Below are 112,555 nucleotides of genomic sequence, written 5' to 3'. Positions count from 1 at the left end.
TCGTGGAACACGGCACCCTGCCCGCGGACGAGCTGTACCGCGAACTGCTGCCCGGATCCAGCAACCTCGGCGAGATCGACCACCGCGCCCTGCTGGGCCACCGGGAGCAGACGGTGGTCCGCAACGACGCCGGACGCTACCGGCTGTTCCGCATCGGCGACGCGGTCACCAGCCGCAACATCCACGCCGCCGTCTACGACGCGCTGCGCCTGTGCCTGCCGGTATGACCCGTGTGACCCGTGTGACCCGTGTGACCCGTGACCAACCCTCTGGAGACACGAAGTTGAGCACACTCGCCCCCGCGACGGACCTGGCCGGCCTGGTGGCCCGCCGTCCCGTCGGCCGAAGCCTGGAAGCCCCCTTCTACACGAGCCGGGAGTTCTTCGACCTCGACATCGAGGCGGTCTTCGCCCGGCACTGGCTGTTCGTCGCCGCGGAGGCCGAACTCCCCGAGCCCGGCGACTACGTGACCGTGACCCTCGGGCCGTACTCGGTCGTCGTCGTCCGGGACGACGACGAGGAGGTACGCGCGTTCCACAACGTCTGCCGCCACCGCGGCGCCCGCATACTCAACGACGAGCGCGGCTCGGTGGGCAACATCGTCTGCGGCTACCACCGCTGGACCTACGGCGTGGACGGCCGCCTGCTGCACGCGGAGTCACAGCCGGCCGGCTTCGACCCGTCCTGCTTCGGTCTGCGGAGTGTGCACGCCCGCACGGTCGCCGGCCTGGTCTTCGTCTGCCTCGCCGAAAAACCGCCCGCCGACTTCGACGAGGTGGCCGCCCGCATCGGGCCGTACATCCTGCCGCACGGCCTGCGCCGGGCGAAGGTGGCCGCGCAGATCGACCTGGTGGAGAACGGCAACTGGAAGCTCACCATGGAGAACAACCGGGAGTGCTACCACTGCGGCGGCCACCCCGAGCTGCAGTGTTCCCTCTTCCCCGTGTACGGCTACGCCGAGCAGGACGTGCCGCCGGTGCTGCGGCCGGCGTACGAACGCTATCTGCAGGCCGACGCCGAGTCCCGCAGGACGTACGAGTCACTGGGGCTGCCGTACGAGGCGGTCGAGGAACTGGACACCCGCGCCACCGGCTTCCGCATCCAGCGCGAACCGCTGGACGGCGCGGGCGAATCCTTCACCGAGGACGGTACGGCCGCCTGCAAGCGCCTGCTGGCCGACTTCCGCACGCCCCGCCTGGGCCGCCTCTCGATGCACATGCAGCCCAACGCCTGGTTCCACTTCCTCGCCGACCACGCGATCACCTTCTCCGTGATCCCGCTCGCACCGGACCGCACCCTGGTCCGCACCACCTGGCTGGTGCACCCCGACGCGGTCGAGGGGGTCGACTACGACCTCGCCGGCCTGACGCGGGTGTGGACGGCCACCAACGACCAGGACGCGCTCCTCGTCGCCCGCGCCCAGCAGGGCATCGGCAGCCCCGCCTACCGGCCCGGCCCCTACGGCCCGACCGAGTACCAGGTCGAGGCGTTCGTCAACTGGTACGCGACCCGGCTGAAGGCGCACCTGGCACGATGACCGACACACTCCCGGCCTGGGCCGGAACCCGTTCCTGGACCGACGAGGACATCGCCGAGGACACCAGCGGCGACACCGGCGGCCTGTTGGTCTGCAAGCAGGTCCACGCCCTGACACCCGACGTCAGGACCTTCGTCCTCCAGCCCCCGCAGCCCCGCCTCTTCCACCACGACCCCGGACAGTTCCTCACCCTCACCGTCGACATCGACGGCCGGCCGGTCGAGCGGTGCTACACCATCTCCTCGCCGCCGACCCGCCCCCACTCCGTCGCGATCACCGTGAAGAGGGTGCCGGGCGGCCTGGTGTCCAACTGGCTGCACGACCGTCTGCGGCCCGGCCACACGGTGCGGGCGAGGGGGCCGCTCGGGGATTTCACCCTCGCCCGGCACCCCGCGCCGAAGTACCTGTTCCTGTCCGGCGGCAGTGGCGCGACACCGGTGATGGCCATGACGAGGGCGCTGTACGACCTGGCGCACCCGGCCGACGTGGTGTTCGTCCACAGCGCCCGCACTCCCGCCGACATCCTCTTCCGCCGGGAACTGGACCTCATCGCCGCCACCGCCCCCACCGTCCGGGTCGTGCACGTCTGCGAGGAGGACGGCCCGACCGAGCCCTGGGGCGGCCATCGCGGCCGGCTCACCCTCGACATGCTCCGGCAGATCGGCCCCGACTTCCGGCAGCGGGAGATCTTCACCTGCGGCCCCGCCGGCTACATGGCCGCCGTACGCCACCTGCTCGCGACGGCCGGGTTCGCCATGGACCACTACCACGAGGAGAGCTTCACCCTCGACCTGCCATCGGCCGCCGAAGCCGTCGCCGGCCCCGGGGAAACCACCGAAGGACGCGTCTTCACCGTCGAGTTCACCCGCAGCCGACACACCCTCACCTGCGACGCGGACACCACCCTCCTCGCGGCCGCCTCCCGGGCCGGTCTGAGCCTGCCCGCCTCGTGCGCCCAGGGAATGTGCGGCACCTGCAAGACCACCCTGCTGGCCGGATCCGTCGACATGCGGCACAACGGAGGCATCCGGCCGCGCGAAATCGCCGAGAACAAGATCCTGCTCTGCTGCTCCCGGCCCCGGGAGAACCTCGTCGTCGACGCCTGACCGTCCGGCGACGGCTCGCGACCATGATCGGGGAGCGCTGTGACCCGTTTCCTTCCGGCAGTTGTCCGACGCGAACAGGGAGCCTCAGGAAGGTCCGGTGCTCACCGGTGCGTGCTGGACATACCGTAGGACACACAGTCCGGCTCTCATGGTGGGGATGTCCGAGTTCTCGAACACCCTCTCTTCTCACTGTTACGATTCAGTGATGCTCGCCGTCGGGTCGGGCGCGCTGTATCGGCTTGTCCGAGATGTTCCCGGACCTTCCCACCGGGCACGTCAACGTGCTGAACCCGGCGTACTTCCAGTACCTCGACCGGCTGACCGGCATCCTCCGCAACCACGGGATCGTCCCCGTGCTCCAGCCGCTCTTCCACGGGTTCGGCTGGAAGGGCCTGCGGGTGGCGGGTCCGGTGGTCCCGCCGCAGGAGTACGCGCGCTACTGCCGCTACCTGGTCGCCCGCTACGGCGCCGCCCCCGTCGTCTACCTGGTCGGCGCAGACGGCGAGGGCGGCGAACCGCAGATCGCGGCGGGCGGCGCGGAGGTCGGCCGCTGGGACGGCTACGGCCAGCCCTGCGGCATCCCCACTACCGGCCGCACGCCGACAACCGCGCCCACCAGAGCGAGGCATGGCTGCACTTCCAGTGGTGCCAGACCGGCCACATGGGCGGGCACGTCCAGGAACGGGTCGCCGACATGTGGCGCAACACCCCGGCCAAGGCGGTCGCCAACGGCGAACCGACCTATGAGAACACCGGACGTGCCGGCCGGGCCGCGGGCTGGTGGCAGGGACACGAGGCATGGAGCAACCTCTGCGCGGGCGGCACGATGGGCGTCGTCTACGGCGCGGCGAGCCTGTGGCAGTGGCGGCTGCACCCGGCCGAGCCCGGGCACGAGGAGTACTTCCTGGCGAAGGACGCCGGCTGGCGGGAGGCGCTGGACTTCGAGGGCTCGCGCCAGGTCGGGCTCATCTCCCGGATCCTCGACGGCCTTCCGCTGACCGGCATGCGGCCGGACTGGCGGTCCGCCCTGGCGCCCCGGGGCCTGTCCGTCCCCGGCGTGCTGTACCTCTGCTACGCGGAGGAGGGCGGCCCGCTGGTCGTCACCGATCCGGCGAACGTCCCGCTGCCCTACCGGGTGGTCGACCCCCGAACCGGCGAGACCGTCCGCGAGGGCGTGCGGGCCACCGCCGGGGAGCCCGTCCCTGACGAGGGCGGTGCCCCGCGGGTGTACATCTGCCATGATCCGAGCCGGAGTTGATTCCCGTGCATGTCACACCGCCCACCTTCGAGCACCACCGCGAGCCCCTGGGCATCGGCGAGCCCGCTCCCCGCCCGAGCTGGCGCACACTCACCGACGCCGCGGACTGGCGGCAGGCCGCCCGCCAGGTGGAGATCACCGCCGCCGGCGGCACCGTCATGGCCGACACCGGACGCGTGGTGTCCGCCGAGTCCGTCCTCGTCCCCTGGCCGGGGCGGCGGCTCGGCTCCCGGGAGCGCGTCGGCGTACGCGTACGCGTCTGGGGTGAGGGCGAGGACGAGCCGTCGCCCTGGTCGGGAACCGCGTACGCCGAGACCGGACTCCTGGAACCGGCCGACTGGACGGCCCGGCCCGTCACTCCGGACCGTAGCCCCACCGGGGAGCCGCTTCCCGTCGCGCTGCTCCGCCGCGACTTCACCCTCACCGGTTCCGTCGCCCCGGGGTCCGCACCGTCACCGGCGCATCGCCTGCGTCGGCGGCGTCGGCCCGGCTGTACATCACCGCTTACGGGGTCTACGCGGCCGAGATCAACGGCGAGCCCGTCGGCGACCACGTACTGGCCCCCGGCTGGACCTCCTACGCTCACCGGTTGCGCTACCAGACCTACGACGTCACCCCACTGCTGCGGACCGGCGAGAACACCATCGGAGCACTGCTGGGCGAGGGCTGGTACACCGGGCGTCTCGGCTTCCACGGCGGCAGGCGCAACATCTACGGTGACCATCGCGCGCTCCTCGCCCAGCTGGAGATCGTCTACGCCGACGGCACGGCGCAGACCGTCGGCACCGACGCACACTGGCGCACGGCGGCCGGCCCCCTGCTGCGTTCGGAGATCTACGACGGCGAGGCCTACGACGCGCGGCGGGAACGGCCCGGCTGGTCCGCGCCGGGACATGACGCGTCCGACTGGGAACCCGTACACGAACTCCCGTCACCTCCAATGGAGTTGGTGGCACCGACCGGCCCTCCGGTAAGGCGTGTCCAGACAGTCGCCCCGGTCTCGGTCCTCACGACACCGTCAGGGAAGACCGTCCTGGACTTCGGACAGAACCTGGTCGGCCGGCTGCGCATCCACGTCTCCGGCCCCGCCGGCCACGAAGTCACCCTGCGCCACGCGGAGGTGCTGGAGCACGGCGAACCGAGCACCCGTCCCCTGCGGGTCGCCCGCGCCACGGACACCTACGTCCTGCGCGGCAGGGGCGTGCAGACGAGCGAGGGCGTGCAGACAGACGAAGGCGTGGAGGTGTACGAGCCGCACTTCACCTTCCACGGCTTCCGATAAGCCGAGATCGGGAACTGGCCCGGCCCGCTCGACCCCGCCGACGTCGAAGCGGTCGTGCTCCACACGGACATGGCCCGCACCGGGTGGTTCGAGAGTTCCGACCCACTGGTGAACCGGCTGCACGAGAACGCCGCGCAGGGCATGCGCGGCAACTTCCTCGATGTCCCCACGGACTGCCCGCAGCGCGACGAACGTATGGGCTGGACCGGCGACATCCAGGTCTTCGCACCCACCGCGGCCTTCCTCCACGACTGCTCCGGCATGCTGCTCGGCTGGCTGCGCGACCTGTCCGCGGAACAGCTGGCACGGCCGGACGGCGTACCGCCCCTCGTCGTCCCCGACGTACTGCCCACCGCGTTCCAGGGCGTGGGCGCCCAGGCGGTGTGGGCCGATGTCGCGGTGCTCCTGCCGTGGACGCTGTACCAGCGGTTCGGGGACCTGGGGATGCTGCGCACCCAGTACCCGAGCATGCGGGCCTGGGGCGAGGCGACGATCCGGCTCACCGCCGAGGGCGACGGGCTGTGGCGGCAGGACTTCCAGCTCGGGGACCGGCTCGACCCACAGGCCCCGCCGGACCGCCCGGGCGAGGCGCGGACCGACGGTGACCTCGTCGCCAACGCGTACGTCGTCCGCTCCGCGGAGGTTCTCGCGGAGGCCGCCGAACTCCTGGACCGTAAGGAGGACGCCACCCGCTTCCGCGCCCACGCGCAGGCGGTACGCGAGCGATTCGCCGACCGTTTCGTCACCCCGGACGGCCGACTCGCCTCGGACACCCAGACCGCGTACGCCCTTGCCATCGCCTTCTCGCTCCTGCCGACGGAGCGTCAGCGGCAGGGCGCCGCCGAACGGTTGGCGTACATCGTGCGCCGCGCGTCCTTCCGTATCGCCACCGGTTTCACCGGCACGCCGCTGATCTGCGACGCCCTGTGCGCGGCGGGCGAACCGCAGCTGGCCTACCGCATGCTCCTGGAGAAAGACTGCCCGTCGTGGCTCTACCCGGTGACCATGGGTGCCACCACCGTCTGGGAGCGCTGGGACTCGATGCTGCCCGACGGCACCGTCAATCCCGGCGAGATGACCTCTTTCAACCACTACGCGCTCGGCGCAGTCGCCGACTGGCTGCACCGTACGGTCGCGGGTCTCGCCGCCGCCGAACCCGGCTGGCGACGGCTGCGCATCGCCCCGGTCCCGGGTGGCGATCTGACATGGGCGAGGGCGGCCCACGACACCCCGTACGGCAGGGCCGAGGCGGGCTGGCGCATCGAGGGCATCAAGGGGGACATCCTCGTCGTCGCGGCGCTGGTACCCCCGAACACCCGGGCCGAGGTCCAACTCCCCGATGGCAGGGACCTGTTCGAGGTCGGGCCGGGTCGCCACATGTTCCGTTGTCCGTACGTCGCCCCGGCCTGGCCGCCGACCGCGATCCGGCACCCGTGAACCTCAGCCGACCGGACCCCGGTGATCTCCCGGTCGGAGGGAGGTCACTCGGCTGCGATGCCGGCGCAGGCAAAGTGGCTGGCAAGCTTGTACGAGGTGTACTGCCAGGACTCGACCGGCCGTCGCAACACCGACCTCGGTCAGGCCCCCAACACGGTCGACGCGTACGGGAGGTCCGTCGAGGACTACCTACGGTTCTGTGCCGCGAAAGGTACGGGTCCCGTTGCGCCTCGTGCGGACACGGCAGCCGTCTGGATCACTGTGCACCAACTGGTGTGCAGGGCCTGGGAGCCGCCGCCACCCAGTGCCGTTCGACACCGGCTGATCGGCCCGGTACCCGAACGCGACGCCCGAGCCTTGCAGGAGCCCGTGCTCGTACTGCCAGGCCGGCATCGGCATCGGCATCGGCATGAACGGTTGAAGACCGCCCATGGGCGTGATGGCCGCCGGGCGGCCGGTAGCGGGAACCTCACGCGTTCATGTGATGGAGCATCACGCGACCGCGGTGATCAGCTGAGCTCCGCTCCCCAGGCCTCCCCTGCGGACGGCACCCGCCGTCGGCACGCCCCGAAGGACCCCGATGCCCCTCTCCCTCAGCGACGCCCAGACCGTCATCGAACAAGCCCGCGCCCACGCGGACAGCCTCAGCGTCCCGATGAACATCGCCGTCGTGGACGGCGGCGGCCACCTCCTCGCCTTCGCCCGCATGGACGGCTCCGTCCTCGGCTCGATCGATATCGCCCTCACCAAGGCCAAAACCTCGATCCTGTTCAACGCACCCAGCGAAAACCTCTGGGAATACTGCAAACCCGGCGGCCCCGCGCCCGCCACCGAGTACACCAACGGTGGCCTCGTCCCCTACGCCGGCGGCGTCCCTCTGCACGACGAGACCGGAACCCTCATCGCCGCGATCGGCGTCTCGGGAGGCCTGCCCGCCCAGGACGGCGAGGTCGCCCGCGCGGGCGCGGCCGCCGTCGTATGACCTCGGGATCCGTTTTCTCCGCCCCCCAGCCGCTCCCCCCTCACGGAGGTCCGTCATGAAGAAGATCCTCATCACCGGCACCGGCACCGGCCTCGGCCGCGGCACCGCCATCGGCCTGGCCCAGGCCGGCCACCAGGTCATCGCCACCACCCAGCTCTGGTCCCAGGTCACCGAACTGCGCCGGCACGTCGAAACGCTCGGTCTCCAAGGCCGCGTCACCGTCGACAAACTCGACGTCCTCGACGACGCCGACATCGCCGCGGCCGTCACCTGGGACTTCGACACCCTCGTCAGCAACGCCGGCATCGGCGAGTGCGGGCCGATGGCCGAAATACCCGTCGACCTGGTACGCGGCACCTTCGACACCAACGTCTTCGGCAACCTCCACCTCATACAGCGGACCATCCGCAAGTTCGTCGACACCGGCACGGCGGGCCGCATCGTCGTCGTCAGTTCCATGGGCGGCTTCCTCACCGCCTACGGCCTGGGTCCCTACTGCGCCAGCAAGCACGCCTTGGAGGCCATCGCCGCCAGCCTGCGCGACGAACTCGCACCCACCGGCATCACCGTCCAGACCATCAACCCCGGCGCCTACGACACCGGCTTCAACGACCGCATTGCAGACACCACCTACCACTGGCACGACGACACCATCAATTTCACCCGCGAAGCCGACATCCGCGCCAACTTCGCCGACATCATGAAAGGCCAGTACGACCCCCAGGACATGATCGACAAAATGGTCGAGATCATCGGCGCCACCGACGGTGCCTACCGCAACGTGTGGCCGCCCGCCACCGAAGACCTCATCAAGCAGATCCAGGAAAAAGCCTGGACACTCCACGTCAACCGGGACTGACTGAAGGGGCGGCGATTCGGGCGGCCATACGGACGGCCATGCGGGCGGGGAGAGCCTGAACGACTTTCGTCATCGGGCGACGCGCAACGACGCTTCCGGGTTGCGCACATGGACCCGGCGCCGGGTGGGCACCCATGACGCCGTCGAAGCACTGGTGTCGTGAGGCGCGGTCCACTGCCGGACCGGGTCCCACGGGCGCTGCCGGGTGCCGGCGGTGAACCGGCCCGAGGGCGACCCCAAGACGCGGTGCAGGTGAACGCGGCCGGACACACCAGCCGGAAGGCCCCGGGCCAATCGCGGTCCGGGGCCTTCCGACTCCGAGTCCGACGTCCCCGGAGCTTCACCAGCAGGTCCTGCACGAACTGGAAGCCCGCGGTCAGGCGGCGCGTGCGGCGCGGCCGGCCACCCACGTGGCGGCGGTATCCGCGACGCGACGCCCCAGCGCCTCCGCGGTGGCAATGTCGCTGGCCGTCACCCCTTCGGTCCCCTGATCCGCGTTGGACTGAGCGGCGGCACCCAGGAAGAAGCCCAGCCTGTTGAGATCGTTCTCGCTCCCCTTGGACGAGTTCCAGCCACCCGGCAGGCCGAGCGCGACCCAGTGCATACCGTGCTGCGACGCCAGCGTCGCGAAGTACTGGAGAGTCGACTGCTTGTCGCCCGCCTTGGAAGCCGAGTTGGTGAATCCTGCCGCCAGCTTGTCCTTCCAAGCCTGCCCGAACCAGCGCTCGGAGCTGGCCTCCGCGAAGCCGTGGAAAGCGGTGGCAGCGGTTCCCATGTAGGTGGGTGAACCAAAGATGATCGCATCCGAGGCGTCCAGCTGCCTCCACTGGGCGTCGGTGATCTCGCCGACGGCGATCAGGTTCACGACGGCGCCGGCCTCCTTGGCGCCACGCTGGACAGCCTCGGCAATGACGGCGGTGTGGCCGTAGCCGGAGTGATAGGCGATGGACACGATGGGCGAAGTCACAAGTACCTCCTACGCTTGAAAGTGAAAGCTTCGAGATTCAACTTATTGGCGCCCTCGCAGGTGAACCGGGTAGGAGGCCGACAGGTCATGGTTAAAATCCGACACTTGGGTGTGACGGCCACTCCGGTTAGGCTGGCATTGGCCAGGTTCGCTGCGTGACGGTGGCTACGGGTGACGGTGAGAAAACGACAGGGCACATCGCGCGAGATCGCGGACATCGGCTTCGCTCCCGCCGTCGGCACACCTGCCGGCATCGAGGTCATCTCGCTGGCCGACCTGAGGGAGCGGGCCGCCGTCCACATGGGCGGAGGACGGCTGCAGGCACCGCAGCGACCCACGTTCCACCACCTGATCACCCTCTCCAGCGGCTCGTTGTGGCACACGGTGGACTTCACCGGCTACGCCCTCGATCCGGGTTCCTGGCTCTGGACCCGACCTGGTCAGGTGCAGCAGTGGGGTGATCTGGACGACGCCGAGGGCACCCTGGTCCTCTTCGAGGGCGACTTCCTGGATCCGGCCACCGTGGCCGCAGCTCGGATGGACGATCCGTACGCCCCCGTGCTCCAGGCTCCCGCTCCCGCTCCCGAGGACCGTCACGCGCTGGAGACGGCCGTGGACCATCTGGCGCTGGAGTTCCAGGCGTTGCACGGCATCTCCCTGGAAGCGCATGTGGCGGTGTTGCGCCACCTGCTGGCGGTCCTCGTGCTGCGCCTTTCGCAGCGCACCGCGCCCGTCGGCAGCCCGGCGCCGGACCCAGGGGAGACATTCCTCCACTTCCGTGACGCGGTCGAACGCGACTTCACCCGCACCCGCCGCCTGGAGGACTACGCCCGGGCCCTGGGCTACTCACCGCGCACCCTCTCCAGGGCCGCGCTGACCGGAGCCGGGGTGGGGGCGAAGGAGTTCATCGACCGGCGGGTCGTCCTGGAAGCCAAGCGCCTACTGGCTCACGGCGATCAATCAGCCGCCCGTGTCGCGGCGCAGCTGGGCTTCACCAGCGCGACCAACTTCAGCAAGTTCTTCCACCAGCGCACCGGCCAGTCGCCGATCGCCTTCCGCGCGACCGTCCGCGGCCGCTCCGCGGAGGACGACGGGAGCCGAACGCCCGACGCCAGGCGACCCGGGCAGTGAGCGCCGCGCGCCCGAGAGGCGCGGAGAGACAGGGACCCGCAGAGGCCGCCCATCGGCAGGACCCCGCCCACCACCGCGCGGTCCTCGGGCTGCCACAGGTACTCGGTGTGCCAGACCAGGCCGGGGTGGCCGCCGCGCAGCTCGAATTCGTGGCCCTCGATGCTGACGAGGTCCCTTTCCAGCACCTCCGGGACGATGACCTCGGTGGGCAGGTTCTTGCCCAGGTGTGCCCAGGTCTTGAGCTCGCCCTGCCAACTGCTCCTGATCCGCTCCACGGTGGTGGTGGCGGTGGCGGTGGCGGTGGCGGTGGCGGTGGCGGTGGCGGTGGCGACGATCCTGACGTCGGGGAACGCCTGGCGGATCACTTCCGGGTCGAAGTAGTAGTCGGTGTCGGCGGTGGTGACCACGACGGTGGTCAGCTCCTGGCCGCTGTCGATGCCGTCCCCCAGGACCCGGTACTGGTCGGCGAGCGCGAACTGGCCGGCGACCAGGAGTGCTTCGTGCTCGCCCGTGACGAGAACGGATGACTTGTTCGGAGGGGTTGTGTGAAGGCGGCTTCAGGCGGGCGTGGCGGCGGCCACGTGCTGGTCCAGGGCGTGGGTGAGCGCGTCGGCCGAGGTGGCCGGACCGCCCAGGCGGTCGGTGCCGTGGGCGGTATGCAGCAGCAGCGTCGGGTAGGCATCGACGCCCAGCCGGCGCGCCTCGAGGACGTCGGCCTCCGCCTCGGCACGGGCGGCGGGTGAAGCGAACGCGGCCGCCACCGCCTCGGCGTCCAGATTCAGTTCGGCCGCGAGTTCCCGGTACGCTCCGGGAGCGGACAGGCTGCGGCCGTCACGGTACCAAGCACGCTGCATCGCGGCCGCCGCTTCCAGGGCGTTCGCGCCTGGCTGGCTGCGCAGCGCGACCAGTCCGGTGGCGGCATCGGCGGAGTCCATCACCACGTTTCCGTCCGCCAGCGCGGCCCGGTAACCGTCACCGAAAGTGACACCGGTCAGTTGGGCGATGCGCTCGTTGGCCCCGGGGATGTGCGGGTAGGCCGACACCGGAAGTGCGCGCGCGCCGGTGAACAGACCGCCGGACAGCACGCGCAGCTCGATCCGGTCCGCATTGACGGCGGCGAACTCGTGCAAGGCGGGTCCGAAGCCATAGCACCAGCCGCAGTAGGCGTCGAAGGCGTACGTCAGCCGTATGCGCTCCACAGAACTCATCGCGCTTCGTCCTTTCCGGAATCCGTCACCCGGCTCTCTGTACCAGTCGGGCCGACGCCGTCAAAACTATGTTCAGAAGCGCGTCATTGCCGGATACGCAGACGACTCCCCATGGTCAAAATCCGACTGCCCGGCGATCTCGCTGGGCAGAAGGGCGAGATTCCGGGCGCAGCTGCTGCGTGTCATGCATATGCCATGCGGAACGCCCGGCCGGACGTCTCCGGCCGGGCGTTCGGTGGTTGCGACTCGACAGCCCCACGCCTGCCCTGTCGCTGTGCGGCTAACGCAGCGTGGTGTTGCCTTCGCCGCCGACGACGACGGGGGCGTCCGTCACCGGCGTGGCCTCGCCGAGATCCCAGCCCTTCGGCTTCGCGCCGGGTACCTCGACGACGGACGGCCCATCGCCCGTGACGGGGCCGTCCTCGACGACCGTGAGATCTCGCAGCTTCTTGGCGGTGCCCGGCTTGATGTGCTGCGGTTGCGGATTGCCGGGCGCCTCGGAGACCGTGCTGCCGTGGTGCTTGCCGGCAGTGCTGCCGGTCGAGGCCGCGGCGGCAACCCCGCCCGAGGCGAGCAGGACGGCCAGTGCGCCGGCCATCACGGCACCCTGACGACGCGAGATGCTGTTCCTACGCACCTTCATGCGATCAACTCCTTCACATGCGGGGGGGGGTGGAGACAGAGGTACCGGCACGCGTCCGGCCCCGTTTCCCCCCGGGATCGAGAACGAGGCAACTCTCGCCCCTACCCACTGAAGATCCGCTGAACGTCCTGAAGATCCCCTTCAGCACCTGATGTCTCAGGCTCGATGGCGGCGTCGAAGTCGACGGAGTGGGCGGTCAGCCTGCCGAGCAGCTTGGGGAACGCCTTCCCTCAATGGCGAGCGGTGAGCTCGCGCTGCTCGATCGGGCAGTACCAGCCTTTCAACGACGTGCTCACTCCTCGGATCGCAGCCGAGCTGGGACGTCCGACCAAAGCCGATGCTGCTTTCCACCGACGGCATGACCGGAAGTGATGCCCTGGCTCGCGGCTTCCTCTCACGCTGCGGCCGAAGCCGGTCTCAGGTTCAGCTCTGCGCGTCCATGAGCGCGGTGGCCGTGAGCCACACGACAGCCCGGTTGAGGCGTTCGGGATGAAGGGAGCACATGGCGTCGAAGAATTCGATCCGGCTCGTTGTCTCCTTCAGGAGCCGGTCCGCGTCACGGATGTACTGCCGAGTTTCCTCGATGGTGGTGGGACTGTCCGGAAGTGCCTTGTTCTTGTGCCCGCAGACGACGTGGCGCGGCGCGAGGCGCTCGGCCGCGTCGAGCGCCTGAAGCCACTTTGCACGCCCGCCGCCCGCAGATTCGGAGAGGTACGCGTGCACGCCGTTATAAACGACATCGCCGGCGACGACGAGCCCGATCGAGGGAACGTGCAGCACGGTGGTGCCGTCGGTATCACTGTGCCCGACATCGACGGAGCGCAGAACGTTGCCCTCCAGAAGAAAGCCCTGCGGTGGTACGGGTCGCGCGAGCACCGGAGTCGGCGGGATCTGACCGGGGAACAGGTTGTCCCACTGGGCCCTTCTGAATTCCGCCGAGCTCTGCTGCCGCATGAGACGGATGCTGTCCTCGCCGGCGAGAACCACCGCGCCGGGGAAGCGCTCGACCAGAGGGCCGGAGCCGAACCAGTGGTCACCGTGACCGTGCGTGATGAAAATGTGTTCAAGGCGCTTGCCCGACTGTTCGACCCAGTCACCCACCCTCCGGGCCTGCTCGATCGTCAGCGGTGGATCGACCAGCACAGCATTCTTCTCCCCATAGATCAGCGTGGTCGACATCGGCGACCAGGAGAACAGCTCTCCGTTCGGAATGGGATCCGTGACGCTGGTGGGGATCGGATCGGAGATGAAGACTTCGTACGCCAAATCGGTCTGGGAGACCATCTCTACCACGCCCTTTTCCGTGTGGTGGTTGCCTGGCGGCACCTTGATGGGGCCGGACAGCTCAGCCGCCCCTCTCACCTCGGAGCAATGACGTCCCAGTGCTCGACGGCTCGCCCGTCCGCCACCCGGAACAGGTCGTGGAACACGAAGTCGGCCCCCGCGAAGACGCCCACCGAACGGAAGTAGGCGAAGTTCCCCTCGGCGACGACGTCCAGTACGTCGGAGTACTTGAGGGACTGGCCGGACTTCGCCAACTCACCCAGTGCGGCCGCCAGCCCGCTGATGCCGTCGGCGAAGCGGGGATTGTGCTGGATGTAGGACTCGCCCGCCAGGTAGTGGTCCAGGTCGGAGAAGTCGTTGTCGACCAGAATCGTGCGCACCGTCTCTTCCGCCACCCTGCGCGTGGCGTCCGCGTCGGCCGCCGTGTCGATGACGGCGACCCCGTCGACCTGGGTGTGACCGTTGGCCGTCTGTTCCACGATCGGCTCCTGGTCACCCCAGTGGCCGGTGATCTGCCCGTCCGCGACCCGCCAGAGATCGAAGGCTGCGGCCTGTCCGCCGTCGGGGAACGTGGTCGTGGCGTGAGTCACGACGAAGTCCCCCTGTGCCAGCACGCGGTGCACCTGGTTCTTGCGGCCAGATGTGTCGTCATTGGCCGCGAGGACGACCTGCTTGTTGGCTTCGGTGGTCATGGCGTTCGCCTCTTGTCGTTCGTAAGCGGGGTTTGACTGTCGTACGGCCGCACCGGACCCCGTTGAGGGCTGCGGTCACGCCGGAGAAGTGAGTACAAAAAATGTACCCACTGATGACGTTAATCTAGCACAGTGAGTACTGAATCTGCACCGACGCCCCGTGTCTGTTCCGTGGCCGACGCGGTAGCCGTCGTGGGTGAACGCCATTCGCTGCTGATCGTGCGCGAGCTGCTGTACGGCAACCGCCGCTTCTCCGAGATCGCCGACGCCGTCGGGCTCTCCCGGACACTGCTGTCCACACGGCTGCGTCGGCTGGAGACGGCCGGCGTCGTGGAACGGCGGCGCTACAGCGAGCATCCACCGCGTGACGAATACATCCTCACGGAGGCAGGCCGGGCCCTGCTCCCCGTGCTCGCCGCCCTCAAGGAGTGGGGCGACACGTACTGCCGGGACGGCATCGCCACAGCGGAGTTCCAGCACCGATGCGGTGCCGTCCTGCACACCCGAGCGGACTGTGCCGCCTGCGGCGAGGAGATCCGCTTCGAGGATCTGGCCGTGGTGGGAGGCACCCACCCGCCGCAGATACGACCCTGAGCCGCCCGAGGAAGCCTCGGAGCCGGACCTGGGACGTCTCTTCCGGATCATCGGATCGTTGATCCGGTGCGCCGTTGACCGACGCCCAGTGGGCACGGATCACGCCCGTGTCACCCCACCGGATGCCAGGTCGGGTGCGCGGTGGCAGGGTCGACGCGATCACGTTCAAGTACCGGACCGGCCCGCTCTCCGAACCGGGCCGACACCGAAGGCGACCTCGGCTGGACCGTCACGGTGGACTCCCCTGTCGCCTGCACTCACCAGCACACCGCCGGGCCCAGGTCAGAGTGTCCGTGCCTGCGTGGCGGCCACGGCGGGCTCCTGTGCCGATCTCCAGGTCCCCGAAGAGCTGGACGATCTGCCGCTCCGGGCGCACGCGACTTATCAGAGCGTGCAGCCGGGCGGTGAGGACGACGAAAGAGAAGGGCTTCGTCGGACAGTCGTCGGCCCCGGTCTCCGGTCCTTCCGCTTCGTCGTACTCACCGTCTTTCGCCGTCAGCATGAGAATCGGGGCGTTGTCGCCGATCGACTGCAGGTGGGCGCGCACTTTGCAGCCGTTGAGGCCGGCATCACGACGTCGGTAATGATCACGTCGTGGGTGTCGGCCGCCGCCTTGGCGAGACCGTCAAGGCTGTCGCTCGCGGCGTCCACCGCGAAACCCTCTGCGCGAAGGCCCTGTTGGAGCAGCTCCATGAGACGGGCGTCGTCGTCCGTCACCAGCACACGCATGGCGTCCGTCTTGCCCGACCGGGCGTGTCGAGCGCCGAAGAGGATCTTCAGGACGTTCAGCGGAACTTCGGCCGGCGGATCGGACTGCCCTCGCGACCGGCGGGCAGAGGCGGCCGAATCCGCTGCCTGGCCCGGCAGCACATTGATCGCCGAGTCGATCGACCGGGTGGTGACCCCATCATTCACCGGGACGTCTTCCTGCCCTGGACGCTGCCCGAGGTGGATGCACGCAAGTGCGGTCAGCTCAATCCGGAGTTCCCGGGGGCGCCGGATTCCGACCCGACAACTCGGCTTCCCGTCCGTGGAGTTCGTTCGCGAGTTGTACGCGCGAGTGAATGCCCAGCCTGGCGAAGATCGACCGGACGTGGGTGCCGATCGTGCTCGGCGACAGCCCCAGGCCGGCGGCGGCTGCGTTGGTGGGAGGGGGCCGGCCGGGCATCGGGGGGCCCGGCCGCCCACGGACTCTCAGGCGGCGGTACCGAGGGGGTTGAGGATCGCCATGCGCCAGGTGCCGTCCTGACCACGACGGGCGACATTGGCCGTGGTGCCGGTGGCCTTCTTCCGGTTGCCGTCGGGACCGGTGATCTCGAGGGTCCACTCCTCGCTGATCAACGCGATGTCGCCGCCGGCCACAACGCGCGACGGGCCGTTGGACAGCTGGGCGTTACCGGCGATCGACCCTGCCGTGTAGTCGCGCAGCGCCTGACCTGTGACGGTCTCACCGGTGACGGTACGCATGACCGCGCCGGGGGCGAGCAGGCTCAGGACCTCGTCAAGATTGCCGGAGTTCATGGCCTTCTCGAAGGCCGGGGGGAGCTGCGCCGGGTCGGTAATGGGAGTCGACATGGTCGTTCCTCTCAGAATTGGATGTCGTGCAGACCGTTGAAACGGCGGGTGCTGAGACCCGTGTGTGAATGTCGCCGGGATGCCGCGCGGGCAGCACCGCTGTGCTGACCGCCGCTGCACGTTCCACGCGCGGGAGGGGTGTGGGACCGTCAGGCATGCCGGCGAAGGAAGCCGGCCAATGCCGGGTTGACGTGGTCGGGATGAGTGAGGTTCGGCGTGTGTCCGGCCCCGGTCACGGTGACCAGCTCCTGGGCACCGGGGATCTTCCCGGCCAGTGCCTGGCCCAACGGGTAGGGAATCGGCTGGTCCGCGTCGCCATGGACGACCAAGGCCGGCACCGTGATCTCACCGAGCCGGTCGGTGATGTCGTCCACCCCCATCAGGACCTGCACCGCGTCGGCGAGCCGCTCACGCGGCTGTGCCCTCCACTTCGCCAGCCACTGGTCGTGGATCGCGGGCTGTCCCAGCAGCATCCCCAGCAATACCGGGGCCACTGCCTCCGGACCCGCGGCGCGGAATCCCTCCGACACACCACGCATCTGCGCCAGCGCCTCGGGCGGCCAGGCGACCGACGTCGTGTCGATCAGTATCAGGGCCTTGACCCGTTCAGGTGCCAGCAAAGCGGCCCGCATCGACAGAAAGCCGCCCTGCGAATGCCCCACCAGCGCCGCCTGCCGCACGCCCAGGTGATCCAGCAGCCCGATCAAGTCGGCGGCCGAGTCCCAGTAGGTGTAGGTCTTGCCGTCGTCCTCGGTCCGGCCGTGCAGCCGCTCGTCCCACACGACGACCCGAAAGTCCCCGGCCAGGAGCTGGATCTGATGCACCCACATGTCACGGTCCATGAGGTTGCCGTGGCTGAAGACCACGACCGGGCCCTCACCACCGCTGTCCTCGAAGTAGAGGCGGGCACCGTTGACGTCTGCGTACGGCATGGTTGTTTTCTCCCTTCCTCCCGGCCTCGCCAGGCAGTCAGAGACTTGACCGGAAGCGGATAACGCGCTGACTGCGTGCTTAAACAATGCGCGATGCGTGCTGCGCCGGCGAGGTGCGCAAGAGTCGCGCCATGGTCGAAAATGGACTCACTGATCCGCTCAAGGCGTGCGCCTCGGAGAGCCCGGCTCGGCGCAGTCCCCGCCCCACGGCCCAGATGCCTCTGGCTGTCCCAAGCGGGCGGGGTTGTCAGCGCTGCGTGGCTCGGAACGCGCCGGGAGTGGCACCCACCGTCCGCTCGAAGAACTTCCCGAAGTTGGTGGGCTCCGTGAAGCCCAGCATGCGCCCGACGGACGCGACAGGAAGGCCGGTATGCACCAGCAGCCGCTGGGCCTCCAGGGCGACACGGTCGTCGATGAGATCCTTCGCGGTACGGCCCGTAGCGGCCAGACAGGCTCGCGTAAGCGTCCGCGGCGAGTAACCGAGGTGCGCGGCATACTCGGCAGCACGGCGCCTCGTGGCGAACGCGCGTTCCAGCTCGCCACGGAAGACCCGGAACACCTCGCCCCCCGCCGCAGGATTCCATTCACCGGGATGCGGCAACCGGGCAATACGCACCAGCAGTGCAGCAAGAAGCTGCCGCAGCAGCTCCACGGTGAGTTCCGCCTGCGAAGCGTCCCGCTCGGCCAGCGTGGCGTATTCCGCCGCTATCTCGGCCACCGCCACCGACATGGCCCGGTACTCCACCGCGGACAGGGAGAAAGCGGCAGGACTGAGTCCCTCGTCGATGACGGCTGAACTGGCAGGCACCGGCGGTGGAAAGGCGGGCGTGAACACCACCAAGGTCGCATCGAGATCCGCAATGCCCCCCTGCGGATCCGCAGGGAAACGCTGCACCTGGCCAGGACGCAAATGCAGCAGCGTCCCCGGAGCGCACGGGTAACCCACAAAGTCGATCAACGCGGTACCCTCGCCGCGGGTGACCAGGGTCAGCTGATGGAAGTCCGGACGACTGGGCGCCGCCGCCACAGACGGCGACAGCCGCTCACGCAGCATCGCGAAGGACAAAACCTCCAGCCCCAGCCGGGGCTGATCCGGATTGTAATAGCTGACGTCGACAACATCCGGGCTTCCCATACCAGCCATACACCCATGATCGCAGCTGCGGCTGACCAGGAGGCCGGCGCAAGCCTTTGCACGGCCGCCTTCCGCCTGCCGAGCCCGGACCGGGGCGAAAGACATCGCACGGCGAGTCGTCCTGGAAGCCAAAGGCCTCCTGGGACACGGCGACGCGCCCGTATCGCGGCGCAGCTCGGCTTCACCAACGCCACCGACTTCAGCAAGCCCTGCTCTCCGATCGCCTCTCGCGCGACCGGCCGTCGCTCCTCCCCGGAGGATGGACAGGGCGACATGCCTGGTACCGGGCGACCCCACCAGTGAGGGCCGCGCCTGCAAGGGGTGCCACCAGGTAGAGCCACAGATGTGACCAGTCACCCGGCCGGTGGGCCCACAGAGCGGGGCCGAACTGACGGGCGGGATTGGCGGACCCGCCAGTGAGGGTACCGAGGGCGATCATGACCACGGCGGTGGCGGCGGGGCGAGCCAGCGGGATCCAGCGTGTCCACGAGCGACGGGACATCAGCAGCAGGGTGACGGTGAGGACAGCGGCGGTAGACATGGCTTCGACGGTGAACAGCAAGGCTTGCGAGCAGGAAGGCGCGGGTTCGACCGCGGCGTAGGACATCCGGTCCGCGAGGACCGGGCCCCACACGAAGCGGGCCAGGCCGGTACCCGCCGCGGAACCGGTGAGCTGGGCGGCGAAGTACGCCGGAACCCGGCGGCCGGGGAAGGCACCGGTCAGCCACAGACCGAAGGTCACCGCCGGGTTGAGATGTCCGCCGGAACAACGGCCCCATGGAGAGGACAGTGCCCCCGCGAGCGCCGCGCCGACAATCACCGCCACGACCGCGGACTGAGGATACGGTTTTGGCAGGGCCCCGCTGAGTGGCGATGCCGTCACCCAGCGGACAGCGGTCACCACGACGAACAGGACACTGCCAGTAAGGACGAACTCTGCGGCCATCGCCACCCAGGCGTTGGCATCAGTTGTCCGCCGCGCAGGTACGCCGGTAACCGTGGACACGGTCAGGCCCGGGCCAGCAGGCCGATGGCGACCCTGGCGCCCAGGTCCGGAAACACCGGCAGGCCCAGATCGGCACACCGCTCGAGCATCGCTTGTTTCAGACAGCAATCCGGGGCGGCGCTCACGACCACCGCGGTGGTCGGCTTCTTGCCGCTGTCGATGATCGGCGCAAGGATCTGGTGCCGCTCGGCGAGCGTCAACCGGCCGTCGATCAGGAGCGGCGCGTCGCGCTCGCCTGTGACCAGGACGGACGAGTTGTTCGGACAAGTGCCCCGGCAGCATGGACGTTATGGGTCAGGACGGGCATGTGGTGCGCTTTCGTTCATGGAGTGCCCCGGGGTGGCTCAGGCGGCCGTGGTGGCGGCCACGTGCTGGTCCCGGGCGCGGGTGAGCGCGTCGGCCGAGGTCGCACCGCGCACGGTCCCCCTGTACTTCCGCTCCCGCTCCCGACGGCATCGGTCCCCGCATCGCGACCGCCCTGGCCTTCCTCGCGGCCACGGCACCCGGCCGCGGGCATCGTGAGACGTCGTTACTCCGGACGCACCGGGGCGGCGACCAGTTCGTCCAGCCCGGGGAACGGATTGTCCGGCCGGTGCTTGCGATACACGATGTCGACGAACGACACCGGCGCCCACTTCGACGGCTGCTCGTCGATCTGATGGACCACCTGTGCATGGATCTTGTTCCGCAGATCCAGATACGGAAACGCCTCGTGCGCCGCGTCCAGTACCGCCCGGTCCACCTCCTCGACACCGAAGGCGAACATGTCGGCACCGATACCGAAATGCGCGAGAGCGCCGACCAGATGCTTGTGGGGCGCGATCCCCGGCGAGGTGTGCAGCGCCACCGCATCCCAGATCTGGTCGGCGGCGACATCGGACAGCCCGTGCTCCCGGGCGAATCGAGCGGCCCGGAACGCACCGTCCACCTCGAACCGGTTCGGACCCTGCCCCGCGTCGGTCAGACCGATGTCGTGCAGCACCGTGGCGAGAAAGAGCGTCTCGTCGTCGTAGTCCACCCCGGCAACGAGGTTCCTGGCGGTGGCGGTACTACGAGCGTAGAAGTAGCTGCGGACCGTGTGGTTGAGCAGCCATTCCGGAGAGTGCTCGGCAGTGAAGGCAACAGCGGCCTCCGTAGCCGCGGTACACGGCCACCCTCCGATCTCCTCCGGCAGATTCTCGAGCACGCTCACCTGACCTCAGCCTCCAGTGCCAGGTGCTCGGCCATGACCGCATCGGCCGGCCGCAGCTCACCCACGACGTTGGACTGCTCGAAGTAGGTGTACCAGCCGGAGCGTTCGACACCGCTCAGGAACACGTCTGCCACTTCCCGCGAAGGGGCCTGCCAGACCGCGAACCATTCATAGGACGCGGAATGCGCGGCCGGTTCCACCCTGCCCCAGCCAAGCGTCACGAAGCCGATGTCCGCGAGCTGTTTCATGGCTTCCTGAATCCCGGTGAACAGGTCGTTCCGCGCCTCCTCGTCGGCGGCGAAGAACGCGGGCTTCGGTGTCCATGTCTCGACGACTACGTACATACTGCGCGTCTCCTCACTAATCGCGATCAGCGTGATGCGACCAGCCTAGGAAGACCGGCGTCACCATACGATGGCCAGATGGACATTAATCCCAAGGATCCGGCCAAGGTCGCAGTGGTGGTGCAGCCGGGCTACGTGCTGTTGGACGTAGCCGTTCCCCAGCAGGTCTTCGGCCGCTGGCCGGACTGGGTGACCGCCTGCTGGCCCGGCGGCGCCCCCTACGAGCTGACCCTGGTGAGCGCGGTTCCCGCGGAGAACTCGCTGGTGCCCCGCGAGGTCGAGCCGCTCGACCGGCTGGACACGGCGGACACCGTGATCGTCGCCGGAGTGCAGGACCCCACCGGGTCTCCGGACGCCGAACTGGTCGAACGACTGCGTGACGCACACGACCGGGGCAGCCGCATGGTGTCGATCTGCACGGGCGCCTTCGCCCTGGCTGCGGCCGGGATCCTGGACGGCCGCAGCGCCACCACCCACTGGCGCTGGGCCGGCCTGCTGCGAGACCGCCACCCGTCGGTCAAGGTCCGCGAAGCGGAGCTCTACGTCGAGGACGCCGGCGTCTTCACCTCCGCGGGTGTCCTCGCCGGAACCGACCTGTGCCTGCATCTCCTGCGGCTCGACCATGGTCAGGCCGCCGCCAACACGATGGCCCGCTTCCTGGTCAGTCCGCCCCACCGCGAAGGAGGACAGGCCCAGTTCATCGAGCACATCCCGCCCGACGGCGACTCCGAGATCACCGACGTGATCGCCTGGATCCTGGAACACCTCGACGAGCCGCTCTCCCTGGAGTCGGTCAGCCGGTACAGCCACATGAGCACACGAACCCTGCGTCGCAGATTCCGGGTCGTGACCGGAACGAGCCTCATGAACTGGGTGGCCGTGCAACGCGTAGCCCGCGCGCGCGAACTCCTCGAGACCACTCGCCTGGGCATCGACGACATCGCCCACCGAAGCGGCTTCGGCTCCGCGGAGTCATTGCGCATCCACTTCACCGCGACGACCAGGACCAGCCCGTCGAACTATCGCCGCACCTTCGCTTCCTGATGCTGTTGCCAAGCGATCGCAACCACAGGGGCGCCACTTCGTAGCGACTTCGGTCACTGATCAGGGCCCACAGGACGTTGCCGCGCCGACGGGCGAGGGCGAGCTCGGCTTGGAGGTGCTTCTTCCCTCCGGCGCGTTCGCGGTCGTAGAACTTCCGCGAGCTCGGGTCGTAGCGGACGCTGACCAGCGCGGAAGTGTAGAAGACGCGCTGGAGCCTTCGGCGGTGGACCAGTGACCGGTGAGGGTCGCCGCCGACCTTGCCCGGGCTGCCGCACAGGGCCGAACTGCGCGATCATGCCCGTTCGAGCCGTGCGGGCCACGAGCCTTCTCGACGCCCTGCCGTGAGGCGTTCTTCCTGCCCTGGACACCGCCGGGACGGACGCGCGCCTGGGTCGACGGACTCCGTGACCGCGCGGTCCGGTCTTCGCCGTCAGGCGGCCTGGTGCTGGAAGGTGCGGCGATAGGCCGTGGGGGTATTGCCGACGGTGTCGCGGAAGCGGGCGCGCATGTTGGCGCCGCTGCCGAGGCCGCACCGGACGGCGATCTGCTCCACCTGGAGGTCGGTGGCCTCCAGGAGTTCTCGCGCACGGTTGATGCGGGCGGTCAGGAGCCATTGGTGGGGGCTGACGCCGGTTTCCTGGCGCCACAGGCGCGTCAGGGTGCGTGGGGAGACTCCGGCGCGGTCGGCGAGGTGGGGGATGGTGAGGTCTTCTTCGAGGTGGAGCAGGGCCCAGTCACGGGTGTCGGCGAGCGTGGTGGCCTGGGGGGCGGGGAGGCTCCGGTTGATGTACTGGGCCTGTCCGCCGTCGCGGTGCGGGGCGGCGACGATGTCCCTGGCGATGTCGTTCGCGACGGCTGCGCCGAGGTCTTTGCGGACCAGGTGCAGACACAGGTCGATGCCGGCCGTGAAGCCCGCGGAGGTCAGGATGGTGTCGTTGTCGATGTAGAGGACGTTGCGGTCGACGCGCAGCCGGGGGTAGAGCTCTTCGAGGGCATCCGCCATGGCCCAGTGGGTGGTGACGGTGCGGCCGTCGAGCAGTCCGGCCGAGGCGACGGCGAAGGCGCCGGTGCAGATGGAAGCGATGCGTATCCCGGCGCGGCCGGCGAGCTTGAGAGCGGCCCTCACCCGCGGGCGCGGAGGGCGCCGGAAGTCCTCGAAGCCCGGGACGATGATCGTGTCCGCTTCGGCGAGCGCCTCGAGACCCGCGGTCAGCCCGAGGGTGAAACCGGAACTCGTGGTCACGGCCTCCTCGGTGTCGCCGCACACCGTGAGCTCGTAGGGGGTGTTCGGACGGGCGTTGAAGATCTGCGTGGGGATCCCCAGATCCATGGGCAGCACGCCGTCGACCGCCAGGACCATGACCCGATGCCTGTTCATGGCCGCAATATTACGCCTGGCATCAATCTCGCAGGGAGGGCCAGGAAGTCGCCGTGCCCTGACCCAGGAATGCTGTCGGGATAAATCTCCTGGTCAAGCGCTGCTCGTGTGGCCGGAAAGCAAAGGACCAGTCGCAACACTCTGGCCCAAAAGATGCGCATGGCGGCAGATGAGCCGTGGCCTGGAAGAGAGGTTCCGGAACAGGATCGAAGGGCGAGCGCGGGGCAGCCGACTCCACACACCGGTGGAGCGGTCCGAGAGCCCCGGCCCCGGACGAGGAGCCGCAATGACTTCGCAGAATGTGGTGGGCCGCTTCTTCGACGTGCAGGGCGGCCAGGTGTACGCCCACGTCCGCGAGGGTGACAGCCCGGCGCTGATCTTCCTGCACTACTACGGAGGCTCACGGCGCACCTGGATCCCGGTGCTGCAGCGCCTGGATCCAGGACAGGGCTTCGTGGCCTACGACCAGCGCGGATGGGGCGACTCCACGAGCGTGCCGGGACCTTATGGCCTGGAGCAGCTCGCGGACGACGCGCAGCAGGTCATCGACGCGCTCGGATACTCCGGCTACGTGCTCGTCGGGCATTCCATGGGCGGCAAGGTGGCTCAGCTGCTGGCCGCACGCAAGCCCGCCGGTCTGAGGGGAGTCGTCCTCGTGGCGCCCGCGCCGCCCGCCCCGATCGGGGTGACCGAGCAGATGCAGGAGATGGCTTTCCACGCCTACGAAAGCGAGGAGGCGATTCTTCAGAGCATCGACCTGATGCTGACCCACGGCGGGCTGACTCCCGAGCTGCGCCGGCAGGTGGTCGAGGACAGTATGCGCGGCGGCGAGCAGGCGCGTCTTGCATGGTCGCGCCAGGGCATGGTCCATGACGCGTCGGCCGGCGTCTCAGCCATCGAGGTGCCGGTGCTGGTTCTCGCGGGCAGCCACGACAAGGTCGACCCGCCGACCGTGCTCGCCGAGCACCTGCTGCCGCTGATCCCGACCGCCACGCTGACCGTCCTGAAGGACACCGGCCACCTCTCCCCCCTTGAGGTACCCGACCAGGTGGCCGCGCACATCGGCGCGTTCGTCGCCCGGCTGTAAGCGCAGCACTCCAGCCGCGCATCCCCCGGTGCGGCGATCGGCTGTCACTCCACGTGCCGTGCGGCCGCACCCCCCATACCCGGCACGCGTGAGCGTGCCGCCCGGCCACCGTGCCGGTCTGCCCCGGGAACCGGGGCCCGACAGAAGGAGACACATCATGACCACCGACGCACACCTGTCCGTCTTCGAGCAGCTCGACCTCCCCGACACGAGCCTCGCCCGGGACACATTCGCCTTCGCGGCACGGACCACGCCTGCCTTCATCCACGATCACTGCGTCCGCAGCTACGTCTTCGCCCGCGCCCATGCCCAGAACCAGGGTCTGCACGCCGGTACCGACTACGACGACGAACTGCTGTTCGTCAGCTGCGTCCTGCACGACTTGGGACTGAGCGAGGAGGGCAGCAACGGCGACCAGCGTTTCGAAGTCGAAGGCGCCGACATCGCAGCGGCATTCCTCCGCGAGCACGGTGTCGAGGAACGGCGTATCGCCGTCGCCTGGGACGCCATCGCTCTGCACACCTCGGACGGCATCGCCTCGCGGAAGGGCATTGAGGTTGCGCTGGCCCAGGCTGGTACCGCCACCGACATCCTCGGAATCCAGCGTGAGAGCCTTCCGGCCGGCCTCGCCGACGAAGTGCACGCCCTGCTGCCGCGTCAGGACCTGGCCCACGGGTTCAGCGACATCATCATCACCCAGGCTGCAGCCAAGCCCCAGAAGGCGTCCCCGACGACCTTCATAGGCGATCTGCTGCGTCGCCACCTGCCCTACGGCGCCTATCCCAACTGGTACGACCTGATCGACGCGGCCGGCTGGGGCGACAAGCCGGTCGGCGTCACCGCCCGGCGCCGTGCCGAGACGCCCCAGCAGGTGGGGGCCTTGTACATGGAGTACCTGGAGGCCGGCGACGTCGAGGGTCTGGTGTCGCTCTACGAGCCGAACGCCCACTTCGTCCCCACTCCCGGAACCCACCTGGTGGGCACGGACGCCATCCGCAAGGCCATGCAGCAGATGGTGGACAGCGGTGCCCGCCTCAAGCTCGAACCGCGCGAGATCCGACAGGTCGACGACGTCGCCCTGGTGTCGAACAACGCCACCCTCACCGGGGTCGGACCGGAGCCGGTGCTCTCCACCACCACCGAGATCCTCCGACGCCAGCCGGGCGGCGGCTGGGTTCACGTCGTGGACGACCCGTTCTTCAGCTGATCGCGTCGGGCGGCCTGGGCACGGATGCACAGGCCGCCCGCCCCTCCCACGGCTTGGCGGGCATCTGATCAATGTTCAGGATGCCGTGAGGGATGTCCGTTGCGGGCCAACGGCGTTCCCGCCTCATCGCCCGGCGGCCCAGCCCCCATACCTGTTGAGGAGTGAACCGCTCCGGGTCTGACGGAGGCTCCGGAATGCCCCGAGGGCGGGAAGCGATCTTCAACCGCCTCCTTCACCGCAGGCGGAGCGTTCCTGTGAACAACTCTTACCCTTTGATGCCGCGGTGGTCAGGGGGCAGCCGGAGGTTCGCCCTTGGTGACGGCACGCCACACGGTGCTGCCCAGGTGGTGGGCGCGGTAGTGGTAGCCGCTGATGCGGATGCGGCCGCCGGCCCGGAGGCGGACCACGCAGTGCACATCGGTGCCCATGAGCCGGGCGGGGCCCCGGTCGTTCTCCTGGTAGTCCACCTGGGCGATGTCCTGCCAGGCCAGGACGCGTGCGGTGTTCGCGCGATGGTGCACAAGGCCGCCTTGGTGGAGGCGGAAGACCTCCCTTCGGCGGGTGACACTGAGGGTCAGCAGGGTGCCGCCGACGGCGAGCGCGGCCAGGCCCGTGCCGAGTAAGAAGCCGGGCGCCGGGCTGAAGCCGCTGCTTCCGGCGTCGGCGATGTATCCGATGGTCAGAGGGAGGCCGACAGCGGTGCCCAGCACGCCGACGACAAGCCAGCCCACAGCGTTGCGCCGGGCCCGCTCCCAGTCATATCCGTACTCGCCGATTAACGGTCCGATCTCATCGGCTGCGCTCGGATGCGCCATGGAGAGCCCCTTGTCCCGGACATGCAAAGAGATGCGGATGGGGAGCAGCCTAGGAGGTGGAGGGAGCAGGGTGAAAGAGGCGGCGCGACGAGCCCACGGACGTGCGGCGGCCCGAGCAGCTCACGCGAGGTCCGCGTGACCGATCAAGCGACCAGGTGACATCTATTTCGACCAGTCACACCGGAGCCGCTCCAGATCATCCGGAAGATCCCGCGAGTTAACGAACACATTTTTGTGACTGAGCAGCTCAACTGTCGCCGATGGCCACGGGCGTGCTCAGTCCGTCAGCGGCAGCGGCACGCGCCTACGACGGCCAGAGTGATGCATCCGAGGCTCGGGGGCCTTCCAGCGGCAGGCGGTCGCGGTGGTACTCCGATTCCAACCACTCCTCGACCACAAGGAGTGGGCGTGGCAGGTGCACGTCGCCGACCTCCTGCGAGGAGCGCAGATCTCGGAGTGACCTGTCGAACCGGCGTGCTGTCAGCCGCTCCGGCTGTTCTGGCCCGGTTCTTCGGTATCCACCTGCGTTCCCCGGGTGAGGGGCGTGGGGGCGCGGGGCGCTCAGGCCCCGGCGATCGCGGCCAACTACGGGAACGTGACTCCGGTGAGTTCTTGGGAGACCGCCCACAGGCGCTGGGCCGTCTCCGGGTCGCTGGCCGCCGCAGATCGGCCGACCAGGGTCGGGGCGCCGCGCACCTCACCGCGGCCGCTCGGGCCGACGAAGCTCGCGCCCGGGAGACATGCGCGCCGGTCCGGCACGACGCAGCGGCCGCATCTGCTTGATCCACCCCGGGGGCACTCCCGCGGCCGCAGGGGTCAGTGCCGTGCGCTCGCGGCCACGGCCTCGATGCCGGCGGTGAGAAAGGCCATGGCCGCGCCGACGGCCTGGTCTCGCTCGGTTCCCTCGGGATACTGGAAGATCTCGGTGACCACGGCCGCGGCCGCCGCGGCGGCGAGGCGGGGGGCGATCCCGTCCGGGGCCTGACCGGTGTCCTCGGCGATGATGCGGGCCCCCTCCTCAATGGCCGCCGCCATCCGCGCGGTGCGCACCGCCCGCAGTTCCGGGTTGGCCTCGAACATGCGCTGTTCGAGTTCGTCGGTCTCGTCGTGGCAGGCCATCTCCGCGCGCAGCCAGCCCTCCAGGGCGTGCATGACGCTCTCCCCGGCGGCGCGGCCGCGCAGCATCTCGGTCAGGTGCAGCACCGTGGCATCGAAGGTTGCGAAGGCGATGTCCTGTTTGGACCGGAAGTACAGCGTCACCGTGCGCGGGGACACCTCGGCTGCCGCGGCGATCTCCGCGATCGTCGTGGCGTCGTAGCCCTGCGCGGCGAAGAGCTCGAAGGCCGCGCGTGTGATCGCGGCCCGCCGTTTGGCTTTGCCGCGTTCACGCAGACCGTCCCCCGCCGCAACCCTGTCCATGCCATTCAGCATAGCGGCGGACTGTATTTTTACATCGAGAAGTAAAAATGCATTACGCTGTAAAAATCTTGCTGGACGACAGCTGCCGACCCTTCGGACGAAAGAGACCTGCCGTGGCGAAACGCTTGTACACGCTGGGACGTTGGGCGGCGCGCCGCCGGGGCCGGGTGCTCGCGGTGTGGGTGCTGCTCCTCGCGGTGACCGCCGGCCTGGGCACCGCCCTCGGCGGCAAGGTGACGACGGAGTTCTCGGTGCCGGGCGTCGAGTCCCAGCAGGCCCAGGACCTGCTGAAGGCGAAGTTCCCGCAAGCCGCCGGCGGCACGGCGCGGATCGTGTTCGCCGCCCCCGAGGGTGCGAAACTCACCGGCGAGAAGGAGCGGCGCGCCATCGCCGCGACCCTCAAGGAGGTCGCCGCGGTGCCAGGGGTCGTCAACGTATCCGACCCCGCGAAGACCGGCGCCGTGTCGAAGGACGGCACCATCGGCTACGCCGACGCGCTGTTCGGCAAGCCGGCCGACAGCGTGCCCCAGTCCGCCAAGGACCGGCTCGACGACGCCCTGGACCCGGCGAAGAAAGCCGGCCTCGAAGTCGAACTGGGCGGCACCGTGTCCACCCCGCCGGCCGAGGTCGGCGGCCCCGCCGAGGTCATCGGCGTGGTCGTGGCCTTCGTGGTGCTCGCGCTCGCCCTCAGCTCACTCGTGGCGGCCGGGCTGCCCCTGGTGACGGCCCTCGTCGGCGTCGGGGTGGGCGTGCTGACCGTCCAGTTCCTGTCCCGCTTCATCGAGATGACGAACACCGCGACCGTCCTCGCGCTGATGATCGGCCTGGCGGTCGGCATCGACTACGCCCTGTTCATCGTCTCCCGCCACCGCGAACAGCTCGCCGACCCCGGGCAGGACGTACCCGACTCGATCGCCCGCGCCACCGGGACGGCGGGCAGCGCCGTGACCTTCGCGGGCGTCACGGTCATCATCGCGCTCGCCGCGCTCGCCACCACCGGCATCCCCTTCCTCACCGTGATGGGCCTGGCCGCCGCCGGAACCGTACTCCTCGCGGTCCTGGTGGCCCTCACCCTCGTTCCGGCCCTGCTGGGCTTCCTCGGCGAACGCCTGCGCCCCAAGAGCGCACGGCCGGGGGAGAGTTCCCCGCAGACTCAGACGCCCGGCCGCGAGCGCAAACCCGGGTCCTGGGGTCTGGCCTGGGGCCGCCTCATGACCCGCTTCCCCGTCCCGGTCCTGGTCGTGAGCGTCCTCGGGCTGCTCGCCCTCGCCCTGCCCGCCACCGGACTGCGCCTGGGACTGCCGAGCAACGAGACCCAGCCCACCGCGAGCACCCAGCACAAGAGCTACGAACTCCTCACCAAGGGCTTCGGCCCCGGCTTCAACGCGACCCTCGTGGTCGTCGTCGACGGCACCCGGATACCGGCCGCGCAGCGCGAGACGGTCGTCGAGCAGGTCGCCGACACCGTCGGCAAGGACCCGGACATCGCGACCGTGGCCCCGCCCACGGCCACCGAGGACGGCGCGATCACCGTCCTCGGCGTCGTACCGAAGACCGGCCCCGACAACCAGAAGACCACCGACCTGGTGCACCGGCTGCGCGACCACGCGGTGACCCCGGTGACCGACGCGGGCGGCACGGCCTACGTCGCCGGTGCGACCGCCGCCGGAATCGACGTGTCGGCGAAGCTGTCCGCGGCGCTGCCACTGTTCGTCACGATCATCGTGGTGCTCGCGCTGCTCCTGCTGATGCTGGCCTTCCGCTCGATCCTGGTGCCTCTCAAGGCCGTTCTCGGCTTCCTGCTGTCCATCGCGGCCGGTCTCGGCGCGGTCGTATGGGTCTTCCAGGACGGCCACCTCACCGGACTGTTCCAGGTCGCGGCGGCGGCCCCGATCGCGTGCTTCGTGCCGGTCCTGCTGATCGGCGTCCTGTTCGGCCTCGCCATGGACTACGAGGTGTTCCTGGTCAGCCGGATGCGGGAGCACTTCCACCACCACCGGGACGCGCGGGCCGCCGTCGAGCACGGCGTGGAGCGCAGCGGCCGGGTCGTCACCGCGGCGGCCCTCATCATGGCGGCCGTCTTCGGCGGCTTCATCTTCAACCACGACCCGACCGTCAAGACGATCGGCTTCGCGCTGACCATCGGCGTCCTCGTCGACGCCTTCGTGGTCCGCCTCACCATCGTCCCCGCGGTACTGAGCCTGCTCGGCCGCCACGCCTGGGCCCTGCCCAAGTGGCTGGACCGCGCCGTCCCGAACGTGGACATCGAAGGCGACTCCCTGCCCCCACGCCGCACAGACAACCGAACGGCTCCCGTCGCCGCCGAACCCGTACGGGCCGACAGGAGCTGATCAACACTGCGTAGAACTGGCGGCCCGGCTGCCGGAGCTGAGCCGAGGGCTCCTCACCCGAGCCGCGGGCGTGAGGAGCCGTCCCGGCCGGCGATGTCGTGGACGGCTTCGACACAGAGATCGACGATCTGTTCCCGCGCAGTTCCCCCTCGCCAGTACGTCAGCTGCAGGAGCCGTTGGCCTGGCCGGCGCGGGGAACGGCCGCGTCCACACGGACGACTTCGGGGTTTCCTGGATCCGGAAGGGCTGGCGGCAGCCGCACCGCGAGGGCATACCGGCAGCCCGCCCGACCGCAGCGAGCGGTCCCAGTCCCGCAGGAATCCCGACCAGGTCTTCGAGAGACCCGCGGTCATCCTCTCCAGGTCCGGCAACGGTATCTTCGCCGACCTCCGAGTAAAGGTGCCGATGAGCGGCATGCTCAACCTCGAAGCCGGAAACACCCCACGCGGAAAAGGGCCCCCGCAGGCTCTCGCCCGCGAAGACCCTTCGCACCGTCGGGACGACAGGATTTGAACCTGCGACCCCTTGCCCCCCAGTTGTGGAGCCACTGAGCGGCGTGCGACGGGTCGTTCTTCGAGGTCAGTGTTCAGCGTACTCGGCCGAGTAAAGGAGTCCGTGTGATCGGGCCTCTGCCAGTGGAACCATCCCCGCGGGTGCGGGAGAAGCTGCCGACGGCCGTGGTGCCCGCCGATGGCCTCCGCGACGCGGCGCACGGGCGCATTCACCGAACCGTCGCGCCCCCGGTCCTCTCGCAGAGCCCCACTCAGCCGCTCCCGTGCCCGCACATCACACAACTGGAACCCCGACAGCTTCCCCAGATCATGCAACCGCGCACACAACGCAACGAACCCCTCTTCGAACAACTCCCGCAGCACCGTCTCGTCCGCCTCGGACCCGCCACCCGGCATCGACCGATGTCCCGGCCAGCCGATGCCGGCCTTCTCGTCCCGCAGTTGTAGTACGACCTCACGGCGCGGTGTGGTGACGAACGCGAAACACCCGCGGGTCTTCATGGGACGCTCCGCCACTACGGTGACCTCCCTGGCACAGTACGCGAAGTCGGATCGTCGGCCCGGCAACCTCTTGCGTCTGCTGCGAGGGCGCGAGTCCAGCCATCGGCGAACGTTTTCACCATCGCGCGCAGCAGATCCGGACTCGCCGCGGCGAGATTGTGCAGGGGCACGCTGTCAGGTGCGGTCATCGTGCTGATCTCCTTCGGGCTTCGACACCGCGAAGACAGCCGGTGGCCGTTCGCCTATGCGGGCATCATCCCGATGCCGGAGCAAACCCCCGGATCAGCTTGAACCCGTACACCACTTCCCTGGACGCAACCGGGCCGCCCTGAGCTTGATCGTTCCTGCACTGGACATGACCCACCCGCACGGGCCCAGTAGCCTGCCCGGATCGCCTGCGAGGGCCCCTGGCGCGCCAGTCGGTGGCGGCTGCTGCGGCGAAACCCTTGTTTCGCGCAAGCCGACCAAGGTTGACGTTAGGAGTCCGTTGTGGCCGGAACGGCAACAGGCCAGGCCGGCCTCCCGACCGGCTCCTGACCACGCTCGTCCATCCGGCAGGAGACCCGGTGCCGCCTCCCAAACTCCGGCTCGATAAAGCCATCAGCTAGGACAGTCAGACGTTGGGGACCTGCAGCTTGTCCCAACTGGCCTTGCCGGGGATGCCGTTGGCATCGTCACCTTCGAAGCCGAGCTTCCGCTGCCAGGCGGCGAAGGACTTCACATCGCCCGGGCCCCATACGTCGGCGTTGGCGCTCGACTGGTACCGGTTGCAGCCTTCGGCGACGAGCCGATGGTGCATTGCGGCGATGATCGGCGATTTCCGGCCGGTATGGAAGAACGACGCACCAGGGAACGGCTCGGTATCCGGCCCGGGGACGGGGTGTGAATCCTTGAAGTGGTCGTACGCCTCCTGAGCCGCCGCGAGGACATTGTCGTAGATCTTGTCCATGTACGGGCCGGCGCAGGAGGTCGAGGACCAGTGGCGGTGGTAGAAGAGGTTGCTCCTGCTGGGGCGTTCGCCGATCACCTTGGCGAAGTGCCAGCCAGCGAGACGGGCAGCGTTCCTCCAGGTGGCCTCGGCGACCGTCCAGCCGGGCGCGAGCGTCGCGTTCGCCATTTCGATGCTGATCGACCTCTGGTTGCCGGCCATGTCGCCGACGGCCCAGGCGTACTCGTTCACCTTGACGTACTGCGCGACGGCACCGGCGCCGTCCACGTCGAAGTGGGCCGAAGCCGGACGCGTCTTCCAGACGTTGAGCACACCCTGGTGCGAAAGCCGGCCGCCGTTGTGGTGCAGCGTGACCGACGTCTTCTTGTAGGACTTGTGGGTGACATGGCCCGTCGCGCTCAACTCGTCGATGAGGTTCGAGACGGTACGGTCGTAAGCGATGGTGGCGGTCACTTGAGGGCCTCCGCGTCCTTCTCGACGCCGTCCTCGGCGAAGGCGACGAAGTCGCTCTCTGGAAGGTCATCGAGGTTGTCGGTGCCGGGTCCATCGCCGGCGTCTGTCTTCTCGAGAACCGCCTTCACGTCCTCGTCGTCGAAGTTCTTCGCGGGCATGACGCCGTCCTTTCAGTTCCACAACTTTGTGTCGCCAGTGGTACTCAGGATCAAGAATTCCCGCGTCACCATTCGAGATGTCATCACGTCAACCACCATCGGATGGTCGAGGCGTAGAACTGCTGGTTGATGTAGCGGTCGAATCCGAAGGCCGGCCTTTAGACGTTGGGGACCTGCAGCTTGTCCCAACTGGCCTTGCCGGGGATGCCGTTGGCATCGTCACCTTCGAAGCCGAGCTTCCGCTGCCAGGCGGCGAAGGACTTCACATCGCCCGGGCCCCATACGTCGGCGTTGGCGCTCGACTGGTACTGGTTGCAGCCTTCGGCGACGAGCCGACGGTGCATTGCGGCGATGATCGGCGATTTCCGTCCGGTATGGAAGAACGACGCACCAGGGAACGGTTCGAAGTTGGTGGGGCCGGCGGACCCGCCATCCATGTACTTCTTGTAGGCCCCGTTCACGAACGTCGACCATTGGTTCCAGTTGTGTGCGTCCTTGATGGCTTTTGCCGTCTTGGCGTTGTAGAGCGGGTTCTTGAGCTTTCCCTCAACCCTGAGCATGTCCGGTGGGGAGAACTGCCCTGGATGCTTCAGGGAACGTATCTGGAAGAGACCAATGGACGGCCCCCACTTGTGGTCGACCAGATCCTGGTCTCCGATGATGCCTGGGTCGCCTCTGGACTCTGCCATGGCGACGGCCGCCGCGGTTTTGATGTCATTGCCGGTGAACCCTGCCTGTACGGCAAGGGCGCGCAGCTCGGTCAGGGTCATTCTCATATTCCGACGCCCCTCTAACTTGTTGATCAGAAGCCATGCCCACATGGCGCATCACGGTGTCGGATCAAGGACCGGGAATTGGTCGGAATTCCCGACCCGGGAGGAGATGTTGCCGAAATCCGATAACTGCACCTGCGGGTAAGGGATGAAATCCCGCTGCGAGCTTCCCCAAATTGGCACGTATACACACAGGAGATCACGGATCCCCTTGGCCGCGCCTCCGTGGTGCGAGGCGGCTTTGCGAGGCGCGAAAGATCGCTTATTGCCACTGTAAGACAGTGTCAGGGATCGGGCAAACAGAGCGCTAAGGGCTCGAAGAGAATCAAACTGTCGCTTCCCCCGATCCGGCTTGTTGGTGTGGTGTGCGCATCCCCGAACCGGTCTTTCACCAACTCGCTGTGAAGTTTGAGGTGTTGTTCCCGCATCTGGACGCGCGGCAACGACGGCTGATGATGGGGGCCCAGGCCCGGATCCTGGGACACGGCGGCATCCGGGCGCTCGCGCGGGCGGCCCGGGTCTGCGAGACGACGGCCCGCAAGGGCGTGCATGAGTTGGAGGCCGGCGAGGAGCCAATGAACCGGGTCCGCGGGCCCGGCGGTGGTCGGCACAAGGCCGTGGACTGTGATCCGGCTCTGCGGCCTGCGCTGCTGGCACTGGTGGAACCTGACGAGCGGGACGATCCGATGTCGCCACTGCGGTGGCCGGTGAAGTCGACCAGAAGCCTCGCAGCCGCGCTCACCCGTCAGGGGCACCGGGTGAGCGCGGACACGATCGGAGAACTGTTGCGTGAGGAGGGGAACCCCATGGTGTGGTCCATGCCGGATATGGCCGCCCGTCCGGACGCACCCGACGGCACTCGGACGAGCATGTGGGCTGGTGCTGTGACCGCTTAGGTTCACCGGCTTGGTGAAGAGTCGGCGGGGCGGGCTATTTTCTCGGCATGAACGACGCCGAAGTCGCCTCACTCTTGGCCGGATGTGCTCGCTGCCCGTACCCCGGGGTGTGGCAGGACTCCCCTTTTACGGAACGCACGGTCGGCGGGGTGCGGTATGCCCTGGTCGCGGTCGACCCAGGGCTGAGCGCACTCGTCCTACGGCGTGACGACGGCTCGCTGTGGTGTCTGCCGGAGGACGGTGTTTCCCAGCTGGTGAACTCCAGCGTTGAGGCGTTCATCGCCTTCAACCGTGCATATGACGAGGCCGCGGACCCTGCCGAGCAAGCCGCCGACGCGCTCACTGAAGCGTTGCTGGAACGATTCGGGGTGCTTGATGCCGAGGCCGTTGCCGACGAGAACTCCTTCTGGCACATCGGGGCTGAGGAACTGGGCTACGGCATGAGTGTGTGACCACGCAGAACATCGAGGCAGGCTGCTTAGAACTCGTAACACGATCTTGTCGGGGCCGTGGGCAGCCAGCTGTGATCGTGGACCATGACCTGTAGGCGCTGATTGAGCAGATGCTGCCGAACCGGCAAGGGGAAGGCTTCCGTCCCGGACTCGCTGTCGACCTGGTAGAAACGCTTTGAAGGGGGAGGATCATGGGCGGCTTCAAGTGTGAATGCGGCAACATCTTCAGCGGTTCCCACAACCCAGGTCAGCAGTTCCGGCTCGTCCCTGACGAGCTCTTCGACCAGATCGCCTGGCCTGCTCCTGCCGATCTCGACACTCAGGAGCGGCAGCGTGCCGTGGAAGCGTCGTTCTCGTCGCTGTACGTCTGTGGCAACTGCGGGCGGCTTCACAGGGATGGCGAGAGCGGAACGGTCATCTCGTACGTCGCCGATGTCTCCCTACCTCGTATCTGGGCCGACTTCGCCCTGCGGGATGGCATCGGTCGAATCCTCCTCTGCCAGGACAGGAGCCTTGCTGACATCTGCCGCCAGAAGCTTCTCCTCAACCCGCCTTTGTCCGTGGTCCTCTACGACGAATCGGGTGCTGAGGCGTCGGGGGAGGCCGAGTTCGGCCTGGACGCTTCCGGCAGCTACGACGAAACGCTTTGGGCGGTCAGGCTGGATGATCGCTCCGCCTGAGGATTCGATGGCGGGCTCGCGGCTGGGCGTGTATGCCCGCATCGCGATCATGGACGGGTCTTCTTGAGGCGTCTCCAGCAGATGAGGCCGCCGGCAAGGGAGACGAAGGCGTCGTGCAGGTCGAGGCGTCGCTCCCAGCGCACGGCCAGGCGTTTGAAATGGTGCAGGAGCGAGAAAGTCTGCTCGACGACGTAGCGGAGCTTGCCCAGGCCCTTGATGTTCGGGGCACCCTTGCGGGAGATCACTGGCAGGATCCGGCGTCTGCGCAGCTCGCGCCGGTTGGGATTGCTGTCATATCCCTTGTCGCCGAGCAAGGCGTCGGGCCGGCGGCGGGGCCGACCGGGCTTCCCAGCGACCGGCGGGACGCCTTCGACCAGGGCCAGAGTCTGGGTGACGTCGTTGACGTCGGCCGCGGTGGTGATCACCTTGAACGGAGTGCCATGGCCGTCGCAGATCAGATGGTGCTCACTACCCGTCTTCCCGCGGTCGACCGGCGACGGGCCGGTGGCCTCGCCCCCTTTTTTTTCGCGCGGATGCGGGAGGCATCCACGCAGGCCCGGGTCCAGTCGAGGGCGTCGGCCGCGTGCTGCTCGGCGAGCAGGAGATGGTGCAGCTTCTCGAAGACGCCGGCCTCGTGCTGCCGGCCCAGCCGGCGCCAGCAGGTCTGGCCAGAGCCGAAGCCCAGCTCCAGTGGCAGCAGTTGCCAGCTGACATCGTTGTGGAGCACGTACAGGATGCCCTGTAGGCACAGCCGGTCGTCCACCGGCTTCGGCCCGGGAGCCTGCTGCGGCCAGGGCGGCAGCGGAGTATCTGCTGGCCGCATTGAAGTCCCACCAGCGCATGAGTTGGTTCCCGGGCTGGAAGACGTCTTCGGGATGGTGAGGGATTTCGCGCGGCGGGCTGCGGTCGCGCCCCGGTGGCCGAGCATGCACCCCTTACCTACGATCACTTTATGCAATCAAATGAACACGCACAGATGATGTCGTTGGTGGGGGCAACTGCGGCTGGGCCAGCTGCCCGGATGCCGGGAGGGGCGCCGTGACGCCGCCGGCGGGGCCCCGCCCGCACGGCCTGCTCCGTCCGGCGCCCGGTGACACGCCGATCGAGGGGGAGTACCTGGTGACCATGCGCCCCGACGCGGTCAGAGGCGACCCGGAGCGGGCGAGTGTCGAGGCGGCCGGCGCGCTGGCGGGCCGTTACGGCGCGCAGGTCCAGGAGACCTACCACCGTACCGGCGTGGCGTTCCTGGCGGTCATGGATGCCGGGCAGGCTGCCCAGATGGCCGAGGACCCGCAGGTCGAGTTCGTCGAGCAGAACGCGGCCACGCCGGCGCCCGAGGAACTCACCGACGAGCGCGCCACCGTGACCACATCTCCGGGCTCCTGGGGCCTGGACCGGATCGACCAGCGCCACCTGCCCCTGGACGGCGCCTTCTCCCCACCCGCGGTCGACACCTCCACCGTCACGGCGTACGTCGTGGACAGCAAGGTCTACACCGGGCACCAGGAGTTCGGCGGCCGGGCCGAGTTCGCCGCGGAGGTGAGCGGCTACCCGAACGAGTACCAGGTGTGCACGTCGCACGGCACGCATGTGGCCGGGACGATCGCCGGGCGGACCTTCGGCGTCGCCCCCACGGTCCGCATCAAGTCCTTGAACATCGACCGTGCGTGCCCCAGCGGAGGAGCCGAGACCGGCGCCACCTACGCGGCGATGAAGCGGGCGGCCGAGTGGATCGATGCGGACGCCGAACGGACCGGCACGCTCGCCGTGGTCAACCTCAGCTACGGCACCCGCAGCGCAACCATCCACGACGCCATCCGCAACTCCGTGAACCGGAACACCGTGTGGACGGTCTCCGCGGGCAACGACGACGAGGACGCCGGCAACCGCGCCACCGCCGCGCTCATCGTCGCGGCCAGCGACGACAGCGACACCCGCCGGCCCTCCTCCGGATGGGGCCCGGACGTGGACCTGTTCGCGCCGGGCGACAGGATCTGGTCGGCCGGTATCGGCGCCCCCGACGCCACCGAACGCAAGAGCGGGACATCGATGGCCGCCCCGCACGTCGCCGGCGCGGCGGTGCTCTACCGGGCGCAGCACCCTGAGGCATCTGCCCAGGAGGTGATGGACGCGATCACCGCCCAGGCCACACCGGGCGTGGTCCAGGACCCCAAGGGGTCGCCCGACCGGCTCCTGTATGTGGACCCCCGGTAGCCCCGCACAGGACGTCACCGCCGCACGGCACCGACGCCGGCCCGTCTCCCGCGGACCGGCGTCGGCTCCGTACGCGCCTGAGCCCGGCGCGACGTCAACCGCGCACCGCACCGTATTGCGCACAGGAGGGACACCGTGTCCGAACAGCCGGAGGACTGCCTCAAGGTCCTCTCGGTGCCGGACGACGTGCTGATGCCCGAGGTCCGATGACCTGTCGGGACGGTCTTGGCCTCGGGGACCGTCCGTGTGCGGAGTGACGCCCATGGCACGGCTGGTGCAAGGCGGCGGGCCATCGGTGAGCCGGCAGTGGCGGCAGCCGGAGCAGTGCGGTCAGGCTTCGGCATCGTTCTCGATCACCTGTTGTTCCAGCCACCAGACGAGTTGTGTGGCCATATCGCCGACGGAGGAGGGATGCCAGGCGTTGGGATCATGGCTCAACGTCAGGTTGGGGTTGCGTCGAAGCATCCAGATGCTTCCGAACAGGTTGATCTCCCGAAGGAACCGGCCCATCGGGCCGTTCTGCCGCGGGAAGACCGGGTAGTTCGGGAAATCCCGGGCGGCGTCATAGGTGAACCCGTAGTGCTTGAGGAACCGCTCCAGGGCCACCCGCCGTCGCACGGTGAGCGTCCGCTCCCCACCGGGAGCCGTGTCCTCGTAGTAGAGGGTGATCAGCCCGTCGATCTGCTGAATCCCCCGGTTGCGGCTACGGACGTCCTGGACTCCCCAACCGTCGAGGTCGCCCAGCAGGTCGTGCTCGCTGGCTCGGGTGGTGAAGTAGAACTGCAGGCGGGCGGCCGCCGTCGCGGTCGGATTCCAGCGTTCCCACGTCGTGGCGTCGACGTGGAGGGTGGCATCGGCGGCAGCGGCCCCGACGTCCCCCGACCACGTGGCCGCGGCGTAGTTCGTCCCGATCGGGATCTTCAGGAAGTCGACGGTGTCCTCCTTGCGGTCCAGGACGTCCATCGCGACCGCGAGGTGCTGCAGATCGACCCAGCGTCCGTCAGGGGCGACGAAGGCCTGGTAGTCGCGCCCCAGTTGCCATCGGCCGGCGTCGAAGGGGATGTCGTCGAGGTAGACCTTCCCGTGATCGGTGCCGATCACCACGTCGAAGGGGAGGTTCTTGGCGTGCAGGCGCTGCCGGAGCGCGGTGATCCTCGCCCCGAGTGACAGGCTTGAGTTGGCGGTGTCGAACTCGGCAAGGTCGTTGCGGACGAGGGCCCAGTCCACGACGAGGATGTCGAGAGCGTTGGCGGAGGCCCAGGCGGACGTGCCGGCGGGAAGGGTGCTCGCCTTCGTCAGCGGATCACCCACCTCCGGGACGATCCGTGCGGGATCCGTCAGTTCGAACCGGTACCAGAGTCTGTCGTCCGCCTCCTGTTTGTCCTTCACGATGACGCGCGCCGCGGTGCCCGCTTGAACGCCGAGGCTCTTCGCCGTGGTGCTCGGTCCGTCCCGGAAATGCAGCTCGGTGTTGGGCTTGAGCAGGCCGAGGAGGGGAGGCTTGCCCGTGGGGCGGGGCGGCAGCGGGGACGGCGAGCGTCGGGGTGCCGGGGGTGCGACGAGGCGGGAGACGGCGAGCGGCAGACAGACGTAGTACACGAGGAGATGGCGGAAGGGGTCGTCGGACGGCCGGACGGTGACGTGCGGCCGGCGGAACAGCTCGCCCAGATCCACGTCGAAACGCCGCTCGAGCGTCGTCCGGTCCCGGGCCGGCATCCACGAGTAGATCAGTCGCCAGCACGTCTGCGACAGATCGTTCTTCCGCCGCAGGACCAGATAGCCGTCGATCGCCTCCCTGATCTCGTTCGGCGTCAGCGTCAGCCGCTGGTTCTGGAACAGTTCGAAGGTCACCGGGAAGGCCGGACCGGCATCGCTCAGCGGTCCCGTCAAACGGTCCGGCCATGTGGCCCCGGAAGCCCGCGCCAGGTCCAGGAAGGGCGTGACGGCGTCGGCGGCGATCGGCAGAGTGCCGCGCGACAGTATGGCGAGCTTCAGGTGAGCGGGGATGACCCGGTTCGCAGGGTCCGTCCGTCCCTTCCAGAGGACGACCTTCGTCAGCTTCTGCACAGCGCCCCCTGTCGTCGACCGCGCGCGAGGCCCGCTAGTTCGCGGGGACCCAGTTCCCGGAGTCGTCCTGTTTCCACACCGGCAGCTTGTCGTCGGCGCGCAACTTCACGAGCGACGTCGGGACACGGACCTCCCACGGGTCGCCCACCGCCACCTCCTCGCCGGGCGCTCCCTGTGCCTGCCGGATCTCCTCGACGATGGGGACGTACTGGCTGCCGGTGATGTCGGGCGGGTCGCCGCCGTCCCAGATGAGCCCGGTGTCGAGGAAGTACAGCACCGCCTGCTCGAATCCCGGCCGGACCGGAAACACGACACGGGCGGCCCCGGCACGCAGGAAGTCGGCGAAGTCGGGATCGTCGAGGTCGTCGAGGAGCGAGCGGTACTGCCAGGTCGCCTTGTCCGCCCAGAAGTACGGGTAGAAGAAATAGACGAGGTGGTCCCACTCGAAGGCCTGCTCGAAGAAGCGGACGTACTTGCCCTGCTGGGAGGTCCGGACGAGATTGAGCTGAGGGCGGCCCGCCGGATCGGTGCTGAGTGCCCCGAAGGCGTCGAACTGCTGGGCGGTGAGCTCGGTGACGCAGGCCTTGCGCAGCTCGGCGAGGATCGTCGCCCGGTTGGCGGCCGGGTTGCGGCCCGTGACCGTCACTCCGCCCGCGGCGGCTGCCTCGGCCAGCGCCTGCTCGTACTCGGACTTACGCGTCAGATAGGCCTGCTGGATGGCCGCGTAAGCCTTCTCCTGCCACTGCGCCCAGGCGCGGTCCGTCCGTTCGGCCAGAATCTCCAGGGTCGCCGTGACGGCGTTGACCTTGCTGGCGAACAGGCCTACGGCCAAAGACCCCTCCTCGCCCGCCAGCAACGTCGTATCCCCTGGAGCCAGGCTCGCGTTGGCGACGATGATGCGGATGAACGGCGTTTGGTCGCTCGGATAGTTCCAGGCCGCCGCAGTGCCCGCCCAGGTGGCCGCGTAGCCCTCGTCCACCACGACCGTGCCCGACTTCGTGAACAGATGCGGGTCCGCCGCCACGGTCACGTCCCAGGCCTGTGAGATGGTCTTGTGCAGGGCCGGCGGCGGATCGATTCCGGTCGCCCCGTACGCCTGCGCGTAGACGAGGTAGTTGCCCTCGTCCAGGTCACCGGGGGTGATGGTGAGCGCCGGCGGCTTGCTGATCTGCACCGCCTCGGCCCGCCCTCGTTGCTGCGCCCAGATGTAGAAGGCAGCGGGTTCGGGCGCGACGACGTCGAAGAGCATGCGCTTGCCGTAGTTGTACAGCTGGGCCTGGGACACCTTGTCGACCCACTGGTACACGCCGCTGATGTTGTCTGCGCCGGTGCCGCTGTTGTCGAACCCGTGGGAGTACGTCTCCTCGAACTCCCGGATCGTCGTCTGGACCGACACGGTTCTGGTCTTCTCGCTCAGCTTGCTCACCGCACGGTCGATGACGTCCTTGCTGAACTCGCTCGCCTGCTTCGTCGACTGCTCGGTGACCTGTTGGTAGGAGCCCTGCAGGTCGGCCTTGACCTCGACAAACGGCCCGTACTTCGCGTCCACCGTGAGCCCTGCCTTGACCTGTGCGTCGGTCTTCACCGTGTCGCTGGTCTCCCGCTTGAGCGAGAACCGGTCGGTGGACTGGGTGTCGCGCTCCTCCTCCTTCTGCGTCTCCGACTCGACCGTGAACTGCTGCTCGTCGCGTTCGAGCCGGCGGGTGTCCCGGGAGAGGTGCTCCCGCCGCAGGATGTTCTCGATGTGCGTGACCTCGCCCGCCTCGTACGCCTTGACGTGCTCCCGCACCAGCAGCAGGTCGCCGACGCCCACCGGGTGCACGGTGCCGTGGGTCGTGGGCAGCGTGTCCTTCGGATCCGTCCCCACGACCGGGAGCGGTTCGTAGAAACCCGAGCCGATACGCGTCACCCGGCCGGTCTCGGCGAGGTCGAGCTTGGCCAGCGCCCGGGTCACATCGCCCCGGGCCTGTGTCAACCTCCCGGTCACGGCGGGAACCGGGGTCGCGACCGGGTCTCCGGCGAGGTCGAGGATCGTGCGTCGTGCGGCCTCGGGCAGGCCCGCCGCCACCGCCTGCGGTAACTGCCAACGCGGCGGCCCGGCCAACTCCGACAGCACGTCCTGTGCGGCGAGTGCGCCCTCGCCGCCATCCGGCGCGGCCTGGGACGACCGGGCTCGAACACCGATCACCGGTTCGGTGAAGGCCGTGCGTGCCGTTCGTACGACGGCGTCGATGGCGGCGTCGATCTCGGCCAGCCGTTGCCGCAAAGGCGCGCGCGGGTCCTCGCCGGGACCGTCCCCGCCGTCCGCTGCGGCGGTCGGGACGGTACGTGTCACGGCGTCGGGCAGGCTCACCGTGGGAGTGCGCGGAGGATCCTGCCCGCCGACCGCCAGGCGCAGCGCGGTGTACCCGCTCCGGGCGGTCATCAGCGCGGCGATGTCCGCGCTCGCCGGGTCCGAGAGCAGCGTCTGGCCGAGCAGCGTGTCGTCCAGCCGCCGAACGTCCGCCGCGAACTCCCCGGACGCCACGACCTTCTGGGGATCGGCGTGCAGAACGTCCCGAGCCCGGCGCAGCACGTCCGACGCGTGGCGGTCACCCTCGGTGAGCCACTCGCCGAGCGCCAACAGGGCAGACCCGTAAGTGAGTTCTGCGGGAGACGCACACGGCGGGTGGGCGGCGCGCCACTGCGCGAGAACGTCCCTCCGGCCGGCCACCAGATCGCCCTGCCCCTTGGCCACCACGGCCAGTTGCGCGAGCAGGTCGGGACTGGGCTGCAGCGCCTGCGCCTGCGCCTGCGCCGCGGGACGCACCATCACCAGCCTGAGCAGATCTTCCATTGCGCGCTCCTCGCCCGGTGCCCACCCCGACAACCGGATCCGCCGACAGTCCTGCCTTACAGGTAGAGAAGCGTCGAGCCGCCTTTGATACATCGGCGCTGTCGCCGACCTGGGGTTCGTCGGACTCGACGCTGCCTGCGCATGAACTACGGTGGGATTCGCCAGCACCTCCGTCGAGCGCTGTTCCGGTGAATGGACCGCTGCCATGCTCAGGCGAGACCGGTGCGCTTTCAGGCGCTCTCGTCGCCGAGCACGGCGGCTGCCGCGATCTCGCGGTACCGACGCCTGTATGCGCGGGACGTGGCGGTCGAACGTGATGGGGCCTGGGCGCAGATGGCCCGCGCGTACACCGCGGGCCTTCCTCCCGCAGCAGGTTGCCGACGGTGTCGGCGGAGACGCGGTGACCCTGCCGGGGCAGCTCTGCTGCCAGGTTCCGGGTCGAATTCGTCGTCCAGCGCAGCGGCGACATCGGGTCGTCTCGCTCATCGGGCACGACCGACGCCGGCAGCGCCGGCCGCAGTCCCGGGTCCAGCTCGGTCGCCTTCTTCCGGCCTCCGCCTTCCCGGCGGACTCGACCCAACGGGTCCTGGCCGGTCTCCAGTTCACACATCTTGCGCGAGATCGTGCTCTCCTGGACTGCGGCCGCACGGGCGACGTGTCTGATTCAGCCGTCAGCAGCTGGGCGGGGAACCCGGCGCAGGGTCAACGGTACTTCCGCGCCGCTGACAGGTCTTCACCTGGTGAGCTTCGTACGCCACAATGGCTTCAATTCCGCTCGGGGGATTTGGACGCCCCTCCCCGCACGAACTCGGGTTCGCCAGCCGAGAGAGTCGGATGCGAGGCGCTTCCATAAACGACGTCGGAGATGTGCCGACGTAACGCGTTGTGGAAGGCGGTTGGAGCCCGAAGCTCCCTGGACCGAGAGGATCTTGTGCGCATGGCGAGCACTATCGACCCGTGAGGGCACGGCCGCTGCTCGGCCTGGTTTCAGGGGGCGCTCTGATACCCGTCGCAGTGGCCTACCCGTGGGTTGCTCTCATCCCTCTGTTCAGCGCGCTGGCCATACTGGCATGCGTCGTGATCCCTGGCGTCTGGTCTGCGAAGCCAGATCGGCGGCGGGATGCCCGCGCCATGACCGAACTACTGCTTGGCATGCCTCCTCGGAGGCGTCGGTGACCCGTGCTCAGACGTGCCGTCACGGGGCTGGCCACAGGCCGGTGCGGAGCTGTGCTCCCCGCTCCCGCGGGGTTGGTCTCGCGCCTGGCTCGTCTTCGCCTTCCCTCTTGGTGTGTTCCTGGCACCGACGGGGACGGTCCCTCGTCCAGTCTCGGCCGCTACAGTTCCTCGGGCACCTGGCTGTACGCCAAGGAACCCGTCCTCAAGCCGAGGCGAACAGGACGTCGGAGCGCCGCATAAAGGGGTCGCTGCTGCTCAAAGGCGGCGAGGCGTGTCTTGTGATGGCGGGGTGACGGCATCCGCCCTCACCCCGCCATGATCCGCCAGCTGAAACGCCGGAGGACGACGCCGCCATCGCGGAGCCGACCCACTCCCCCACTTGAGGCGAGCATCGTCGCTCCTCGTACTCCTGAGCGCGGTCGTCTCTACCGACGCTGCGGCTGCCGGCGACCCGACGGCCGCCAGTTCGGCGCGGCCTGCCCAAACTCAAGGGTCGAACGTGCCGGACTGTACGCCGACGAGGAGCTGACCCTCGCCGCCTATCTGACCGACTGGCTCCGCACGAAAGAGGAGACGCTCAAGCCCACCACGTGCGTCCGATACCGCGACTACGTCCGCGCCGACCTCATCCCCTCCTTCGGACGCATCGCCCTTCAAAATCTTCGTCCGCGGCACATCACCGCTTGGCAGGAGGCCGAGTTCGCTCGCGCGCGGGGGCGCACCACCATCTACCGGATCGGCGCCACTCTCTCCAGCTCCCCCGGCGCCGCCGTACGCGCCCGGCTGATCGCGGACAACCCGTGCCGGCACGCGATGACGCCCGGGCCCACGGCGCAGGAGCGGACCTGCTGGAACCCCACCCAAGCCGCCGCGTTCCTGCGCCACAACCACACCCATTGCGGCGACCAGTCGGCCGACCTGTTCGAGCTGCTGCTCGGCACCGGTATGCGCCGTGGCGAGGCCCTCGGCCTGCACTGGACGGATGTCCACCGGTCCGAGAAGACCCTGCTGATGCGCTGGAACCTCGCTGCCGTCAACAACGACCGGCTCTACCTCGGCCACCCGAAGACCAAGGCGGGCCGGAACTGGGTGAGCCTCTTCCCGCGCGTCGCCGCCGCGCTGGAGCGCCGGGCGACGCTGGCCCGGGCAGGTCAGCCTCCGGCCACCACGCTGGAAGGCCTGGTCTTCTGCCAGCCGGACGGCTGCCCGCTGCGCCCGCAAGGTGTCCTGACCGAGCTGCGCCGGCGGTCTGAGGAGATCGGCCTGCCCCGGATCAGGGTCCACGACCTGCGTCACACTGCCGCCACCATCATGATCAGCTCACGGTCTGCGCTGGCCGTGGTCTCCAAGACGCTGCGCCACTCGACTCTGTCCACCACTGTCAACCTCTACGGCCACCTGCTGCCCCACGCCGCCCGCGACGCCATCACCACCATCGACAAGGCCCCAACACGCGCCGACCGCCAACACCAGCAGACCGCTCCGGCGTCAGAAAACCGGGCAGCTTGATACCGGTCGCCGGACGTCGTCGACTGCCATCACTCCGCCATCACCTGTCACACGAACGCACTCAGCGGGCCTGCCATTGTCGACAGACCCGCTGGTGAACACCGTCGGGACGACAGGATTTGAACCTGCGACCCCTTGACCCCCAGTCAAGTGCGCTACCAAGCTGCGCCACGTCCCGGTGTCGTTTGACCTGGGGTTTCCCCGGTCGAAACGCGCAAGGAAACAATACCGCACTCGGCTCGGTGGTCGCGCACGCCTTTTGTCCCGGCCGGCCGCAGCGGCGCGGGGCGGGTGTTCAGCTCCCGCCCGGCAGCCCCAACTCCGGGTAGGAGTCCAGGAGTCGGGTCGGGGCCGCCTGCCTCCAGGAGTCGGCGAGGATGTCGCGCAGTTCGTCCTCGCTCTCCAGCGCGGCGAGCCGGACCCGGACCCAGGCGAACTGGGCCTCGTGGTCGGCGATCCAGAACTTGGCCGGCTCGGCGAGCACCAGTTCGTCGCGCTCCTCCTTGGGACAACGCACGGCGATGGAGGTCTCGTCCTCGGGCAGCGTGGCGAACATCTTCCCGGCGACCCGGAACGTGGGCATGCTCCAGGCGATCTTCTCGCTGGTGTCCGGCAGGGACAGGGCGACGCGGCGTACGTCTTCGGCTTCCGGCATGTCCCGAACCGTAGCCCCTGCCACTGACAGTCACCCGGCGGGAGCACCCACGCGCTTGTAGTAGAGGGTCGTCGGGCGCAGCACCCCGTGGGGGTCGAGGGCGTAGTCGGGGATGACCCCGGCGCGGGTCCAGCCGGCCGAGCGGTAGAGGTGCTCGGCGGGGCTGTCCGTCTCGGTGTCCAGATGGAGCAGGGTGATCCCGGCGGCGACCGCGGCCTCCTCGGCGACGGCCAGCAGCCCGCGTCCGATGCCCTGACCGCGGGCGTCGCGGTGGACCATGAGCTTCACCAGCTCGGCGCGGTGCGGGCTGTTGGGCTTGTCGAGATGGGGGAAGGCCAGGCCGACCGTGCCGACGGCCCGGCCGGCGTCGTCCAGCGCGACCCAGACGGCGAGCCGCCCTGCGGCCACGGCGGCCGCCCGCCCCCGCCACCAGGCGACGGCCCGCTCCCGCTCGAAGGGGGCGAGGAAGCCGACGGACGCCCCTCCGTTCACGGTGTCGGCAAGGAGCTCGGCCAACTCCCCAACCCTCTTAGGCAGTTGCTCCGCCCCCAGGCGCAGTGTCCTCACGGCCGCACCACCGCCAGCACGTACCGCGTCTCCCCCGGTCCGGCACACCGGAACCGCGTCGGCCCCCACACCCGCAGCCGCAGGCAGTCACCGACGTCCAGGAGCTGCTCGGCGCCCTCCGCCGTCACGGCGAGGCTCCCGTCGAGCACCCAGATGTGCTGCTCAAGCCCGGGCACCGGCGGACGGTCGTAGGCGATATCCGCCCCCGCCGAGAGCCGGCCCTCGACGAGTTCGCCGCGCAGTCCGCCGTGCGGCGGCGACACGGAGCGTCGTACGAAACCGGAGGCGCGGTCCTCCCACACCTGCTGTTCGGCGGCGCGCAGCACGGCCGCGGGTTCCGCCTCGACCTCACTGAGCAGCTGGGACATGGTCCGGCCGTAGACGTTGCAGAGGCGGTTCAGGAGGGCCGCCGTGGGGCTGGTCTCGGCCCGTTCGGCCCGGGACAGGGTGGACCTGCTCACTCCGCTGCGCTCCGCCAACTCGCCCAGGGACCAGCCGTGTTCGGCCCGCAGCTCGGCGAGGCGGCGGCCTAGACGGGCGTCGACAGGGTCGGGGGTGACCGGATCTGGGACGACCGGATCTGGGACGGCATGTTTCATATCCGGGACGATATCCCTGATGTGAAACGCCGGCGTTAAGGACGGCTCACATCCGTGCCGCCTCGCCCAGGGCCGTCAGCACCGGGCGGATCAGCGGATGTCCCTCGGCTCCGCGTCGTACGGCCGCGAAGACGCGGCGGGTCGGGGCGACGCCGTCGACGGGGCGTACGACCACGCCGGTCAGGTCCATGCCGCGCAGCGCCGAGCGCGGGACGAGGGCCACGCCCGCGTCGGCCGAGGCCAGGGCCACCACGGCGCGGAAGTCGTCGGAGGAGTGTTCGAGGCGGGGCTGGAAGCCGGCGCTCTCGCAGGCCAGGACGACCACGTCGTGACAGGGGTTGCCGGGGTACGGGCCGATCCAGGTGTCCTTGGCCAGTTCGGCGAGGGGGACCTCGCAGGCCTCAGCCAGCCGGTGGTGGAGCGGGACGACGGCGTCGAAGGGCTCGGCGTACAGGGGTACGTGGGTGAGCCGGGGGTCGTCGGCGGGCGGGGCTCCTCGGTACTCGACCGCGACCGCGACGTCGACCTGCCGGTCCAGGACCATCGGGAGGCTGGCGTCGCCCTCGGCGTCCTGGACGCGGATGCGGATGCCGGGGGCGGTGCGGGCGAGCTGGGCCACGGCCGGGGCGACCACCTGGGCAATGCCGGTGGCGAAGGCGGCGACGGTGACCGTGCCGGCCTCGCCGGAGCCGTATGCGGCGAGCTCGGCCTCGGCCCGCTCCAGCTGGGCGAGGACCGCGTTGGCGTGGGCGAGCAGGATCTCGCCGGCCGGAGTCAGCCGTACACCCTTGGCACCGCGCTCGACCAGGCGGTGGCCGGTCTCCTGCTCAAGGGCCGTCAGCTGTTGGGAAACGGCCGAGGGGGTCAGATACAGCGCGGCGGCAGCCGCCGTCACCGTGCGGTGGTCGGCCACCGCACGGAGGATGTGGAGCCGCCGCGCCTCGATCATGGGATTGATTATCGCAATATGTCGGCGCTGCTCGGGCCGCCGGGCCGGCTCGGCCCAGCGGCCCGGCGTCCCGTCGGCTCAGCCCGCCAGCTCGGCCCGGGCCGCGACGAAGGCGTCCACCGCGCGGTCGACGTCGTCCGTCGAGTGGGCCGCGGACAGCTGGACCCGGATCCGGGCCTTCCCCTGCGGGACCACCGGGTACGAGAAGCCGATCACGTACACGCCCCGCTCAAGGAGCAGCTCCGCCATCCGGCCGGCCACGGCCGCGTCGCCGATCATCACGGGGGCGATGGCGTGGTCGCCGGGGAGGATGTCGAAGCCCTCCTCGGTCATCCGGCGGCGGAACAGGGCGGTGTTCTCGGCGAGCCTGACCCGCAGGTCGTCCGCCGACTCCAGCAGGTCGAGGACCTTCAGGGAGGCCGCCGCGATCACCGGGGCGAGGGTGTTGGAGAAGAGGTAGGGGCGGGAGCGCTGGCGGAGCAGGGCAACGATCTCGGCGTGGGCCGCGACATAGCCGCCGGAGGCGCCGCCGAGCGCCTTGCCGAGGGTGCCGGTGATGATGTCGACGCGGTCCATCACGCCGTGCAGCTCAGGAGTGCCACGGCCGGACGGGCCGACGAAGCCGACGGCGTGCGAGTCGTCGACCATGACCATCGCGTCGTAGCGGTCGGCGAGGTCGCAGATCTCGCGCAGCGGGGCCACATAGCCGTCCATGGAGAAGACGCCGTCGGTGACGACCAGCCGGCGCCGGGCGCTCTGTGCCTCCTTCAACTGCCGTTCCAGGTCCTCCAGGTCGCGGTTGGCGTAGCGGAGGCGGCGGGCCTTGGAGAGGCGGATGCCGTCGATGATGGAGGCGTGGTTGAGGGCGTCGGAGATCACCGCGTCCTCCTCGCCGAGCAGGGTCTCGAAGACACCGCCGTTGGCGTCGAAGCAGGAGGAGTAGAGGATCGTGTCCTCCTGGCCGAGGAACGCCGAAAGCCGCGCCTCCAGCTCCTTGTGGACCTCCTGGGTGCCGCAGATGAAGCGGACCGAGGCCATGCCGTAGCCCCAGCGGTCCAGGGCCTCGTGGGCGGCGGCGACCACCTCGGGATGGTCGGCGAGGCCGAGGTAGTTGTTGGCGCAGAAGTTGAGGACCTCGCCGGGACGGCCGCCTGCGGTGACGGCGACGGTCGCGGACTGCGGGGTGCCGATCACACGCTCGGGCTTGTGCAGTCCGGCGGCGCGGATCTCGTCGAGGGTGGCGCGCAGGTCGTCGCGCACGGAGTCGAACATCATCGGTCCTTGGGTGTCGTCAGCGGGTCCGTCAGCGGTTCCGTCAGTGGGTCCGTCAGTGGGTCCAGTCGAGGATGACCTTGCCGCCGCGGCCGCTCGCCGCGTCGGCGAAGGCCGCCTCGAAGTCGCGGTAGCCGTAGCGGCCGGTGATCACGGGGGCGAGGTCGAGTCCGCCTTCCAGCAGCACCGACATCGCGTACCAGGTCTCGAACATCTCACGGCCGTAGATGCCCTTGATGGTGATCATCGAGGTGACGATCCGGGCCCAGTCGACGGGGAACTCCTGGGCGGGCAGCCCGAGCACGGCGATCCGGCCGCCGTGCGTCATGTTGGCGATCATGTCCCGCATGGCCTCGGGCCGGCCGGACATCTCCAGGCCGATGTCGAAGCCCTCGCGCAGCCCCAGTTGCCGCTGTCCGTCGGCGATTCCCGCCTGCGACACGTTCAGGGCGAGGCTCACGCCGATCTTGCGGGCGAGTTCGAGGCGCTCCTCGCTGACGTCGGTGATCACGACGTGCCGGGCGCCCGCGTGCCGGGCCACGGCGGCGGCCATGAGACCGATCGGCCCCGCGCCGGTGATCAGGACGTCCTCGCCGACCAGCGGGAAGGAGAGCGCGGTGTGCACGGCGTTGCCGAACGGGTCGAAGATCGCGGCCACGTCGAGGTCGACGGGGACCCGGTGCACCCAGACGTTGCCGGCGGGCAGCGCGACGTACTCGGCGAACGCGCCGTCCCGGCCCACGCCGAGGCCGACCGTGGCGCGGCACAGATGGCGCCGCCCGGCCTGGCAGTTGCGGCACTTGCCGCAGACGAGGTGGCCCTCGCCGCTGACCCGGTCGCCGACCTTGATGTCGGTGACGTCCCGGCCGGTCGCCGCGACCTCGCCGACGAACTCGTGCCCGACCACGAGCGGGGTGGTGATCGCCTGCCGGGCCCAGCCGTCCCAGGCCCGGATGTGCAGATCGGTGCCGCAGATGCCGGTCCGCAGAACCTTGATCAGTACGTCACCTGGACCGACCGCGGGCTCCGGCACGTCCGTGAGCCACAGCCCGGGCTCCGCCTTCTCCTTGACCAGCGCCTTCAACGCTACGGCTCCTGTGCGTGAGGTCCCGGCCGCGGGGTCGCCGAAGCGGCCCGCGACCGGGGAGGGGGGTGGAATCTCCCTGCAATCTGCCGCACCCGGGCGCATCGGTCCATCGAGGATTTCTTAAGCGCCGCCGCAGCTCCGCTTCACACCCCCGGAACACCCGGCAGGACAGGGCTAGTCGAGGCGCGAGACCTGATAGTGGGCGATGCGCCAGTCTGCGCCCGTCCGGGTGACGAGGACCGAGAGCTTGACGTCCAGCGGGGGCCGGTCCGTGAACGAGAACTCGACGGCCAGGTAGCCGAGGACGACGCCGTCGGCGGGCCGCCTGGTCTCCAGGACGCGGTACGCCGCCTTCATGCCGAGGGGCTGGGAGTCGTAGTACGCGGCGACGCCCTGCCGTCCGACACTGTAGGGGTGCAGCCCCTGGAAGACGGCGTCCTCGGTGAACTCGGCCGCGACGCGCTCGGGCCGGTGTGCGTCGACGGCCGCCTTCCACCGGTCGAGCACTGCGCCCAGGATCGCCGTGTCGTCCGTCGTGCTGGTCATGTCCGCTCCTTGGTGGTGACGTGGTGCCGTGTCGTGCCCTGCCGTCAGTGTCCGGCGCTCATACCGCCGTCGACGTGCAGGATCTCGCCGGTGACGAACGGCGCGGTCTCCAGGAAGAGCACCGCGTCGACGATGTCGCTCACTTCACCCATCCGGCCGACCGGGTGCAGGGCGGCGAGGAACTCGTGGGTCTCCGCCGGGTGCATCGGGGTCTTGATGGTGCCGGGCGACACCGCGTTGACGCGGATGCCACGGGTGGCGTACTCGATCGCCAGGGACTTGGTCGCGGACTGCAGACCGCCCTTGGTCAGCGAGGCCAGGACGGAGGGGACCCGGGCGTCCGGGCTGTCGACCAGGCTGGTGGTGACGCTGACGACGTGTCCGCCGCCCTGGGCGAGCAGGTGCGGGACCGCCTGCTGGGTGAGGTGGAAGAAGCCGGCGACGTTGATGCCGGTCACGGCGGCGTAGTCCGCGGCCGTGTACTCGGTGAACGGCTTCGCGACGAAGACGCCGGCGTTGTTGACCACGGTGTCGATACGGCCGAACCGCTCGACGGCGGCGGCCACGACCCGCTCCGCGGTCGCCGGGTCGGCGATGTCGCCCTGGACGGTCAGAACGCCGGCGTCGTCGGCGGGGGCGATGGTGCGCGAGGTGGCGACGACCGCGAAGCCGAGCTTGCGGTAGCCCTCGACGAGGGCGGCGCCGATGCCCTGCGATGCGCCGGTGACGATCGCGACCTTCTGCTGCTGCGTGCTCATGATGACCTTCTCCGTAGTGGCTGACCGGTTACTAGCCGACCGGTCGACTATTTGGAAGGTAGGCCGGGCCCGTCAGGGGCGCCAGGATCGGCTTCCTCCCGGCTGGGAGGCACGGCCTCCCAGCGCAGCTCAGCCGTGGAGTGCGTACGGGTCGCCGGCGGGCAGCCAGGCGTCCGGGGCGTGGATCCCGAGGTCGCCGACGCCCTCGCTCAGGGCGTCGACGGCGGCCAGGACGCCGGCGCGGTCCTCGCCCGCGCGCCAGACCAGGGACCAGGTCCAGTACACCTTCGGGGCGACGATCTCGCGGCGGACCAGGTCGGGCGGGAGCGGAGAGGTCTGGCCCTTGGGCGAGTTGAGGACGGGCCGGGTGCAGCGCCGGACGTGGTCGAAGTAGGCGGGGCCGGTGACGGCACCGTCGGAGATGCGCACCGCGCGGGCGCCAACAGCCTGCGTGAGCTCCTCGGCATACCCGTTCCAGGAGGCCCAGGAGGTGATGTCGTCGTCGATCAGGACGTCGGCGTCCCGGGCCGGCAGGTCGCTCGTGTCGGTGCCCTTCGCGACGGCGTACAGCCGGTCCGCGCCGATCAGCCGGGCCCGCAGCCCGAGCCGTTCGAGGTCCTCGGTACGGACCCAGCAGACGGCGAGGTCCAGGCTGCCGTCGGCGACCCGGGCGGCCTGGGTGTGGGAGGGCGCGACCCAGGCGTCCACATGCACCCGGGCCACCGCGGCCGTCCGCGAACCGAGGTCCGGTGGAAGCCAGTTGACGTACCCGAGCCGTACCGGCCGGGAGCCCGAGAACCGGCCCGCCCGGCGCTTGAGGTCGTCGGCCCGCTCCAGCAGGTCCCGGGTGTGCGGGAGCAGCGCGGCGCCGGCCGGGGTGAGGGAGACCGAGCGGCGGTCCCGGTCGAACAGCCGGACGCCCAGGTCCCGTTCGAGCGCCTTGATCTGCTGGGAGAGCGAGGGGCCCGCGATGAGCAGCCGCTCGGCGGCCCGGCCGAAGTTGAGCTCCTCGGCGACCGCGACGAAGTACCGCAGCTGGCGCAGTTCCACGCGCGTCATGCTACGCGCGCTGGGAGGCTGTGCCTCCCAGCAGCGAGCCCGCCGGTCGTGGCACCGGTGCCGGCGGCGGCGCAGGATGGAGTCACCGGCAACCGAGGGAGCACATCGTGCGAGAGTTCCTGGTCGAGATCACCACCGACATCCCCGAGGGCACGGGCCAGGACGAGGTCGACCGGCGGCGGGCCGCGGAGGCCGTCCGTGCGCGGGAACTGGCCGCGACCGGTCATCTGGCCCGGCTGTGGCGCCCGGTGGGCGAGTTGCGCAGCATCGGTGTCTGGCGGGCCGCCGACGAGGAGGAACTCCACGAGAAGGTGCTCGGCACCCTGCCGCTGCGTCCGTGGATGACGCTCACCGTCACCCCGCTGGAGTCCCACCCCAACGACCCGGGCCGGGTCGACGGGAGCCGATGACCACCTCTCCCTGGGCCCATGTCGCCAGGGCCGCCGCCGCACTCGCCGCGGGCATGGGCGTCGGCCGCTTCGTCTACACCCCGATCCTGCCCCTGATGCACGCCCAGGCGGGCCTGTCCGCCGGTGCCGGGGCGAACCTGGCCACCGCCAACTACGCCGGCTACCTCGTCGGCGCGCTCGCCGGCACCCTGGCCCCCGCGCTGGTCCGGTCCCGTGCCGTGCTGCGCGGCTCCCTGATCCTGCTCACCGCCACGCTCGCCGCGATGCCCCTCACCCACAGCACGGCGGTGTGGGCCGCGCTGCGGCTGCCGGCCGGAGCGGCGAGCGCCCTGGTGTTCGTGATCGCGGTCGCCTCGCTGCTGCACCATCTGCGGGAGCACCCGGCGCACCTGCCCGGCTGGGCCTTCGGCGGGGTGGGCGCCGGCATCGCCCTGTCCGGCCTGCTGGTCCTGGCCCTGCGGTCGGTCTCCGACTGGCGGACGGCCTGGTGGGCGGCGGCCGCGCTCACCGGAGTGCTGGCCGTGGCCGCGTGGCGGCTACGGCCCGAGGACGCGCCGGCCGCGACGGCGGCCGGGAACCGGTCCGGGGCCCGCATCCGTCGCTGGTTCGGCGCGCTGTTCCTCAGCTACTTCCTGGAGGGTGTCGGCTACATCGTCGCCGGTACCTTCCTGGTCGCGGCGATCGGCCAGGGCTCCCCCGGCTGGGTCGGCAGCGGCGCGTGGGTGCTCGTGGGGCTCGCCGCCGTACCGTCCTCGGCGCTGTGGGCCCGGCTCGGGCGCCGCTGGTCCCGCCCGGGCCTGCTGCTCACCGCGCTCACTATCCAGGCGGCCGGCATCGCACTGCCCGCGCTGACCGGAAATACGGCCGCCGCCCTCGGCTCGGCCGTGCTGTTCGGCGCCACGTTCCTGGGTGTGAGCACCCTCGCCCTGGCCACGGGGGCACAACTACGCTTCCCGCGCTCCGTCGCCCTGCTGACCGCCGGATACTCCGTCGGCCAGATCCTCGGCCCCCTGGTCGTCGCCCCGCTGCTGCGCCACGGCTACCACCAGGCCCTGCTGCTGGCCGCCCTGGTGGTTCTCGCGGCCGCCGTCGCGGCCGCCGTGCTGCGAATCGGCTTCCCGCACCACATGGGCGGGGACCACACAGTGCCGGTACGACAGCGGCAACCTGCCCCGGCCGAGGCCACTCACCCCTAGGCCGTAGGCCCTACGCCGCCGTCACACCGAGCAGGGCCCGGCAGTTCTGCCAGAGCGGGCTCAGTCGCCCGGTGCTGTTGTACAGCTTGGCGAACATCACCTGGCCCTCCAGCTGGGCCACCACCGCCCGTGCCGCCTCCCTGGTGTCGGTCACGCCCACGTCGCCGCGCTCACGGGCCTCGGCGACGACCGACTCCACCATGTCGACCTGGGCGTCGAAGATCTCCTGGAGCCGTCCGCGGACCGCCTCGGTCTGGTTGCTCAGCTCCAGGGCGAGGTTCCCGAACAGACAGCCCGCCACGGTCCCGCAGCCCCGCTGGCCGGCGAGCTGGCCGGCCTCGGTCTCCTCGAACAACCGCCGCAGCCGGCTCAGCGGCTCCGCGTCACCGGTCAGGGCCCGGGTCCAGTCACGCTTCTGGGCGGCCCAGTGCTCGTCTACGACCGCGAGCGCGAGGGCCTCCTTGGACTCGAAGAAGTAGTAGAAACTGCCCTTCGGCACGCCGGCCGCCTTGCAGATCTCGGCCACGCCGAGTGCGGCGTAGCCGCGCCCTTCGATCAGCGAGCGAGCGGCGTCGAGGATCTTCCGCCTGGCGTCACTGGTACGTCCCATGCCACCAGGGTACGGAGGTACTAGACCGGTCGGCTAGCGAAGGGAGTGTTCCCGCCGTCACAGCAGCGGCAGACCGTCGGCCTCGCGCCGCTCGATGCGGGCCACCAGCTCCGCCGCCGACGACTTGATCGTCTCCAGACCGGGCCGGCCCCAGGGCCGCGGCTCCACGTCGACCACGCACACCGTGCCGAGCACCGTCCCCGTGCTGTCGGTCAGCGGGGCGCCCAGGTAGGAACGGATGCCGAAGTCGTCGACGACCGGGTTGCCCGCGAACCGCGGGTAGTCGCAGACGTCCTCCAGGACCAGCGCCTTGCGACGGACCACCACATGGGGGCAGAAACCATGGTCGCGAGGCAGCTCACGGCCCAGTACCGGGGTGCTGCCGTCGGGCCGCACCACGGGCGGTGCCACGTCCGGCAGGTGCAGGCCCGCGAAGAACTGGCGGTTCACGTCGATGAAGTTGACCATGGCGTACGGTGCCCCGGTGACCTCGGCGAGCCGGTCCGCGTAGGCGTCGAGGGCGGGGTCCGGGTGTGCGCCCAGGCGCAGTTGGCCGAGGCGCCGGGTGCGCTCGGGTGCCTCCTTGTCCTCGGGCGTGAGCAGCAGCCGGCCGGCCGGGCGCGACGGGTCGTACCTCATGCGCGGGCTCCGTCGCAGTGGACGTGGGTCATATACGGGCTCCGTGAGGGGTGTTGGGGGTTCACATGTGGGCGCCGTGGCTCGGCGCGGAGACCGGAGCGTGGGCGATGAGATGGCGGACGAGGGTGAGCAGGGTCTGGACGCCGGAACTGGAGATCCGGGCGTCGCAGCGGACCACCGGGACCTCCGGGTCGAGGTCGATGGCGGCGCGCACCTCGTCGGGGTCGTAGCGGTAGGAACCGTCGAACTCGTTGATGGCGACGATGAAGCCGAGGCCGCGCTCCTCGAAGAAGTCGACGGCCGCGAAGCAGTCCTCCAGGCGGCGGGTGTCGGCGAGGATGACCGCGCCGAGCGCGCCCTCGGACAGCTCGTCCCACATGAACCAGAACCGCTCCTGTCCGGGCGTGCCGAACAGGTAGAGGACGTGTTCCGGGTCCAGGGTGATGCGGCCGAAGTCCATGGCCACGGTCGTCTCGACCTTGTTCTCGATCCCTTCGAGGCTGTCGGTCGCGGCGCTGACCGTGGTGAGGAGTTCCTCCGTGGACAGCGGGGCGATCTCGCTGACCGCGCCCACGAAAGTGGTCTTGCCGACCCCGAACCCACCGGCCACCAGGATTTTCAGCGCGGTGGGAAAGGGATCAGAGCTGTCGTCGTAGGCCATCGAGCACTGCCTCCAGGAGGGACCGGTCAGTGGGGTTGTGGTGGAACACGGGGGGCTTGGCGGTCAGCGCCCCGCAGTCGACGAGGTCGGAGAGCAGCACCTTGGTGACCACGGCGGGCAGTTTGAGGTGCGCGGCGACCTCGGCGACCGAGACAGGGGCGCGACACAGGTCGAGTGCCTGCGCGTGCTCGAGGCCGAGGTAGCCGAGGGGCGTGGACCCGGTCGCCATCACCTGCGACATGAGGTCGAGGGCGATGCTGGGCTCGGTGCGGCCGTTGCTGACCGTGAACGGGCGCACGAGGCGTCCGGCCGCGTCGTCGAGCCATGGCCCGTCGCCGGCTGCCGCCACCCTCAAGGCCTCATCGCCGTGGATTCGACGGCGTGCTGCCGGGGTGCGGTGACGAGGTACGGGCGGACGCTCTTGACCAGCATCGCCATCTCGTAGCCGAGGACGGCGGCGTCGGCCTCCCGGCCCGCCAGCACGGCGAGGCAGGTGCCGGAGCCCGCGGTCGTGACGAACAGCAGCGTCGAGTCGAGTTCGACGACGACCTGGCGGACGTCCCCGCCGTCGCCGAACCGGACGCCCGCGCTGCGGCCGAGCGAGTACAGGCCGGAGGCGAGCGCCGCCATGTGGTCGGCGCTGTCGGGGTCCAGGCCGTGGACGGACTTCACCAGCCCGTCGCAGGACAGGAGCACCGCGCTGGAGGTGTGCGGTACGCGCTGCACTAGGCCGCTCATCAGCCAGTCGAGGTCGGATACCTGGGCGGTCGGCGCATCGCTCGCCATGGTGGATCGACTCCTTGGGGTACGAAGGTCTGCGGGAGCGGTGGGGGTGGGGGTGGAGACGGTGCTGGTCATCCGGCTGGTGCGCTCCCGTCGGGCCGGGTGGTGAAGTCGGAGGTGTGCACCGGGCGCAGGGCCTGGGAGTACGACTGCGGTCGGGACGCGGACTGGTTGTCGGCGGGGTCCCGGTGTGTCCGGCTCATGTGTGTGGGGGACATGTGGTCCGTGGCCATCGGATGAGGTGGGGTCATGTGGTCCGAGGTCTTGTGATCCGAGGCCGTGTGGTCGGAGGTCATGTGGTCGGAGACCATGTGGCCTGAGACCAGCGGGTCAAGCGCGATGGGGGTCGGCGTCATGCGGTCCCGGGCGGACTGATCCTGGGCTGTGTGGTCGGGAGCTGTGTGGTGCGGAGTCAGGTACCCGGCCTCCATGTGGGTCACGTCCGCATGTGGCGCCCCCGTGTGCGTGGCGTCCATGTGCGTGGAGTCCATGTGCGTGGAGTCCATGTGCGTGGCATGGGACGTATTGGTCGGCCGGTCGCCGGATCCGTCGCCGAGGACCATGTCGGCGAAGCCCATACCGGTGAACCCGTCATGGAGGGATGCGCCATGTGCCCCGCCCATGGAATCGGCGGCGGTCGGCTCCGCCTGGGTGGCTTCCAGGTGCTGCTGGGCTTCGGCTAGGCCGATGCCGCGCTGGAAGGCGGCCATCAGGCCGGGGTCGTGTCCGGCCGGGACCTCGTTGTCCTGGCGGGGCGCCGGGCCGCCGCGGAGCTGGGGAACGATGTGCTCCTGGGCGCGGCGGCGCGGCAGTTGGGGTTTGCCCATGGTGCCGCGCACGGCACCGACGCGCGGTACGGGCGGGCTGCCCGCGTGCTCGGCGACCGCGGACCTGTCCTCGGGCCGGATGCCGGGCAGCGCCTCGGCGGGGTTCGCGCGGGTCTCCTGGGCGCCGCGCACCGGCAGCGGCGCGGGACCGCCCCCGTGCTGCGCGTGCCGACGGCGGCCACCGGCGGCGGCCGTGGCGGGGCCTGGCTGCTGCCCGGGTCCTCGGCCGGTCGGCGAACCGCCCACGGCGGCCCGGTTTCCGGCCCCTGTCTCCGGCCCGGCGCCGCCGGGCCGCACGCCCTCCAGCGCCCCGGTGTCGCCGGACGGCCGTGCTCCCCCAACTCCGGGCGCACCACCGCCCGGCGTCGCCGGCGCACCGCCCCCGTTCGCCATGGAGCGCGGCTGCGGTACGGCACCGGGTGCCCCGGGTGCGCCCGGTGCCGTACCCAACAGGCCCTGCGGGACGACGAGGACGGCCTGGACGCCGCCGTAGATGTTGGTCTGGAGGCGGACGTTGATGCCGTGCCGGCGAGCGAGCTGGGAGACGACGAAGAGGCCGATGCGGCCGTCGGCCAGCAGGCTGGCGACGTTGACCTGGTCGGGGTCGGCGAGCAGGGCGTTCATCTTGGACTGCTCGCCGACCGGCATGCCGAGTCCGCGGTCCTCGACCTCGACCGCGAGGCCGGAGGTGACGAGGTTGGCGCGGAGCAGCACCTGGGTGTGCGGGGCGGAGAACACCGTGGCGTTCTCGACGAGTTCGGCGAGGAGGTGGATGACGTCGGCGACGGCGTGCCCGCGCAGTTCGCCGTCGATCGGCGGGACGAGTTTGACCCGGGAGTACTGCTCGACCTCGGCGATGGCGGAGCGCAGCACCTCGGTCATGGAGACGGGGTTGCTCCACTGCCGCCGGGACACGGCGCCGCCGAGGACGGCGAGGTTCTCGGCGTGCCGGCGGATGCGGGTGGCCAGGTGGTCGACGTGGAAGAGGCCCTTGAGGAGGTCCGGGTCCTCGATCTCGTTCTCCAGCTCGTCGAGGATCGAGATTTCCCGGTGCACGAGGGACTGAAGGCGCCGCGCCAGGTTGACGAAGACCTCCAGCTTCTGTTCGCTGCCGGCCTGACTGGAGAGCTGGGCCGCCTGCACGACGGCGGTGACGGCGCCGTCGTGCGCGCGGGACAGGTCGGCGGCGAGCAGCTCGAAGTCGTCCGCGTCCTCGGGGGGTCCGCCCCGCGGCTTGCGCGGGGGCGGGGTCTCGCCGCGGCGCAGCGCGTCGACGAGGGCCAGCAGATCGGCCTCGCCGCGGGCGGCGTTGCGGCGCAGGACGGCGACGCGGTCGCTGACCGAGCGGGCGGCGCGGCCCGCGGCCACGGCGGCGATCACGATGCCCGCGGCCGTCACCGAGACCGCTCCGGCGAGCACGGCCAGCAGGGTGAGGCTGGGCCGGGCGCCGGTGGAGCGGACAGTGAAGAGGACGGCCGCGCAGCCGCTGAGTGCCACCGCGACCGGGGGCAGAACCGCCAGACGCATGAGCTGAGGCCGTATGTGGGTCTCGGGCAGCGCGGGAACGGGTCGGGCGACCGGCCGTCCGTGCCGGCCGCCCTCACGGCGGTCGGCACGGGCGGCCGGTGCACGGAGGTGAGACATCTGCGTCCTCGTACTGGTCCGTCGGGCCTGGTTCCTCGCGCGGGTCGCGCGAGTTGGGCATGCGCCATCGCAGTGCCGGCCGAGGGGACCGCAAAAGAATTCGGCCCCGCCTCGCCCGACGGACACTCACAGTAGTCGCCAAGGCATCACGTGCGGTGGGCAGTTGACAAAGTCCCCCGGAGATGGTCCCGCTCTGGTATGAGCCGTCGCACGAAAGACCGATAACCCCCTCTACACCCCGCTACCGAACAGCCATCAACCGATCCCACCTGCTCAGAATCGGTCGCACGCGGAAGACGCGGACCGGGGCTCCCGCCGCTCCGTCGCGCTCGCCGACCGCCGGTCCGCACGCCCTCGGCCGACCGGTCCGGACGGCCGCAGGGGCTTGCGCCCCCCTTCCTCCACCCCCGGATCGTCACCCACGGTGACCCCTTTGGCCTCGACCGCTCTTCGTCGGTGCGTGGTGCGGGCCGTCGTGGGCGACGATGCCCGTCACCGCGTCGGCCGCGGCCCGGGTCAGGTCCGGGCGGCTCAGGACCTCCGCACTGTCGATGAACTGGTCCACCGCACCGGCCCTGCGCAACGCCCGTATGTCCGGGTCCTTGATGCGGGCGGTGAGCGCCTGGGTGAAGCGGTCTGCGCGCAGCACCCGGAAGGGCCGGGCGTGGTAGGTGCGTGTGGCCGGGTCGACCCGGTCGGTGAGCTCCAGTTCGTTGTGCAGGTGGGCGACGATCTCGTACGCCTGGACCAGATGGCGCTCGCGCAGGTGCCAGTCGGTGGCGGCGAGAACGGCGGTGAGTTCGGAGGTGAGCCGGGGTGCCGCAAGGGTGCGGGCGAAGGCGCTGCCGAGCCATTTGCCGTACGGCGGGTAGCGCCGGTCCATCAGCAGGGAGAGCCGCATGAGGTCGCGGACCAGGCGGGAGGCCTCGACGGCGGAGCCCAGCTCGTCGCCGACCTCGCCGCAGCGGCCGACGAAGGCCTCCTCCTGGGCGATGCGCTGCCACTGGCAGGCGAGGACGTGGAGCCAGAGGTCGTGGGGGTACCAGCGCAGGGCGGTGCGGGCCGGGGTGAGCGTATGGAGGCCGTCGTGGAACACGGCGCCGGCGGTGACCTCGGCGAGGAGCTGGGTGGGCATGGCGAGCCAGTGCGCCGGGGTGACTCCGGAGGCGGGGTCGAAGCCGAGGGTGGCGCGGAACCAGGAGGAGACACCGGTGACCTCGACGCGGTGGTGCACCGGACCGTCGGTGACCCGCATGACGCGGACGTCCCGGTTCCCCGTGGCGGCAAAGTGGGTGGGCCAGCCATGGAAGGTCTTCGGAAGGTGTTCGGCGAGCACATGTCTGATGCGTCCGGCGTGGCGGCTCACATCGTGGGAGTGCAGGAAGAGCTGGAGACGCGGCCCCCATTCGTGGTCGGCGGAGCGCTCGGTGTCGTAACCGAGCACTTCGGAGCCCGCGCCGATGCGGGCCGCGGAGTGGGGTATGCCGGGAGCGGCCTCTTCCAGCAGGGGGCGTACGGCCTCGGTATAAAAGCGTCGGGAGAGCTCGAGTCCCGGTAAGAAAGCAGGACTTGGCATATGTGCATGGCTCATGACGATGCCCCTGCCCAGGTTGTGCAGGGGCATGCACGCCATTTTCACGCCATCGCCACACCGGTGACGGCGTCACAAGGCCGCCCGCGATGTTCGTACCGCAGACGCACCCACTGGGAGCGGAGGCCAGAGTCGACCTCGGCGACGTGCACGTCATGCCCCCGGCCAAGATGACCAAGGTCTACTTGTTCGCGATGCAGCTGTCCTACTCCGGCAAGGCGGTGCACCAGGTGTTCACCTCCTGCGGCCAGGAGGCGTTCTTCGAAGGGCACCTGCATGCATTTCGGGTACTGAGCGGCAAGGACAACTATCCGGTCGATGAGGCGGTGGCGGCGAAGCTGCCACCGGAAGCGCGTCTCAACGCCATGCGCAACAGGGCGTTCACGCACCGTGCGGCGACCTGGCTGGCCGGCAACGGCATCGACCAGTTCCTCGGCATCGGCACCGGCATCCCGACCGCGCGAAGGCTCTGCTCACCAGCAGCCCCGAGGGAAGCACCGACTACATCGAGGCCGACGTACGGCAGCCGGGAACCATCCTCGACCACGCCCGTACGTTCATGGACTTCACCCGGCCCGACGCCCTGTCGATGATCGCGCTGATGCGCTTCATCACCGACGACGAAAACCCCTACGGTCTCACGCGGACGCTTCTCGACGCGCTGCCCCCGGGCAGTTACCTCATGTTCTCCCACGGCACCACCGACGAGCACCCGCACCTCGCCAAGTCGGTGACCACGACCTACCGCAAGGGCGAGATCCCCCTGCGCATGCGGACGCGGGCCGAGATCGAGCCGTTCTTCGAAGGCCTGGAACTGGTGGCTCCGGGGCTGGTCACGGCGACCAGGTGGTACAAGGACTCACCGGCTCCCGCCCAGGAGCCGAGCGGCTTCCACGTCGGCGTCGCCCGCGCGCCGTAGGGATCTCCTCGCGCCCGAGGGCTGACGGTATTCCTTGCAGCATCTCTCGCCTGGGCATCCACTCCGCGGTAATCAATGCGATCAGGAAGGTATGGCGAGTAGTCGGCTGTCTTGTGAAGTTTGACGGCTCTGCCGATTCACGCCTGGAACTCGGTGAGATCGATGCTGTGAACGCGCAGCGGATAGCCGTGCACCGGGTGCGCCGCCTCTCGTTCCAGCACCATGCCGAGCTTGCGGATGACGTTCTCGGACGCGTCGTCCCCCACCCGGTTGATGCTGATGACTCGGTCGAGGCCGCGGTCCTGGAGCGCGAACTCCAGCGTGGCATGGGCGGCTTCGGATGCGTATCCCTGGCCCCAGAACTGTGAGCCGAGTCGCCAGCTGATCGCCACGGCGGGCAGTACCTCCGGCAGGTACTCGGGCACGGACAGACCCGTGAAGCCGGCCAGCTCACCCGAAGCCAGCAGCTCTACGGCAAAAAGCCCAAAGCCTTCCTCGTCCCACTCCTCCTCCCACTGCTCGACGGCCTCAAGCGTGTGGTCCAGGTCGCGCACCGAGCCGTCGTCAATCCAGCGCATGACCCGCGAGTCCGCGTTGATGTCCGCCATGGGCGCGAGGTCATCGTCATGCCAGCGACGGAGGAGGAGGCGGGGTGTACGGATCTCGGTCATGGCGCTCATCCTGCCGAAGGCAACGGCCTCATAGGTAATCGGTGTCAGCCCGTGCTGCTGTTCCGAAACGCAATGCATCAAACCACCTGCACCGCGCACCATGACGGGTGAGTCACCGGGCCGACGACCGAACAGACGACGTGCCACTTGGCCTGAGCGGTGAGGCCGGTGGCCAGCACGCCGTGCAGCAGGACACCGTCTTGACCGTCAGCGCGTGGTACCGCAGTGCCGCGTCGGTGTCCCCGTCTCTGGCGTGCGCCTACCGCCTTCACCGCCTCGCCGTCGTCGGTACCGTAGTGGTTCACCTGTCGTATCAGGTTGTGTTGCACACGGGGCCTACCGATTGGCCGGGTAGGTACGCCGTGCGTTCCTGTGGGGTGAGGTCGCGGTTGACAGTACGGCATATCTTTCGTACGGCCGCATCGGGTCGGGGCATGACGACATTCCACAGCCGCGCCGTGTGGTCGCTGCTGCCTGTAACGAGGGTATGGCCGTCGGGGCTGAAGACCACCGCAGTCACCAAGAGGTTCTGTCCGTTGAGGTTGGCGATGGTTTTGCCGCTCGCGACGTCCCACAGCCGCGCCGTGTGGTCGCTGCTGCCTGTGGCGAGGGTGCGTCCGTCGGGGCTGAAGGCCACCGACGTCACATCATTGGAGTGTCCGGTGAGGGTGGTGCGGGTCTTGCCAGTGGCGACGCCCCACAGCCTTGCGGTGAAATCCGCGCTGCCTGTGGCAAGGGTACGTCCGTCGGGACTGAACGCGACCGACGTCACCGAGTCGGTGTGACCGATGAGAGTAGTGCGGGTCTTGCCGGTGGTGACATCCCACAGTCGCACCGTATTGTCGTCGCTGCCTGCGGCGAGAGTGCGTCCGTCGGGACTGAAGGCCACCGACGTCACCGAGTCGGTGTGACCTGCGAGGGTAGTGCGGGTCTTGCCGGTGGCGACATCCCACAGGTGCACGGTTTTGTCGGTGCCGCCAATAGCGAGAGTGTGGCCATCGGGGCTGAAGGCCGCCGACGTCGGCAGGTTGTCCGGTCTGGCGAGGGTGGTGCGGGTCTTGCCGGTGGCGACATCCCACAGCCGGACCGTGTAGTCGAGACTGGTGGTGGCGAGGGTGCGTCCGTCGGGACTGAAGGCCACAGACTCCACCATGGCGTTGTGTCCGGTGAGGGTAGTGGTGGTCTTATCGGCGGCGACGTCCCACAGCCGCACCGTGTGGTCGGCGCTGGCGGTGGCGAGCGTGTGACCGTCAGGGCCAAAGGCCACCGCCGTCACCGAGTCGGCGTGTCCTGCCAATGTGGTGGTATTACCGGAGGTGATATCCCATCGCCGCACCGTGTGGTCGGCGCTGGCGGTGGCAAGGGTGCGACCGTCAGGGCTGAAGGCCACCGACTCCACCCAACCGCTGTGCCCTCTCAGGACGGCGCGGGATGCACCGGTGGCTACGTCCCACAACACCGCGAGGTTTTCGAGGCTGGCGGTGGCGAGGGAGTGTCCGTCGGGGCTGAAGGCCACGGACGTCACCGCTTCGTCATGTCCGGTGAGGGTGATGCCGGCCTTTCCAGTGGCGACGTCCCACAGTCGCACCGTGTGGTCGGCGCTGGCGGTGGCGAGCGTGTGACCGTCAGGGCCAAAGGCCACCGACAGTACCGACTCCGTATGTCCGGTGAGGGTGGTGCGGGTCTTGCCAGTGGCGACATCCCATAGCCGCGCCGTGTGGTCGAGGCTTCCTGTGACGAGGGTGCGTCCGTCAGGGCTGAAGGCCACCGACGTCACGGGAGCGTTGTGTCCGGTGAGGGTGGTGCGGGTCTTGCCGGTGTCGAAGTCCCACAGTCTCACCGTGTTATCACTGCCTGTGGCGAGGGTGCGGCCGTCAGGACTGAAAGCCACCGCCGTCACGGGGGCGTTGCTTCCGGTGAGGGTGGTGCGGATTTGGCCAGTGGAGACATCCCACAGGCGCACTGTGGAGTCGTCACCGGCGGTGGCGAGGGTGCGGCCGTCGGGGCTGAAGGCCACCGACGTCACCGCCTTCTTGTGTCCGGTAAGGGTGGTGCGGGTCTTGCCGGTGGAGGCATCCCACAGCCTTACGGTCTTGTCGTAGCTGCCTGAGGCGAGGGTGCGGCCGTCAGGACTGAAGGCCACCGACGTCACCGCATCAGTGTGGCCGGTCAAGCGCCGATACGACGGGAGGGCTGCCGCCTCTCGCAGGCTTGCAATGGACTCGGACGTGTGGCTGGTGTGATACGCCTGCACAGCCAGCAATGAGGCCAGCTCGGGATTCGCGCCCATGAGCGTTTCGGACTGGGCAGCAAGCTGTCTCGACAATGCTTCCTGACGTTCGGCGGCTGCCGTCCGCCACTGCCACAGGGCACCTCCTGCTGCAATGAGCGCGAGTGCGAGCAGGGACGCAAGCACGGCGTTGAGGCGTCGGCTACGCCGGATGACAGCCTGTTGACGCTGTTTGCTCGCTGCGAGAAAGGCCGCAATGTCGCTCGGCAACCGGCGTTGCCGTGACCAGTCGATGCCTTCGGCCAGTGCGGTCCCACCCAACAAGTCCCCAGGGTCGGCCGTCACAGCCCAGCGGGACTGCCGTTCACGAGTCTTGTCGAGCCAGTCCTGGAAACGGTGATCCTGGCGGACCCACTCGCGCAAGGTGCCCCATTCGCGGATGAGGGCGTCATGAACGAGTTCGGCCACCGGCTCTCCTGGAGAACCTTCGGGGAGTCGAGGCACACGGAGCCTATGAGTGGTGATGATGCGATGGCGCGTGAGGGAAGCCATGACAGCGTCAACGGCATCCCCGCTGCCCGGTCCGTCGCCAACATCGGCGGCGATGTCACGTAGCTCGTCAAGGGAGACCTGGGCACGCACTGCAGGAACATTCCGGCCCGGATCAGCGGGGCGCACCAGGGAGGTCAGGATCCTCCGAGCGATAGGCCGCTGAACCGCAGTCAGGTCGCTGAGGGCATTGTCGCACCATGTGGTCAGGCTTCCGCTAACCCCTCCGATGCGTCGGTAGGCCCCATGGGTGAGGTATCCGTCCTGCCGTCGAATCCACAGCTGGCTGAGCGTCAGCTCCAACAAGGGCAGCACGGTGACCGGTGCCTGCTGCGTTACGGTCGCCTCGGGAGTGATCGCCAATACGTCAGTGACGATCTGCTCAGACAGTCCGGGCTGAAATCGCAGTCCCACATCCTGAGCGGGCAAAGTGATGATGTCGCGCAGGTCCTCCTGGCTCAGGCTGCCGTGCACATTGAGCAGTCCCGGCATCGCAGCGTCCAGCAACTTGGGTGCTGTGGCGGCCAGTTGAGGATAGAAGTCGTCCCGCATAACCAGGATCACGCTGATTCTCGTGTCAGAACAGGCCACGGAGATGATCTCGTCCACAGCGGCCCTGCGTCTGTGCTGCCGGTCGTTGGGGGGCTGGGTGAGGAGCTCTTCGAACTGGTCGACGACCAGCAGGACCCGTTGGCAACCGGGGTCAGCCGCAAGTCTCCGCGTGACCGCCGCCGCAATCCCGTCACTGGCGGCCCCGGATAGTCCGGTCTTGTCGATCTCGGCCAGCAGGTCCTGGCTGGCACGGACCATCACCGGCAGCCACTGATCACTTCCCGGCACCCGTCCCTGCGCCAGCGCACTCAGCACCCCAGCCTGGATCAGCGATGACTTCCCCGAACCAGAGGGCCCGAGCAGCAACGTGAGCCGGCGCTGCCCGACGAGGCTGGCCAGGATCTGTCGTACCGCCTCCTTCCGCCCCTGGAACCAGCGGGCGTGCTCCGCCCCGAACGGCTCCAGTCCGCGGTACGGGCTCACCTCTCGCACCTCCAGCTCAGGCACGACCTCCCGCAGCACTTCGGTCGGAACGACGTAGGCGATGCCCTGCCCCCGCTCGAACACATCGGGCGCGGTGATCTCGGTGAGCATGCCGATGACCAGTCCGGTCACCTCGTCCAGGACAGGGCCGCCGCTGAAGCCGGTGGTCAGGTCATTGGCGTCGGTGAGCTGCAGCAGCAAGCCCCGCGCGGCCGAGGCCGGAAGCAGGTCGCCGGCCACGCCGAAACCGAAATGCCCATCCGGCGGAGCCTGGGCCGGGAAACCGAACGACCTGACCTGGTGGTTACGGCAGCCCTCCGCCGAGCCCAGAATCAGGAACCCCATGCCAGGCCGTGTTGGGGTGAGCCGGACGACGGCCACGTCTTCGGCCTCCGGCGCACGCCAGGGCTCCTCCAAAACCCGACCCTCGATCACCCGCGCTTCCGGCACGTGCGGGAAGGCCACCCGGACCGTCTCGCCCGGCCCGCCGCCCGCCGCCCGGATCACATGCGCACAGGTGACCAGCAGGCCCTCGGCTATCAGGAATCCGGCCCCCGCCACACTCCCGTCACCGCACAGGACCTGCGCAACAGCAGCGGGCAGGGCCGAAGCGACTGGGCCGGAGTCGTTCATGGGATCGATCTGCATCGGATCAACCTGGACCCTTCCATCACACGGTCACGCTGAGGTGACAGCCTGCCCTCTCGCGATCACGACTCCGGCCGCCACCGACAGGTGCACCGAACTCGATCACGACGTCATCGGGGCGGTCCTTGCGCGGCTGCGCAAGGGCGGCGCGCACCACCTCCGAGAGCGGTTCCAGCGCCTCCTGCAGGGTCGTCGGTAGCTCAGCGCGGCCTCACCGATCCGGCCCCTTCACCGGCCCGTCGTACGCAGCCGGGGTCTCGACCAGAACGCTGCCCCCACCCTCCAGCGGAATCCGAGTCAGGGGTACCACGACGCTTCCGGCATCTGCCGTCTCAGCCAGCGTCACCCAACACGAACCCGGACCGCACTATGCAATAGGCCAAACGAACGAGACCCGAAGAGCCCGTGGCACGTCCGCCATCCCGTGATGCAATCCATCGAATCGTCGGCGCGAGGTAGCGCAAGGTGACGAACTTCAGTTCGATCCAGTTCAGCCAGGGTCCATAGGCCAGCAGGAAGACCAACTCAATGTCGTTGTCGGCGGCCCAAGTGCGGACGTCCGTGTGCTTGTGTGGAGAGAAGTCGTCCGGCACCAGGTACAACTTCTCTCTGGGCCAGCATGGGCGCAGGGCTTTGAGCAGACCGCTGAACTCACGCCACCGCTTGCGTTTGCAGATCCGGTAGTAGATCTTCCCGATGGCCAGGTCGAGAGCTGCGAGCATGTGCATCACGCGGCCGTAGCGGTTGCAAGTGGCCCGCAGCCGACGGGGCCCACCGTCCGGACGCCATACTTCACCCTTTCGGGACGTCAGGTCGAGCGACCGAACTCGTGCCGGTCGGTCGGACGGGTGTCGCATAGACCCGGGACTCGGTGCGTCTTGGCGATGAAGTCCGGTTCGGTGGATGCCTTCCAGCTGGTCCTGGTCTGCCACGAGACTTCGCCTCGTACAGGATGCGACGCAGGGCCTCCCGACTGATCGTCGCAACCACGTGCCTGGCGAGTCATGGAGATTTCCGGCTCGTTCACCCGCGTGACCAGGCTTCCATCCTCTGCGCAACATATGCAGTGTGCCGGGCCACCATCGTTCTCAGGGTTGTGAAGTTCCGTCCCGGGAAATATGCATCCGCCAGACCGTACAGCGGGAGTTGGACAGACAGTTGGTTCTCCAGTCGCTGCTCCGGACGGTAGTGCACGAGAGTGTTGCGGAATCCCGCGTGTGCCTGCATAAGCAGGAGGCTCGTCGGGTCCGTGAGGATGTCATTCAGCAACGACCGTGTTGGGGGCTGTAGGTGGGATGCGTACTGCTCGGCGAGTTTGCGGAGGCTGGACAGCACGTGGTGCAGCGTGATGTATCGCAGTTTCAACACGGTGGCGGCCGACGCTTCGCCGACGTCGCCGGCCAGCAGGACGTCCACTACATTCAGTGCGCACGTGAAGCCCATCAGGGCCGCTTTGACGTCCTCAGGCAGCACGGTGTCAAAGGAGCGTCGGTAGAACTTCTCCGCACGCACCTCACTGTCCGCCATGTGGGCAGTGTCCAGGGCGTCCATGAAGGAGTCGCCACTCCACGGAAGCCCGCCCACTGCTGATGCAACGTAGCGACCCTGCGCCACTGCGACAGCGTGGAGTTCACGGCCGAGGGCTACGGGGTTACGGAGCTGCTGTGGTGGTATGGCGAGGAAGAAGCTCGCCGTGTGCGAGGTGGAAATAACGGGCTCTGGCGATGATCACGTGATGGGTCAGGGTGTCAGGAGTATTCGGAGTCTGAGGAGGTCGAAGTTGGCTCTCCCGTAGCACTGGCGTTTGAGGGCCTTCCAGGCTCAGCCGTCGGTGACCGCGGCCTGGTCGGAGCGGGGGCAGGTGGTCGCCGCGGGCCGAGGCGGCAGCCGTGTGGGCGCGGGGCTGGGACCCGACCGGCTCGCCGTCGGTCTCGCGCCCATGGGGGAAGTCAGGGGTGGGTGTGAAGAGGATTATGGGGGTCGGAACATCAGGGTGAGGGGGAGGCCATGAGGTGGCTGGGATCGGTGCGGTGTCCGGTGGGAACGGCCGAGGAGGCGTGGGTCGAGGACAACATGGCCTGGCTGGCTGACCAGTTCGAGCCGGAGGTGCGGGCGGAGCGGATGGTGGAGCCGACGGCCGAGTTCTTCCCCGGGGCCTACGCCGGGTCGGACGAGGACATCCGGCGTACCGTGCAGCGGGTGTGCAAGCGGATGCGGGTGGACTACGGACGGCTGCTGGTAGAGGTGGAGCCGTACGACGACACCGAGCGGCAGACCTGGTTGAAGATGGGCCTGCAGTACCGCAGCGGCGGAGCCGTCGGGCACTACCGGCGCGAGGGCGGACGTCCGGTGGTGGCGATCAGTCAGCACCTGACCCGGCAGCCGATGGCGCTGGTGGCGACCATCGCGCACGAGCTGGGGCACGTGCTGCTGCTGGACGAGGGGCGGATCACCACCGCCCAGCGGCCCGATCACGAGCAGCTGACGGACCTGCTGACGGTCCACTTCGGGCTGGGGATCTTCAGTGCCAACGCGTCGTTCGACTTCACGCGGGACAGCAGCGGGTGGTCGCGGTCCCAGCTGGGTTACCTGAGCGAGGAGATCTACGGGTACGCGCTGGCGGTCTACGCCGCCGCGCGCGGCGAACAGCAGCCGCCGGAGTGGGCGCGGCACCTGGATACGAACCCCCGCGTCTACATGAAGCAGGGGTTGCGGTATCTGTCCCGGAAAACGCGACAGGTACGGAGTTGATGTCAGTGTTCACGGATTTCCGGGCTCTGGTGATGATCACGTGAAGTTGGCTGTTCAGCGCGCCCTGGCGCGATCGGCTCCGTGGAGCCCGAGAGGATGACCTGCGTGCCTATCTTCGAGTATTGACCTGTTGTTGCCCCATCTGAGAGCTGTCAGTGTCGACCGGGTCGAGTCCGATGGGTTGTCGGTGACGCTCTTTGTGCGGTCGTCCGCGCAGGTCGCGGGATGTTCGGGGTGCGGGGCGCAGTCGTCCCGGGTTCACGCGCGCTACCAGCGGATGCTGGCGGATGCGCCGTCGGCGGGGCGCAGGACGAGGGTAGTGGTGACGGTGCGCCGCTTCAAGTGCGACAATCCTGCGTGCGCGCTGTCAACGTTCAGCGAGCAAGTCCCGCACCTGACAACGCCGTTCGCGCGGCGGACCCCGGTGCTGACCGAGGCCCTGGTAGCCATTGCGCTCGCGCTGGCCGGCCGGGCCGGCGCACGACTGGCCACGACGCTGGGCATGCCGTGCGGCCGCGACCTGCTCATCAAGATGATCCGCGCGCTGCCAGCACCCGAGGTCCCGGCGGTGAAGGTACTAGGGGTCGACGACTTCGCGATTCGCCGCCGTCACACCTACAACACCATCCTGATCGATATGGCCACGCACCGGCCGATCGACGTCCTGCCGGATCGAGAGGCCGCCACGCTGGCTGCCTGGCTGGTCGAGCACCCGGGCGTCGAGGTCGTATGCCGTGATCGCGGAGGTGCGTATGCCGAGGGTGCCCGCACCGGTGCGCCGGACGCCATCCAGGTGGCAGACCGCTTTCATTTATGGCAGAACCTGTGCGAAGCGGTCGGGAAGACCGTGAACTCCCACTACCACTGCCTCCGCGTCCAGGCCGAGCGGGCCACACCGGAACCGGAGCCGACCCCGGAACCCGTGCCGGCGGCGGTCCTCGCGCCGGAGCCCGCGCTGCCACCGCGCCCGGAGCGGCGACTGGCTATCCGCACCCGCGAGCGCTTCGAGGCGGTGCAGAGCCGCTTGGCGGCTGGCATGTCACGGGCGGCAGTAGGCCGTGAGCTGAACCTGGACCAGCAGACCGTCCGCCGGTTCGCCGACGCCACCACGCTGGCGGAACTGCTGGTGAAGTGCGAGAACCGCGTGACGAAGCTCGACAGCTACCGCGAGCAGGTCCACGCGTTGTGGAACGCCGGCGTCACCGATGCCGCGGTGATCACCGAGCGGATCAGGCCGCTGGGGTTCACCGGCAGCGTGCAGATCGTGCGCCGTTACCTGCGCGCATTCCGAATACCCGGAACCAGTCGCAGCCGTCCCGATCCGGTCCGAAGGCGGGCGGCCCCGTCAGGCCCGATGATTCCCAAGCCCCGGAAGATCAGCCGCTGGATCCTCAGCCACCCCGACCGCCTGGATCACGACGAGACCCTGGAGATCAAAGACCTCCTCACACGGTGCGAGCATCTGCACCGCCTGGACGGCCACGCGCGCTCCTTCGCCGCCATCATGACCGGCAGACGCGGCACCGAAATCACCGACTGGATCGAGCGCGTCGAGGCTGACGACCTGCCCGCACTCCACACCTTCGCCACCGGACTACGCCGCGACCTGGCCGCAGTCACCAACGGCCTGAGCCTGGAACACAACTCCGGCGCCGTGGAGGGAGCAGTCACACGAGCCAAGGCCCTCAAACGCCAGTGCTACGGGAGAGCCAACTTCGACCTCCTCAGACTCCGAATACTCCTGACACCCTGACCCATCACGTGATCATCGCCAGAGCCAAATAACGCGGTCCTGGTAGCGCCACAGGACAAGGTCTCGCTCCAGCGGCCGGGCCAGCGGTAGCCAGGTGTTGTTGAGGAACTCAGCGCGGTGAGCACAGATCACTTGGTTGAAGTCAGCACGGACACCATCGACGTCTTTCTTCTTGTCGTCGAAGAGCTTCACGGAGTGACGGGCACGCTCGATGGCCGGGGCACAGTCATACGCAAGCTGTCCGGCAACGTCGGGGGCGATCTGCTGCAGCGCCCGGTGGGATTCGTGCACAATCAGGCAGATGTAGTTGTGCATGCAGAACATCGGCACGACTATCTGCGTCCCTGCAGCCACCGCACTCTGCAGGAAGCGCCGTAGGAACATCAAGTCCTGTGTGATCAGGCCAACCGCAATGCCGTCTCCAGGACGGGTGCTCGACATCATCGATGTGTGCTTCCTGATGTGTTGCGTTGAGGCCCGAATGCAGCGCCTTATTTTGCACCGGACTACGACCCAGCTGCCCAATTCCGTGCGAGCACGGGATGCGGTCCGGCGAGTCCGCCGCGTTCCCGAACCGGCACGCGAGACAGTCACACGTCCCTGATGGCCCCGAACTACTCAAGAAGCCCTGCCTTCATGCCACCGTGATCACCCGATCAGGAACCCGGTTCGACCGGACAACCCCGTTTATCGGTAGCCAGAAGACTTCTCAGCCCTCTCAGGACACGACGCGTCGTCCAAGGACCGCAACGTCTCGTCTCGCCTGTAAGACGACAAGACGGCCAGACTTTCCACAAGCTCCTGGAGAGTCCCGTCCTCGGACATCACTCGCCCACAAGGTCACGTTCGTCGTCCGCGGGTACCGGAGCCGGAACCGGGGCGGACTGAGGCTCGGGGCGACGCCAAGGGGTCTTGATCGGGTCGGAGACTCCGCGCCACCACGGGTCCGCGGGCAGCTTGCCGGACGGCTCGAAGGGCTCGCCGGGACGCGGCAGCGCGACCGCCTGGCCCGCCTCGTCACCGGCGTCCTTGGTCCACTCCCCCGGCTCGGCCCAGGCGTGCGGGGCGAGGTTGAAGGTGCCCCAGTGGATGGGCAGCAGCACGCCGTGCGGCTGCCCGCCCTGGAGGTCGAGGTGGGCGCGCATGCCCTCCTGCGGCGTCATGTGTATGTCGGGCCAGAACTCGCTGTACGCGCCGATCTGGATCATCGTCACGTCGAAGGGCCCGTGGTCGGCGCCGATGTCCTTGAAGCCGTCGAAGTAGCCGGTGTCACCGCTGTGGTAGATGCGGTGCTCCTCGCCGGCCACGGCCCAGGACGCCCACAGGGTGTGCTGGGTGTTGCGCAGTCCGCGACCGCAGAAGTGGCGGGCGGGGGTGGCCGTCAGGGTGAGTCCGCCGACCTTGGTCTCCTCGTGCCAGTCCAGCTCGCGCAGCCGGTCGGCGGAGACGCCCCACTGTTCGAGATGGGCACCGACGCCGAGCGGCACGGCGAACAGGGTGTCCGTGCCGGCCAGCGCCTTGATCGTGGGCAGGTCGAGATGGTCGTAGTGGTCGTGCGAGATGACCACCACGTCGACCGGGCCGAGCGCGGCGAGCGGCAGCGGCACCGGGTGCAGCCGCCTGGGTCCGGCGAACGGGAACGGGGAGCAGCGCTCGCCCCAGACGGGGTCGAACAGGACGCGGTGACCGTCGATCTCCACGAGGACGCTGGAGTGGCCCATCCACGTCACCCGCAGGCCGGTGGCGGCGGGCCGGCCTAGGTCGGCGACGGTGGTGGGGTGCACCGGAACCGTGCCCCGGGGAGCCCTGCGGGCGCGCTGCTCCTTCTCGAAGTAGGTCTTCGCGAACTCCAGCATCGACCCCGAGGGCCGCATCCTGGCGGTACCGCCGGGATTCTGGAAGACACCGTCCTTGAAGTGCGGGGAGGCCTGGATGCGGGCCAGGCGCTCGCCGCCGGGGTCCGCGCCGAAGGCAGCGGGCCGCAGCGCGCGGAGCCCGGAGCTCAGGGATCGCAAACCGGTCACGGTACCTCCAGTGGTGTAGCTGAGGTCCCCATTATGGTCGGCCCTTCCGACAGTCGGCGTTGACACCGCACCATCCGCCTCCCAATACTGACCCACTGTTCAGTAGTACCGTTTCTTCACACCACTCCCGAGGAGCCCCCGTGACCGCTCCCCTGATGTCCCTCGTCTGGACCGACCACGTCACCGGCCGCCAGGGTTTCCTGGTCGTCGACCGGCTGGTGCGGGGCGTGGCCAGCGGCGGTCTGCGGATGCGGCCGGGCTGCACCCTGGAGGAGGTCACCGGGCTCGCGCGCGGCATGACGATGAAGGAGGCCCTGCACTACAACCCCGAGGGCCGCTACATCCCGCTGGGCGGCGCCAAGGGCGGCATCGACTGCGATCCGCAGGATCCCGGGGCGTACGCCCTGCTGGTCCGCTATCTGCGCGCCATGCGGCCCCACGTGGAGAGCTTCTGGACCACCGGCGAGGATCTGGGGCTCTCCCAGGACCTGGTGGACCGGGCGGCGGCCGAGGCAGGGCTGGTCTCCTCGGTCCAGGCGGTGTATCCGCTGCTGGACGACGAGGCGGCGGCCCGGCGGCGGCTGGCGGACGCCTTCGCCGTCGAGGTGGACGGGATCGGCCTCGACGAGCTGGCCGGTGGCTGCGGGGTCGCCGAGTCGGCGCTGACGGCCCTGGACCGGGCCGGGGTGCCGTACGCGGGGACTCGGGTCGCCGTGCAGGGCCTCGGCACCATGGGCGGGGCCACGGCGCGGTTCCTGGCCCGCGCGGGGCTCACGGTGGTGGCGGTCGCCGACATCAAGGGCACGGTCGCCAACCCTGCGGGGCTGGACGTCGAGGCGCTGCTGCGCGCGCGGGACGCGTACGGCACCGTCGACCGCGCGGTCCTGCGCCCCGGTGACGTGGAACTGCCGGGGGACGCCTGGCTGTCCGCCGACGTGGAGGTGCTGGTGCCGGCGGCGGTGTCGTACGCGATCGACACCGACAACGAGCACCTGGTCACCGCCCGCTGGATCGTGGAGGCGGCCAACATGCCCGTGCTGCCCGAGGCGGAGGAGCGGCTCACCGCGCGCGGGGTGACGGTGCTGCCGGACGTGGTGGTGAACTCGGGCACCAACGCCTGGTGGTGGTGGACCCTGTTCGGCGACATCGGCCCCGACGCCGACGAGGCGTTCGCCCACACCCGCCGCTCGATGCGGGCCCTGGTGGAGCTGATGCTGGACCGCGCGGAGTCCGACGGCACGACCCCGCGGGCCGCCGCCCATGCCCTGGTGACCGACCGGCTGCCGGTGATCGCGGAGCGGTTCGGCTGGTACCGGTGACGCGACGCGTGCTCAGCGGCGCCCGGCCCTCAGGACGAGGAGCAGGGCCAGGAGCAGGGCCAGCAGAGCCGTGAGGGCCGTGCCCTGCCAGCCGAGTGCGTCGAGCAGGGGCGCGGCGACGGCCGTGCCCACGGCGCCGACCGTGAAGTACACCACGAGGTAGACACTGCTGAGGCTGCCCGAGCGGGCGGGGTCGAGGGCGATGACGCGGCTCTGGTTGGCGGCCTGGGCGGCGAAGCAGCCCGCGTCGAAGATGGCCAGGCCGAGGGCGGTGAGCCACGGGGTGTCCAGGCCCGTGGCCAGCAGGGCGGTGCCGGCCGCGGCGGCGACCACGGAGCCGCTGATCACCGTGCGCGGGCCGTACCGGTCGGTGAGGCGGCCGGTCAGCGGGAGCGCGGCGAAGCCGAGCAGCCCGGCCAGGCCGTAGAGGCCGATGGCGGTCGGGCCGAGGGAGTGCGGCGGCTGGGCCAGGTCCAGGGTGAGGGCGATCCAGACGAGGTTGAAGGCGAAGTACCAGAGCGCTCCGGCGGTCACCGCGCGGCGCAGCCGCGGCTGGTGCAGGAGCAGCGGGGCAAGGGCCGTCAGGGTGGCACGGTAGCCGCGGTCGGTGTGCGGCCGGTGCCGGGGCAGGAGCGTGGCCGCGGCGAGCGCGCCGAGCAGGGCGAGTGCGGCGAAGACGAGGAGCATCCGCCGCCAGCCGAGGGCGTCGGTGAGGGCGCCGCCCGCCAGCCGGCTGAGCAGGATGCCGGCCGACATGCCGGCGGCTACCAGGGCGACGCCGGTTCCGCCGCGGCCCGGCCGGGCATGGCGGCCGGCGATGTTACCGGCCTGGGCGGCCACGCTCGCGGCGGCGCCGATGAGCAGATAGGCGGCCAGGAGCACGAACGCGTCGCGCGCGGTCGCGGCGAGCGCGAGGGCCGCGGCCAGGGCGGTGAGCTGCGCGGTGACCAGGCGGTTGGGGGCGAGGTGGTCGGTGAGCGGCAGCAGCAGGGCGAAGCCGGTCATACAGCCGGCGAGGGCGGCCGTCGGCACCAGGCCGATCACGGAGAGCGGCACGTCGAGGTCGGCGGCGACCGCGGTGAGCGCGGGCTGCACGGCGTAGTTGTTCGCGATCGCCGTCCCGGCTATCGCGGCCAGCAGGAACGTGCCGCCGCGTGGCAGCGTCCGGCTCATGGCCGCGCGTCGCGGGTGAGGACGACGGCGTAACGGCACTCGGCGCCGGTGGTGTTGGCGAAGACGCGCTCGGCGGGTGCGCCGAGTTCGATGGTGTCACCGGTGTCGAGTTCGTGGACCGTGTCGCCGTCGTGGAAGGTCAGCCGGCCGTCGAGGACCCAGACGAGCTGCCGCACGAAGGCGAAGGCCGCCGCCGGATACGGGACGCTGGCGCCGGCGGGCAGCCGGATCTCGGCGATCTCCGCCGGGAAGCGCGGGCCGGTGATCTGGCGGCGCCGGTAGCCGGTGCCGGGGTCGCGCCACTCGGCGGCGTCGGTGACGCGCCGCACGCCCGGGGTGTCGGCCGCGGGCTCCTGCGCACCCTCGGCGAGGGCCAGCAGCGAGGCGACGCTGAGCTGGAAGGCGGCGGACAGCTTGCCGAGCACGACCGCGGTGGGGCTGCTCTCGCCGCGCTCGATCCGGCTGATCATCGCCGGGGAGACCCCGGAGGCGTCCGCGAGCTGCGCCAGGGTCCAGCGGCGGCGCTCCCGTTCGGTGCGGACACGGGCGGCGATCTGCCGTACCAGGGGATCCGCCGATGGTTCTACTATGTTGGACATGAATCCAATATACGAGAGAAGCGTGGTGACCGTACGTCCGGCCCGTCCCGGTGACGGGGAGGCCGTCCGCGCGATCCGCAATCACGCGATCGAGCACTCGACGGCCCTGTGGACCGAGACCCCGCAGTCCCCCGCCGAGGGGGCGGCCTGGTTCGCCACACACCTGGAGCGCGGCTCGGCGCTCGTGGCCGAAGTCGCCGAAGCCCCGGGCGAGGTGGCCGGATTCGCGGTCTACGGCCCGTGGCGCGCGCTGGACGGCTACCGGCACACGGTGGAGAACTCCGTCTACGTCCGCGAGGGCAGGCACGGGCTCGGCATCGGCTCCGCGCTGCTGGGCCCCCTCGTCGCCACGGCACGCGAGGCCGGCCACCACGTGATGATCGCCGGTATCGAGGCCGGGAACGCCGCGTCGATCCGGCTGCACGACCGGTTCGGCTTCGAGCACGTCGGGACGGTCCGGGAGGTGGGCACCAAGTTCGGCCGCTGGCTGGACCTGACGATCATGCGGCTGCCCCTGTGACGGTCGCGCGGCTGCCGCCGCCCCGGGACGCCGACGCGGGCAGTGCGACAACCGATTAGGGTGACCGCGTGGCGAGAGTGCGGTTGAGTGTGGCCGAGCGGCGGGAGGAGCTGCTGCGGGCCGCCATCGAGCAGATCGAGATGCGGGGCGTGGCGGCGGTGCGGATCGCCGATGTCGCCTCGACCCTCGGCGTGAGCAACGCGCTGGTGCTGTACCACTTCTCGACGAAGGAGAAGCTGGTCGCGGCCGCCTTCACCTACGCCGCCGAGGACGACCTGACGCATCTGCGCAAGCTGCTGGGCCGCCGTACGTCGGCGCTGCGCCGGTTGCGGGCGGCGGTGCGCTGGTATGCGCCGACGGGGCAGGCGAAGGGCTGGCGGCTGTGGATCGAGGGCTGGGCGGTGGCGTTGCGGGAACCCGCGCTGCGGGACGTCACCAAGGGCCTGGACCAGCGGTGGAAGGCGGCGATCGCCGAGGTCATCGCCGAAGGGGTGGCCGCGGGCGAGTTCCGGTGCCCCGACCCCGCGGCGGCGGCGCTGCGGCTGACGGCCCTGCTCGACGGGCTCGCCGTCCAACTGACGTCGTACCCGGGTGCCGTGCCCCGCTCCCGGGCGCAGGAGTGGGTCGACGAGGCCCTGGCGCGCGAACTGGGGCTGCCGGAGGAGAAGTAAGGGGCGGCCCGCCGTGAGGCCACCCCTTACCTGCCCGTGCCGTCTCAAGCCACGGAAGCGATCCGCATCTTGATGTCGTCCGGGGAGAGCGCCCCCTTGGCCGTCACGTGGTCGCCTGACGACTCGCCGCGCAGTCGGCGCCCTATCCAGGGGACCAGGTACTCACGGGCCCAGTGCACGTCGTCGCGGCGGACCTCCAGGGTGCCGCGGGGCGGCAGCGGCGGCCAGGGCTGGTCCGGGTCGGCCGGCACGTCGACGCCGAGCGCCTGGCCGGCGCGCAGGGCCACGCGCGTGTGCCCCTCGGGCGAGAGGTGCAGGCGGTCGTCGTCCCAGGCCCGCCGGTCCTGCACGGTCTTCAGGGACCACAGGTCCAGGACCGGGCAGCCGTACCGGTCGGCGATGGCCCTGACGTGCCCGTTGTACGTGGCGATCTTGCCGCGCATGTGCTTGAGGACGGGCACGCCCCGGGTGTCGAACCCGGTGGTCACCAGCACCGTGCCGATGGCCTCGGTCAGTTGGGCCACGGCCCGCTCGAACCGCTCGGCCACCTCGTCGGGGTCGGTGCCGGGGCGGATGATGTCGTTGCCGCCCGCGCAGAAGGAGACCAGATCCGGGGCGAGTGCCAGGGCCTGCGGCACCTGGTCCGCCACGATCTGGTCGAGCAGTTTCCCGCGCACGGCTAGGTTGGTGTACTCGAAGTCGCCCTCGGGCCGGCGGTCCGACAGCAGTACCGCGAACCGGTCGGCCCAGCCGACGAACGCCCCGTCGGGGCCGGGGTCGCCGACGCCCTCGGTGAAGCTGTCCCCCACCGCCGCGTACGACCCGATCACTGATGCATTGTCACTCTTCGAATCGTCTCCCACATCGGACCATGATTCACCTTCGGCTGTGACCTACGCGACCGTAATAAGGGGTTGACGTTCGGTGAGATAAGACACTTTTAAATACTTTGCCAAGCCTGGAATAAGGCTCCGATCAGGGGCGTTGACGTGTCGATCGTCCAACGCCGAATGCCGGGCCCGGTGATCCGGGCCCGGCATTCGACGTGCGTGTCGGACCGGTGCGGGTGCCGGGTCAGCCGACGGCGAGGCCCTTCCAGCGGAGGTAGGCGACCGGGTCCACGTCCGAGCCGTAGTCGGGGGTGGTACGGATCTCGAAGTGGAGGTGCGGGCCGGTGACGTTGCCGGTGGCGCCGGAGAGGCCGATCTGCTGACCCGCCGTCACGGTCTGGCCGACCGAGACGGAGAGGGCGGAGAGGTGGCCGTACTGCGCGTAGTAGCCGTCGGCGAGCCGGATGACGACCTGGTTGCCGTAGGCGCCGCCCCAGCCCGCCGTGACGACCGTGCCCGCGCCGACGGCCTTCACCGGGGTGCCGGTCGGGACGACGAAGTCGACGCCCGTGTGGTAGCCGCTGGACCACATGCTGCCGGCGACGTGGTAGCCGGTGCCGACGGTGGCACCGGTGACCGGCAGGGTGAATCCGGACGCGGTCGTCGCCGAGCCGTCCGAGCCGTCCGAGGAGGAGGCCGATGACGAGGTGGACGACTGCGGGTTCGACGGTGCCTCGTAACGGGAGCCGGAGTCCGCGGTGTCCGTCGTCGCGGCGTGACGGCCGCCGAGCGTGAGCCTGAGGCCGGGGTGGATCAGCGAGGGGTTGTCGCCGACGGCCTCCCGGTTCTCGGCGTAGAGCCGGTGCCAGCCGCCGCGGACGTGGTGCTCGCGGGCGATCTTCGAGAGGTAGTCGCCGGGCACCACGGTGTAGACGCGGTGCGCGGAATGCGCGGCGGAATTCTTCGCGGCCGTCTCCTTCACCGCGGTCTTCTCGGCCGCCGGAAGCGACTGCATGGCCTTTTCGGAAACGGACTGCGAGGTGGCCGCGTGGGCGCCGGTGGCCCCCATGAGCGGCAGAGCCAGCGCGGCGCCACCGGTTCCGGCGACGGCCATCGAGCGGGTGAAACGCTGGGGCTTGGGGCGGCGGTGCTTACCCTTCGCGGGCATGGCGCATTCCTCTCCGACGCCTGCGAGGTGAGCTGTCGGGTTCGGGCTGGAGCTGCCCGGCCACGCTCCGTCACGCGGCTACACCCCTAGCCGTCCCGGGAACCGGAACAGGCGGTCATACCTGGTGGGTCCCCCGCTCCTGCCGGGCACGGGTGAGTGTGTGGGGACTCCGGCCGGCGGCAGGATTCGGCGTTCCGTCCGGAAGTGTGGCGAACGTAAGCGAGTAAGACGCACCCGGACAAGCGGCCGGTTCCGCCTGTCCGGTTTTCACTTGATCCGTTACCGGAAATCCCGGTCACCCTCCGTGAATTCCTGTCTATTCAGTTTTCCAACCTTCTCGCAAAGCACCGGAATTACGTGAGCATGACGCGCGACGGACGGTCACGAATATGACGCTCCTCACGCACGTCACGCCACGTCACCTCATTCCAGAGCGAGTTGTAATGAAGGCGCCAATTCGGGCAGATGCGTCAGATCCGGCGGAGTCGGATGACCGACGCATCCAGGTCACCCTTCAGTCCGGTGTGCAGCCCGTGGTGCAACAGGACGGCACCCCGATACACTTCGCCCGTTTCGCGGCATTCGTACGACGCCGCGGGGTCGAGGCCCTGCAGCCGCAGCGCCGGCGCCGGCTCGCCGTAGCTCTGGGCCTGCAGCCAGGCGAGGACGACGGTCTCGCCGCCGAGCGTGTACTGCACCGCGCTGAGCCCGCCGGTGGGCGGCCGCAGCCGGAACTGGTCGCCGCGCTGCACCAGGGGCCGGATCTCCTTGTAGAGCTCCACCCAGCGGCCGGCCTCGGCGAGCTCCTCCTCGGTCCACTGCGAGAGGTCGCCGCCGACCCCGAGCGCCCCGGCCATCGAGCTGATGAAGCGGAAACGCAGACTGCTGACCCGGCCGTTGAGCTGGTGGTTCGGACTGTCGGTGACCCAGGCGGACATCACCCGGGCGGGGTGGATCTGGCTGAAGCCGTGCTGGATGGCGAGCCGGTCCAGCGGGTCGGTGTTGTCGGAGGTCCACACCTCGTCGGTGCGGCTCATGATGCCGAGGTCGATCCGCCCGCCACCGCCGGAGCAGGACTCGATGGCGACGTTCGGGTGGGCCGCGCGGATCCGGTCGAGAAGGGCGTACAGCCCGCGGACGTGGTCGACCCACAGGCGCTGCGGGTAGGGCTCGCCGGGCCAGCCCGCGTCGGTGAAGCAGCGGTTGAAGTCCCACTTGACGTAGTCGATCGGGGCGCTCGACAGCAGGGTGTCGAGCTGCTCCCAGAGGTACTCCTGGACGTCCTCGCGGGCCAGGTTGAGGACGAGCTGGTTGCGCAGTTCCGTCCGCTTTCGTCCCTCCTGGTACTGCACCCAGTCGGGGTGGGCGCGGTACAGGTCGCTGTCCGCGTTCACCATCTCGGGCTCGACCCAGATGCCGAACTGCATGCCGAGGGCGTGCACGTAGTCGGCGAGGGGCTTGAGGCCCTTGGGGAAGCGGTCCGGGTTGGGCGTCCAGTCGCCGAGGCCGGCGCGGTCACTGGTGCGGGCGCCGAACCAGCCGTCGTCGACCACGAACAGCTCCACGCCGATCGCCGCGGCCCGCCGGGCGAGGGTGGCCTGCTGCTCCTCGGAGATGTCGAAGGTGGTGGCCTCCCAGGAGTTGAACAGCACGGGCCGGTCCCGGTCGGCGTCCGGGATGATGTACGCCCGCTGGTAGGCGTGCCAGGCACGGCTCGCCCCGCCGAAGCCGCCGTCGGTCCACAGGCCCGCGAAGACCGGGCTGGTGTACGACTCGCCCTCGGCCAGCATCAGCAGGCCGGAGTCGTCGTAGCCGGCGCCGCCGGTGATCTGCACGCGCGCGTCCGGGAGTTGGGCGACGGCGATCCGCCAGGAGCCGGACCAGCCGAGCGCACAGCCCCAGACCTCGCCGCGCTCCTCGGTGGCGTCGGTGTCGAGGGCGACCCAGGGCAGGTGCTGGTGGCCGGTGTGGCCGCGGCGGCTGCCGATGACCTTCTCGCCGTAGGTGAGGGGGCCGCTGGTGAGGCGGGACTCGGCGGCCCAGCGGCCGTGCAGCTGGGAGAGCCGCCAGCCCTCGCGGTCGGGGAGCGTCCAGGCGGCGGGGTCGGCGCGGAGCAGCTCCACGCGCGCGTGCCCCTCGTTGCCGACGGTCACCCGGCGCTCCACGACGTCGCCGCGCATCCGGTAGTGCAGGGTGATGAGGATCGCGTCGTCCCGGAAGCGCAGCCGCAGCTCGTCGCCGTCCGCGCCGGTCTCCGTCTCGTAGGCCTCGAAGGCCCACTCGGTGCCGCGCCGCTCCTCGGTGCGCACGGACAGGGCGGGGCGGACGAACCGGGGCCCGCCCTCGACGGGGTACTCCTCCCGGCCGTCGAGCGGGGACTCGAAGGGCCAGTAGCCGGGCAGCGCCCGGGTGCTGAGCTCCTCGGCGTCCGCAAGCTGGATTCTGGCGCCCCAGTGCAGGTGGAGCAGTTCGTCGGCCTCCGTGAGATGCAGCGCATAGCTGCTGCCGGGGCCCGACAGGAGCCAGGTACGACCGTTTTCGGCGATGTCCACCATCGAGAAACCTCAAACCTCACACAGCTGCCAACAGATCCGCTCAAGCACCAACATCATCAAGGGCTGTGGGCCCCGGAATCAAGGGCCACGGGCCCTGGAGACGATGCCTGTGGACAACTCATTGCCCGTGGAAACCGATGTCGTATGGTCGGTCCAGTGCCCGTCGACGAGCAGCGCCGACGGGGCCGACCGGGAGGAGCCCCCCGTGACGCAGCAGGTCCCGTCCACCGAGCCCGAGCTGGCCGGGGTGCGTAACTTCCGTGACGTGGGCGGCCTGCCGACCGTGGACGGGCGGCGGGTGCGGCCGGGCGTGCTGTTCCGCAGCGGGCACCTGGCGCACGCGACCGAGCAGGACGCGGAGTTCCTCGCCTCGCTCGGCCTGCACACGATCTTCGACTTCCGCAACGCGGCCGACCAGAAGCTGGAGGGCCCGGACGTCGAGCTGCCCGGCACGCGGAACGTGAACCTGCCGCTGACCGACCCGGCGCACGGCGCCGAGTTCTGGACGATGGTCCGCGAGGGTGACATCGAGCAGCTGCGGGGGCTCCTGGGGGACGGCAAGGCCGCGGCCCGGATGGTCAACTCCTACCGCACGATCGTCAAGGAGCGCACCGACGAGCACTCCCGCGTGCTGCACTCGATCGCCGAGGACAGCGTCCCGGCGCTGATGCACTGCGCGGCCGGCAAGGACCGGGCGGGCATCTCCATAGCCGTGACGCTGCTCGCGGTGGGCGTGGAGCGGGACGCGATCCTCTCCGACTACCTGGAGTCCAACGCCAAGCACCGCCGTTACAAGGTGCGGCGCAGCGGAAGCGGGGAGAGCGTGTACAGCCCCGAGGTGATGGAGCTGCTGAGCCCGCTCTTCGACGCCCGCGCGGAGTACCTCGCGGCGGCCTTCGAGAGCATCGACGAGACGTGGGGCGACGTCGACACCTACCTGGAGCAGGGTCTGAAGGTGGCCCCGGAGACCCGGGAGCGGCTGCGCGAACGCCTGCTCGACTGAGGCTCAGCCCTTCGCGCCGAGGGAGAACAGCAGGAAGAGGAACGCCGCCAGGACGTGCCCGAGGGCGATGTAGATGATCAGCCGGACCCACAGGGCCCGGGGGAACTTCTCCTCCATGTCGGTCATGGCAGCTCTCCGGTGATCGGGCCCAGGCACAGCGCGGCCGTGGGACTCTGCAGCAGGGTGTGGACGAACAGGAGCTCGACCCCGTCCGGGTCCTCGGCGGCCAGGCGGTGCGGGGTCAGCGAGTCGAAGTGCGCGCTGTCGCCGGGCGCGAGCACATGGGTGGTGTCACCCAGACGCAGCCGGAGCCGGCCGCGCAGGACGTACAGCCACTCCTCGCCGGGATGCACCCGCACGATGTCGCCCTGGGAGCCGTACGGCACCCGGACGCGCAGCGCCTGCATCCCGCGGCCGGAGGCCCCGGTTTGCCAGTACGTCCAGCCGCCGGCGTGGGTCGGTTCCATGTCGCCGGCGCGCACGATCGCGTCCCGGTCGGCGACGGTCTCGCCCAGCAGCTCCGAGACCGTCGTACCGTAGACACGCGCGAGCGTGAGCAGCATCGGCAGCGAAGGCTGCCGCTGCCCGGTCTCCAGCCGGGAGAGATGGGCGGGCGACAGCCCCGCGTCCCGGGCCGCGGCCTCCAGGGTGACACCGGCGCGGCGACGCAGGGAGCGCAGCTGCGGGGCGACGGCGGGCAGGTCGCCCACCGGCCCGCCCGTATGCTCTTTCTCGGAGGAGCTCATGCCTCCATTCAGCCGCAGTTTTGCCCCTACGGCAATTTTCTTGCCTCAGAGACAAAAAGCTAGCGGTTGGCCACCGCCTGCTTGATCAGTGTCCTGCCGAAGTCCCACATCAGGCCGCCTCCGCTGTGGGCGTCGTCCATGACGTCCGTGAAGGCGTCCACGAAGCGGTCCACGTCCGTCTCGTCGACGATCAGCGGCGGGATGAGCTTGATCACCTCCAGGTGGTCGCCGGAGACCTGGGTGAGGATCCGGTGCCGTTGCAGCAGCGGTACGACGACCATCTGGGCGAACAGGCCCTTGCGGGCGGCCTGGAGCATGGTCCAGCGGCTGCGCAGCTTCAGCGAGCTGGGCCGGCCGAACTCGATGCCGATCATCAGGCCCCGGCCGCGCACGTCGGCGAGCAGTTCGTACTTGTCGGTCAGCGCGGCGAGCCGGGACCTGAGCTGCTCCCCCACGGCCCGGGAACTGGCGACGATCTGGTCGTTCTCCATGACCGAGAGGACGGCGAGCCCGGCCGCCATGGCCTGGGCGTTGGCGCCGAAGCTCGCCGAGTGGACCAGGACGCGGTCCATGGACGAGTAGACCTTCTTGAAGATCCAGTCCTTGCCGAGGGTCGCGCCGACCGGGACGTACCCGCCGGACAGCGCCTTCGCCACACACACCAGGTCCGGCTCGACGCCCTCCTCGTGCTGGTAGGCGTAGAAGTCGCCGGTGCGGCCGAGGCCGGTCTGCACCTCGTCGGCGATGAGCAGCGCCTTGTGCTTGTGCAGCAGCTCCTGGGCGGCGCGCAGATAGCCGGGCGGTGCCTCGTGCACGCCCTTGCCCTGGATCGGCTCGACGATCAGGGCGGCGACGTCGCCCTTCTTCAGTTCGCGGGCGAGCGCGTCGAGGTCACCGAGGGGTACGGCGGTGTCGGGCAGCAGCGGGGCGAAGCCGTCCCGGAAGCCGTCCTCGCCGTTGACCGACAGCGAGCCGGTGGTCAGACCGTGGAAGGCGTGGTCGCAGTAGAGGACACGGGGTCTGCCGGTGGCGAAGCGGGCGAACTTCAGGGCCGTTTCCACCGACTCCGTGCCGCTGTTGCCGAAGAACACCCGGTCCAGGTGCGGGCTGTGCGCGAGGAGCCGCTCGGCGAGCAGTCCGGGCAGCGGCTGGCAGTCGAAGCGGGTGAGGTCGGCCAGCCGGGCGTCCAGGACGTCGTGCAGGGCCTTGCGGACGACGGGGTGGTGGCGGCCCAGGCCCATCACCCCGAACCCGGCGAGCATGTCCAGGTAGTCGTTGCCGTCCGCGTCCCAGAAGTGGGCACCCTCGGCCCGCTCGTACACCTTGTCGAAGCCGATGGTGTGCAGCATGCGCGGCAGCTGGTGGTTCAGGTACTTCCCGTGCAGCTCGTACCGCTCACCGCCACGCTCGGCCAGCAGCGCACCTAGGTCGAACTCCGTACTCATTCTTTCTCCTTGACAGGGCCATCGATGAAAGCGCCCTCGACTTTGGCGCCCTGAAGGGGCGCGGGGAACTGCGCGACCAGCCCAGACGTAGCTGCACCCGCCACACGACCCCCCGCGGCACCCCCTTCGGCGCCCTCAACTCCCCGCCTCTCGAAACTCGCCCCGATGCTCCCCGCGATCTCCACCGGCGTCAGCCCGATGTCGGCCAGCACCTCCCCCCGCTTGGCGTGCGCCAGAAACTGCTCCGGAATCCCGAACCGCCGCACCGGCACGTCCACTTCGGCGTCGCCCAGCGCCAGCGCCACCGCCGCGCCCACGCCGGCCGCCCGGCTGTTGTCCTCGACGACGGCCACCAGCTCGTGCTGCGCCGCCAGACCCGGCAGCGCGGGATCCACGGGCTTGACCCAACGCGGGTCCACGACCGTGCAGCCGATGCCCCGGGCGGCCAGCAGCTCCGCGGCCTGGAGGCAGACCGGTGCCATCACGCCGACCGCGACCAGCAGCACCCGCGGCTCCTCCCCGCGGTGCAGGACGTCGATCCCGCCGACGCGGTCGACCGCCGGGATCTCCGGACCCACCGACTCCTTCGGGAACCGCACCAGGGTGGGCGCGTCGTCCACGGCGACCGCCTCGCGCAGCTGGAGACGCAGCTGTTCGGCGTCACGCGGGGCGGCGATCCTGAGGCCGGGTACGACCTGGAGGATCGACATGTCCCACATGCCGTTGTGCGACGCGCCGTCGACTCCTGTCACGCCCGCCCGGTCCAGGACGAACGTCACCCCGCAGCGGTGCAGCGCCACGTCCATCAGCAGCTGGTCGAAGGCGCGATTCAGGAACGTGGCGTAGACGGCGACGACCGGGTGCAGTCCGCCGGTCGCGAGGCCGGCGGCCGAGACCGCCGCGTGCTGCTCGGCGATGCCGACGTCCCAGACCCGGTCGGGGAAGCGCTCGGCGAACTTGCCGAGGCCCACCGGGTGCAGCATGGCCGCGGTGATCGCCACCACGTCGTCCCGCTCCTCGCCGATCCGGACGATCTCGTCACCGAACACCGAGGTCCAGGAAGGGCCGTTGGACGGCGCGAGCGGCTCGCAGGTGAGCGGGTCCATCACGCCGACGGTGTGGAAGTGGTCCTCCTCGTGGGCGAGTGCGGGTTCGTAGCCGCGGCCCTTCTCCGTGAGGCAGTGCACCAGCACCGGCCCGTGGAAGCGTTTCGCGCGCCGCAGCGCCGACTCGACCGCCTTGATGTCGTGGCCGTCGATCGGGCCGACGTACTTGAGGCCCAGGTCCTCGAACATGCCCTGCGGGGCGAAGGCGTCCTTGAAGCCCTTCTTCGCGCCGTGCAGGGACTCGTAGATGGTGTTGCCGACGACCGGAGTGCGCAGGAGGACGTCCTTGCCCCAGGCCAGCACCTTCTCGTAGCCGTCGGTCGTGCGCAGGGTGGCGAGGTGGTTGGCAAGGCCGCCGATGGTGGGGGCGTACGACCGCTCGTTGTCGTTGACGACGATGATCAGCGGCCGGTCCTTCGCCGCCGCGATGTTGTTGAGCGCCTCCCAGGCCATCCCGCCGGTCAGCGCGCCGTCGCCGATCACCGCGACGACATGGCCCTTCTCCCCCTGCACCTGGCGGGCCTTGGCGAGGCCGTCGGCCCAGCCGAGCGCGGTGGAGGCGTGGCTGTTCTCGATGACGTCGTGCTCGGACTCCTCGCGCGAGGGGTATCCGGACAGGCCGCCCTTGCCGCGCAGTTTGGAGAAGTCCTGCCGGCCGGTCAGCAGCTTGTGGACGTAGCTCTGGTGGCCGGTGTCCCAGAGGATGCGGTCGACCGGGGACTCGAAGACCCGGTGCAGTGCGACGGTCAGCTCCACGACGCCCAGGTTGGGCCCGAGGTGGCCGCCGGTCCTGGCGACCGCGTGCACCAGGAACTCGCGTATTTCTTCGGACAGTTCACCGAGTTCCGACTCGGACAGCGCCTTCAGGTCGCGTGGTCCCCGGATCTTCTCCAGAATCGTCACGCTCGGCCCCCTCTCGGTCCGTGCTGTTCAGCTCACCGTGACGGCGGGTGCTCCGGACCCGGCGCCGTCCTGCTCCATCTGCTCGGCGATCTTCATTGCTTCTTCGATGAGGGTCTCCACGATCTTCGACTCCGGCACGGTCTTGACGACCTCGCCCTTCACGAAGATCTGCCCCTTGCCGTTGCCGGAGGCGACCCCCAGATCGGCCTCCCGTGCCTCGCCGGGGCCGTTGACCACGCATCCCATGACGGCGACGCGCAGCGGCACCTCCATGCCCTCAAGGCCTGCCGTCACCTCGTCCGCCAGCTTGTAGACGTCGACCTGGGCGCGCCCGCAGGACGGGCAGGAGACGATCTCAAGGCGCCGCTGCCGCAGGTTCAGCGACTCCAGGATCTGGATGCCGACCTTGACCTCCTCGGCGGGCGGGGCCGACAGCGAGACGCGGATCGTGTCACCGATGCCCTGCGAGAGCAACGCCCCGAAGGCGACGGCCGACTTGATGGTGCCCTGGAACGCCGGACCCGCCTCCGTGACTCCGAGGTGCAGCGGGTAGTCGCACTGGGCGGCCAGCTGCCGGTACGCCTCGATCATCACGACCGGGTCGTTGTGCTTGACGGAGATCTTGATGTCCCGGAAGTCGTGCTCCTCGAAGAGCGAGGCCTCCCAGAGAGCGCTCTCCACGAGCGCCTCCGGGGTGGCCTTGCCGTACTTCTGGAGCAGCCGGCGGTCGAGCGAGCCGGCGTTGACCCCGATCCGGACCGGCGTGCCGTGGTCCTTGGCGGCCCGGGCGATCTCCCGCACCTGGTCGTCGAACTTCTTGATGTTGCCGGGGTTCACGCGAACTGCCGCGCAGCCGGCCTCGATGGCCGCGAACACGTACTTGGGCTGGAAGTGGATGTCCGCGATCACCGGGATCTGGGACTTCCTCGCGATCGTGGCCAGGGCGTCCGCGTCGTCCTGCGTGGGGCAGGCGACGCGGACGATCTGGCAGCCGGACGCGGTGAGTTCGGCGATCTGCTGGAGGGTGGCGCCGATGTCCGAGGTGCGGGTCGTGGTCATCGACTGCACCGATACCGGGGCACCGCCGCCGACCGCCACCGGCCCGACAAGGATCTGCCGGGACACGCGGCGCTCGGCGACCGGCCGGGCCGGGACCTCGGGGACGCCCAGGGAAACGGCGGTCATGCGGTCACTCCCGGTTCCCGGAGACCGTCTCGCGCATCGCGCGGAGCGACTCCTTGAGGGACCCCATGGTGGCGAGGACGGCGGTGGGCTCGTAGCCGCAGTGCGCCATGCAGTTGGCGCAGCGCGGGTCCTTGCCGCGGCCGTACTTGTCCCAGTCGGTCTTCTCGATGAGTTCGCGGTACGTCGGCACGTATCCGTCGCTCATCAGGTAGCAGGGTCGCTGCCAGCCGAACAGCGAGTAGTTCGGGATCGCCCAGGCCGTGCACGGGAAGTCGACCTTGCCCTCCAGGAAGTCCAGGAAGAGCGGGGAGTGGTTGAGCCGCCACTTCTTGCGGTTGCCGCCCGCGAAGGCCTTCTTGAAGAGTTCACGGGTCTGCTCCACACCGAGGAAGTGCTCCTGGTCGGGGGCCTTCTCGTAGGCGTAGGCGGGCGAGATCATCATCTCGTCGACCTTGAGGTCGTCGTTGAGGAAGTTGAGCACCTCGATGATGGTCTGCGGGGTGTCCGTGTTGAAGAAGGTCGAGTTGGTGGTCACCCGGAAGCCGCGCCGCTTGGCCTCCTTGATGGCCTCCACCGCCTCGTCGAACACGCCCTCCTTCGCCACGGACTCGTCGTGCCGCTCGCGCAGCCCGTCGATGTGCACCGCGAACGCGAAGTAGGGCGAGGGCGTGAACTTGTCCATCTTCTTGCGCAGCAGCATCGCGTTGGTGCACAGGAAGACGTACTTCCGCTTCGCCACCAACTGCCGCACGATCTCGTCGATCTGAGGGTGCATCAGGGGTTCGCCGCCCGCGATGGACACCATCGGGGCACCGGACTCCAGCACCGCCCCGACCGCCTGCGCGACCGGCATGCGCTGCTTCAACACCCCCGCCGGGTGCTGGATCTTGCCGCAGCCCTCACATTTCAGGTTGCACGCGAAAAGGGGTTCCAGCTCCACGATCAGCGGGAACTTGTCCCGCTTGCGAAGCTTCTGTTCGGCCAAGTAGGTAGCGACCTTGATCGACTGACGCAGCGGCATGGCCATCTGGCTCACCTCCGGGGGAGCAGCAAAGAACGGTGCCATTCGAAGAAAGCTGGAAGAACGGATCGAAGAACGCGGAAAGCTGATATTCCACCGCGCACCGTGCCGATCCGGACGAGTTCATGTTCAGGAGCGTCCACGACCACCCTTACGGCCGCAACAGGGCGCTCGCCCGCGCGCACGGCGCTCAGGAGCGTGGCCGCCGACTCCATGTCGACCGCGATTGCGCCGGTCGCGAGCAGGTCTGATCGCTCGTGACCGCGGACGACGTGATCGGAGCCGGTGACGGGGCCGGTGTGGACGGTGCGGCCGGGCAGGGTCCGCACCAGCTCCTTCACCAGGAGTTCGGTGCCGACGCACGGGACGCTGCCACGGGGGTCCCGGGTCTCCTCGGCGACGACCAGGTCGCCGGGGTGCATCCCGGGGGCGAGTCCCGCGCAGAAGCCCGTCGCCAGGACCGCGGCACCGGCGAGCGCGGGATCGGCCAGGACCCGGGTGACGGACCGTTCCGCCGCCTTGGGGCCCATGCCGGTGCGCAGCACGGTGACGGGTCCGCCCGCGCCCCCGCGTTCGCCGGCGCGCAGGGCGAGGTGCTCGATGCCGAGTGCGCAGGCGATCAGCAGCGGGGCCGGCGCGGGCGTGGGGCTCATCAGTCCCCCTCGGCCTCGGGGGTGGGCTCGCCGTGGACGTAGCGGCCGAGCGCGGTGAGCGGGAAGACCTGCCGATAGAGGTGGTAGTTGATGGAGAAGTCCCAGGGGAAGCCGGTGCCGGTGAAGTACGGCTCGTCCCAGGAGCCGTCCTCGGCTTGCGTCTCGGCGAGCCACCGGACGCCCCGCTCGACGGCCTTGGCGTCCTTCTCCCCCGCCGCAAGGAGCGCCATCAGCGCCCACGCGGTCTGGGAGGCGGTGGAGGCACCGCGCCCGCTCCAGTCGTCGGCGTACTTGTAGGAGCGCAGGTCCTCGCCCCAGCCGCCGTCCTCGTTCTGGACCTGCTCCAGCCAGGTCACCGCCCGCCGGATGGCCGGGTGCGAGACGGGCAGCCCTGCCGCGGTCAGCGCGGGCACCACCGAGCCGGTGCCGTAGACGTAGTTGACGCCCCAGCGCCCGAACCACGCGCCGTTCGGCTCCTGTTCGGCGAGCAGCCACTCGATGCCACGCCGGGTGCGCGGGTCGTGGGACATGCCCTCGAAGGCGAGCATCTCCACGACGTGCGCGGTGACGTCGGCCGAGGGCGGGTCGATGACCTCGCCGAAGTCGCAGAACGGCAGCCGGTTGGGGAACGGGCTGGTGTTGTCGACGTCGAAGGCGCCCCAGGCCCCGTTCTTCGACTGCATGCCGAGGTTCCAGCGCACCCCGCGCCCGATGGCCTTCTCCATCCGCTCGGGGTCGTGGTGCCTGACCCGGCGCAGGGCGAGGACGACCTCGGCGGTGTCGTCGATGTCGGGGTAGTTGTCGTTGTGGAACTCGAACGCCCAGCCGCCCGGCGGCAGCTGGGGTCGCTTCACCGCCCAGTCGCCGGGCCGCACGATCTGCTCGCCGAGCATCCAGTCGGCGGCCTTGACGAGTTGCGGGTGGTCGGCGGGCAGACCGGCGTCGGCGAGCGCGATGGTCGCCAGGCAGGTGTCCCACACCGGCGACTGGCAGGCCTCGATCATCCGGCCGCCGTCCTCGCGCCAGATGGCGTAACGATCCAGCGACTCGAGTCCCGCGCGCACCACGGGGTGTTCGAGGTCGTAGCCGAGCAGGTACAGGGCGATCACCGAGTACACGGCCGGGGGCTGGATGCCGCCCCACGCGCCGTCGTTCTCCTGGCGCTCGACGATCCAGCGGCCGGCGGACTTCAGGGCGGAGCCGCGCAGCCGGCCCAGCGCGACCTTGCGGTAGCCGCGGACAACCTTGTCGAGCCGCTGGAAGACGCCCTCCCAGCTCGCCACCGGAGCCAGCGGCTGGGGCGGGTTCGGGTTGGCCGGGTCGGTGTGGAGTTCGTCCAGCGGGAAGGGGGCGGGGCGCACCGGGCGCTTGGCCGAGACCACGGTGAGCGGCACGATGGTCTGCCGGGCCCACTGGCCGAAGTTGTAGATGCTGAGCGGGAACCACTTGGGGAAGTACAGGAGTTCCGGCGGGAGTTCCGGCAGGTCCTGCCATTTCCACCAGCCGAACAGGGCCAGCCAGATCCGGGTGAAGACCCGGGCCGCGGCGATCCCACCGCGCTCTCGGATCCAGGCCGACGCCTTCGCCATGTGCGGTGCGTCCGGCGCGTCCCCGGCCAGCCGCAGGGCGACGTACGCCTCGATGGTGGTGGAGAGTTCGCCGGGGCCGCCGTAGAAGGTGGCCCAGGTGCCGTCCTCGCGCTGCTCGCCGCGGATGAAGAGCGCGGCGGCGGCGGTCGTGGCCTCGTCGCGGATGCCCAGGAACTGACGGAGCAGCAGGTCCTCGGCGTCCATGGTGACGTTGGTCTCCAGGTCGCCCTTCCACCAGCCCTGCGCGTCCTGCTGGGCGAGCAGATGGTCGGTGGCGCGTCGGACAGCGCGCTCGGCGGCTTCTTGTACCCCGGCCGCCACGGGGGTGGTGATGTCGGTTTCGCTGGCCGAGTCGGCCCGGGGCGGCAGGGTGGCCCCGGTGCTTCCGTCGGTCGTCGCTGTCATGGCTTCCCCTTCGTGCAGTCGTACGAAATCGTTCTGCTGTGGGTCCGCCGTCGGCCGGTGCTGGCTGCGCGCTCGCACCGGCCGGCGACTACGCGAGGGTTATTCGACCGATAATGATCATCTCTTTCGTACGACGACGAAGTCCGCGAGCGCCGTGAACCGGTCCCGTACCCGGTCGGGCATGTCGATGGCGTGCAGGGCCTCGATGGCGATGGTGTGCTGGCGGCGCGCCTCGTCGGCGGTCCACTCGCGGCCGCCGGCCTCCTCGATGAGGGCGGCGCGGGCGGCGAACTCCTCCTCGGAGAAGTTCTCGAAGTCGCTGCTCTTGGCGTCGGCGGCGAGGATCTCGCCGAGCCGCTCGGAGGCGGGCCCGCCCGCGGCGAGCGCGGCGACGACCGGCAGGGACTTCTTGCGCTGGCGCAGGTCGCTCCAGGTCTGCTTGCCGGTGGCGTCCGGGTCGCCCCAGATGCCGAGCAGGTCGTCGACGGCCTGGAAGGCCAGGCCGAGGTGGTAGCCGTACTTCTCCAGGGTGTCGGCGGTGCGGTCGTCGGCGCCGCCGAGCACCGCGCCGATGGAGCTGGAGGCGGCGAGCAGGGCGCCGGTCTTGTTGCCCTCCATCTCCAGGCACTCCTCGACGCTGACCCGGTCGCGGTGCTCGTAGGAGATGTCCTGTGCCTGACCGTCGATCAGGGCGCGGGTGGCGGTGGTGAGCCGCCGGGTGGCCCGCCCGGCCTCGACGGTGCCGAGTTCAAGGAGGACCTCGTTGGCGAGGGCGAACAGGGCGTCGCCGACCAGGATGGCCTGGGCGGGGCCGTGCACCTTCCAGACGGTGTCGCGGTGCCGGCGCTGTTCGTCGCCGTCCATCAGGTCGTCGTGCAGCAGGGAGAAGTTGTGGACGAGTTCGACGGCGACGGCACCGGGGATGCCGACCTCGGGGGCGGCGCCGGTGACCTCGGCGGAGAGCACGGCGAGCGCGGGCCGTACGGCCTTTCCGCCGTCGCCGTCGGCGGGGTTGCCCTCGGCGTCGATCCAGCCGAAGTGGTAGGCGGCAACGGTGTCCATGGGGGAGGCCAGGCGGTCGACGGCCGCCCGCAGTACCGGTGTGGCAAGGGTCCGGCCGCGCTCCAGGAGCGCGGTCACGTCCACCGCGTCGGCAGCCGTCTCGGCCGGGGGCACAGTGGGCACAGTTTCTCCTCTTGTTACGGTACCGGGGGTGCGGGGGCCTGCCGCCTGCTGATCGAGCGTCACGCCGCCTCCTCGAACTCGAAGAGGTGACGGGGGCGGGGCCGGCCCAGAGTGCTCAACGCGGCATCGGCCGCACTGACACCGCTGCGGACCGCACTCTCCATGGTCGCGGGCCACCCGGTGGCGGTCCACGCTCCGGCCAGGTAGAGGCCGGGTGCCTTGGTGCGGGCGCCGGGCCGCAGCCGCCCGACGCCGGGGGTGGGGGCGAACGTCGCGGTGCGCTCCCGGGTGACGAAGAAGTCCTGCACCCCGGCGCCGCGCGCACCGGGCAACAGCCGTTCCAGCTCGGGCAGATAGCGCCCGCGCAGGTCGGCCACGGGGGTGTCGATCTCGTCCTGGGCGGCCGACTGGGAGAGCGCGAGGTACTGGCCCTCCCGCAGCCCGGAGGCGTGGGTGCGGTCGAACACCCACTGGACCGGGGTGCCGAGGGCCGCGAAGAACGGCTTGGTGAGCACCGTGCGGTCGTAGACCACATGGACGTTGAGGATCGGCGCGGTGCCGATCTCCAGAAGATTCCCGGGGGCGTCGAGGGCGCCGTCGGGCAGCAGGTCGTACGCCTCGCGCGGGGCGACGGCGAGCACGACGGCGTCCGCCATGAGTGTCTCGCCGGGAACCTGAACGCTCCAGGTTCCGTTCTCGTTAGTGGAGACGGAGGTGACGCGTGTACGGACCTCGGTACGCACGCCCGCGGAGTCGAGCGCCTTGCGGGCCAGCCGGTCGTGCAGTTCGCCCAGCGGCACATGGGCCCAGCCGATGTCGGCCGCGCCCGGGTCGGACAGCAGACCGGTCTTGAACACCATCGCGGCGAGCCCCAGCGAGGCGTCGCCCGCGACCGCGTTGAGGGTGGCGACCCCGACCAGGTCCCACAGGGCCTCGACGGCACGCGCCGACTGGCCGTGGGCGGCCAGCCAGCTGCCGAAGTCCTGTGCGTCCAGGCTCGGATCGGCGAGGTCGAGCCCCTTGAGCGCGAGCGCGGCACGCCCGACCTTGGCCCGCTCGGCGAGCGAGAGGTGCGGATAGGCGGCCAGGCTGCGCCCCAGATGCAGGGGCACCGGCAGCGGGTCGCGACGGAGCCTGCCCAGGCGCCGCCCCTCCGGCTTGGCGAGGTCGAGCACGGGCACGTCGAGGCGGTCCTGCAGCGGCGCCAGCGCCGTGCCCTCGATGCGGTCGAGGAACCAGCGGTAGGCGGTGCAGCAACGCAGGTACACATGCTGGCCGTTGTCCACGGTCAGGTCGCCGCGCTGGAAGGAGAAGGCGAGCCCGCCGAGCCGCGGCCTGCCTTCGAGCAACGTCACGCGCACCCCCGCGTCGGCGAGCGCGAGCGCGGCCGTGATGCCCGCGAGGCCGCCGCCGATCACGACGGCGGAGCGCCCGGACGGGATGTCGTCCTGCGTCCGCTCGGATCGCGTGCCGTCGGTCATCGTGCCGCCTCTCCTGGCCGCCCGCCGTGCCGGTGGAACGGGGCAGGGCGGGCCGTCGCAGTCAGGGACGCCACGCCGCGCCGGAGGGTTGCCTGCCGTTTTCCTCCGGTGGAGTCACCTTGGCCCACTTTGTCCATCAGGCGCGCCTCCTGACGGTCAGCCGGGAGGTGTGGCGCCGGGTGTCGAGCCCGGACAGGCCGCGCACGGCGACGTACGCCTTCTCGCGTCCGGGCAGCGAGACCCGGCCGCGCAGCACCGCCTCCGGTTCGCGCTCGATGCGGTCGAGCAGGCGGCGGTAGATGCCGGCCATGGCGGCGACACAGGCGCCGCTGCGCCGGTCGAGCATGGGCAGCAGCCGGTAGCCCTCGGCGAAAAGGGCGCGGGCGCGCCGTACTTCGAAGTGCACGAGACCCGCGAAGTCCGAGCCCGCCGGCGGAGTCGGCCCGTGGAACCCGGCCGAGCAGCCGAACTTGGCGAGGTCGTCGGCGGGCAGGTAGGTACGGCCGTTGCCGGCGTCCTCGCGGATGTCCCTGAGGATGTTGGTGAGCTGGAGCGCGAGCCCGAGCGTGTCGGCATACTCCGGCGCGCGCTCGGCACCGCGCGCCCCCGGTTCCGTACCGAACACGCCGAGCGAGAGCCGGCCGATGGCGCCGGCCACGCAGCGGCAGTAGACCTTCAGGTCGTCCCAGGTCTCGTAGTGCTCGCCGCGTACGTCCATCAGCACGCCGTCGATCAGCTCGTCCAGGCCGCCCAGCGGGATCGGGAAGGCCTGGGCGGCGTGCGCGAGGGCGACCGCGACCGGGTCGGTGTCGTCCTCGGCGACCGCGCCCTCCTGGACCCGGGCGAGCAGCGCCCGGGTGTCCTCCAGGCGGGCCGCCTTCACGTCGCCGGCCAGCTCGCCGTCGCCGATGTCGTCCACGCGCCGGGAGAAGGCGTAGAGCGCCGACATGGCGCGCCGCTTGGGCGCCGGGAGCAGCCTGATGCCATAGGCGAAGTTCCGTGCCTGCTGTCCGGTGACGGTCTCGCAGTAGCTGTAGGCGGCGAGTACCGGTGCGGACACATGTGTGGGAGAGTCCACGGTCCGGATCACCCCTCTCCTCGCAGAGTCACGCCCACCTCACGCAGCAACCGGCCCTTGCCGGGCTTGGGCGGGCCTGGAAGTACGTCGTATTCGGCGGCGGCGATCGCGTGGACCGCCGCCCTTCCCCCCGCCACGAACCCCGCGAGCAGCAGCTTCAACCTGCCGTGGACGCTACCCACAAGGGGGGCGCCTTCATTCAGGAGATCGCGGGCGCGTTGTGCTTCGTATGCAACCAGTGCACGCACCGATGCGCCTGCGGTTTTCCTGGCGAGATCCGCCTCCTGGACGTGAAAGCGCTTCATGTCCTCGGCGGGCAGATAGATCCGGTCGCGGCCGAGGTCCTCGGCCACGTCCTGGAGGTGTTCGACGATCTGGAGTGCAGTGCAGATCGCGTCGGAGAGCCCGATCCGCTCGGGGGTCGAGGTGCCGGTGACGGCGAGGACCAGGCGGCCGACGGGGTTGGCGGACAGCTCGCAGTAGGCGAGGAGGTCGTCGTAGGTCTCGTACCGCTTGACGAGCTGGTCCTGACGGTTGGCGGCGACCAGCCCGAGGAACGGCTCGGGGGTGAGGGAGTGACGGAGGACGGTCGCCTTGAGCCTGCACAGCAGGGGGTGGTGCGGGGTGCCGTCGAAGACGCGGCGCAGGTCGGCCTCGAAGGCGTCGAGCAGGACCAGGCGGTCCTCGGCCTGCTCCGGTGACACCCCGAGGAGGCGGGCGTCGGCGCCGCCGGGGGCCAGGTCGCCGTCGCCGATGTCGTCGACGAGGCGGGCGAAGCCGTACACCGCCATCAGGTCGTCGCGCCAGGCTTTCGGCAGGAAGAAAGGGGCCACGGGGAAGTTCTCGTCCGCGGCCTTGGCCAGCGTGCCGTGTTCCGCGTCTCCGGTTCGCGCCGGGGCGGTTGCCGTCACCGTTCGCTGCCCGGGGCGGGGACGGCGCGGCCTGCGTTGAGCTGGGGAGTTTCCGTAGCCATTGCCGTCACATCTCCCGTTCTACACTGCCGACCCAATACACACTATTTCGGACACGCCGCCCAACAGTCCGCGGGGCGGCCCGGCGGAGGGTGTCGCGCATTATCGCCCCACTTGCCGCTTTCCGGGACCGGTACAGCTTACGTTGTACAACGCATCGAGGTTCGTCGGGGTGTCCCGCAGATCACAACAACACACCGATTGGCGTCAAGATTCCTAAGGCGAGCCGGAGTTGACGTTTCCTTTGCAGACGCCGGGCCCCACCGGAAAGGTTCCGGCGGGGCCCGGGGCGTGGCGGGCTACTTGCCCGTGAACTTCTCGTACTCCTGGAGCACCTCTTCGGTCGGGCCGTCCATGCGCAGCTCACCGCGCTCCAGCCACAGGACGCGGTCGCAGGTGTCGCGGATCGACTTGTTGTTGTGACTGACCAGAAACACCGTGCCGGCGTGCTCGCGCAGTTCGCGGATCCGGTCCTCGGAGCGCTTGCGGAAAGCCGCGTCACCGGTGGCCAGCGCCTCGTCGATCATGAGGACGTCGTGGTCCTTGGCGGCGGCGATGGAGAAGCGGAGCCGGGCCGCCATGCCGGAGGAGTAGGTGCGCATGGGCAGGGTGATGAAGTCGCCCTTGTCGTTGATGCCGGAGAACTCGACGATCTCCTGGTAGCGGGCCTTGATGTCCTCGCGGGACATGCCCATGGCGAGGCCGCCCAGGATGACGTTGCGCTCGCCCGTGAGGTCGTTCATCAGGGCCGCGTTGACACCGAGCAGCGAGGGCTGGCCGTTGGTGTAGACCCTGCCCTGCTCGGCGGGCAGCAGGCCGGCGATGGCGCGCAGCAGCGTGGACTTGCCGGAGCCGTTGGAGCCGATCAGGCCGATGGCTTCGCCGCGGTAGGCCACGAAGGACACCCCGCGGACCGCGTGCACCTTGCGCACGCCCCGGTCGTCGCCGCGCTTGAAGATGCGGCTGAGGGCGGCCGTCGCGCTGCCCTTGCCGGTCTTGGCGCCGTTGACCCGGTAGACGATGTGCACGTCCTCCGCGATCACGGTGGGGATCCGCTCCCCCTGGTTCTGCTCCACGTCGTTGAGGTCAGCCACGGCCGTACCGCTCCTCCGCCTTCCAGAAGTACACGAAGCCACCGGCGAACACGACCACGGCCCAGGACAGGGCGACGGCCCAGACGTGCGGCGGCAGGTTCGAGGCGCCGTAGCCGTCGATGAGGGCGAAGCGCATCAGGTCCATGAAGACGGTGGCGGGGTTCACCTGGAGGAGCGTGCGCGCCCACTCCGGCCGGCCCTCCATCATCTTGGTGATCGAGAACATCACACCGGACATGTACATCCAGGTGCGCAGTACGAACGGCAGCAGCTGGGCGAGGTCCGGGGTCTTGGCTCCCATCCGGGCCACGATCAGGGCCAGTCCCGTGTTGAAGAGGAACAGCAGGAACAGGATCGGGACGACCAGCACCCACGAAAGACCCGGGCGGCTGCCGAACCCGACCACCACGGCGACCATGACGATCATCGAGAACAGCAGCTGCTGGAGCTGCTGGAGCGCGAAGGAGATCGGCAGCGAGGCGCGTGGGAAGTGCAGCGCGCGCACCAGACCGAGGTTGCCGGCGATCGCCCGCACGCCCGTCATGATCGAGCTCTGGGTGAACGTGAAGGTGAACACGCCGGTGACCAGGAACGGGATGTAGACGTCCTGCGACATGCCACGGCTGGCGTGCAGGATGACACCGAAGATGAAGTAGTACACGGCCGCGTTCAGCAGCGGAGTGGCCACCTGCCAGAGCTGGCCGAGCTTGGCCTGGCTGTACTGGGCGGTGAGCTTCGCCTGCGAGAAGGCCAGGATGAAGTGGCGCCGTCCCCAGAGCTGGCGTACGTACTCGACGAGCGAGGGGCGTGCGCCGCTCACCGCGAGCCCGTACCGGGCGGCGAGCTGCGCCGCCGTGAGGCCTTCGTCGGGCGACGGCACCGCGCTCACCGCGATCCCGCCGTCATGCGTTGTCTCACTCAAGGGTGGAAGCCTTCGTCTCCGGATCCGTCTGCAAATTCGCCTTCGGATTCGCCTTCGGATGCATCTTGGATGCGTCTTACGTTCGTCTTACGGAATTGTGCTACCGGGCATGGCACGTCTCCGCCATCAGACACATTCCCGGGGGCGTCCGCGCGCCGTGCGCGGCCGTTCCCGGGCGTGTCCGCACGCCGTACGTGCGGACCCGCACCTTCGAGCTTGTCAGATCACCGGGGGACGGCCCAGTCGCGTGAGTTTCCACACGGTCCGCCAGCGCATCGGGCGGCGGGGTCCGCACGGGGTGGTCCAGCCCTCCCGGAAGCCGGCGAACCAGGCGTGCAGGGCCGGGCGGGAGGGGCGGCGCACCAGGGTCAGCAGCATCCACACCCCGAGGTAGACCGGGACCAGGGGGGCGGGCAGGTTGCGGCGGGCCAGCCAGACCCGGTTGCGGGCGACCATCCGGTGGTAGACCGCGTGCCGGGAGGGAGCGGTGGTGGGGTGGTTGAGGACCATGTCGGACCGGTAGTCGATCAACCAGCCGGCGTCCAGGGCCCGCCAGGCCAGGTCGGTCTCCTCGTGGGCGTAGAAGAACTCGTCCGGCAGGCCGCCGACCTCGGCGAGGACCTGGGTGCGGACGGCGTTGGCGCCGCCGAGGAAGGTGGTGACCCGGGAGGAGCGCATCGGGTCGGAGGCCCGCAGCCGCGGCACGTGCCGGCGCTGGGTCTGCCCGGTGTCCGGGTCGGCGATGCGGAAGCTGATGATGCCGAGCCGCTGGTCGGCGGCGAAGGCCTGGCGGCACAGTTCGGCGGTGTCGTGCTCGGCGAGCAGTCCGTCGTCGTCGAGGAAGAGCAGTATGTCGACATCGCGGCCGCTCGGGCCGAAGGCCTCTATGCCGACGTTGCGCCCGCCGGGGATCCCGAGGTTCTCGGGCAGCTCCAGGGTGCGGACGCCGTCCGGGACGTCCGGGACGGGCGAGCCGTTGCCGACGACGACCACCTCGACCCGCTCGCCGTCCTGCTTGGCGACCGAGTCGAGGAGGGCGCGCAGTTCGTCCGGGCGGTTGCCCATGGTGATGACGACCGCGCCGACCTTCAGCCCGGCGCTCACCGCAGCCTGCTCGACGCGAGGACCGAGACCAGGTGCAGCAGGGTCTGCAGCAGTGCGATGCCTGCGAGCACGGCGGTGCCGAGGCGGGTGAAGAAGAGGTCGCCGCGGACGTGGTCGACGATCGCGAGGGCCAGGATCAGCAGGGACGCCTCGATGCCGAGGATCAGCCGGTGGAACCGGAGCAGGGCGGCGGCCCGGCGGGCCAGCGCCATCCCGGAGGAGCGCATCTCGGCGGCGGCCTCCTTGACCACCGGCAGGCCGGCCTGGTGGCGGGCGACGCCGACCAGGTCGGTCTCGGCCTTGATCAGGATGGCGCCGAGCGCGGCCAGGGTGCCGAGGAAGGCCCACAGCCAGTCGATGCGGCCGCTGCCGAACAGGTCGGCGGCACGCAGCCCGAGCCCGACGAGAACGGCCGCGTCGGTCAGATACGCCCCCACCCGGTCGAGGTAGACCCCGCCCAGCGAGTACTGCTGCTTCCAGCGGGCGACCTCGCCGTCGACGCAGTCGAGCAGCAGGTACATCTGGACGCAGACCACGCCGAGCACGGCGCCCGTGATCCCCGGCACCAGCAGGGCCGGGGCCGCGAGCACACCGAAGACGGTCATCAGGTACGTGAGCTGGTTGGGTGTGACCCTGGTGTTCACCAGGTAGCGGTCCACCCGCAGGGACACCTCACGCATGTAGAGGCGTCCCATCCAGTGCTCACCGCTGCGCCGGTCCTTGACCCCAGCGGGGTGCACGACCGGACGGAGTTCAGCTACCGATGGCCTTGACATAGTCGACGTAGATGTCCTTGATCTGGTGGGTCTTGAGGTCGAGGTGTTCGAGGATGGTGTAGCGGCCGGGCCGGGTCTCCGGAGCGAACTCCACGACCCGGACGAACTCGTCCACGGTGAAGCCGATCTCCTCGGGCAGCACCGGCAGTCCGTGCCGGCGCAGCACATCGGCCATGTACGCGGACTGCTCGTGGGCTCCGCGCAGGTACATCGCGAAGGCCGCGCCGAGCCCGCACTGCTCGCCATGGCTGGCGGCACGCCTCGGGAACAGCAGGTCGAAGGCGTGGTTGATCTCGTGGCAGGCGCCGGAGGACGGGCGGGAGTCGCCCGACACCGACATGGCGATACCGCTGAGCACCAGCGCCTCGGCGAGGACCTGGAGGAAGTCGTTCTCGCCGATGCCGCCGGGGTGGCGCAGTACCGCCTCGCCGGCCTGCCGGGCCATGGCGGCCGCCAGACCGTCGATCTTCTCGCCGGTCACGCGGTGGGACAGCTCCCAGTCCGCGATCGCGGAGATGTTGGAGACGGCGTCGCCGATGCCCGAGCGCACGAAGCGCGCCGGGGCCTCCCGGATGACGTCGAGGTCGATGACGACCGCGATCGGGTTCGGCACGCCGTAGGAGCCGCGGCCCGCGTCGTTGTCGAGGGTGGCGACCGGCGAGCACAGGCCGTCGTGCGCGAGGTTCGTCGGCACGGCGACCAGCGGCAGGCCCACCCGGGCCGCGGCGAACTTGGCGCAGTCGATGATCTTGCCGCCGCCGAGGCCGACGACCGCGTCGTAGTGGCCGGCCTTGATGTCGCCGGCCAGTCGGATCGCGTCGTCGAGGGTGCCGCCGCCGACCTCGTACCAGGTGGCGCCGGGCAGGCTCGGCGAGACGCGTTCGCGCAGCTTGGAGCCGGAGCCGCCGCTGACGGCGACGGCAAGCCGCCCCGAGTGCGAGATGCGTTCGTCGGCGAGCACGCCCGCCAGGTCGTCGAGGGCACCCGGACGGATGTCCACGACGACCGGCGAGGGGATCAGCCGGGTCAGTACTGGCACGCGATCTCCCGTCCCCTGGCGAGATCGTCGTGGTTGTCGATCTCGACCCACCGGACGTCGCCGATCGGCGCCACGTCGATCCGGAAGCCGCGGTTGACCAGCTCCTGGTAGCCGTGCTCGTAGAACTGCTGCGGGTCGGTCTCCCAGACCGCCTTCAGCGCGTCGGCCAGCTCGGGGGCCGCGTCGCCCTCGATGAGCGTGACGCCGATGTACTCGCCGGTCGCCTCGGCGGGGTCCATCAGCTTGGTGATCTTCGTCATGCCCTTGTCGGCGTCGACGACGACCTTCATCTCCTCGTCCGCGAGGGACTTCACGGTGTCCAGGGCGAGGATGATCCGCTTGCCGTCGCCGCGGGCGGCGAGCAGCGTCTCCTCGACGGAGACCGGGTGGACGGTGTCGCCGTTGGCGAGGATCACGCCGTCCTTGAGGGCGTCACGGCCGCACCACAGGGAGTAGGCGTTGTTCCACTCCTCGGCCTTGTCGTTGTCGATGAGGGTGAGTTTGAGGCCGTACTTGGCCTCCAGGGCCGCCTTGCGCTCGTAGACGGCCTCCTTGCGGTAGCCGACGATGATCGCGACCTCGGTCAGGCCGATCTCGGCGAAGTTGCCGAGGGTCAGGTCGAGCACCGTGATCGAGTCCTCTATCCCGGCAGGCCCCACCGGCACCAGCGCCTTGGGCAGGCTGTCGGTGTAGGGGCGCAGACGCCGTCCGGCGCCGGCCGCCAGCACGAGGCCGATCATGCGGGTTCTCCTTCATCGTGTACGGCGGGCGCCCCTGCGGACACCCAGAAGCGGATGCTCTCGACGAGCACCAGCCCGGCCACGGCCACGGCGAGGACCGTGAGCGCGACCTTGAACTGCGCGGCGGTGAGCACCGCGGCCAGGACGGTGACCAGCAGGGCTCGCCCTTCCTGCCCCCCGATGGCGCGGACCAGCCAGGCCGGCGGCGCCCCGGCGTCGCCGCGGATGCGGTACACCGTGTCGTAGTGATGGTAGGCGACGGCGGCCACCAGGCCGAAAGCCGCAGGAAGGGCTCCGTTTACCCCAGCTTTACTTGCAAGGATGAGCACGGTGCCGTATTCGGCGGCGCGGAAGAGGGGCGGGACCAGCCAGTCGAGGGCGCCCTTGAGGGGGCGGGCGAGGGCCCGGCCGGAGGCGAGGGTGTAGGCGAAGGCGCCCACGACCGGCGCCCAGGTCACACCGGAGAAGAGCGAGGCGGCGAGAATCGCGGTGCCGGCGAGCGCCACCAGGAACGGGGAGCCGAGGGGGGCGGTGCGCACGGTGCGGGACACGAATCCCGCGAGGGGGCCGTTGTCGGCCAGGTCCGCGAGGGCCTTCGCCGCCCGGTCGGTGCGCCTGGCCTTCCGGGTCAGCGACCGCAGCACCCGCCCCGCCGTGGTGTAGGTCGCCGCGAAGGCACAGCCGACCAGCAGTACGTAGAGGGTGATCCGCGGGGTCGTGGCTGCCGTGAGGACGGCTATCAGTGCCCACCGTTCGCCGATGGGCAGGACTATCATCCGGCGCACCCAGACCGTCCAGCCGACGCTGTCGAGCCTGCCGGAGAGCGCCGCGGTGGGGCTGGTGTTGGCGGTGGCGTCGTGGTTGGCCTCGTTGAAGGAGAAGTCGACCACGTGCCGGCAGGTCTGCAGGATCATGGCGCCGAGGGCGAGGGCCCACACGTCGTCGCCGCCGCGGGCGGCGCCCAGGGCGAGGCCCGCGTAGTAGGCGTACTCCTTGGCCCGGTCGAAGGTGGCGTCCAGCCAGGCGCCGAGCGTGGAGTACTGCAGGGAGTAGCGGGCGAGCTGGCCGTCGGTGCAGTCCAGGACGAACGAGCAGATCAGCAGGACGCCCGCGGCGACGAACCCGGCCCGGGTGCCGGTGGCCGCGCAGCTCGCCGCGATCAGGGCGGTGAGCAGCGAGGCGGTGGTGACCTGGTTGGGGGTCAGTCCGCGCCGGGCGCACCAGCGCGCGATGTAGCGCGAGTACGGGCTGATGAAGAAGGTGGTGAAGAAGCCGTCGCGGGACTTCACGGCCGACTTCAGGCGGACGGCCTCGTCGTCGACGGCGGCGACGGCCTGCCGTGCCTCGTTGCGGGCCTGCGGATCGTCGGGGACGGCGGCGACCAGGCTGCCGAGCTCGGGGTGGTGGACGTCGGCGTCCAGGGCGGTGACGAGCCCGTCGACGGCGAGGGCGGTACCGCCGCCCGCCGAGGACTCCCTGGCCAGCGCACGGGCCAGCGCGGGACGGCCGGCGGGCTGGGCGGTGACGGCGCCGGGGATCGCGGCGAGCGGGAAGCGGGGGTCGGTGAGACCGAGCCGCAGGGCGTGCACATGACCGACGAAGCGGGCGTCGACGACGGCGACCCGCCGGTCGGCGGGGACGGCGGTGAGCAGGGCCTCGGTCTCGGCGGTGTCCGACGCCGTCAGCACCTCGAAGCCGAGCGCCCGCAGATCGCTCTCCAGTGACGATCCGGGGACCGGCGGACCGGTGACGATGGCGGTCGACAACCGAACTCACTCCCTGAGTGCCGGCGTACGGGCGCCGGTCCACTGCGTAGTCGGGCGGGGTGTGCCTGGTGGCCCCCGGGCGGCATTCGGCAGAGGTTATCGGATGGTGAGGACTGCTTGTTCACCGGCCGTTCACGGCACGGTCGACCCGCTCTGCCCCGGCCTTTGCCGAGATCATCATCCGTGATCCTGGCCCCGGCCCACAAACCGCGCCCACAGAACGGGCATTGAGGACACGCGCCCACGGCGCCGCGACCACCCACCCGCACGACCCGCCCCCTCACGGAAGGTAACCGAGGCCACCCTGACCAGCGACTCGTTTCCGCAGGTCAGGGCATACGACAACGGTGTTCAGCGCCGCGTTGCCGGATACCCCCCACCCGTAGTTCACTGTGCTCCCGGGCGGAACGGAGGAGGTATATCTCACGGGGACAGGGGACGATCACGGCCACGGGCACACCCACGTGCCGGCCACCGGAACGGCCGCGGCGGCGTACCGCGGACGGCTTCGGACGGCGCTCGCCATCACCATCGGCGTGATGGTGGTCGAGATCGCCGGCGGCCTGGTGGCCGACTCGCTCGCACCGATCGCGGACGCGGCCCACATGGCGACCGACGCGCTGGGCCTCGGCATGGCCCTGCCGGCGATCCACGGCCGGATACCGGAACGCAGCGCTCCGCACTCCCCCGGCGTCCTTGTGTTCGAGACCCCCGGACGGTTCCCTCCGGCACCCGTAGGGCACGATCAACTACCGGGTCCCTCTTCCGGCGTGCCCGTGCCGGGAAGTGCCGGGAGTGTCGGATTCGTACGGCAGACTTGGTGCGAAGACCGAGGCGAAGGATGGGTATGCCGATCACACCTGCCACCACGACGCACAGCACGTCGGAAGGGACCGTAGACGCGATTTTCCTTGAACTCGTCGACGAGAAGGGTGTGACCATCGGCACCGCGGAGAAGCTGGCCGCGCACCAGCCGCCCGGGCAGCTGCACCGGGCGTTCTCCGTCTTCCTCTTCGACGAGCACGGCAGGCTGCTGCTCCAGCAGCGGGCACTGGGCAAGTACCACTCCCCCGGCGTGTGGTCGAACACCTGCTGCGGCCACCCCTACCCCGGCGAGGCCCCCTTCGCGGCGGCCGCCCGGCGGACCTTCGAGGAGCTGGGGGTCTCCCCGTCGCTGCTCGCCGAGGCGGGCACGGTCCGCTACAACCACCCGGACCCGGCCTCCGGCCTGGTCGAGCAGGAGTTCAACCACCTGTTCGTCGGCATGGTCCAGGCGCCGCTCGCGCCGGACCCGGAGGAGGTCGAGGCGACCGTCTTCGTGACGGCCGCCGAGCTGGCCGAGCGGCACGCCCAGGACCCCTTCTCGTCCTGGTTCATGACCGTGCTGGACGCGGCCCGCCCGGCGATCAGGGAGCTGACCGGCCCGTCCGCCGGCTGGTGAACCCCCTCAGGGCAGCGTCGCGGGTTTGAGCGGCAGGGCGGCCCAGATCACCTTGCCGCCGCTCGACGTGTGCTCCACGTCCACGACTCCGCCCGCCTCCCGGGCCACCTCCCGCACCAGCAGCAGACCCCGGCCGCCGAGCTGCCCGTGGTCGGCCTCCAGGGCGGTCGGGCGGTAGGGGTGGTTGTCCTCCACCGACACCCGCACCCACTCGGCGCCGACGGCGACCTCGACGGCGAGCATCGGCGACAGCAGTGCCGCGTGCTTGACCGCGTTGGTGACCAGCTCGGAGACGATCAGCAACAGCCCGTACACCAGGTCCTCCGAGACCGGGACGCCCTGGCGCTGGAGCAGGTCCCGTACGGCGCGCCGCGCCTGCGGGACCGAGGCGTCCACGGCGGCGGCGGTGAACCGCCAGACTCCTTCGTACGGCAGCGGATCCGGCGGCGGCGCGCCGCCCCCCTCTGGACGCGGGTCGTGCCCGCGCCCGTGGTTCTCCATCGTCCGGTCGCCACCCTCGCGCTCGATTGTCACCACACGTCGAGTGTTGGTAACGACCCGGTCCGCCCCGGATGACTGAACACAAGTCAGCAACTATCGAGCGGATCTGACCCGTTGGCGTATGACAAGGTCAGTTGTGGAACGACTCTTGCCCTCGCCGATGCCGATTTCGCGAACTATTCGGGTTGTACGGGTATGAGAACTTTCCGAGGAGACGGGGTGCGACTCCCCGGAGACCACCGGAATTCCCCTCCTCCCGGGCGCGGATACCATCCCGCACTATGGAGCCCCGCCTCGACCACCAGGTCGGAAACGCCGTTGCCACGGTAGTCATCGGCAACCCGGCCAAACGCAACGCGATGACCGCGGACATGTGGCGGGCCCTCCCGCCCCTCCTCGACGCCCTCGCGGCCGACCCCGCCGTGCGGGCCCTCGTCCTCACCGGCGAGGGCGCCACCTTCTGTGCCGGCGCCGACATCTCCACCCTCCGGGACTCCTCCGCCGAGGCACAGACTCTCGCGGTCGCGGCCGAGGAGGCGCTCGCCGCGTTCCCCAAGCCGACCCTCGCCGCGGTGCGCGGCCACTGCGTCGGCGGCGGCTCGCAGCTCGCCGCCGCCTGCGATCTGCGGTTCGCCGAGGAGGGCGCGCTGTTCGGGGTGACACCGGCCAGGCTCGGCATCGTCTACCCGGCCGCCTCCACCCGGCGCCTGGTGTCCCTGGTCGGTCCGGCCACCACCAAGTACCTCCTCTTCTCCGGCGAGCTGATCGACGCGGAGCGGGCGCTGCGCACCGGTCTGGTCGACGAGGTGCTGCCGGAGGGCGAACTGGACAAGCGGGTGGCCGAGTTCACCCGGACCCTGACCGCCCGCTCGCAGCTGACGCAGGCCGCCGCGAAGGAGTTCGCGAACGGCCGCACGGACCGGGACGCGCACTGGGCGGAGCAGGCACGCGGCAGCGGCGACACCGCCGAGGGCGTCGCCGCGTTCCTGGAGCGCCGTCAGCCGCGGTTCACGTGGGCTGTTCCTGCCCGAGGATGAACCGGCTCATCGAGCGGAGCCGTTCGACGACCTCGGCGGGCGCCTTCTCCGGGGAGCCCGCGTCGTAGGGCGGCTGCGGGTCGTACTCGATCCCGAGCTGTACGGTCTGGGCGACGGCGTCCCCGGCGATCCGGCCGAGCAGGGCGAGGCCCATGTCGATCCCGGAGGAGACGCCGGCCGCGGTCACGTACTTCCCGTCGGTGACGACCCGCTCCCCCGTCGGCTCGGCGCCGTACTTGCGCAGCTCGTCGAGGGCCAGCCAGTGCGAGGTGGCGCGGCGTCCTTCGAGCAGGCCGGCGGCGGCGAGCAGCAGGGAGCCGGTGCACACGGAGGTCGTCCAGGTGCTGGTGGCGTCGGCGGTACGGATCCAGTCGAGGAGGACCTGGTTCGTCATCTGCGGGCTCTGGCCGGGGCCGCCGGGGACGACCACGACATCGGGGTGCGGCACCTCGGCGAGGGTCCGGTCGGCGGTCAGGGCGAGGTTCCCGCTGTCGGTGCGGACGGGACCGGTCCGCTCGGCGACGAAGACGACCTCGGAGTCCGGGAGCCGGCCCAGCGTCTCGTACGGCCCCACGGCGTCGAGGGCGGTGAAACGGTCGTAGAGCACGATCGCGATCTGCATGGCTCTCCTAACGGGGCGGGCTGACGGGGGCCGGGCTGAACCTGCGCCGGTATTCGGCGGGAGTCGCACCGAGGGCCTTGAGGAAGGCACGGCGCATCGCTTCGGGCGTGCCGTAGCCGCTGGCCCGGGAGACCTCCCCGACGCCGTCGCCGGTGTCCTCCAGGAGCCGGCGGGCGTGTTCCAGCCGGACCCGGTCGACGTAGCGGCCGGGCGTCGTCCCGGTCTCGGCCTGGAAGGCGCGGGCGAAGTGGCGGGGCGAGAGTGCGGCTCGGGCGGCCAGGGCCTCGACGCTCAGGTCGTCGTCCGGGTGCTCGGTGATCCACTGCTGTACCTCCCTGAGCGGTTCGCGCTGCGCGGTCTGGGCGGCGAGCTGGGCGCTGAACTGGGCCTGGTTGCCGGGCCTGCGCAGGAACACGACCAGGTGCCGGGCGACGGTGAGCGCGACGTCCCGGCCAAGGTCCTCCTCGACGAGGGCGAGGGCGAGGTCGATGCCGGAGGTGACACCGGCCGAGGTGGCGACACGGCCGTCCCGGACGTAGATCGGGTCGGGGTCGACGTCGACGGCGGGATGGTCGCGGGCCAGCGTCTCGCAGTACGCCCAGTGGGTGGTCGCACGGTGACCGTCCAGGAGCCCGGCGGCGGCGAGCAGGACGGCGCCGGTGCAGACGGAGACGAGCCGCCCGGCGAGCGGCCCGTGCGCCCGCAGCCACGCCACCAGCTCCGGGTCGGACCGCCGGGTGCCCTGACCACCGGGGACGAGGAGGGTGTGCGGGTCGGACGCGTCGGACAGGACCCCGTCCGGTACGACGGTCAGCCCGCTGGAGGTGCGCACGGGAGCGCCGTCCAGGGAGGCGGTACGGATGCGGTAGCTGCCCGGGGTGTGGTTCTCGGCGCCCGTGAAGACCTCGACGGGGCCGGTGACGTCGAGGCTCTGGACGCCGTCGAAGAGGACGACGAGAACGGTTCGCTGCGCCATGTCATCGATTGTTGGCCGGTCCGGTGATGGCCGCAATGACGAATACCCCACCTTTCCTGCCATGCCGGACGGCGGGACGGACCGACATCGGGCCGGCATCGGACCGACATCGGACCGGACACTGGAGTCCGTACCAACCAGTCAGTAGCGTGCCGCCCATGACAACCGCCGCCCTGGAGCCGCGCGCCGGCCGCCGCTGCCACACCCTGCTCAACTCCCTGCACGCGACCCACTTCTTCAGCCCCGAGCTGGCCGAGGAACTGGCCGCGCTCGGGGTCACCCACCCGCGGGCCGTCAACTTCTCCGTGCGGGCGGCGGCGTTGGGCGCGGTCGGGGCCGGCACGGTGACGGCGACGTTCTACAACTACAAGCACGAGCTGGTGGCCCGGCACGTGCCGGCCGTCTGGGAGATCGCCTCCCCGAAGGACGTCCTCGCCGCACGCGTGCGTGCCGTCGACGCGTCGATGCGCCGGCTGCTCGGCGTGGACGCTGTGGTCTCCGACGGGATGGCCGAGGCCGCGGAGCTCGCGCTGCGCGCCACCGAGGCCTGCTCGCGCTCCGGCCGCCCGCTGTACGCCGCCCACGCGGACCTGCCGGTGCCTCGGGAACCCCATCTAGCCTACTGGTACGCGAGCACGCTGCTGCGCGAGCACCGCGGCGACGGGCACCTCGCGGCGCTGCTGGCGGCCGGTCTTGACGGGCTGGAGGCGGTGGTGACGCACACGGCGACCGGCAAGGGCATGGCTCCGAAGTGGGTGTTCGCCACGCGCGGCTGGAGCCAGGACGACTGGGACGCGGCGGTGGCACGGCTGCGGGAGCGCGGGCTGCTCGACGCGGCGGGCGAGCTGACCGGGGCGGGGGTGGCGCTGCGGGCGGAGATCGAGGCGGAGACGGACCGGCTGGACCGGGCGCCGTACGAGCGTCTGGGGGCCGACGGGGTGGGAAGGCTGACGGAGCTCGCGGCGGGGTTCGCGAGGGCTGCGGTGGCCGCGGGGGCGTTTCCGGCGGATCTTGTCGGCAAGGGGTGACGGGGCCAAGGGGATGGGGCCGGGGAGGCGGGGCCAAGGGGGCGGGGCCGGGGGCCGGTTCGGCACCGCCGGACAGGGCCGTCTTGGCTGAGCGCCATTGCGGCGGGTCATGGCGAGCGGCAGATCACGGTGAGCCGCCGATCCGGGCGTGGGCGATCTCTTCGGCTGCGGGACGGCGGATGCCGTGGTGAGGCCGCGGGTCCGTTCCAACCGCGAGGCGGCCGATCCCCCCGTGAGGCCGCGGGTTCGTTTCAACCGTGAGGGGGCCGATGCCCTGTGAGGCGGCGGATTGCGTGGTGCGGTCGTGGGTTTGGTTCAGCCGTGAGGGGGCGGATTCATTCGGGTGTGCGAGTGAATGCTCGGGTGTGCGAAGGATTCGCGGAGAGTCCGTGTCTCGGAAAGGCGCCCTGGGGCCCGGTTGTCGGTGTCACCTGCCACAATTGCGGCGCAACCTCAGTGGAGAAGGCGGTACGGGATCGTGACGACACCCGGGTCCCTGGTTCCAGGGTCCATCGAAGGCAGGATCGCCGAGGAGCTCGGCGTACGGGAGCGGCAGGTCAAGGCTGCCGTGGAGCTGCTCGACGGCGGTTCGACGGTGCCCTTCATCGCCCGCTACCGCAAGGAAGCGACCGAGATGCTCGACGACGCGCAGCTGCGCACGCTCGAGGAGCGGCTGCGCTACCTGCGGGAGCTGGAAGAGCGACGGACGGCGATCCTGGAGTCGGTGCGGGAGCAGGGCAAGCTCACCGACGGGCTGGCGGCGCAGATCCGGGGCGCCGAGACCAAGGCGCGGCTGGAGGACATCTACCTGCCGTACAAGCCGAAGCGGCGGACCAAGGCGCAGATCGCGCGGGAGGCCGGCCTGGAGCCGCTGGCCGAGGGGCTGCTCGGGGATCCCGGGGTGGAGCCGCTGGCGGCCGCCGCCGCCTTCGTCGACGCCGACAAGGGTGTCGCCGATCCGCAGGCCGCCCTGGAGGGTGCCCGCGCGATCCTCACCGAGCGGTTCTCGGAGGACGCGGACCTCGTCGGCGAGCTGCGTGAGCGCATGTGGGTGCGCGGCCGGCTGGCCGCCAAGGTGCGGGACGGCAAGGAGGAGGCGGGCGCGAAGTTCGCCGACTACTTCGAGTTCGCCGAGCCGTTCACCGCGCTGCCCTCGCACCGCATCCTGGCGATGCTGCGCGGCGAGAAGGAGGAGGTCCTCGACCTCGTCCTGGAGCCGGAGGAGCCGACCGAGGGGCCGTCGTCGTACGAGGGCATCGTCGCCCACCGGTTCGGGATCACCGACCGGGGCCGGCCGGCCGACAAGTGGCTGTCGGACACGGTCCGCTGGGCCTGGCGCACCCGCCTCCTCGTCCACCTCGGCATCGACCTGCGGCTGCGGCTGCGTACGGCCGCCGAGGACGAGGCGGTCGACGTCTTCGCGGCGAACCTGCGCGACCTGCTGCTCGCCGCCCCGGCCGGCACCCGCGCGACGCTGGGCCTGGACCCCGGTTTCCGGACCGGCGTGAAGGTCGCCGTCGTCGACGCCACCGGCAAGGTGGTCGCCACCGACGTCATCTACCCGCACGTCCCGGCCAACAAGTGGGACGAGGCGATCGCCAAGCTGGCCCGGCTCGCCAAGGAGCACGCGGTCGACCTGATCGCGATCGGCAACGGCACGGCGTCCCGCGAGACCGACAAGCTCGCCGGTGAGCTCATCACCAGGCACCCGGAGCTGACGCTCACCAAGGTGATGGTGTCCGAGGCCGGCGCGTCCGTGTACTCGGCCTCCGCGTTCGCCTCGCAGGAGCTGCCCGCCATGGACGTGTCGCTGCGCGGCGCCGTGTCGA

Annotated in this window: 104 protein-coding genes, 1 tRNA gene, 7 pseudogenes and 1 riboswitch (2 of these 113 only partly in view); of the genes and pseudogenes, 34 read left to right on the top strand and 78 right to left on the bottom strand. The window is 70.0% G+C overall.

Annotation, left to right across the window (positions count from 1 at the left end; translation table 11 throughout):
- The 9 genes and pseudogenes from ACFWPS_RS08865 to ACFWPS_RS08825 form a co-directional block, all read left to right on the top strand.
- On the top strand, positions 1–227 hold the end of the coding sequence (locus tag ACFWPS_RS08865; protein ID WP_383702558.1) for an FAD-dependent oxidoreductase. 1,822 nt of this gene lie to the left of the window's left edge; the window shows 227 of its 2,049 coding nt (coding positions 1,823–2,049); its start codon lies off the left edge, out of view; its stop codon occupies positions 225–227.
- Between the two features lie 56 nt (positions 228–283).
- Complete coding sequence (locus tag ACFWPS_RS08860; protein ID WP_383702556.1) at positions 284–1,537, top strand: SRPBCC family protein; 1,254 nt, start codon at positions 284–286, stop codon at positions 1,535–1,537.
- Positions 1,534–2,643 (top strand): FAD-binding oxidoreductase, encoded by a 1,110-nt coding sequence (locus ACFWPS_RS08855; RefSeq protein WP_383702554.1) that lies wholly within the window; start codon positions 1,534–1,536, stop codon positions 2,641–2,643. Before ACFWPS_RS08860 ends, ACFWPS_RS08855 begins: the two co-directional genes overlap by 4 nt.
- Positions 2,644–2,891: 248 nt before the next feature.
- Positions 2,892–3,095: pseudogene (locus tag ACFWPS_RS08850) on the top strand (hypothetical protein); the annotation flags it as partial.
- Entirely contained in the window at positions 3,026–3,901 is an 876-nt protein-coding gene (locus ACFWPS_RS08845) for a DUF4038 domain-containing protein (RefSeq protein WP_383702642.1), read from the top strand. The pseudogene ACFWPS_RS08850 and the gene ACFWPS_RS08845, both read left to right, overlap by 70 nt.
- 490 nt (positions 3,902–4,391) lie before the next feature.
- On the top strand, positions 4,392–5,183 hold the full coding sequence (locus ACFWPS_RS08840; RefSeq protein ID WP_383702640.1) for a family 78 glycoside hydrolase catalytic domain: 792 nt from the start codon (positions 4,392–4,394) through the stop codon (positions 5,181–5,183).
- Between the two features lie 54 nt (positions 5,184–5,237).
- Complete coding sequence (locus ACFWPS_RS08835) at positions 5,238–6,620, top strand: alpha-L-rhamnosidase C-terminal domain-containing protein (RefSeq protein ID WP_383702552.1); 1,383 nt, start codon at positions 5,238–5,240, stop codon at positions 6,618–6,620.
- 580 nt (positions 6,621–7,200) lie between these two features.
- Positions 7,201–7,602 carry a heme-binding protein gene (locus tag ACFWPS_RS08830; protein ID WP_383702550.1) on the top strand — a complete coding sequence of 134 codons (402 nt, stop codon included), beginning with the start codon at positions 7,201–7,203 and terminating at the stop codon, positions 7,600–7,602.
- 55 nt (positions 7,603–7,657) lie between these two features.
- Entirely contained in the window at positions 7,658–8,461 is an 804-nt protein-coding gene (locus ACFWPS_RS08825; protein ID WP_383702548.1) for an SDR family oxidoreductase, read from the top strand.
- A gap of 376 nt (positions 8,462–8,837) precedes the next feature.
- On the opposite strand, the gene ACFWPS_RS08820 is transcribed toward ACFWPS_RS08825, so the two are convergent.
- Entirely contained in the window at positions 8,838–9,428 is a 591-nt protein-coding gene (locus tag ACFWPS_RS08820) for a flavodoxin family protein (RefSeq protein ID WP_383702546.1), read from the bottom strand.
- Positions 9,429–9,599: 171 nt separating this feature from the next.
- Between ACFWPS_RS08820 and ACFWPS_RS08815 the strand changes: the two genes are divergently transcribed.
- Entirely contained in the window at positions 9,600–10,559 is a 960-nt protein-coding gene (locus ACFWPS_RS08815) for a helix-turn-helix domain-containing protein (protein WP_383702544.1), read from the top strand.
- Positions 10,560–11,116: 557 nt separating this feature from the next.
- Here the strand turns inward: ACFWPS_RS08815 and ACFWPS_RS08810 are convergent.
- From ACFWPS_RS08810 to ACFWPS_RS08795, 4 genes are all read right to left on the bottom strand, one after another.
- Positions 11,117–11,767: a DsbA family protein gene (locus tag ACFWPS_RS08810; RefSeq protein ID WP_383702542.1), complete on the bottom strand. Its 651-nt coding sequence runs from the start codon at positions 11,765–11,767 to the stop codon at positions 11,117–11,119.
- A gap of 280 nt (positions 11,768–12,047) precedes the next feature.
- Complete coding sequence (locus ACFWPS_RS08805) at positions 12,048–12,410, bottom strand: hypothetical protein (protein ID WP_383702540.1); 363 nt, start codon at positions 12,408–12,410, stop codon at positions 12,048–12,050.
- 423 nt (positions 12,411–12,833) lie between these two features.
- Positions 12,834–13,694, bottom strand: coding sequence for an MBL fold metallo-hydrolase (locus tag ACFWPS_RS08800; protein ID WP_383702538.1), 861 nt, complete (start codon positions 13,692–13,694; stop codon positions 12,834–12,836).
- Positions 13,695–13,768: 74 nt separating this feature from the next.
- Complete coding sequence (locus ACFWPS_RS08795; RefSeq protein WP_383702536.1) at positions 13,769–14,386, bottom strand: hypothetical protein; 618 nt, start codon at positions 14,384–14,386, stop codon at positions 13,769–13,771.
- A 171-nt stretch (positions 14,387–14,557) separates the two neighbouring features.
- Between ACFWPS_RS08795 and ACFWPS_RS08790 the strand changes: the two genes are divergently transcribed.
- On the top strand, positions 14,558–14,980 hold the full coding sequence (locus ACFWPS_RS08790; protein ID WP_383702534.1) for a winged helix-turn-helix transcriptional regulator: 423 nt from the start codon (positions 14,558–14,560) through the stop codon (positions 14,978–14,980).
- 495 nt (positions 14,981–15,475) lie between these two features.
- On the opposite strand, the gene ACFWPS_RS08785 is transcribed toward ACFWPS_RS08790, so the two are convergent.
- The 9 genes from ACFWPS_RS08785 to ACFWPS_RS08745 form a co-directional block, all read right to left on the bottom strand.
- Positions 15,476–15,895 carry a response regulator transcription factor gene (locus ACFWPS_RS08785; RefSeq protein WP_383702532.1) on the bottom strand — a complete coding sequence of 140 codons (420 nt, stop codon included), beginning with the start codon at positions 15,893–15,895 and terminating at the stop codon, positions 15,476–15,478.
- A 58-nt stretch (positions 15,896–15,953) separates the two neighbouring features.
- Positions 15,954–16,148, bottom strand: coding sequence for a LuxR C-terminal-related transcriptional regulator (locus ACFWPS_RS08780; protein WP_383702530.1), 195 nt, complete (start codon positions 16,146–16,148; stop codon positions 15,954–15,956).
- A 26-nt stretch (positions 16,149–16,174) separates the two neighbouring features.
- Positions 16,175–16,555, bottom strand: a complete 381-nt coding sequence (locus ACFWPS_RS08775) for a YybH family protein (protein ID WP_383702528.1) — start codon at positions 16,553–16,555, stop codon at positions 16,175–16,177.
- Between the two features lie 149 nt (positions 16,556–16,704).
- Positions 16,705–17,487, bottom strand: a complete 783-nt coding sequence (locus ACFWPS_RS08770; protein ID WP_383702526.1) for an alpha/beta fold hydrolase — start codon at positions 17,485–17,487, stop codon at positions 16,705–16,707.
- A gap of 247 nt (positions 17,488–17,734) precedes the next feature.
- A complete protein-coding gene (locus ACFWPS_RS08765; protein ID WP_383702524.1) occupies positions 17,735–18,631 on the bottom strand; it encodes an AraC family transcriptional regulator in 897 nt (298 codons plus the stop codon).
- Between the two features lie 190 nt (positions 18,632–18,821).
- Positions 18,822–19,628, bottom strand: coding sequence for an MIP/aquaporin family protein (locus ACFWPS_RS08760; RefSeq protein ID WP_383702522.1), 807 nt, complete (start codon positions 19,626–19,628; stop codon positions 18,822–18,824).
- Positions 19,629–19,630: 2 nt separating this feature from the next.
- Positions 19,631–19,828 carry a hypothetical protein gene (locus tag ACFWPS_RS08755; RefSeq protein WP_383702520.1) on the bottom strand — a complete coding sequence of 66 codons (198 nt, stop codon included), beginning with the start codon at positions 19,826–19,828 and terminating at the stop codon, positions 19,631–19,633.
- A gap of 329 nt (positions 19,829–20,157) precedes the next feature.
- Complete coding sequence (locus ACFWPS_RS08750) at positions 20,158–20,820, bottom strand: HD domain-containing protein (RefSeq protein WP_383702518.1); 663 nt, start codon at positions 20,818–20,820, stop codon at positions 20,158–20,160.
- Entirely contained in the window at positions 20,817–21,164 is a 348-nt protein-coding gene (locus ACFWPS_RS08745) for a DUF6616 family protein (protein ID WP_383702516.1), read from the bottom strand. Before ACFWPS_RS08745 ends, ACFWPS_RS08750 begins: the two co-directional genes overlap by 4 nt.
- A 78-nt stretch (positions 21,165–21,242) precedes the next feature.
- Between ACFWPS_RS08745 and ACFWPS_RS08740 the strand changes: the two genes are divergently transcribed.
- Complete coding sequence (locus tag ACFWPS_RS08740; RefSeq protein ID WP_383702514.1) at positions 21,243–22,208, top strand: GlxA family transcriptional regulator; 966 nt, start codon at positions 21,243–21,245, stop codon at positions 22,206–22,208.
- Between the two features lie 28 nt (positions 22,209–22,236).
- On the opposite strand, the pseudogene ACFWPS_RS08735 reads toward ACFWPS_RS08740, so the two are convergent.
- Together ACFWPS_RS08735 and ACFWPS_RS08730 are read right to left on the bottom strand one after the other, a co-directional pair.
- Positions 22,237–22,470 (bottom strand): annotated as a pseudogene (locus tag ACFWPS_RS08735) (IS110 family transposase); the annotation flags it as partial.
- A 168-nt stretch (positions 22,471–22,638) separates the two neighbouring features.
- Positions 22,639–23,586, bottom strand: coding sequence for a GlxA family transcriptional regulator (locus ACFWPS_RS08730; protein WP_383702512.1), 948 nt, complete (start codon positions 23,584–23,586; stop codon positions 22,639–22,641).
- Positions 23,587–23,872: 286 nt separating this feature from the next.
- Between ACFWPS_RS08730 and ACFWPS_RS08725 the strand changes: the two genes are divergently transcribed.
- Positions 23,873–24,673 carry an alpha/beta fold hydrolase gene (locus tag ACFWPS_RS08725; protein WP_383702509.1) on the top strand — a complete coding sequence of 267 codons (801 nt, stop codon included), beginning with the start codon at positions 23,873–23,875 and terminating at the stop codon, positions 24,671–24,673.
- Positions 24,674–24,830: 157 nt separating this feature from the next.
- The gene (locus tag ACFWPS_RS08720; RefSeq protein ID WP_383702507.1) at positions 24,831–25,880 is read left to right on the top strand and encodes a nuclear transport factor 2 family protein; all 1,050 of its coding nucleotides are present in this window, start codon (positions 24,831–24,833) and stop codon (positions 25,878–25,880) included.
- 287 nt (positions 25,881–26,167) lie between these two features.
- On the opposite strand, the gene ACFWPS_RS08715 is transcribed toward ACFWPS_RS08720, so the two are convergent.
- From ACFWPS_RS08715 to ACFWPS_RS08705, 3 genes and pseudogenes are all read right to left on the bottom strand, one after another.
- Entirely contained in the window at positions 26,168–26,695 is a 528-nt protein-coding gene (locus tag ACFWPS_RS08715) for a hypothetical protein (protein ID WP_383702505.1), read from the bottom strand.
- A gap of 585 nt (positions 26,696–27,280) precedes the next feature.
- Positions 27,281–27,433, bottom strand: a pseudogene (locus ACFWPS_RS08710) (oxidoreductase); the annotation flags it as partial.
- 78 nt (positions 27,434–27,511) lie between these two features.
- Positions 27,512–28,114 (bottom strand): TetR/AcrR family transcriptional regulator, encoded by a 603-nt coding sequence (locus ACFWPS_RS08705; protein ID WP_383702503.1) that lies wholly within the window; start codon positions 28,112–28,114, stop codon positions 27,512–27,514.
- Between the two features lie 113 nt (positions 28,115–28,227).
- Between ACFWPS_RS08705 and ACFWPS_RS08700 the strand changes: the two genes are divergently transcribed.
- Positions 28,228–30,465 (top strand): MMPL family transporter, encoded by a 2,238-nt coding sequence (locus tag ACFWPS_RS08700; protein ID WP_383702501.1) that lies wholly within the window; start codon positions 28,228–28,230, stop codon positions 30,463–30,465.
- Between the two features lie 1,626 nt (positions 30,466–32,091).
- On the opposite strand, the gene ACFWPS_RS08695 is transcribed toward ACFWPS_RS08700, so the two are convergent.
- The 3 genes from ACFWPS_RS08695 to ACFWPS_RS08685 all read right to left on the bottom strand — a co-directional run bounded on the left by ACFWPS_RS08695 (position 32,092) and on the right by ACFWPS_RS08685 (position 33,808).
- Positions 32,092–32,880, bottom strand: coding sequence for a peptidoglycan-binding protein (locus tag ACFWPS_RS08695; RefSeq protein ID WP_383702499.1), 789 nt, complete (start codon positions 32,878–32,880; stop codon positions 32,092–32,094).
- On the bottom strand, positions 32,877–33,038 hold the full coding sequence (locus ACFWPS_RS08690) for a hypothetical protein (RefSeq protein WP_383702497.1): 162 nt from the start codon (positions 33,036–33,038) through the stop codon (positions 32,877–32,879). Before ACFWPS_RS08690 ends, ACFWPS_RS08695 begins: the two co-directional genes overlap by 4 nt.
- 158 nt (positions 33,039–33,196) lie before the next feature.
- On the bottom strand, positions 33,197–33,808 hold the full coding sequence (locus tag ACFWPS_RS08685) for a peptidoglycan-binding protein (protein ID WP_383702495.1): 612 nt from the start codon (positions 33,806–33,808) through the stop codon (positions 33,197–33,199).
- Positions 33,809–34,263: 455 nt separating this feature from the next.
- Between ACFWPS_RS08685 and ACFWPS_RS08680 the strand changes: the two are divergent.
- The 3 genes and pseudogenes from ACFWPS_RS08680 to ACFWPS_RS08670 form a co-directional block, all read left to right on the top strand.
- Positions 34,264–34,611: pseudogene (locus tag ACFWPS_RS08680) on the top strand (ISAzo13 family transposase); the annotation flags it as partial.
- Positions 34,612–34,754: 143 nt separating this feature from the next.
- Positions 34,755–35,159: an SUKH-4 family immunity protein gene (locus ACFWPS_RS08675; RefSeq protein ID WP_383702493.1), complete on the top strand. Its 405-nt coding sequence runs from the start codon at positions 34,755–34,757 to the stop codon at positions 35,157–35,159.
- Positions 35,160–35,350: 191 nt separating this feature from the next.
- The gene (locus tag ACFWPS_RS08670) at positions 35,351–35,839 is read left to right on the top strand and encodes a hypothetical protein (RefSeq protein ID WP_383702491.1); all 489 of its coding nucleotides are present in this window, start codon (positions 35,351–35,353) and stop codon (positions 35,837–35,839) included.
- 47 nt (positions 35,840–35,886) lie between these two features.
- Here ACFWPS_RS08670 and ACFWPS_RS08665 read toward each other — a convergent pair.
- Positions 35,887–36,662 (bottom strand): IS5 family transposase gene (locus ACFWPS_RS08665; RefSeq protein ID WP_383702489.1). Its coding sequence is split into 2 segments (ribosomal slippage): positions 35,887–36,354 and positions 36,357–36,662, totalling 774 coding nucleotides; the frame shifts between segments, so codons are not numbered across the junction.
- Between the two features lie 215 nt (positions 36,663–36,877).
- On the opposite strand from ACFWPS_RS08665, the gene ACFWPS_RS08660 reads away from it, so the two are divergent.
- Positions 36,878–38,053 carry a S8 family peptidase gene (locus ACFWPS_RS08660; protein WP_383702487.1) on the top strand — a complete coding sequence of 392 codons (1,176 nt, stop codon included), beginning with the start codon at positions 36,878–36,880 and terminating at the stop codon, positions 38,051–38,053.
- A 330-nt stretch (positions 38,054–38,383) separates the two neighbouring features.
- Here the strand turns inward: ACFWPS_RS08660 and ACFWPS_RS08655 are convergent, their stop codons facing one another.
- The 3 genes and pseudogenes from ACFWPS_RS08655 to ACFWPS_RS08645 all read right to left on the bottom strand — a co-directional run.
- Positions 38,384–40,120, bottom strand: coding sequence for a hypothetical protein (locus tag ACFWPS_RS08655; RefSeq protein WP_383702485.1), 1,737 nt, complete (start codon positions 40,118–40,120; stop codon positions 38,384–38,386).
- A 34-nt stretch (positions 40,121–40,154) separates the two neighbouring features.
- A complete protein-coding gene (locus ACFWPS_RS08650; RefSeq protein ID WP_383702483.1) occupies positions 40,155–42,956 on the bottom strand; it encodes a hypothetical protein in 2,802 nt (933 codons plus the stop codon).
- A gap of 355 nt (positions 42,957–43,311) precedes the next feature.
- Positions 43,312–43,620, bottom strand: a pseudogene (locus ACFWPS_RS08645) (ISAzo13 family transposase); the annotation flags it as partial.
- An 827-nt stretch (positions 43,621–44,447) separates the two neighbouring features.
- Between ACFWPS_RS08645 and ACFWPS_RS08640 the strand changes: the two are divergent.
- Positions 44,448–45,641 carry a tyrosine-type recombinase/integrase gene (locus ACFWPS_RS08640; protein WP_383702481.1) on the top strand — a complete coding sequence of 398 codons (1,194 nt, stop codon included), beginning with the start codon at positions 44,448–44,450 and terminating at the stop codon, positions 45,639–45,641.
- A 104-nt stretch (positions 45,642–45,745) separates the two neighbouring features.
- Here the strand turns inward: ACFWPS_RS08640 and ACFWPS_RS08635 are convergent.
- From ACFWPS_RS08635 to ACFWPS_RS08590, 10 genes are all read right to left on the bottom strand, one after another.
- Positions 45,746–45,819 (bottom strand) — tRNA-Pro (locus tag ACFWPS_RS08635).
- A 117-nt stretch (positions 45,820–45,936) separates the two neighbouring features.
- The gene (locus tag ACFWPS_RS08630; protein WP_383702479.1) at positions 45,937–46,296 is read right to left on the bottom strand and encodes an MmcQ/YjbR family DNA-binding protein; all 360 of its coding nucleotides are present in this window, start codon (positions 46,294–46,296) and stop codon (positions 45,937–45,939) included.
- 30 nt (positions 46,297–46,326) lie between these two features.
- Positions 46,327–46,812 (bottom strand): GNAT family N-acetyltransferase, encoded by a 486-nt coding sequence (locus tag ACFWPS_RS08625; protein ID WP_383702477.1) that lies wholly within the window; start codon positions 46,810–46,812, stop codon positions 46,327–46,329.
- Between the two features lie 47 nt (positions 46,813–46,859).
- Positions 46,860–47,462: a helix-turn-helix domain-containing protein gene (locus ACFWPS_RS08620; RefSeq protein WP_383702475.1), complete on the bottom strand. Its 603-nt coding sequence runs from the start codon at positions 47,460–47,462 to the stop codon at positions 46,860–46,862.
- Positions 47,463–47,508: 46 nt separating this feature from the next.
- A complete protein-coding gene (locus ACFWPS_RS08615; protein ID WP_383702472.1) occupies positions 47,509–48,411 on the bottom strand; it encodes a LysR family transcriptional regulator in 903 nt (300 codons plus the stop codon).
- Between the two features lie 78 nt (positions 48,412–48,489).
- The gene (locus ACFWPS_RS08610; RefSeq protein ID WP_383702470.1) at positions 48,490–49,683 is read right to left on the bottom strand and encodes a glycine C-acetyltransferase; all 1,194 of its coding nucleotides are present in this window, start codon (positions 49,681–49,683) and stop codon (positions 48,490–48,492) included.
- Between the two features lie 55 nt (positions 49,684–49,738).
- Positions 49,739–50,767 carry an L-threonine 3-dehydrogenase gene (gene tdh, locus ACFWPS_RS08605; RefSeq protein WP_383702468.1) on the bottom strand — a complete coding sequence of 343 codons (1,029 nt, stop codon included), beginning with the start codon at positions 50,765–50,767 and terminating at the stop codon, positions 49,739–49,741.
- Between the two features lie 177 nt (positions 50,768–50,944).
- Complete coding sequence (locus ACFWPS_RS08600) at positions 50,945–51,316, bottom strand: YybH family protein (protein ID WP_383702466.1); 372 nt, start codon at positions 51,314–51,316, stop codon at positions 50,945–50,947.
- A gap of 44 nt (positions 51,317–51,360) precedes the next feature.
- Entirely contained in the window at positions 51,361–52,074 is a 714-nt protein-coding gene (locus ACFWPS_RS08595; RefSeq protein WP_383702464.1) for an SDR family NAD(P)-dependent oxidoreductase, read from the bottom strand.
- A gap of 129 nt (positions 52,075–52,203) precedes the next feature.
- The gene (locus tag ACFWPS_RS08590; RefSeq protein WP_383702462.1) at positions 52,204–53,133 is read right to left on the bottom strand and encodes a LysR family transcriptional regulator; all 930 of its coding nucleotides are present in this window, start codon (positions 53,131–53,133) and stop codon (positions 52,204–52,206) included.
- Positions 53,134–53,240: 107 nt separating this feature from the next.
- Here ACFWPS_RS08590 and ACFWPS_RS08585 point away from each other — a divergent pair, with 107 nt between their 5' ends.
- Both ACFWPS_RS08585 and ACFWPS_RS08580 read left to right on the top strand, forming a co-directional pair.
- Entirely contained in the window at positions 53,241–53,543 is a 303-nt protein-coding gene (locus ACFWPS_RS08585) for a muconolactone Delta-isomerase family protein (RefSeq protein WP_383702460.1), read from the top strand.
- Positions 53,540–54,739: a YbfB/YjiJ family MFS transporter gene (locus ACFWPS_RS08580; RefSeq protein ID WP_383702458.1), complete on the top strand. Its 1,200-nt coding sequence runs from the start codon at positions 53,540–53,542 to the stop codon at positions 54,737–54,739. The genes ACFWPS_RS08585 and ACFWPS_RS08580 overlap by 4 nt, the downstream gene beginning before the upstream one ends.
- A gap of 10 nt (positions 54,740–54,749) precedes the next feature.
- On the opposite strand, the gene ACFWPS_RS08575 is transcribed toward ACFWPS_RS08580, so the two are convergent.
- The 7 genes from ACFWPS_RS08575 to ACFWPS_RS08545 form a co-directional block, all read right to left on the bottom strand.
- Positions 54,750–55,349, bottom strand: coding sequence for a TetR/AcrR family transcriptional regulator (locus tag ACFWPS_RS08575; protein ID WP_383702456.1), 600 nt, complete (start codon positions 55,347–55,349; stop codon positions 54,750–54,752).
- A gap of 57 nt (positions 55,350–55,406) precedes the next feature.
- The gene (locus tag ACFWPS_RS08570; RefSeq protein ID WP_383702454.1) at positions 55,407–55,988 is read right to left on the bottom strand and encodes a GAF domain-containing protein; all 582 of its coding nucleotides are present in this window, start codon (positions 55,986–55,988) and stop codon (positions 55,407–55,409) included.
- 61 nt (positions 55,989–56,049) lie between these two features.
- Positions 56,050–56,649, bottom strand: a complete 600-nt coding sequence (locus ACFWPS_RS08565; RefSeq protein ID WP_383702451.1) for an ATP/GTP-binding protein — start codon at positions 56,647–56,649, stop codon at positions 56,050–56,052.
- A complete protein-coding gene (locus ACFWPS_RS08560) occupies positions 56,627–56,998 on the bottom strand; it encodes a DUF742 domain-containing protein (RefSeq protein ID WP_217552435.1) in 372 nt (123 codons plus the stop codon). Before ACFWPS_RS08560 ends, ACFWPS_RS08565 begins: the two co-directional genes overlap by 23 nt.
- A gap of 2 nt (positions 56,999–57,000) precedes the next feature.
- Positions 57,001–57,435 (bottom strand): roadblock/LC7 domain-containing protein, encoded by a 435-nt coding sequence (locus ACFWPS_RS08555; protein WP_383702449.1) that lies wholly within the window; start codon positions 57,433–57,435, stop codon positions 57,001–57,003.
- A gap of 68 nt (positions 57,436–57,503) precedes the next feature.
- Positions 57,504–59,903, bottom strand: a complete 2,400-nt coding sequence (locus tag ACFWPS_RS08550) for an ATP-binding protein (RefSeq protein WP_383702447.1) — start codon at positions 59,901–59,903, stop codon at positions 57,504–57,506.
- 415 nt (positions 59,904–60,318) lie between these two features.
- On the bottom strand, positions 60,319–61,479 hold the full coding sequence (locus ACFWPS_RS08545; RefSeq protein WP_383702638.1) for a DUF4037 domain-containing protein: 1,161 nt from the start codon (positions 61,477–61,479) through the stop codon (positions 60,319–60,321).
- Positions 61,480–61,583: 104 nt separating this feature from the next.
- Between ACFWPS_RS08545 and ACFWPS_RS08540 the strand changes: the two are divergent.
- Positions 61,584–62,413 (top strand): annotated as a pseudogene (locus ACFWPS_RS08540) (SAM-dependent methyltransferase).
- A gap of 137 nt (positions 62,414–62,550) precedes the next feature.
- Here the strand turns inward: ACFWPS_RS08540 and ACFWPS_RS08535 are convergent.
- The 5 genes from ACFWPS_RS08535 to ACFWPS_RS08515 form a co-directional block, all read right to left on the bottom strand.
- Positions 62,551–63,084, bottom strand: a complete 534-nt coding sequence (locus tag ACFWPS_RS08535) for a GNAT family N-acetyltransferase (RefSeq protein ID WP_383702636.1) — start codon at positions 63,082–63,084, stop codon at positions 62,551–62,553.
- A 313-nt stretch (positions 63,085–63,397) separates the two neighbouring features.
- A complete protein-coding gene (locus tag ACFWPS_RS08530; RefSeq protein ID WP_383702445.1) occupies positions 63,398–67,546 on the bottom strand; it encodes a trypsin-like peptidase domain-containing protein in 4,149 nt (1,382 codons plus the stop codon).
- Positions 67,547–67,568: 22 nt separating this feature from the next.
- Entirely contained in the window at positions 67,569–67,733 is a 165-nt protein-coding gene (locus tag ACFWPS_RS08525; RefSeq protein WP_383702634.1) for a hypothetical protein, read from the bottom strand.
- A gap of 145 nt (positions 67,734–67,878) precedes the next feature.
- On the bottom strand, positions 67,879–68,403 hold the full coding sequence (locus ACFWPS_RS08520; protein ID WP_383702632.1) for a transposase: 525 nt from the start codon (positions 68,401–68,403) through the stop codon (positions 67,879–67,881).
- A 166-nt stretch (positions 68,404–68,569) separates the two neighbouring features.
- Positions 68,570–69,097, bottom strand: a complete 528-nt coding sequence (locus tag ACFWPS_RS08515) for a hypothetical protein (RefSeq protein WP_383702443.1) — start codon at positions 69,095–69,097, stop codon at positions 68,570–68,572.
- Positions 69,098–69,553: 456 nt separating this feature from the next.
- Between ACFWPS_RS08515 and ACFWPS_RS08510 the strand changes: the two genes are divergently transcribed.
- Positions 69,554–70,297, top strand: coding sequence for a hypothetical protein (locus tag ACFWPS_RS08510; protein ID WP_131815844.1), 744 nt, complete (start codon positions 69,554–69,556; stop codon positions 70,295–70,297).
- A gap of 187 nt (positions 70,298–70,484) precedes the next feature.
- Positions 70,485–72,050: an ISL3 family transposase gene (locus ACFWPS_RS08505; protein ID WP_383702630.1), complete on the top strand. Its 1,566-nt coding sequence runs from the start codon at positions 70,485–70,487 to the stop codon at positions 72,048–72,050.
- A gap of 12 nt (positions 72,051–72,062) precedes the next feature.
- Here ACFWPS_RS08505 and ACFWPS_RS08500 read toward each other — a convergent pair whose 3' ends face one another.
- Together ACFWPS_RS08500 and ACFWPS_RS08495 are read right to left on the bottom strand one after the other, a co-directional pair.
- Complete coding sequence (locus ACFWPS_RS08500) at positions 72,063–72,494, bottom strand: hypothetical protein (RefSeq protein ID WP_383702441.1); 432 nt, start codon at positions 72,492–72,494, stop codon at positions 72,063–72,065.
- Positions 72,495–72,874: 380 nt separating this feature from the next.
- A complete protein-coding gene (locus ACFWPS_RS08495; protein WP_383702439.1) occupies positions 72,875–74,074 on the bottom strand; it encodes an MBL fold metallo-hydrolase in 1,200 nt (399 codons plus the stop codon).
- A gap of 140 nt (positions 74,075–74,214) precedes the next feature.
- On the opposite strand from ACFWPS_RS08495, the gene ACFWPS_RS08490 reads away from it, so the two are divergent.
- Complete coding sequence (locus ACFWPS_RS08490; RefSeq protein ID WP_383702437.1) at positions 74,215–75,393, top strand: Glu/Leu/Phe/Val dehydrogenase dimerization domain-containing protein; 1,179 nt, start codon at positions 74,215–74,217, stop codon at positions 75,391–75,393.
- Between the two features lie 12 nt (positions 75,394–75,405).
- Here the strand turns inward: ACFWPS_RS08490 and ACFWPS_RS08485 are convergent, their stop codons facing one another.
- Entirely contained in the window at positions 75,406–76,566 is a 1,161-nt protein-coding gene (locus tag ACFWPS_RS08485; protein ID WP_383702434.1) for an MFS transporter, read from the bottom strand.
- Positions 76,563–77,165: a helix-turn-helix domain-containing protein gene (locus tag ACFWPS_RS08480; RefSeq protein WP_383702432.1), complete on the bottom strand. Its 603-nt coding sequence runs from the start codon at positions 77,163–77,165 to the stop codon at positions 76,563–76,565. Before ACFWPS_RS08480 ends, ACFWPS_RS08485 begins: the two co-directional genes overlap by 4 nt.
- On the opposite strand from ACFWPS_RS08480, the gene ACFWPS_RS08475 reads away from it, so the two are divergent.
- Together ACFWPS_RS08475 and ACFWPS_RS08470 are read left to right on the top strand one after the other, a co-directional pair.
- Positions 77,164–77,685, top strand: a complete 522-nt coding sequence (locus ACFWPS_RS08475; protein ID WP_383702430.1) for a GNAT family N-acetyltransferase — start codon at positions 77,164–77,166, stop codon at positions 77,683–77,685. The two genes, ACFWPS_RS08480 and ACFWPS_RS08475, sit on opposite strands and share 2 nt — an antisense overlap.
- Before the next feature lie 68 nt (positions 77,686–77,753).
- Positions 77,754–78,356, top strand: a complete 603-nt coding sequence (locus tag ACFWPS_RS08470) for a TetR/AcrR family transcriptional regulator (RefSeq protein ID WP_383702428.1) — start codon at positions 77,754–77,756, stop codon at positions 78,354–78,356.
- Between the two features lie 44 nt (positions 78,357–78,400).
- On the opposite strand, the gene ACFWPS_RS08465 is transcribed toward ACFWPS_RS08470, so the two are convergent.
- The 3 genes from ACFWPS_RS08465 to ACFWPS_RS08455 form a co-directional block, all read right to left on the bottom strand.
- Positions 78,401–79,186: an SGNH/GDSL hydrolase family protein gene (locus ACFWPS_RS08465; RefSeq protein WP_383702426.1), complete on the bottom strand. Its 786-nt coding sequence runs from the start codon at positions 79,184–79,186 to the stop codon at positions 78,401–78,403.
- 244 nt (positions 79,187–79,430) lie between these two features.
- The gene (locus ACFWPS_RS08460) at positions 79,431–80,354 is read right to left on the bottom strand and encodes a peptidoglycan DD-metalloendopeptidase family protein (RefSeq protein ID WP_383702424.1); all 924 of its coding nucleotides are present in this window, start codon (positions 80,352–80,354) and stop codon (positions 79,431–79,433) included.
- 4 nt (positions 80,355–80,358) lie between these two features.
- A riboswitch (cyclic di-AMP (ydaO/yuaA leader) is annotated at positions 80,359–80,519 on the bottom strand.
- A 305-nt stretch (positions 80,520–80,824) separates the two neighbouring features.
- Entirely contained in the window at positions 80,825–82,909 is a 2,085-nt protein-coding gene (locus ACFWPS_RS08455; protein ID WP_383702421.1) for an alpha-galactosidase, read from the bottom strand.
- A 205-nt stretch (positions 82,910–83,114) separates the two neighbouring features.
- On the opposite strand from ACFWPS_RS08455, the gene ACFWPS_RS08450 reads away from it, so the two are divergent.
- Positions 83,115–83,912 (top strand): tyrosine-protein phosphatase, encoded by a 798-nt coding sequence (locus ACFWPS_RS08450; protein ID WP_383702419.1) that lies wholly within the window; start codon positions 83,115–83,117, stop codon positions 83,910–83,912.
- A gap of 3 nt (positions 83,913–83,915) precedes the next feature.
- On the opposite strand, the gene ACFWPS_RS08445 is transcribed toward ACFWPS_RS08450, so the two are convergent.
- The 20 genes from ACFWPS_RS08445 to ACFWPS_RS08350 all read right to left on the bottom strand — a co-directional run bounded on the left by ACFWPS_RS08445 (position 83,916) and on the right by ACFWPS_RS08350 (position 105,121).
- On the bottom strand, positions 83,916–84,038 hold the full coding sequence (locus ACFWPS_RS08445; RefSeq protein WP_383702417.1) for a DUF6126 family protein: 123 nt from the start codon (positions 84,036–84,038) through the stop codon (positions 83,916–83,918).
- A complete protein-coding gene (locus tag ACFWPS_RS08440) occupies positions 84,035–84,658 on the bottom strand; it encodes a helix-turn-helix domain-containing protein (RefSeq protein WP_383702415.1) in 624 nt (207 codons plus the stop codon). The genes ACFWPS_RS08445 and ACFWPS_RS08440 overlap by 4 nt, the downstream gene beginning before the upstream one ends.
- Before the next feature lie 59 nt (positions 84,659–84,717).
- On the bottom strand, positions 84,718–86,103 hold the full coding sequence (locus ACFWPS_RS08435; protein WP_383702413.1) for an aspartate aminotransferase family protein: 1,386 nt from the start codon (positions 86,101–86,103) through the stop codon (positions 84,718–84,720).
- Positions 86,100–88,112 (bottom strand): 1-deoxy-D-xylulose-5-phosphate synthase, encoded by a 2,013-nt coding sequence (gene dxs, locus ACFWPS_RS08430; protein ID WP_383702411.1) that lies wholly within the window; start codon positions 88,110–88,112, stop codon positions 86,100–86,102. The genes ACFWPS_RS08435 and dxs overlap by 4 nt, the downstream gene beginning before the upstream one ends.
- A 27-nt stretch (positions 88,113–88,139) precedes the next feature.
- On the bottom strand, positions 88,140–89,297 hold the full coding sequence (ispG, locus tag ACFWPS_RS08425) for a flavodoxin-dependent (E)-4-hydroxy-3-methylbut-2-enyl-diphosphate synthase (RefSeq protein ID WP_383702409.1): 1,158 nt from the start codon (positions 89,295–89,297) through the stop codon (positions 88,140–88,142).
- Positions 89,298–89,301: 4 nt separating this feature from the next.
- The gene (gene hpnH / locus ACFWPS_RS08420; RefSeq protein ID WP_181803030.1) at positions 89,302–90,324 is read right to left on the bottom strand and encodes an adenosyl-hopene transferase HpnH; all 1,023 of its coding nucleotides are present in this window, start codon (positions 90,322–90,324) and stop codon (positions 89,302–89,304) included.
- Between the two features lie 5 nt (positions 90,325–90,329).
- Positions 90,330–90,971 carry a 1-hydroxy-2-methyl-2-butenyl 4-diphosphate reductase gene (locus tag ACFWPS_RS08415; RefSeq protein WP_361290600.1) on the bottom strand — a complete coding sequence of 214 codons (642 nt, stop codon included), beginning with the start codon at positions 90,969–90,971 and terminating at the stop codon, positions 90,330–90,332.
- Positions 90,971–92,965 (bottom strand): squalene--hopene cyclase, encoded by a 1,995-nt coding sequence (gene shc / locus ACFWPS_RS08410; protein WP_383702407.1) that lies wholly within the window; start codon positions 92,963–92,965, stop codon positions 90,971–90,973. The genes ACFWPS_RS08415 and shc overlap by 1 nt, the downstream gene beginning before the upstream one ends.
- Positions 92,966–93,082: 117 nt before the next feature.
- A complete protein-coding gene (locus ACFWPS_RS08405) occupies positions 93,083–94,150 on the bottom strand; it encodes a polyprenyl synthetase family protein (protein ID WP_383702405.1) in 1,068 nt (355 codons plus the stop codon).
- A 59-nt stretch (positions 94,151–94,209) separates the two neighbouring features.
- A complete protein-coding gene (hpnE, locus tag ACFWPS_RS08400; RefSeq protein WP_383702403.1) occupies positions 94,210–95,631 on the bottom strand; it encodes a hydroxysqualene dehydroxylase HpnE in 1,422 nt (473 codons plus the stop codon).
- Entirely contained in the window at positions 95,628–95,768 is a 141-nt protein-coding gene (locus tag ACFWPS_RS08395; RefSeq protein ID WP_361290588.1) for a DUF6380 family protein, read from the bottom strand. Before ACFWPS_RS08395 ends, hpnE begins: the two co-directional genes overlap by 4 nt.
- Positions 95,768–96,721: a presqualene diphosphate synthase HpnD gene (hpnD, locus tag ACFWPS_RS08390; protein ID WP_383702401.1), complete on the bottom strand. Its 954-nt coding sequence runs from the start codon at positions 96,719–96,721 to the stop codon at positions 95,768–95,770. The genes ACFWPS_RS08395 and hpnD overlap by 1 nt, the downstream gene beginning before the upstream one ends.
- On the bottom strand, positions 96,718–97,620 hold the full coding sequence (gene hpnC, locus ACFWPS_RS08385) for a squalene synthase HpnC (protein ID WP_383702399.1): 903 nt from the start codon (positions 97,618–97,620) through the stop codon (positions 96,718–96,720). The genes hpnD and hpnC overlap by 4 nt, the downstream gene beginning before the upstream one ends.
- A 359-nt stretch (positions 97,621–97,979) precedes the next feature.
- Complete coding sequence (locus ACFWPS_RS08380) at positions 97,980–98,774, bottom strand: ABC transporter ATP-binding protein (protein WP_383702397.1); 795 nt, start codon at positions 98,772–98,774, stop codon at positions 97,980–97,982.
- On the bottom strand, positions 98,767–99,696 hold the full coding sequence (locus ACFWPS_RS08375; RefSeq protein ID WP_383702395.1) for an ABC transporter permease: 930 nt from the start codon (positions 99,694–99,696) through the stop codon (positions 98,767–98,769). Before ACFWPS_RS08375 ends, ACFWPS_RS08380 begins: the two co-directional genes overlap by 8 nt.
- A gap of 219 nt (positions 99,697–99,915) precedes the next feature.
- Entirely contained in the window at positions 99,916–100,788 is an 873-nt protein-coding gene (locus ACFWPS_RS08370) for a glycosyltransferase family 2 protein (protein WP_383702628.1), read from the bottom strand.
- A gap of 8 nt (positions 100,789–100,796) precedes the next feature.
- Entirely contained in the window at positions 100,797–101,540 is a 744-nt protein-coding gene (locus ACFWPS_RS08365; protein WP_383702392.1) for a CDP-alcohol phosphatidyltransferase family protein, read from the bottom strand.
- Between the two features lie 13 nt (positions 101,541–101,553).
- Positions 101,554–102,615: an iron-containing alcohol dehydrogenase family protein gene (locus ACFWPS_RS08360; protein WP_383702390.1), complete on the bottom strand. Its 1,062-nt coding sequence runs from the start codon at positions 102,613–102,615 to the stop codon at positions 101,554–101,556.
- Entirely contained in the window at positions 102,603–103,355 is a 753-nt protein-coding gene (locus tag ACFWPS_RS08355) for a sugar phosphate nucleotidyltransferase (RefSeq protein ID WP_383702388.1), read from the bottom strand. Before ACFWPS_RS08355 ends, ACFWPS_RS08360 begins: the two co-directional genes overlap by 13 nt.
- Positions 103,352–105,121, bottom strand: coding sequence for a DUF5941 domain-containing protein (locus ACFWPS_RS08350; RefSeq protein ID WP_383702386.1), 1,770 nt, complete (start codon positions 105,119–105,121; stop codon positions 103,352–103,354). The genes ACFWPS_RS08355 and ACFWPS_RS08350 overlap by 4 nt, the downstream gene beginning before the upstream one ends.
- 392 nt (positions 105,122–105,513) lie before the next feature.
- Here ACFWPS_RS08350 and ACFWPS_RS08345 point away from each other — a divergent pair.
- Together ACFWPS_RS08345 and idi are read left to right on the top strand one after the other, a co-directional pair.
- Positions 105,514–105,774: pseudogene (locus ACFWPS_RS08345) on the top strand (cation transporter); the annotation flags it as partial.
- Between the two features lie 194 nt (positions 105,775–105,968).
- The gene (idi, locus tag ACFWPS_RS08340) at positions 105,969–106,562 is read left to right on the top strand and encodes an isopentenyl-diphosphate Delta-isomerase (protein ID WP_383702384.1); all 594 of its coding nucleotides are present in this window, start codon (positions 105,969–105,971) and stop codon (positions 106,560–106,562) included.
- Positions 106,563–106,568: 6 nt separating this feature from the next.
- On the opposite strand, the gene ACFWPS_RS08335 is transcribed toward idi, so the two are convergent.
- Entirely contained in the window at positions 106,569–107,063 is a 495-nt protein-coding gene (locus ACFWPS_RS08335) for an ATP-binding protein (RefSeq protein WP_383702626.1), read from the bottom strand.
- Between the two features lie 281 nt (positions 107,064–107,344).
- Between ACFWPS_RS08335 and ACFWPS_RS08330 the strand changes: the two genes are divergently transcribed.
- A complete protein-coding gene (locus tag ACFWPS_RS08330; RefSeq protein ID WP_383702382.1) occupies positions 107,345–108,100 on the top strand; it encodes an enoyl-CoA hydratase/isomerase family protein in 756 nt (251 codons plus the stop codon).
- Here ACFWPS_RS08330 and ACFWPS_RS08325 read toward each other — a convergent pair.
- Both ACFWPS_RS08325 and ACFWPS_RS08320 read right to left on the bottom strand, forming a co-directional pair.
- A complete protein-coding gene (locus ACFWPS_RS08325; protein WP_383702380.1) occupies positions 108,072–108,722 on the bottom strand; it encodes a DJ-1/PfpI family protein in 651 nt (216 codons plus the stop codon). The genes ACFWPS_RS08330 and ACFWPS_RS08325 overlap by 29 nt on opposite strands.
- A 7-nt stretch (positions 108,723–108,729) precedes the next feature.
- Positions 108,730–109,698: a GlxA family transcriptional regulator gene (locus tag ACFWPS_RS08320; RefSeq protein ID WP_383702378.1), complete on the bottom strand. Its 969-nt coding sequence runs from the start codon at positions 109,696–109,698 to the stop codon at positions 108,730–108,732.
- A gap of 158 nt (positions 109,699–109,856) precedes the next feature.
- Between ACFWPS_RS08320 and ACFWPS_RS08315 the strand changes: the two genes are divergently transcribed.
- Positions 109,857–110,726: a hypothetical protein gene (locus ACFWPS_RS08315; protein WP_383702375.1), complete on the top strand. Its 870-nt coding sequence runs from the start codon at positions 109,857–109,859 to the stop codon at positions 110,724–110,726.
- A 478-nt stretch (positions 110,727–111,204) separates the two neighbouring features.
- Positions 111,205–112,555, top strand: partial view of a Tex family protein gene (locus ACFWPS_RS08310; RefSeq protein ID WP_383702373.1) — the 5' portion only. It continues 1,037 nt past the right edge of the window; 1,351 of the gene's 2,388 nt are visible here — the first part of the coding sequence; it begins with the start codon at positions 111,205–111,207; its stop codon lies beyond the right edge, outside the window.

The organism is Streptomyces sp. NPDC058457 (genome assembly GCF_042720695.1).
GTDB lineage: Bacteria > Actinomycetota > Actinomycetes > Streptomycetales > Streptomycetaceae > Streptomyces.
This window is presented reverse-complemented; position numbering and strand designations above follow the sequence as displayed.

Excerpts from the sequence above, each read along its gene's own strand:
- ACFWPS_RS08565 (WP_383702451.1), bottom strand. The coding sequence starts at position 56,649 with ATGGCCTACGACGACAGCTCTGATCCCTTTCCCACCGCGCTGAAAATC.
- hpnH (WP_181803030.1), bottom strand. The coding sequence starts at position 90,324 with ATGGCCATGCCGCTGCGTCAGTCGATCAAGGTCGCTACCTACTTGGCC.
- ACFWPS_RS08600 (WP_383702466.1), bottom strand. The coding sequence starts at position 51,316 with ATGACCAGCACGACGGACGACACGGCGATCCTGGGCGCAGTGCTCGAC.
- ACFWPS_RS08320 (WP_383702378.1), bottom strand. The coding sequence starts at position 109,698 with ATGGCGCAGCGAACCGTTCTCGTCGTCCTCTTCGACGGCGTCCAGAGC.
- ACFWPS_RS08620 (WP_383702475.1), bottom strand. The coding sequence starts at position 47,462 with ATGAAACATGCCGTCCCAGATCCGGTCGTCCCAGATCCGGTCACCCCC.
- ACFWPS_RS08315 (WP_383702375.1), top strand. The coding sequence starts at position 109,857 with ATGACAACCGCCGCCCTGGAGCCGCGCGCCGGCCGCCGCTGCCACACC.
- ACFWPS_RS08725 (WP_383702509.1), top strand. The coding sequence starts at position 23,873 with ATGACTTCGCAGAATGTGGTGGGCCGCTTCTTCGACGTGCAGGGCGGC.
- ACFWPS_RS08480 (WP_383702432.1), bottom strand. The coding sequence starts at position 77,165 with ATGTCCAACATAGTAGAACCATCGGCGGATCCCCTGGTACGGCAGATC.
- ACFWPS_RS08770 (WP_383702526.1), bottom strand. The coding sequence starts at position 17,487 with ATGCCGTACGCAGACGTCAACGGTGCCCGCCTCTACTTCGAGGACAGC.
- ACFWPS_RS08610 (WP_383702470.1), bottom strand. The coding sequence starts at position 49,683 with ATGTTCGACTCCGTGCGCGACGACCTGCGCGCCACCCTCGACGAGATC.
- ACFWPS_RS08500 (WP_383702441.1), bottom strand. The coding sequence starts at position 72,494 with ATGATGTCGAGCACCCGTCCTGGAGACGGCATTGCGGTTGGCCTGATC.
- ACFWPS_RS08615 (WP_383702472.1), bottom strand. The coding sequence starts at position 48,411 with ATGATCGAGGCGCGGCGGCTCCACATCCTCCGTGCGGTGGCCGACCAC.
- ACFWPS_RS08485 (WP_383702434.1), bottom strand. The coding sequence starts at position 76,566 with ATGAGCCGGACGCTGCCACGCGGCGGCACGTTCCTGCTGGCCGCGATA.
- ACFWPS_RS08690 (WP_383702497.1), bottom strand. The coding sequence starts at position 33,038 with ATGCCCGCGAAGAACTTCGACGACGAGGACGTGAAGGCGGTTCTCGAG.
- ACFWPS_RS08745 (WP_383702516.1), bottom strand. The coding sequence starts at position 21,164 with ATGTACGTAGTCGTCGAGACATGGACACCGAAGCCCGCGTTCTTCGCC.
- ACFWPS_RS08685 (WP_383702495.1), bottom strand. The coding sequence starts at position 33,808 with ATGACCCTGACCGAGCTGCGCGCCCTTGCCGTACAGGCAGGGTTCACC.
- ACFWPS_RS08460 (WP_383702424.1), bottom strand. The coding sequence starts at position 80,354 with ATGCCCGCGAAGGGTAAGCACCGCCGCCCCAAGCCCCAGCGTTTCACC.
- ACFWPS_RS08555 (WP_383702449.1), bottom strand. The coding sequence starts at position 57,435 with ATGGCGAGCGATGCGCCGACCGCCCAGGTATCCGACCTCGACTGGCTG.
- ACFWPS_RS08730 (WP_383702512.1), bottom strand. The coding sequence starts at position 23,586 with ATGAACAGGCATCGGGTCATGGTCCTGGCGGTCGACGGCGTGCTGCCC.
- ACFWPS_RS08355 (WP_383702388.1), bottom strand. The coding sequence starts at position 103,355 with ATGATCGGCCTCGTGCTGGCGGCCGGCGCCGGACGGCGTCTGCGCCCC.
- ACFWPS_RS08515 (WP_383702443.1), bottom strand. The coding sequence starts at position 69,097 with ATGGACGCCCTGGACACTGCCCACATGGCGGACAGTGAGGTGCGTGCG.
- ACFWPS_RS08545 (WP_383702638.1), bottom strand. The coding sequence starts at position 61,479 with ATGCCAAGTCCTGCTTTCTTACCGGGACTCGAGCTCTCCCGACGCTTT.
- ispG (WP_383702409.1), bottom strand. The coding sequence starts at position 89,297 with ATGACCGCCGTTTCCCTGGGCGTCCCCGAGGTCCCGGCCCGGCCGGTC.
- ACFWPS_RS08740 (WP_383702514.1), top strand. The coding sequence starts at position 21,243 with ATGGACATTAATCCCAAGGATCCGGCCAAGGTCGCAGTGGTGGTGCAG.
- ACFWPS_RS08435 (WP_383702413.1), bottom strand. The coding sequence starts at position 86,103 with ATGAGTACGGAGTTCGACCTAGGTGCGCTGCTGGCCGAGCGTGGCGGT.
- ACFWPS_RS08455 (WP_383702421.1), bottom strand. The coding sequence starts at position 82,909 with ATGGTGGACATCGCCGAAAACGGTCGTACCTGGCTCCTGTCGGGCCCC.
- ACFWPS_RS08705 (WP_383702503.1), bottom strand. The coding sequence starts at position 28,114 with ATGGACAGGGTTGCGGCGGGGGACGGTCTGCGTGAACGCGGCAAAGCC.
- ACFWPS_RS08775 (WP_383702528.1), bottom strand. The coding sequence starts at position 16,555 with ATGTCGACTCCCATTACCGACCCGGCGCAGCTCCCCCCGGCCTTCGAG.
- ACFWPS_RS08535 (WP_383702636.1), bottom strand. The coding sequence starts at position 63,084 with ATGACCGAGATCCGTACACCCCGCCTCCTCCTCCGTCGCTGGCATGAC.
- ACFWPS_RS08335 (WP_383702626.1), bottom strand. The coding sequence starts at position 107,063 with ATGGAGAACCACGGGCGCGGGCACGACCCGCGTCCAGAGGGGGGCGGC.
- ACFWPS_RS08580 (WP_383702458.1), top strand. The coding sequence starts at position 53,540 with ATGACCACCTCTCCCTGGGCCCATGTCGCCAGGGCCGCCGCCGCACTC.
- ACFWPS_RS08800 (WP_383702538.1), bottom strand. The coding sequence starts at position 13,694 with ATGGTCTCCCAGACCGATTTGGCGTACGAAGTCTTCATCTCCGATCCG.
- ACFWPS_RS08825 (WP_383702548.1), top strand. The coding sequence starts at position 7,658 with ATGAAGAAGATCCTCATCACCGGCACCGGCACCGGCCTCGGCCGCGGC.
- shc (WP_383702407.1), bottom strand. The coding sequence starts at position 92,965 with ATGACAGCGACGACCGACGGAAGCACCGGGGCCACCCTGCCGCCCCGG.
- ACFWPS_RS08650 (WP_383702483.1), bottom strand. The coding sequence starts at position 42,956 with ATGGAAGATCTGCTCAGGCTGGTGATGGTGCGTCCCGCGGCGCAGGCG.
- ACFWPS_RS08805 (WP_383702540.1), bottom strand. The coding sequence starts at position 12,410 with ATGAAGGTGCGTAGGAACAGCATCTCGCGTCGTCAGGGTGCCGTGATG.
- idi (WP_383702384.1), top strand. The coding sequence starts at position 105,969 with ATGCCGATCACACCTGCCACCACGACGCACAGCACGTCGGAAGGGACC.
- ACFWPS_RS08720 (WP_383702507.1), top strand. The coding sequence starts at position 24,831 with ATGACCACCGACGCACACCTGTCCGTCTTCGAGCAGCTCGACCTCCCC.
- ACFWPS_RS08795 (WP_383702536.1), bottom strand. The coding sequence starts at position 14,386 with ATGACCACCGAAGCCAACAAGCAGGTCGTCCTCGCGGCCAATGACGAC.
- ACFWPS_RS08330 (WP_383702382.1), top strand. The coding sequence starts at position 107,345 with ATGGAGCCCCGCCTCGACCACCAGGTCGGAAACGCCGTTGCCACGGTA.
- ACFWPS_RS08520 (WP_383702632.1), bottom strand. The coding sequence starts at position 68,403 with ATGCGACACCCGTCCGACCGACCGGCACGAGTTCGGTCGCTCGACCTG.
- ACFWPS_RS08440 (WP_383702415.1), bottom strand. The coding sequence starts at position 84,658 with ATGAGCTCCTCCGAGAAAGAGCATACGGGCGGGCCGGTGGGCGACCTG.
- ACFWPS_RS08830 (WP_383702550.1), top strand. The coding sequence starts at position 7,201 with ATGCCCCTCTCCCTCAGCGACGCCCAGACCGTCATCGAACAAGCCCGC.
- ACFWPS_RS08780 (WP_383702530.1), bottom strand. The coding sequence starts at position 16,148 with ATGCCCGGCCGGCCCCCTCCCACCAACGCAGCCGCCGCCGGCCTGGGG.
- ACFWPS_RS08855 (WP_383702554.1), top strand. The coding sequence starts at position 1,534 with ATGACCGACACACTCCCGGCCTGGGCCGGAACCCGTTCCTGGACCGAC.
- ACFWPS_RS08550 (WP_383702447.1), bottom strand. The coding sequence starts at position 59,903 with ATGTCTCACCTCCGTGCACCGGCCGCCCGTGCCGACCGCCGTGAGGGC.
- ACFWPS_RS08570 (WP_383702454.1), bottom strand. The coding sequence starts at position 55,988 with ATGAGGTACGACCCGTCGCGCCCGGCCGGCCGGCTGCTGCTCACGCCC.
- ACFWPS_RS08575 (WP_383702456.1), bottom strand. The coding sequence starts at position 55,349 with ATGGGACGTACCAGTGACGCCAGGCGGAAGATCCTCGACGCCGCTCGC.
- hpnE (WP_383702403.1), bottom strand. The coding sequence starts at position 95,631 with ATGACCGACGGCACGCGATCCGAGCGGACGCAGGACGACATCCCGTCC.
- ACFWPS_RS08810 (WP_383702542.1), bottom strand. The coding sequence starts at position 11,767 with ATGAGTTCTGTGGAGCGCATACGGCTGACGTACGCCTTCGACGCCTAC.
- ACFWPS_RS08475 (WP_383702430.1), top strand. The coding sequence starts at position 77,164 with ATGAATCCAATATACGAGAGAAGCGTGGTGACCGTACGTCCGGCCCGT.
- ACFWPS_RS08640 (WP_383702481.1), top strand. The coding sequence starts at position 44,448 with ATGATCCGCCAGCTGAAACGCCGGAGGACGACGCCGCCATCGCGGAGC.
- ACFWPS_RS08415 (WP_361290600.1), bottom strand. The coding sequence starts at position 90,971 with ATGAGCCCCACGCCCGCGCCGGCCCCGCTGCTGATCGCCTGCGCACTC.
- ACFWPS_RS08630 (WP_383702479.1), bottom strand. The coding sequence starts at position 46,296 with ATGCCGGAAGCCGAAGACGTACGCCGCGTCGCCCTGTCCCTGCCGGAC.
- ACFWPS_RS08445 (WP_383702417.1), bottom strand. The coding sequence starts at position 84,038 with ATGACCGACATGGAGGAGAAGTTCCCCCGGGCCCTGTGGGTCCGGCTG.
- ACFWPS_RS08675 (WP_383702493.1), top strand. The coding sequence starts at position 34,755 with ATGAACGACGCCGAAGTCGCCTCACTCTTGGCCGGATGTGCTCGCTGC.
- ACFWPS_RS08670 (WP_383702491.1), top strand. The coding sequence starts at position 35,351 with ATGGGCGGCTTCAAGTGTGAATGCGGCAACATCTTCAGCGGTTCCCAC.
- ACFWPS_RS08530 (WP_383702445.1), bottom strand. The coding sequence starts at position 67,546 with ATGCAGATCGATCCCATGAACGACTCCGGCCCAGTCGCTTCGGCCCTG.
- ACFWPS_RS08715 (WP_383702505.1), bottom strand. The coding sequence starts at position 26,695 with ATGGCGCATCCGAGCGCAGCCGATGAGATCGGACCGTTAATCGGCGAG.
- ACFWPS_RS08325 (WP_383702380.1), bottom strand. The coding sequence starts at position 108,722 with ATGCAGATCGCGATCGTGCTCTACGACCGTTTCACCGCCCTCGACGCC.
- ACFWPS_RS08595 (WP_383702464.1), bottom strand. The coding sequence starts at position 52,074 with ATGAGCACGCAGCAGCAGAAGGTCGCGATCGTCACCGGCGCATCGCAG.
- ACFWPS_RS08395 (WP_361290588.1), bottom strand. The coding sequence starts at position 95,768 with ATGGACAAAGTGGGCCAAGGTGACTCCACCGGAGGAAAACGGCAGGCA.
- ACFWPS_RS08765 (WP_383702524.1), bottom strand. The coding sequence starts at position 18,631 with ATGGCTGGTATGGGAAGCCCGGATGTTGTCGACGTCAGCTATTACAAT.
- ACFWPS_RS08590 (WP_383702462.1), bottom strand. The coding sequence starts at position 53,133 with ATGACGCGCGTGGAACTGCGCCAGCTGCGGTACTTCGTCGCGGTCGCC.
- ACFWPS_RS08510 (WP_131815844.1), top strand. The coding sequence starts at position 69,554 with ATGAGGTGGCTGGGATCGGTGCGGTGTCCGGTGGGAACGGCCGAGGAG.